Annotated in this window: 100 protein-coding genes and 4 pseudogenes (1 of these 104 cut by a window edge); 51 read left to right on the top strand and 53 right to left on the bottom strand. The window is 64.4% G+C overall.

Features of this window, described 5'->3' with window-relative positions; translation table 11 throughout:
* From HDG37_RS18335 to HDG37_RS18315, 5 genes are all read right to left on the bottom strand, one after another.
* Window positions 1-1,452, bottom strand: partial view of an iron ABC transporter permease gene (locus HDG37_RS18335; protein WP_184050041.1) — the 5' portion only. 153 nt of this gene lie to the left of the window's left edge; only the first 1,452 of its 1,605 coding nucleotides appear in the window; the start codon lies at window positions 1,450-1,452; the stop codon falls past the left edge of the window.
* Entirely contained in the window at window positions 1,453-2,484 is a 1,032-nt protein-coding gene (locus HDG37_RS18330) for an iron ABC transporter substrate-binding protein (RefSeq protein ID WP_184050039.1), read from the bottom strand.
* Window positions 2,485-2,559: 75 nt separating this feature from the next.
* On the bottom strand, window positions 2,560-3,873 hold the full coding sequence (gene efeB / locus HDG37_RS18325) for an iron uptake transporter deferrochelatase/peroxidase subunit (RefSeq protein ID WP_184050037.1): 1,314 nt from the start codon (window positions 3,871-3,873) through the stop codon (window positions 2,560-2,562).
* Window positions 3,874-3,906: 33 nt separating this feature from the next.
* On the bottom strand, window positions 3,907-5,001 hold the full coding sequence (locus HDG37_RS18320) for a hypothetical protein (protein ID WP_184050114.1): 1,095 nt from the start codon (window positions 4,999-5,001) through the stop codon (window positions 3,907-3,909).
* A 181-nt stretch (window positions 5,002-5,182) separates the two neighbouring features.
* Complete coding sequence (locus tag HDG37_RS18315; RefSeq protein ID WP_184050035.1) at window positions 5,183-6,706, bottom strand: carbohydrate porin; 1,524 nt, start codon at window positions 6,704-6,706, stop codon at window positions 5,183-5,185.
* 329 nt (window positions 6,707-7,035) lie between these two features.
* Here HDG37_RS18315 and HDG37_RS18310 point away from each other — a divergent pair, with 329 nt between their 5' ends.
* From HDG37_RS18310 to hutC (HDG37_RS18295), 4 genes are all read left to right on the top strand, one after another.
* Entirely contained in the window at window positions 7,036-7,713 is a 678-nt protein-coding gene (locus HDG37_RS18310; RefSeq protein WP_090806128.1) for a hypothetical protein, read from the top strand.
* Window positions 7,714-7,804: 91 nt separating this feature from the next.
* Complete coding sequence (locus tag HDG37_RS18305; protein ID WP_184050033.1) at window positions 7,805-8,641, top strand: arylamine N-acetyltransferase; 837 nt, start codon at window positions 7,805-7,807, stop codon at window positions 8,639-8,641.
* 23 nt (window positions 8,642-8,664) lie between these two features.
* Entirely contained in the window at window positions 8,665-9,345 is a 681-nt protein-coding gene (locus HDG37_RS18300; RefSeq protein WP_090810077.1) for an isoprenylcysteine carboxylmethyltransferase family protein, read from the top strand.
* Window positions 9,346-9,456: 111 nt separating this feature from the next.
* Window positions 9,457-10,242 carry a histidine utilization repressor gene (gene hutC / locus HDG37_RS18295; RefSeq protein ID WP_090806124.1) on the top strand — a complete coding sequence of 262 codons (786 nt, stop codon included), beginning with the start codon at window positions 9,457-9,459 and terminating at the stop codon, window positions 10,240-10,242.
* Between the two features lie 20 nt (window positions 10,243-10,262).
* Here the strand turns inward: hutC (HDG37_RS18295) and hutC (HDG37_RS18290) are convergent, their stop codons facing one another.
* The 5 genes from hutC (HDG37_RS18290) to HDG37_RS18270 form a co-directional block, all read right to left on the bottom strand.
* Window positions 10,263-11,075 carry a histidine utilization repressor gene (hutC, locus tag HDG37_RS18290; RefSeq protein WP_184050031.1) on the bottom strand — a complete coding sequence of 271 codons (813 nt, stop codon included), beginning with the start codon at window positions 11,073-11,075 and terminating at the stop codon, window positions 10,263-10,265.
* Window positions 11,072-11,959, bottom strand: a complete 888-nt coding sequence (locus tag HDG37_RS18285) for an amino acid ABC transporter ATP-binding protein (RefSeq protein ID WP_311541498.1) — start codon at window positions 11,957-11,959, stop codon at window positions 11,072-11,074. The genes hutC (HDG37_RS18290) and HDG37_RS18285 overlap by 4 nt, the downstream gene beginning before the upstream one ends.
* 13 nt (window positions 11,960-11,972) lie before the next feature.
* Entirely contained in the window at window positions 11,973-12,635 is a 663-nt protein-coding gene (locus HDG37_RS18280; protein WP_184050029.1) for an amino acid ABC transporter permease, read from the bottom strand.
* A gap of 28 nt (window positions 12,636-12,663) precedes the next feature.
* Window positions 12,664-13,314: an amino acid ABC transporter permease gene (locus HDG37_RS18275; RefSeq protein ID WP_176105687.1), complete on the bottom strand. Its 651-nt coding sequence runs from the start codon at window positions 13,312-13,314 to the stop codon at window positions 12,664-12,666.
* A gap of 89 nt (window positions 13,315-13,403) precedes the next feature.
* The gene (locus HDG37_RS18270) at window positions 13,404-14,231 is read right to left on the bottom strand and encodes a transporter substrate-binding domain-containing protein (RefSeq protein ID WP_090806118.1); all 828 of its coding nucleotides are present in this window, start codon (window positions 14,229-14,231) and stop codon (window positions 13,404-13,406) included.
* 238 nt (window positions 14,232-14,469) lie between these two features.
* On the opposite strand from HDG37_RS18270, the gene HDG37_RS18265 reads away from it, so the two are divergent.
* Both HDG37_RS18265 and HDG37_RS18260 read left to right on the top strand, forming a co-directional pair.
* Window positions 14,470-15,444 (top strand): isopenicillin N synthase family oxygenase, encoded by a 975-nt coding sequence (locus HDG37_RS18265; protein ID WP_184050027.1) that lies wholly within the window; start codon window positions 14,470-14,472, stop codon window positions 15,442-15,444.
* A gap of 11 nt (window positions 15,445-15,455) precedes the next feature.
* A complete protein-coding gene (locus HDG37_RS18260; RefSeq protein ID WP_184050025.1) occupies window positions 15,456-16,898 on the top strand; it encodes an FAD-binding oxidoreductase in 1,443 nt (480 codons plus the stop codon).
* Between the two features lie 265 nt (window positions 16,899-17,163).
* On the opposite strand, the gene HDG37_RS18255 is transcribed toward HDG37_RS18260, so the two are convergent.
* The 5 genes and pseudogenes from HDG37_RS18255 to HDG37_RS18240 form a co-directional block, all read right to left on the bottom strand.
* Window positions 17,164-17,682 (bottom strand): DUF2778 domain-containing protein, encoded by a 519-nt coding sequence (locus HDG37_RS18255; protein WP_184050023.1) that lies wholly within the window; start codon window positions 17,680-17,682, stop codon window positions 17,164-17,166.
* A 2-nt stretch (window positions 17,683-17,684) separates the two neighbouring features.
* Window positions 17,685-18,181: pseudogene (locus HDG37_RS40380) on the bottom strand (Hcp family type VI secretion system effector).
* Window positions 18,182-18,356: 175 nt separating this feature from the next.
* A pseudogene (locus HDG37_RS39375) lies at window positions 18,357-18,528 on the bottom strand (ABC transporter substrate-binding protein); the annotation flags it as partial.
* A 92-nt stretch (window positions 18,529-18,620) separates the two neighbouring features.
* Window positions 18,621-22,037, bottom strand: a complete 3,417-nt coding sequence (locus tag HDG37_RS18245; RefSeq protein ID WP_184050021.1) for an alpha/beta fold hydrolase — start codon at window positions 22,035-22,037, stop codon at window positions 18,621-18,623.
* A gap of 252 nt (window positions 22,038-22,289) precedes the next feature.
* Window positions 22,290-23,081, bottom strand: a complete 792-nt coding sequence (locus tag HDG37_RS18240) for a hypothetical protein (protein ID WP_184050019.1) — start codon at window positions 23,079-23,081, stop codon at window positions 22,290-22,292.
* Between the two features lie 403 nt (window positions 23,082-23,484).
* Here HDG37_RS18240 and HDG37_RS18235 point away from each other — a divergent pair, with 403 nt between their 5' ends.
* A complete protein-coding gene (locus tag HDG37_RS18235; protein WP_184050017.1) occupies window positions 23,485-25,377 on the top strand; it encodes a hybrid sensor histidine kinase/response regulator in 1,893 nt (630 codons plus the stop codon).
* Window positions 25,378-25,423: 46 nt separating this feature from the next.
* On the opposite strand, the gene HDG37_RS18230 is transcribed toward HDG37_RS18235, so the two are convergent.
* From HDG37_RS18230 to HDG37_RS18215, 4 genes are all read right to left on the bottom strand, one after another.
* Window positions 25,424-26,191, bottom strand: coding sequence for a response regulator transcription factor (locus HDG37_RS18230; protein WP_184050016.1), 768 nt, complete (start codon window positions 26,189-26,191; stop codon window positions 25,424-25,426).
* A gap of 256 nt (window positions 26,192-26,447) precedes the next feature.
* Window positions 26,448-26,645, bottom strand: a complete 198-nt coding sequence (locus HDG37_RS18225) for a hypothetical protein (protein ID WP_184050120.1) — start codon at window positions 26,643-26,645, stop codon at window positions 26,448-26,450.
* The gene (gene cydB, locus HDG37_RS18220; RefSeq protein ID WP_184038592.1) at window positions 26,620-27,624 is read right to left on the bottom strand and encodes a cytochrome d ubiquinol oxidase subunit II; all 1,005 of its coding nucleotides are present in this window, start codon (window positions 27,622-27,624) and stop codon (window positions 26,620-26,622) included. The genes HDG37_RS18225 and cydB overlap by 26 nt, the downstream gene beginning before the upstream one ends.
* Before the next feature lie 24 nt (window positions 27,625-27,648).
* Complete coding sequence (locus HDG37_RS18215; RefSeq protein WP_184050014.1) at window positions 27,649-29,073, bottom strand: cytochrome ubiquinol oxidase subunit I; 1,425 nt, start codon at window positions 29,071-29,073, stop codon at window positions 27,649-27,651.
* Between the two features lie 623 nt (window positions 29,074-29,696).
* On the opposite strand from HDG37_RS18215, the gene HDG37_RS18210 reads away from it, so the two are divergent.
* From HDG37_RS18210 to HDG37_RS18200, 3 genes are all read left to right on the top strand, one after another.
* Window positions 29,697-30,518 (top strand): alpha/beta fold hydrolase, encoded by an 822-nt coding sequence (locus HDG37_RS18210; protein ID WP_018420811.1) that lies wholly within the window; start codon window positions 29,697-29,699, stop codon window positions 30,516-30,518.
* 359 nt (window positions 30,519-30,877) lie between these two features.
* Window positions 30,878-31,672 carry an NAD(P)-dependent oxidoreductase gene (locus tag HDG37_RS18205; RefSeq protein ID WP_184050012.1) on the top strand — a complete coding sequence of 265 codons (795 nt, stop codon included), beginning with the start codon at window positions 30,878-30,880 and terminating at the stop codon, window positions 31,670-31,672.
* 45 nt (window positions 31,673-31,717) lie between these two features.
* Complete coding sequence (locus HDG37_RS18200) at window positions 31,718-33,016, top strand: MFS transporter (RefSeq protein WP_184050010.1); 1,299 nt, start codon at window positions 31,718-31,720, stop codon at window positions 33,014-33,016.
* 138 nt (window positions 33,017-33,154) lie between these two features.
* Here HDG37_RS18200 and HDG37_RS18195 read toward each other — a convergent pair whose 3' ends face one another.
* Window positions 33,155-33,448 (bottom strand): contact-dependent growth inhibition system immunity protein, encoded by a 294-nt coding sequence (locus HDG37_RS18195; protein ID WP_184050008.1) that lies wholly within the window; start codon window positions 33,446-33,448, stop codon window positions 33,155-33,157.
* Window positions 33,445-34,278, bottom strand: a complete 834-nt coding sequence (locus HDG37_RS18190; protein WP_184050006.1) for an RNase A-like domain-containing protein — start codon at window positions 34,276-34,278, stop codon at window positions 33,445-33,447. The genes HDG37_RS18195 and HDG37_RS18190 overlap by 4 nt, the downstream gene beginning before the upstream one ends.
* A 271-nt stretch (window positions 34,279-34,549) precedes the next feature.
* Here HDG37_RS18190 and HDG37_RS39370 point away from each other — a divergent pair.
* Window positions 34,550-34,719: pseudogene (locus tag HDG37_RS39370) on the top strand (IS5/IS1182 family transposase); the annotation flags it as partial.
* A gap of 28 nt (window positions 34,720-34,747) precedes the next feature.
* Here the strand turns inward: HDG37_RS39370 and HDG37_RS18185 are convergent.
* Together HDG37_RS18185 and garL are read right to left on the bottom strand one after the other, a co-directional pair.
* Window positions 34,748-35,677, bottom strand: coding sequence for a 2-hydroxy-3-oxopropionate reductase (locus HDG37_RS18185; RefSeq protein ID WP_260334913.1), 930 nt, complete (start codon window positions 35,675-35,677; stop codon window positions 34,748-34,750).
* Entirely contained in the window at window positions 35,674-36,474 is an 801-nt protein-coding gene (gene garL / locus HDG37_RS18180; RefSeq protein WP_184050002.1) for a 2-dehydro-3-deoxyglucarate aldolase, read from the bottom strand. The genes HDG37_RS18185 and garL overlap by 4 nt, the downstream gene beginning before the upstream one ends.
* A 231-nt stretch (window positions 36,475-36,705) precedes the next feature.
* Between garL and HDG37_RS18175 the strand changes: the two genes are divergently transcribed.
* Window positions 36,706-38,289, top strand: a complete 1,584-nt coding sequence (locus HDG37_RS18175; RefSeq protein WP_184050000.1) for an aldehyde dehydrogenase (NADP(+)) — start codon at window positions 36,706-36,708, stop codon at window positions 38,287-38,289.
* A gap of 143 nt (window positions 38,290-38,432) precedes the next feature.
* Here the strand turns inward: HDG37_RS18175 and HDG37_RS18170 are convergent, their stop codons facing one another.
* The 3 genes from HDG37_RS18170 to kdgD all read right to left on the bottom strand — a co-directional run bounded on the left by HDG37_RS18170 (window position 38,433) and on the right by kdgD (window position 41,865).
* A complete protein-coding gene (locus tag HDG37_RS18170) occupies window positions 38,433-39,176 on the bottom strand; it encodes a FadR/GntR family transcriptional regulator (RefSeq protein ID WP_184049998.1) in 744 nt (247 codons plus the stop codon).
* A 222-nt stretch (window positions 39,177-39,398) separates the two neighbouring features.
* Window positions 39,399-40,757: an MFS transporter gene (locus HDG37_RS18165; protein WP_184049996.1), complete on the bottom strand. Its 1,359-nt coding sequence runs from the start codon at window positions 40,755-40,757 to the stop codon at window positions 39,399-39,401.
* 190 nt (window positions 40,758-40,947) lie between these two features.
* Complete coding sequence (kdgD, locus tag HDG37_RS18160; protein ID WP_090806087.1) at window positions 40,948-41,865, bottom strand: 5-dehydro-4-deoxyglucarate dehydratase; 918 nt, start codon at window positions 41,863-41,865, stop codon at window positions 40,948-40,950.
* 254 nt (window positions 41,866-42,119) lie between these two features.
* Between kdgD and garD the strand changes: the two genes are divergently transcribed.
* The 8 genes from garD to HDG37_RS18120 all read left to right on the top strand — a co-directional run bounded on the left by garD (window position 42,120) and on the right by HDG37_RS18120 (window position 51,339).
* Entirely contained in the window at window positions 42,120-43,709 is a 1,590-nt protein-coding gene (gene garD / locus HDG37_RS18155; RefSeq protein WP_184049994.1) for a galactarate dehydratase, read from the top strand.
* 100 nt (window positions 43,710-43,809) lie between these two features.
* Window positions 43,810-44,664, top strand: a complete 855-nt coding sequence (locus tag HDG37_RS18150) for an NAD(P)-dependent oxidoreductase (protein ID WP_184049992.1) — start codon at window positions 43,810-43,812, stop codon at window positions 44,662-44,664.
* Entirely contained in the window at window positions 44,661-45,590 is a 930-nt protein-coding gene (locus tag HDG37_RS18145) for an SMP-30/gluconolactonase/LRE family protein (protein ID WP_184049990.1), read from the top strand. The genes HDG37_RS18150 and HDG37_RS18145 overlap by 4 nt, the downstream gene beginning before the upstream one ends.
* A 612-nt stretch (window positions 45,591-46,202) precedes the next feature.
* Window positions 46,203-47,195, top strand: coding sequence for a TRAP transporter substrate-binding protein (locus HDG37_RS18140; protein WP_184049987.1), 993 nt, complete (start codon window positions 46,203-46,205; stop codon window positions 47,193-47,195).
* Window positions 47,196-47,372: 177 nt separating this feature from the next.
* The gene (locus HDG37_RS18135; RefSeq protein WP_184049985.1) at window positions 47,373-47,882 is read left to right on the top strand and encodes a TRAP transporter small permease; all 510 of its coding nucleotides are present in this window, start codon (window positions 47,373-47,375) and stop codon (window positions 47,880-47,882) included.
* Window positions 47,883-47,895: 13 nt separating this feature from the next.
* Window positions 47,896-49,248, top strand: a complete 1,353-nt coding sequence (locus HDG37_RS18130; protein WP_184049983.1) for a TRAP transporter large permease — start codon at window positions 47,896-47,898, stop codon at window positions 49,246-49,248.
* A gap of 77 nt (window positions 49,249-49,325) precedes the next feature.
* The gene (locus HDG37_RS18125; protein ID WP_184049981.1) at window positions 49,326-50,537 is read left to right on the top strand and encodes a porin; all 1,212 of its coding nucleotides are present in this window, start codon (window positions 49,326-49,328) and stop codon (window positions 50,535-50,537) included.
* Between the two features lie 247 nt (window positions 50,538-50,784).
* Complete coding sequence (locus HDG37_RS18120) at window positions 50,785-51,339, top strand: putative glycolipid-binding domain-containing protein (protein WP_184049979.1); 555 nt, start codon at window positions 50,785-50,787, stop codon at window positions 51,337-51,339.
* On the opposite strand, the gene HDG37_RS18115 is transcribed toward HDG37_RS18120, so the two are convergent.
* The 3 genes from HDG37_RS18115 to HDG37_RS18105 form a co-directional block, all read right to left on the bottom strand.
* On the bottom strand, window positions 51,336-51,923 hold the full coding sequence (locus HDG37_RS18115) for a GNAT family N-acetyltransferase (protein ID WP_184049977.1): 588 nt from the start codon (window positions 51,921-51,923) through the stop codon (window positions 51,336-51,338). The genes HDG37_RS18120 and HDG37_RS18115 overlap by 4 nt on opposite strands.
* 76 nt (window positions 51,924-51,999) lie before the next feature.
* Window positions 52,000-52,908, bottom strand: coding sequence for a sap1 transcriptional regulator SapR (sapR, locus tag HDG37_RS18110; RefSeq protein WP_184049975.1), 909 nt, complete (start codon window positions 52,906-52,908; stop codon window positions 52,000-52,002).
* A gap of 118 nt (window positions 52,909-53,026) precedes the next feature.
* Window positions 53,027-53,914, bottom strand: coding sequence for a DMT family transporter (locus HDG37_RS18105; protein WP_184049973.1), 888 nt, complete (start codon window positions 53,912-53,914; stop codon window positions 53,027-53,029).
* Window positions 53,915-54,025: 111 nt separating this feature from the next.
* On the opposite strand from HDG37_RS18105, the gene HDG37_RS18100 reads away from it, so the two are divergent.
* Entirely contained in the window at window positions 54,026-55,465 is a 1,440-nt protein-coding gene (locus HDG37_RS18100; protein WP_184050110.1) for a PLP-dependent aminotransferase family protein, read from the top strand.
* A 45-nt stretch (window positions 55,466-55,510) separates the two neighbouring features.
* Here the strand turns inward: HDG37_RS18100 and HDG37_RS18095 are convergent, their stop codons facing one another.
* The 3 genes from HDG37_RS18095 to HDG37_RS18085 all read right to left on the bottom strand — a co-directional run bounded on the left by HDG37_RS18095 (window position 55,511) and on the right by HDG37_RS18085 (window position 59,956).
* Complete coding sequence (locus HDG37_RS18095) at window positions 55,511-56,584, bottom strand: TAXI family TRAP transporter solute-binding subunit (RefSeq protein ID WP_184049971.1); 1,074 nt, start codon at window positions 56,582-56,584, stop codon at window positions 55,511-55,513.
* A gap of 256 nt (window positions 56,585-56,840) precedes the next feature.
* The gene (locus HDG37_RS18090) at window positions 56,841-58,013 is read right to left on the bottom strand and encodes a hypothetical protein (RefSeq protein ID WP_184049969.1); all 1,173 of its coding nucleotides are present in this window, start codon (window positions 58,011-58,013) and stop codon (window positions 56,841-56,843) included.
* A gap of 431 nt (window positions 58,014-58,444) precedes the next feature.
* Window positions 58,445-59,956, bottom strand: a complete 1,512-nt coding sequence (locus HDG37_RS18085) for an MDR family MFS transporter (RefSeq protein WP_184049967.1) — start codon at window positions 59,954-59,956, stop codon at window positions 58,445-58,447.
* A 75-nt stretch (window positions 59,957-60,031) separates the two neighbouring features.
* Between HDG37_RS18085 and HDG37_RS18080 the strand changes: the two genes are divergently transcribed.
* Complete coding sequence (locus HDG37_RS18080; protein ID WP_184049965.1) at window positions 60,032-60,844, top strand: TetR/AcrR family transcriptional regulator; 813 nt, start codon at window positions 60,032-60,034, stop codon at window positions 60,842-60,844.
* A 48-nt stretch (window positions 60,845-60,892) separates the two neighbouring features.
* Here HDG37_RS18080 and HDG37_RS18075 read toward each other — a convergent pair whose 3' ends face one another.
* Window positions 60,893-61,624 carry a ribonuclease activity regulator RraA gene (locus HDG37_RS18075; protein WP_184049963.1) on the bottom strand — a complete coding sequence of 244 codons (732 nt, stop codon included), beginning with the start codon at window positions 61,622-61,624 and terminating at the stop codon, window positions 60,893-60,895.
* A 515-nt stretch (window positions 61,625-62,139) separates the two neighbouring features.
* Here HDG37_RS18075 and HDG37_RS18070 point away from each other — a divergent pair.
* The gene (locus tag HDG37_RS18070) at window positions 62,140-62,664 is read left to right on the top strand and encodes a response regulator (protein WP_090806057.1); all 525 of its coding nucleotides are present in this window, start codon (window positions 62,140-62,142) and stop codon (window positions 62,662-62,664) included.
* Window positions 62,665-62,812: 148 nt separating this feature from the next.
* Here HDG37_RS18070 and HDG37_RS18065 read toward each other — a convergent pair whose 3' ends face one another.
* Complete coding sequence (locus HDG37_RS18065) at window positions 62,813-63,415, bottom strand: Fur family transcriptional regulator (protein ID WP_184049961.1); 603 nt, start codon at window positions 63,413-63,415, stop codon at window positions 62,813-62,815.
* A gap of 173 nt (window positions 63,416-63,588) precedes the next feature.
* Here HDG37_RS18065 and HDG37_RS18060 point away from each other — a divergent pair, with 173 nt between their 5' ends.
* Together HDG37_RS18060 and HDG37_RS18055 are read left to right on the top strand one after the other, a co-directional pair.
* Window positions 63,589-64,917 carry a TrkH family potassium uptake protein gene (locus HDG37_RS18060; protein ID WP_184049959.1) on the top strand — a complete coding sequence of 443 codons (1,329 nt, stop codon included), beginning with the start codon at window positions 63,589-63,591 and terminating at the stop codon, window positions 64,915-64,917.
* On the top strand, window positions 64,910-65,602 hold the full coding sequence (locus HDG37_RS18055) for a TrkA family potassium uptake protein (protein ID WP_184049958.1): 693 nt from the start codon (window positions 64,910-64,912) through the stop codon (window positions 65,600-65,602). The genes HDG37_RS18060 and HDG37_RS18055 overlap by 8 nt, the downstream gene beginning before the upstream one ends.
* A 26-nt stretch (window positions 65,603-65,628) precedes the next feature.
* On the opposite strand, the gene HDG37_RS18050 is transcribed toward HDG37_RS18055, so the two are convergent.
* Window positions 65,629-66,255 (bottom strand): glutathione S-transferase family protein, encoded by a 627-nt coding sequence (locus HDG37_RS18050; protein ID WP_184049957.1) that lies wholly within the window; start codon window positions 66,253-66,255, stop codon window positions 65,629-65,631.
* A 182-nt stretch (window positions 66,256-66,437) separates the two neighbouring features.
* On the opposite strand from HDG37_RS18050, the gene HDG37_RS18045 reads away from it, so the two are divergent.
* A complete protein-coding gene (locus tag HDG37_RS18045) occupies window positions 66,438-68,105 on the top strand; it encodes an ATP-dependent helicase (protein WP_184049955.1) in 1,668 nt (555 codons plus the stop codon).
* A 40-nt stretch (window positions 68,106-68,145) separates the two neighbouring features.
* Here the strand turns inward: HDG37_RS18045 and HDG37_RS18040 are convergent, their stop codons facing one another.
* Window positions 68,146-69,093, bottom strand: a complete 948-nt coding sequence (locus tag HDG37_RS18040; protein ID WP_184049953.1) for a phosphoribosyltransferase — start codon at window positions 69,091-69,093, stop codon at window positions 68,146-68,148.
* Window positions 69,094-69,363: 270 nt separating this feature from the next.
* Between HDG37_RS18040 and HDG37_RS18035 the strand changes: the two genes are divergently transcribed.
* Window positions 69,364-69,933, top strand: coding sequence for a molybdopterin-dependent oxidoreductase (locus HDG37_RS18035; protein WP_184049951.1), 570 nt, complete (start codon window positions 69,364-69,366; stop codon window positions 69,931-69,933).
* Window positions 69,903-71,750, top strand: coding sequence for a hybrid sensor histidine kinase/response regulator (locus HDG37_RS18030; protein ID WP_184049949.1), 1,848 nt, complete (start codon window positions 69,903-69,905; stop codon window positions 71,748-71,750). The genes HDG37_RS18035 and HDG37_RS18030 overlap by 31 nt, the downstream gene beginning before the upstream one ends.
* A gap of 51 nt (window positions 71,751-71,801) precedes the next feature.
* Here the strand turns inward: HDG37_RS18030 and HDG37_RS18025 are convergent, their stop codons facing one another.
* The 3 genes from HDG37_RS18025 to HDG37_RS18015 form a co-directional block, all read right to left on the bottom strand.
* Window positions 71,802-72,656 carry a helix-turn-helix domain-containing protein gene (locus HDG37_RS18025; RefSeq protein ID WP_090806040.1) on the bottom strand — a complete coding sequence of 285 codons (855 nt, stop codon included), beginning with the start codon at window positions 72,654-72,656 and terminating at the stop codon, window positions 71,802-71,804.
* A gap of 407 nt (window positions 72,657-73,063) precedes the next feature.
* A complete protein-coding gene (locus tag HDG37_RS18020; protein WP_184049947.1) occupies window positions 73,064-74,404 on the bottom strand; it encodes a type II toxin-antitoxin system HipA family toxin in 1,341 nt (446 codons plus the stop codon).
* Window position 74,405: 1 nt separating this feature from the next.
* Window positions 74,406-74,660 carry a helix-turn-helix domain-containing protein gene (locus HDG37_RS18015; RefSeq protein ID WP_090806037.1) on the bottom strand — a complete coding sequence of 85 codons (255 nt, stop codon included), beginning with the start codon at window positions 74,658-74,660 and terminating at the stop codon, window positions 74,406-74,408.
* A 148-nt stretch (window positions 74,661-74,808) separates the two neighbouring features.
* Here HDG37_RS18015 and HDG37_RS18010 point away from each other — a divergent pair.
* From HDG37_RS18010 to zwf, 4 genes and pseudogenes are all read left to right on the top strand, one after another.
* Window positions 74,809-75,183, top strand: a pseudogene (locus tag HDG37_RS18010) (NAD(P)/FAD-dependent oxidoreductase); the annotation flags it as partial.
* Between the two features lie 209 nt (window positions 75,184-75,392).
* A complete protein-coding gene (locus tag HDG37_RS18005; RefSeq protein WP_184049945.1) occupies window positions 75,393-76,025 on the top strand; it encodes a C39 family peptidase in 633 nt (210 codons plus the stop codon).
* A 130-nt stretch (window positions 76,026-76,155) separates the two neighbouring features.
* Window positions 76,156-77,088, top strand: a complete 933-nt coding sequence (gene lhpI, locus HDG37_RS18000) for a bifunctional Delta(1)-pyrroline-2-carboxylate/Delta(1)-piperideine-2-carboxylate reductase (protein WP_184049943.1) — start codon at window positions 76,156-76,158, stop codon at window positions 77,086-77,088.
* A 235-nt stretch (window positions 77,089-77,323) separates the two neighbouring features.
* A complete protein-coding gene (zwf, locus tag HDG37_RS17995; protein WP_090806032.1) occupies window positions 77,324-78,805 on the top strand; it encodes a glucose-6-phosphate dehydrogenase in 1,482 nt (493 codons plus the stop codon).
* Window positions 78,806-78,896: 91 nt separating this feature from the next.
* Here zwf and HDG37_RS39365 read toward each other — a convergent pair whose 3' ends face one another.
* Window positions 78,897-79,025 carry a hypothetical protein gene (locus HDG37_RS39365; RefSeq protein ID WP_260334919.1) on the bottom strand — a complete coding sequence of 43 codons (129 nt, stop codon included), beginning with the start codon at window positions 79,023-79,025 and terminating at the stop codon, window positions 78,897-78,899.
* Here HDG37_RS39365 and HDG37_RS17990 point away from each other — a divergent pair.
* Window positions 78,976-80,121, top strand: coding sequence for a nucleoside hydrolase (locus tag HDG37_RS17990; protein WP_184049941.1), 1,146 nt, complete (start codon window positions 78,976-78,978; stop codon window positions 80,119-80,121). The genes HDG37_RS39365 and HDG37_RS17990 overlap by 50 nt on opposite strands.
* A 39-nt stretch (window positions 80,122-80,160) precedes the next feature.
* Here the strand turns inward: HDG37_RS17990 and HDG37_RS17985 are convergent, their stop codons facing one another.
* A complete protein-coding gene (locus tag HDG37_RS17985) occupies window positions 80,161-81,117 on the bottom strand; it encodes a LysR family transcriptional regulator (RefSeq protein ID WP_184034115.1) in 957 nt (318 codons plus the stop codon).
* A 738-nt stretch (window positions 81,118-81,855) separates the two neighbouring features.
* Window positions 81,856-82,908, bottom strand: coding sequence for an NAD(P)-dependent alcohol dehydrogenase (locus HDG37_RS17980; protein WP_184049939.1), 1,053 nt, complete (start codon window positions 82,906-82,908; stop codon window positions 81,856-81,858).
* 337 nt (window positions 82,909-83,245) lie between these two features.
* Here HDG37_RS17980 and HDG37_RS17975 point away from each other — a divergent pair, with 337 nt between their 5' ends.
* Window positions 83,246-84,214 (top strand): AraC family transcriptional regulator, encoded by a 969-nt coding sequence (locus HDG37_RS17975; protein ID WP_184049937.1) that lies wholly within the window; start codon window positions 83,246-83,248, stop codon window positions 84,212-84,214.
* Here the strand turns inward: HDG37_RS17975 and HDG37_RS17970 are convergent.
* Genes HDG37_RS17970 through HDG37_RS17960 form a run of 3 tightly spaced genes read right to left on the bottom strand, consistent with a single transcriptional unit; the run spans window position 84,211 to window position 86,349 of the window.
* Window positions 84,211-85,017, bottom strand: coding sequence for a molybdopterin-dependent oxidoreductase (locus tag HDG37_RS17970; protein ID WP_184049935.1), 807 nt, complete (start codon window positions 85,015-85,017; stop codon window positions 84,211-84,213). The genes HDG37_RS17975 and HDG37_RS17970 overlap by 4 nt on opposite strands.
* Complete coding sequence (locus HDG37_RS17965) at window positions 85,014-85,664, bottom strand: cytochrome b/b6 domain-containing protein (protein ID WP_184049933.1); 651 nt, start codon at window positions 85,662-85,664, stop codon at window positions 85,014-85,016. The genes HDG37_RS17970 and HDG37_RS17965 overlap by 4 nt, the downstream gene beginning before the upstream one ends.
* Window positions 85,665-85,707: 43 nt before the next feature.
* The gene (locus HDG37_RS17960) at window positions 85,708-86,349 is read right to left on the bottom strand and encodes a DUF5666 domain-containing protein (RefSeq protein ID WP_221312058.1); all 642 of its coding nucleotides are present in this window, start codon (window positions 86,347-86,349) and stop codon (window positions 85,708-85,710) included.
* Between the two features lie 232 nt (window positions 86,350-86,581).
* On the opposite strand from HDG37_RS17960, the gene HDG37_RS17955 reads away from it, so the two are divergent.
* The 3 genes from HDG37_RS17955 (at window position 86,582) to HDG37_RS17945 (ending at window position 89,057) form a co-directional block, all read left to right on the top strand.
* Window positions 86,582-87,253: a heavy metal response regulator transcription factor gene (locus tag HDG37_RS17955; protein ID WP_090806021.1), complete on the top strand. Its 672-nt coding sequence runs from the start codon at window positions 86,582-86,584 to the stop codon at window positions 87,251-87,253.
* The gene (locus HDG37_RS17950) at window positions 87,250-88,650 is read left to right on the top strand and encodes a heavy metal sensor histidine kinase (protein WP_184049931.1); all 1,401 of its coding nucleotides are present in this window, start codon (window positions 87,250-87,252) and stop codon (window positions 88,648-88,650) included. The genes HDG37_RS17955 and HDG37_RS17950 overlap by 4 nt, the downstream gene beginning before the upstream one ends.
* 104 nt (window positions 88,651-88,754) lie before the next feature.
* On the top strand, window positions 88,755-89,057 hold the full coding sequence (locus HDG37_RS17945; protein ID WP_184049929.1) for a putative quinol monooxygenase: 303 nt from the start codon (window positions 88,755-88,757) through the stop codon (window positions 89,055-89,057).
* Between the two features lie 46 nt (window positions 89,058-89,103).
* Here HDG37_RS17945 and HDG37_RS17940 read toward each other — a convergent pair whose 3' ends face one another.
* On the bottom strand, window positions 89,104-90,582 hold the full coding sequence (locus HDG37_RS17940; protein ID WP_184049927.1) for a sensor domain-containing diguanylate cyclase: 1,479 nt from the start codon (window positions 90,580-90,582) through the stop codon (window positions 89,104-89,106).
* 123 nt (window positions 90,583-90,705) lie between these two features.
* Entirely contained in the window at window positions 90,706-91,464 is a 759-nt protein-coding gene (locus HDG37_RS17935; RefSeq protein WP_184049925.1) for a GntR family transcriptional regulator, read from the bottom strand.
* Window positions 91,465-91,733: 269 nt separating this feature from the next.
* Here HDG37_RS17935 and HDG37_RS17930 point away from each other — a divergent pair, with 269 nt between their 5' ends.
* The 5 genes from HDG37_RS17930 (at window position 91,734) to HDG37_RS17910 (ending at window position 97,238) form a co-directional block, all read left to right on the top strand.
* Complete coding sequence (locus HDG37_RS17930; protein ID WP_221312057.1) at window positions 91,734-92,075, top strand: UxaA family hydrolase; 342 nt, start codon at window positions 91,734-91,736, stop codon at window positions 92,073-92,075.
* 34 nt (window positions 92,076-92,109) lie between these two features.
* On the top strand, window positions 92,110-92,370 hold the full coding sequence (locus tag HDG37_RS17925) for an Ldh family oxidoreductase (protein ID WP_409260167.1): 261 nt from the start codon (window positions 92,110-92,112) through the stop codon (window positions 92,368-92,370).
* Between the two features lie 151 nt (window positions 92,371-92,521).
* The gene (locus HDG37_RS17920; protein ID WP_184049922.1) at window positions 92,522-95,473 is read left to right on the top strand and encodes a molybdopterin-dependent oxidoreductase; all 2,952 of its coding nucleotides are present in this window, start codon (window positions 92,522-92,524) and stop codon (window positions 95,471-95,473) included.
* 21 nt (window positions 95,474-95,494) lie between these two features.
* On the top strand, window positions 95,495-96,265 hold the full coding sequence (locus HDG37_RS17915; protein ID WP_184049921.1) for a 4Fe-4S dicluster domain-containing protein: 771 nt from the start codon (window positions 95,495-95,497) through the stop codon (window positions 96,263-96,265).
* A 19-nt stretch (window positions 96,266-96,284) separates the two neighbouring features.
* Window positions 96,285-97,238 (top strand): DmsC/YnfH family molybdoenzyme membrane anchor subunit, encoded by a 954-nt coding sequence (locus tag HDG37_RS17910; RefSeq protein ID WP_184049919.1) that lies wholly within the window; start codon window positions 96,285-96,287, stop codon window positions 97,236-97,238.
* A 57-nt stretch (window positions 97,239-97,295) separates the two neighbouring features.
* On the opposite strand, the gene HDG37_RS17905 is transcribed toward HDG37_RS17910, so the two are convergent.
* Both HDG37_RS17905 and HDG37_RS17900 read right to left on the bottom strand, forming a co-directional pair.
* A complete protein-coding gene (locus HDG37_RS17905) occupies window positions 97,296-99,881 on the bottom strand; it encodes an adenosylcobalamin-dependent ribonucleoside-diphosphate reductase (RefSeq protein ID WP_184049916.1) in 2,586 nt (861 codons plus the stop codon).
* A gap of 283 nt (window positions 99,882-100,164) precedes the next feature.
* Entirely contained in the window at window positions 100,165-100,452 is a 288-nt protein-coding gene (locus tag HDG37_RS17900; RefSeq protein WP_013091570.1) for a DUF3331 domain-containing protein, read from the bottom strand.
* 342 nt (window positions 100,453-100,794) lie between these two features.
* On the opposite strand from HDG37_RS17900, the gene HDG37_RS17895 reads away from it, so the two are divergent.
* On the top strand, window positions 100,795-101,889 hold the full coding sequence (locus HDG37_RS17895) for an AI-2E family transporter (RefSeq protein ID WP_184049914.1): 1,095 nt from the start codon (window positions 100,795-100,797) through the stop codon (window positions 101,887-101,889).
* Between the two features lie 57 nt (window positions 101,890-101,946).
* On the opposite strand, the gene HDG37_RS17890 is transcribed toward HDG37_RS17895, so the two are convergent.
* Entirely contained in the window at window positions 101,947-102,819 is an 873-nt protein-coding gene (locus tag HDG37_RS17890; RefSeq protein ID WP_184049912.1) for an alpha/beta hydrolase family protein, read from the bottom strand.
* 212 nt (window positions 102,820-103,031) lie between these two features.
* Window positions 103,032-104,141, bottom strand: a complete 1,110-nt coding sequence (locus HDG37_RS17885; protein ID WP_184049910.1) for an OpgC domain-containing protein — start codon at window positions 104,139-104,141, stop codon at window positions 103,032-103,034.
* A gap of 211 nt (window positions 104,142-104,352) precedes the next feature.
* Here HDG37_RS17885 and HDG37_RS17880 point away from each other — a divergent pair, with 211 nt between their 5' ends.
* The 3 genes from HDG37_RS17880 (at window position 104,353) to HDG37_RS17870 (ending at window position 107,161) form a co-directional block, all read left to right on the top strand.
* Entirely contained in the window at window positions 104,353-104,595 is a 243-nt protein-coding gene (locus HDG37_RS17880; protein ID WP_184049908.1) for a hypothetical protein, read from the top strand.
* Between the two features lie 73 nt (window positions 104,596-104,668).
* Entirely contained in the window at window positions 104,669-105,847 is a 1,179-nt protein-coding gene (locus HDG37_RS17875; RefSeq protein WP_184049906.1) for a porin, read from the top strand.
* A 366-nt stretch (window positions 105,848-106,213) separates the two neighbouring features.
* Window positions 106,214-107,161: a peptidoglycan DD-metalloendopeptidase family protein gene (locus HDG37_RS17870; RefSeq protein WP_184049904.1), complete on the top strand. Its 948-nt coding sequence runs from the start codon at window positions 106,214-106,216 to the stop codon at window positions 107,159-107,161.
* 250 nt (window positions 107,162-107,411) lie between these two features.
* On the opposite strand, the gene HDG37_RS17865 is transcribed toward HDG37_RS17870, so the two are convergent.
* A complete protein-coding gene (locus HDG37_RS17865) occupies window positions 107,412-107,810 on the bottom strand; it encodes a hypothetical protein (protein WP_184049902.1) in 399 nt (132 codons plus the stop codon).
* Between the two features lie 360 nt (window positions 107,811-108,170).
* Here HDG37_RS17865 and HDG37_RS17860 point away from each other — a divergent pair, with 360 nt between their 5' ends.
* The 4 genes from HDG37_RS17860 to HDG37_RS17845 all read left to right on the top strand — a co-directional run bounded on the left by HDG37_RS17860 (window position 108,171) and on the right by HDG37_RS17845 (window position 113,798).
* A complete protein-coding gene (locus tag HDG37_RS17860; RefSeq protein ID WP_184049900.1) occupies window positions 108,171-108,626 on the top strand; it encodes a (2Fe-2S)-binding protein in 456 nt (151 codons plus the stop codon).
* A gap of 1 nt (window position 108,627) precedes the next feature.
* On the top strand, window positions 108,628-110,880 hold the full coding sequence (locus HDG37_RS17855) for a xanthine dehydrogenase family protein molybdopterin-binding subunit (protein WP_184049898.1): 2,253 nt from the start codon (window positions 108,628-108,630) through the stop codon (window positions 110,878-110,880).
* A 17-nt stretch (window positions 110,881-110,897) separates the two neighbouring features.
* Window positions 110,898-112,202: a cytochrome c gene (locus HDG37_RS17850; RefSeq protein ID WP_184049896.1), complete on the top strand. Its 1,305-nt coding sequence runs from the start codon at window positions 110,898-110,900 to the stop codon at window positions 112,200-112,202.
* A gap of 273 nt (window positions 112,203-112,475) precedes the next feature.
* Window positions 112,476-113,798, top strand: coding sequence for an MFS transporter (locus tag HDG37_RS17845; protein ID WP_184049894.1), 1,323 nt, complete (start codon window positions 112,476-112,478; stop codon window positions 113,796-113,798).
* 25 nt (window positions 113,799-113,823) lie between these two features.
* On the opposite strand, the gene HDG37_RS17840 is transcribed toward HDG37_RS17845, so the two are convergent.
* Window positions 113,824-114,480: an amino acid ABC transporter permease gene (locus tag HDG37_RS17840; protein ID WP_184034006.1), complete on the bottom strand. Its 657-nt coding sequence runs from the start codon at window positions 114,478-114,480 to the stop codon at window positions 113,824-113,826.
* On the opposite strand from HDG37_RS17840, the gene HDG37_RS17835 reads away from it, so the two are divergent.
* A partial coding sequence (locus HDG37_RS17835; protein WP_184049892.1) for a hypothetical protein occupies window positions 114,479-114,659 on the top strand: 181 nt, incomplete at its 3' end. The genes HDG37_RS17840 and HDG37_RS17835 overlap by 2 nt on opposite strands.

Raw genomic sequence — 114,659 nt, 5'->3', positions numbered from 1 at the left:
TTGCGTGTCGAGCGGCGACAGCAGCAGCGTCGCGTTCAGTTCGGTGACGACCGAGATGAACACCATCGCCGCGGCAGCGCCGAGCCCGGGGCCCGCGAGCGGCAGGACGACGCGCACGAGCGTCTGCGTCCAGTCAAGGCCGAGCGCGCGCGCGGTTTCCTCGAGGCGCGGCTGCGCCTGCATGAATGCCGCGCGCACGCTGACGAGTGCGACCGGCATGAACAGGATCGCGTAGGCGACGATCAGCAGCGTCGCGCTTTGATAGAGCGGCTGCAGCGCATGCACGGCGAGCGAGACGATCGCGAGCGCAATCACGAGCCCCGGCACGCCCTGCGCGAGAAACACGGTGCGCTCGAACAGCGTCGCGAAACGCGTCGGATAACGCACCAGCAGAAACGCGAGCGGCACCACGAGCAACGTGGTCAACGCGGCCGCCGCGAGGCCGAAACCCAGCGACGAACACGTCGCGTTCCACAGCAGTTCGGGCGATACGTCGGCGGGCGTCACGGCGGCCGCGCCCGGCTGCGTGAGCCAGAAGCCGATCATGCCGAGCGGTACGCCGAGCGTCGCAAGCGTCAGCAGCGCAAAGCCCGCGACGACCAGCCAGCGCCACCCGCCGAGCTCGTAGCGCAACACCGCGCGGCGCGTGCCGCGATCGACGCGCTCATAGCGCGCTGCACCGCGCACGCGAAACTCGAACGCAAGCACGACGAGGCAGATCACGATCAGCAGACACGCGAGCAGCGATGCACCGCCGCCGTCGAAGCTGGTGCGATATTCCGCGTAGATCTGCGTGGTGAACGTATGAAAGCGCAGCAGCGTGAACGCGCCGAATTCCGATAGCACGCCGAGCGCGACGAGCAGCATGCCGCCGAGCAGCGCCGGCCGCAGTTGCGGCAGCACGACGCGCGCGAAACTCGTCCAGCGGTTGCAGCCGAGCGCGCGCGCACTTTCTTCGAGTGCCGGGTCCATGCCGCGCAGCGCGGCGGCGACCGGCAGATAGACGAGCGGAAAATACGCGCAGGTCAAGACCAGCAACGCGCCGTTGAAGTCCTGCAAGTCCTCGCTCAACGACACCCACGCATAGCTCGAAATGAAGGCCGGCATCGCGAGCGGCGCGGCGCACAGCACGGCCCACGCGCGCCGTCCGGGAAGATGCGTGCGCTCGACGAACCACGCGGCGGCCGTGCCGATCACCGCGCAAACGAGGGTAGTCGTGACGGTGATCAACACCGTATTGACGAGCAGCTCGCCGACGAGGGGCCGCCAAATCAGATCGAGCGCGTCGCCGATGCCGAAGCTCGCCGCGCGCCAGAACGTAAACGCAATCGGCAGCAGCACCAGCAAAGCGCTGAGTGCTGCCGCCGCAAAAAGGCCGCGCGGCGCGCGCGTCCGCCCGCGCGCCGGGCCTGGGGGGACAGCCGGCGGACCGGCTGACAGTGCTTCGCTCATTTACAGCAGGCCTGCCTGACGTAGCAGCTTGCCGGCCTGGCTATCGTCGCCGAGCTGCTGGATCGTCAGCGTGGGCGGAGTCAGTTCGGCAAACGGCTTGAGGATCGGGTCCGGCGCGACACCCGCGTGCAGCGGATATTCGAACATCACGTGGCTGTTGGCCATCAGCTGCTGTGCGCGTTCGCTGACCAGATAGGCGAGAAACTTCTGCGCGCCGTCCGCGTTGTGCGCGGACTTCAGCACGCCCGCGCCCGATACGTTGACGAGCGCGCCTGCGTCGCCGTGGCCGAAGTGATAGATCGCGCTGCGGGTTTTCGCATCGCCGATTTCCGCATGCAGACGCGACCAGTAGTAGTTGTTGATCAGACCGGTCGCGACCCCGCCGCGATTGACCGCGGCGACCACGCCTTCGTCATCGTCGAAGATTTGCGAGTTGGCTTTGAGACCCTTCAGCCACGCGAGCGTCTGCTCTTCACCCTTCAGTGCCAGCACCGCGCTCACGAGTGGCAGGAAGTCGGCGTCGCTCGGCGCGATGCCGACCTTGCCTTTCCATTCAGGCTTCGCGAGGTCGAGCACCGATTGTGGCAGTTGCGACGGCTGCAGCTTCGTCGTGTTGTATGCGAGCACGCTCTCGCGCGCGGTCACGGCGACCCATACACCGCTCGGCGAATTGAAACGTGCCGGCACCGCGCGGAGCGTCGCTTCGTCGACCTTCGCGAGCAGCCCCTTTTCCTCGAGCAGCATCAGCTCCGGCGAGTTCTCCGTGAAGTACACGTCGGCGGGCGACGCCGCGCCTTCCGCGACGATCTGCGCGGCGAGCGCCGGGCCTTCGCCGTTGCGCACTTTCACCGAGATGCCCGACTGCTTTTCGAAGTCCTTTGCGAGCAGATTGACGACCTGCTCGTGCTGCGCGTTGTACAGCGTGATCGACGCCGAGTGAGCCGCCGAGGGCATCGTCGCGAGCGCGGTGAGCGACAGCGCGGCCATGCTGCCGAGCGCGCGCAGACGGGTGGCAAACCAGGAATGAGCCATGTTGCAGAAGTCCGTTTTGTTTGATTGTGTTGAGTGAGCCAGGCGCTGCACGCCCGGCGTGCTTCATTTGCTGCATCACGTCTCGAACAGCCCCGCGCCGACATACGAACCCGGCTTCGCGCCCGGCGGCACGACGAAAATCGCGCTGCCGACGTGGGTCGTGAACTGGTTCATCATGTCGAACTTCGCGAGCCGGTCGTTGATCGGGATGAAGCCGGTGCGCGGGTCGCTCTGGTGCGCGATGAAAATCAGCCCCGCGTCGTACTCGGTTTCCTGGCGCCACGGCGGCCAGCGCTCTATATAGAAGTTCGTGCCTTCGTTGTACGAATACGAGCGGCGCAGAATCTGCGCGCCGTTGTTGCTCGCCGGATTCGACAGACGCACGTGCGAGTTCTCGGGGATCACCGGGTTACCGTCCTTGTCCTCGGCCTTCAGATCCACCGCGTCGAATTCATGCTTGCTGCCGATCGGCGCGCCGCTGTACTTGTGGCGGCCGAACACCTGTTCCTGGAAACCGAGCTCGGTGTTGTCCCAGTGTTCGAGCGTGATGCGGATGCGGCGCACCACCGTGTAGGTGCCGCCTTCCATCCACGGTGCGTCGTCGGTGGCGCGAGCCCACACGAACTGGTTCATCAGCTGAGGCTTCGCGGTCGCCGGATTGTTGGTGCCGTCCTTGAAGCCCATCAGGTTGCGCGGCGTCTGAGCGCGCGGACCGGACAGGAAACCGGCCTGGCCCCAGCGCATCGCCGCGACGCCGTAGGCACGGCGCGTCAGTTGGCGTACCGCGTGAAACGCAACCTGCGCGTCGTTCGCGCACGCCTGGATGAACAGGTCGCCGCCGGTCTTCTCCTTGATCAGCTGATCGCCGTTGAAGCGCGGCAAATCGACGAGCGCGGCGGGGCGGCGCGACGCAAGCCCGTAGCGGTCCTTGCCGTCCTTCGTGAAGAGGCCGGGGCCGAAGCCGAACGTGATCGTCAGACCGTTCGGGCCGAGGCCCAGCACGTCGCCGGAATCGGGGGCGGCCTGGTCGCCGCCGCCGTCGCCGGCGGCCAGCGCGAAGGCCGTGCCGCCTTGCGTCAGGCGCGCGGCTGCTTCGGTCCACGTGCGCAGCAGGGCGATCACTTCGTCGCGCTTGTCGGTGGTCAGATCGAGCGCGGCGACGTAGGTGTGGCTCTGCTGCGGCGTGACGATGCCGCCTTGATGCGGACCGTAGAACGGCTCGGCCGCGAACTGCGGATCGGCGTTCCGGGCGCTATGCGCGGGCGCCTTCGCGAGCGCGGGCGGCGAGGTCGCGAGGCCTGCGCCGAGACTCGCGCCGGCGGCGACCGCCGCGCCCCCCGCCTTCAGGAAGCCGCGTCGTGACGGCCGTGGGGGGTGATCGTTTGTCATGGTCAGTTCACCTTCCTGAAACCTGGGTGCCGCCTACTTCGCGAGCACCAGTGTGTTCACGTCGTCTTCGACGTAGTAGAAGCCGTCGCCTTCCGGCGTCATCGCGATACCGAACAGGTCGCCGTTGCCGGGAGGCGATTGCGCCTTGTCGGTATCGATCCAGCGTGCGTACAGCTGCTTGCCGGTCGCCGGATCGATCTCGACGACCTGGCCGTTCAACGCGTTGGTCACCAGCAGGTGGCCATTGGGCGCGGTGACCATCGCGAGCGGACGATGCAGCAGGCCGTCGGCGGTCAACTGGCGGCCGACACCCGCGCTGCTGTCGCGCGTGAGCGGATCGTCGATCTCGGTGATGCGGTTGCCGATCGCGTCGGACACGTACAGCAGTTTCTGATCGGCCGACAGCGCGAGGCCGGTCGGCCCGACGAGGAACACGCCCTTGTCGGCCTGCGCGCCGAAGCCGCTGCCGATCACGGTTTCCTGCTTCACGACGGGCGGCTTGCCTGCCGGCACGTCGAGGTCGAGGCGCAGCACGGTGGCCTGCTTGAACACGGGCGGATTGCCTTGCGCGCCGCCGACGCCGAAGCCCGCGTTGCTGACGAACAGCGTTGCGCTCGTGCCGTTGTCGACGACCGCCATGTTGCCCCACGGATCGTTGATGTTCGGCGTCGAGATCGTCGACGCGATCTTGCCTTGCGGGTCGATCACGATCAGGCAGCCAGCGCCCTTGGTGCCGGTCGTGCCGTCGTTGCTCGGCGTGCTGCCGACGATCACCCAGCCCGACTTCAGCATCGTCATCGCGGTCGACAGGCCGATGCCGCCCGGGCATTCCTTCAGATCGCGCGGCACGGTCGCGAACACCGTCATCTGTCTGGTGTCCGGGTGATAGTTGATGATCGTGCTGCCGGTGCCCTGCAGGTTCGTCGAGTTGTTGAAGTTGCCGACCAGCACGTCGCCTTTCTTCACGGTGCCCGCGCTGACCGGCGCGACCACGAGCGCGTACGGATTCTGGTCGCCGTTATCCGGCACGGTGTTGATTAGCGTCGTGTGATGCTTGACCGTTTCAAGGAAGCCTTGCGGCTCGGCCTGCGCGCTGGCGGCCGTCGTGAGAGCGGCGGCGCCGGCCATCGCGGCGAGCAGGGCTCGCGCGGCGCGCGCCGCAAGCTTGCGCGTTACTTGATTCACGATTGGGCCTCCGTGCGGGTGCACAAAGCGGGAGTGGCGGCGACGATAGAAAGCATGGGAAGTGCTGGTCCGGTTGCGTGGGGTGGCATGTGCTTGCGAGGATGAAAGCGCGCGGCGGGTGGCGTCAGAAGTTGATATTGGTCCGCATACCGACGACGAAGGTGTTGCGCAGCGGCTGCGTCGGGTCGTTCGGGTTCTGGCCCGCACCGGCGTTGAACGTGTATTGCGCGTCGGCCTGCAACTGCCACCACGGATTGACCTGATATTGGTAGGTCGCCTCTAGCGTGGTTTCGCTGGTGCGCACGCCGTAGGGGCTGCCGTTGAATGCCAGGAAGTCCTTGTCGAGTCCGTTCACGTGACTGCCGACCTTGATGTAGGTCAGCGCGAGACCGGCGCTGTCGTTGTCACGGCCCTTGAACGGCGCCTTCAGCACGACGCCCAGGTTGGCCGCGACTTGCACGAGGTTGCGGTCGCCCGGCGCGCCCATCACGCGCACGAACACGCCGAGACTGCGTGGTTCGTCGGAGTCGGGGCGCCACACCATCTGATCGGCGACCGCATAGAAGCTGTAGTTGCCGCTGTGATTCACCGGAATGCCGGTCGACGCCGGATTCGCGAGCGACAGCCCCATGTTGTCGTAGCGCTGATCGGCGAACTTGTTGGTGTTGTACCAGACGCCGAGCTTGTAGGTGCCCGGCAGACCGCGGCCGCCCGTGCCGACCATTTCGCCTTCGGCCGGCTGGTTGATCGAATACTGCAGCTCGCCGATCCACAACGCGCCGTTATGCAGGTTGAAGTTCGTGCCGCTCATGTTGTCCGGGTCGTTGCCGAGCGGGTCGCCCGAATACACGCCGGCAAGCGCGGTCAACGAAGGGGTGATCTGGCCGCGCACGCGCACGCCGAGACCCGCGAGCGGATAGGCGGGACCGCCCGACGGCATGTCGTACGAGGGCAGCGCGGGCCAGCCGAACATCGTGTTGAGGAACAGGGCTGCATACGTGCTCGTGATGAATTCCTGGTCGAGACTCTGCTGACCGATCTTCACGTCCACGCGTTTGTTCAGGAACGACTGCTGATACCAGAGCTCCCACAGACGCGTCGCGTCGTCGGCCTCGATGCCGCTCGCGGTATTCAACGTGCCGAGCTTGTTCGCGCTCAGGTTCGCGCCGTGAATTTGCAGTGCGCTGACGTTGAAGAGGCCGCCCGGCAGGCCGAACGCCTTTTGCGTATCCATCTGCAAGGTCGCGGTGGTCAGGCCGTCGTAGTCGACGCCGCGCGCGAGACCGCCGCGCAGATTGGCCAGCACTTCGCTGGTTTCGGTCAGCGTGAAGGTCATGCCGTACTTGCCGAGCCACGGACGCAGGCCGCCCATGTCGCCGAGCAATTGCTGGCGGTTCCAGAGGCCCGTCCACTGGTCGGTTTGCGTCGCCCGAATGTTCAGGTCGGCCTCGGGCGCTTCCGGGTTCGCATCGGGATTGGCTTCGGCCAGCGCCGCGTGGCCGGTCAACGAGGCACACGCGAAGGCCGTGCACAGTGCGACGCGCCGCATCGAAGGCAAACGCGTACGATGAGTTGCGCCGGGACCTGCGCAAGCGTCGCAAACCGGACGCGCATTGGCACGCGATCCATTGAGTTGGGCGAACTTCATCGAAATCCTTATGAGTGTTGTTTCGACCGATGTGATCAATCTGCGACTGCCTGGCGCGACATCGCGTGTTGTCCCAGGCTGCCAAAGCGGCTGATGGCGTGATCGTACGCAGGCGTATTGCGGCAGTCAACACAAATGAGAACGATTCGCAACAATATTACTGGCATGTAATTCCCGGATTTACGGACTGCGTCTAAACTTTATGAGGACGTAAACAGATATTCATTGGCGCGTAATGAAAACGTATTGATGTAGTCAGGCCGAACGTGCGAAACGGCGAGGTGTCGAAGCGCACGAGTCACCCCGAAAGTCAAAGTAAGGAGGTAGAGATGGGCAAGCGCATTCTTCTGGTTTCGTTGCTGGTGAGTGGTGGTCTGTTGCTGGGCGGCGCAGCGCACGCGCAGTTGAATCTGAAGCAGTTCGGCATCGGCGGGGGCGGCGATAGCGCGGCGGGTGCCGGGGCGTCGTCGGGCGGCGTGTCGCAGTTGCTGCAGAGTTACGTGGGCGCGAACCAGCAGGTGCTGAGCGGACAGTCGAGCCTTGCGTCGGCGATGGGCATGACGAGTGCCGCCGGCCAGGCGCAGCAGGCGGCGGGGCTGCTCAGCGGCGGCACGCCGTCGGTCAGTCAGTTGACGCAGGTCGGCAGCACCCAGCAGTCGCTGTCGCAGAAGCTGACCGATGCGTTCGCGAATCATGCAAGTGGCGGCGCGTCCGCGACGCCGGTCAACAAGGAAGCGTTCACGCAGGGTCTGTCGTCGCTCGGCAAGGGCGTGAGCCAGTATTCGAGCTTGCAGTCGGGGCTCGGCAGCCTGGGTCAGATGAGTCCGTCGTCGCTGCTGCAATCGGGACTCAATCCGCAGACCGCGCAAAGCGCTTCGTATATCGCGCAATCGGCGCCGGGGCAGTTGCAGTCGCTGATGTCGACGCTGAGCTCGGCCGTGCAGTTCGCATCGAGCCACGGCATCACGGTGCCGTCGATCGCGACCTCGGCGTTGAAGGGGTTGTAGGCGCGTTTTCGCTTCGTCCCGCGCGCGGTCGAGTCAGCGCCGAAAGCCGCTATGATCGCGTCGAACCTGCAATCCAACCGGAATTCCGCCGATGTCCCACACCATCAATCTGGAAAACTACTTCGCCCGGATCGGCTATCAGGGCCCGCGCGCCGCCACGCTCGAGGTGCTGCGGGCGATTCACCGGCTCCATCCCGCCGCGATCCCGTTCGAGAACCTGAACCCGTTGACGCGCCGGCCCGTCAGGCTCGAGCTCGAAGCCGTGGAACGCAAGCTCGTGACCGAAAAGCGCGGTGGCTACTGCTTCGAGCAGAACATTCTGTTCGCGAACGTGCTGATGCAACTCGGCTTCAGGGTCACGCCGATGCTTGCGCGCGTCGTGTGGGGCCGCGAGCCCGGCACGATTGCGCCGCGCACGCATATGGTGCTGCGCGTCGATATCGACGGCGACGCATGGATCGCCGACGTCGGCTTCGGCGCCGTGACGCTGACCGCGCCGCTGCGGCTGACCGCCGGCCTCGCGCAGCCGACTCCGCTCGGCACGTTCCGTCTCGCCGATGCGGGGCGCGACACCGTCTATCTCGAGGTGCTGGCGCCGGACGAGAGCTGGACCCGCGTTTATCACGTCGATCTGCGCGCAGTCGAGTGGATCGACTATGAAACCTCGAACTGGTACACGTCGACGTCACCGGATTCGAAGTTCGTTCATAACCTGCTGGCGTGCCGCGTGTTGCCCGAATTGCGCCTGGCGCTATTCAACGATCAGTTCAACGAGCGCGACGCACGAGGGCAGATCGTCAACGAACGGCGCCTCGCGAGCGCCGCCGAACTCGCCGACTGTCTGCGTGAGCGTTTCGGCTTGAATCTGGAGGACATCGATCTCGCCGACGTGTTCGAGCGCGTGCGCACGCGCGATGAGGCCGCATGAGCCGACCGCTCAAGGGAGCCGCGATGGTCGCACGTCTGATCCTGCAATCGCTGGCGTGGCTGGTTTTCATGGGCGTGCTGCTGTTCGGCGCGGCCGGCACGCTCGCGTGGCCGGCAGCGTGGTGGTATCTGTTCGAGCTGGCGGTATTGAGCCTGTGGCTCGGCTTGTGGCTCGCGCGTCATGATCCCGCGCTGCTCGCGGAGCGGCTCGCGCCGTTCGTGCAGGCGCAGCAGAGCCGCTGGGATCGTGTGTTCATGGCCGCGATCGGGGCCGCGTGGTGCGGCTGGCTGATCCTGATGGGTTTCGACGCGATGCGGTTTCGCTGGTCCGCGCCGCTGCCGTCGTGGCTCATGGGCCTCGGCGCGTTGTGCGTGTTCCTGTGCATCTTCACGTGCCGGTTCGTGTTTCGCGCGAACAGCTATGCCGCACCGGTGGTCAAGATTCAGTCGAGCCGCGGGCACAAGGTCGCCGACACCGGGCCCTATGCGTACGTCCGTCATCCGATGTACGCGGCCGCGCTGGTGTTCTTCGTCGGCACGCCGCTGATGCTCGGCTCGTGGTGGGGGCTCGTGGCGCTGCCCGTGATGGGGTACGGGATGGGCTGGCGCGCGGTGCGCGAGGAGCGGCTGCTCGCCGGGCAGCTCGACGGCTACACCCAATACATGGCTCGTGTGCGTTACCGTTTCGTGCCGTTTATCTGGTAGCGCGTTCCGGCCGTCTTCCAGCGTCGAACCGGGTAAGATTGGGCCCGGCCGTCGGAGAATCGGCCACGGTGTACCTCATGTACCACCGGCGAACCACCGATGAGGTTTGGAGTGAAAACAACGACACAGGCGCGTATAGCGCCCGCCGCACAGGCCGAGCAGAAACAGCATTCCGCCGAACGCGATCGCGATCGCGATACGCCGGTCAAGGCGATGCCTGCCTACGAGCAGATCAAACGCTACGTGCTTCAGCGCATCAGCGAAGGCGCATGGAAGCCGGGCGGGCTGATCCCTTCCGAAACGGAACTGGTCAAGGAGTTCGGCGTCGCGCGCATGACGGTGTCGCGCGCGCTGCGCGAACTGACCGCCGAGCGCGTGCTCACGCGCGTGCAAGGCTCGGGCACCTTCGTCGCGCCGCAGCGGTATGAATCGACGGTGCTGGAGATCCGCAATATCGCCGATGAAATCGCCGCGCGCGGTCATCGTCATTCGGCGCGCGTGCTGACGCTCGAACCGAGCGACGACGCCGACGCGCTCGAAGCGCTCGGTCTCGCGAACGGTCCCGCGTTTCATTCGTGCATCGTGCACAGCGAGGAGGGCGAGCCGATCCAGTACGAGGACCGCTTCGTCAATCCGAAGGTGTTCCCTGAATATCTGCAGCAGGACTTCTCGGTCGAAACGCCGAATCACTACATGGTGCGGCTCGCGCCCGTGCAGCGCGCCGAGTTTCGCATCTACGCGCAAAAGCCCGACGCCCATGTGCGGCGTCATCTGATGATGGATATCGGCGAGCCGTGTCTGCTGCTGTGGCGGCGCACGTGGGTCGGCGAGAACGTCGCGACGTCGGTGCGGCTATGGCATCCGGCGTCGCGTTTTCATCTGGCGGGGACCGTGTAGTACGGTTGCCGAAGCGCGCTTTATCCCTGGCGCTGCGAGGTATTCGGCGAAAAACGGCAGCCGAGCCGGTAGCGCGAACCCGGATGCACGAAACGCGCGAACGTCACGGCGAGGCCGCCCGTCCATGTGCGGCGCGTCAGCGTCAGGCACGGTTCGTCGGCGTGAATTTCGAGCAGCCCTGCTTCGGCAGGCGTCGGCAGCGCCGCGTCGACCACGTGTTCGAGATCGTGCATCGGCACGACCGTCAGCAGATACTCGGACGGCTTCAGCGCCGAGAAATCGTGCTGCAGAAAATCCGGCGCGACGGCCGGATTCACATAGCGATCTTCGAGCTGCACCGGCAGACCGTTCTCGCGATGCACGCAGATCACATGAAACACCGAAGCGCCGGGCGCCAGCCCCAAGGCGTTCGACACCGTGACCGACGCGGTCTCGCGCTGCAACAGCACCATATCGCAGCGATAAGCGTGGCCGCGCGAGCGGATCTCGTCGCCGATATGGGCGATCATCAATAGCGTGGACTGCGGCTTGTTCGGCGCGACGAAAGTACCGACGCCCGATAGGCGCGTGACGAGCCCCGCGTCGGCGAGTTCGCGCAGCGCGCGGTTGACCGTCATCCGCGATACGCCGAGCGTTGCGACGAGGTCGAGCTCCGAAGGCAGACGGTCGCCCGCCTGGCGTTCGCCCGAGCCGATGATCTGGCGAATGTGCTGTTTGACCTGCTCGTAGCGCGCGGCCGGCGCTTCGTCGCTGCCGCGCGCGATTTTGGCCGCGGCGCTGGCCGCGCTGGCGGACGATTTGCCATGAGGCTTGTTGCGAACGGTGGCGCTCATAGGGGCGGGGTGTCGTCGGGGCCGCGCGTCCAGAACGCATTGCGGTCGAAGTAGTTTTGCAGAAACTGCCGCAGACGCGGCTGCGCGGCATCGTGAAACACGTCGCGCGGTTTGCCCTGCACGGCGATGCGGCCTTGATCGATGAATACGACCTTGTCGGCGACCTGCGCGGCAAAACCCATTTCGTGCGTGACCACGGCCATCGTCATGCCGTCGCGCGCGAGCTGCTTCATCACCTGCAGCACCTCGCCGACCAGCTCCGGATCGAGCGCCGAGGTTGGTTCGTCGAACAGCATGATGTGCGGCTCCATCGCGAGTGCGCGCGCAATCGCGACGCGTTGCTGTTGACCGCCCGACAGTTTCGCCGGATACGCGTCGCCCTTGTGCGAGAGGCCGACCGTCTCCAGCATCGCGCTCGCGCGGCGGCGCGCTTCGTCGTGCGACAGGCGCCGCACGCGCAGCAGCGCCTCCATCACGTTGCCGAGCGCGGTCATGTGCGGCCACAGGTTGAACTGCTGGAACACCATGCCGACGTTGCGGCGCACGCGGTTGATCTCGCCCTGCGAGGCGCGCACGCGTTTGCCGTTGCGCTCGGCATAGCCGAGCAGCTCGCCTTCGATGCGCACGTCGCCGTGATCGTAGGTTTCGAGCGCGGCGAGGCAGCGCAGCAGCGTGCTCTTGCCCGAGCCCGACGGCCCGATGATGCAGACCACTTCCGAGCGCGCGATCTCGAGATCGACGCCGCGCAGCACCTCGAGATCGCCGAAGCGTTTGCGCAGATCGCGCACCTCGATCAGCGGCGCGGCATTCGATGCGTTCGCCGCTGCGCTGGCGGACGGCGCGGAAGATTGCGCGGTGGAGGACATGTCGGCGATGGCGTTCATAGGTGTTCCGGAATCATGCCATGAAGCGTGCGAGGCGGGCTTCGGCCCACATGCCCGCGCGCGAGGTCAGCTCGACTAGCGCGAGATAGCACACGCACAGCACCAGCAGGGTTTCGACGAAAGCGAAGGTGGCCGAGCCGATGCCGGTCAGCACGAACGTCAGTTCGGGCACCGTGACGATCGACAGCACGGCCGTTTCCTTGCTCAACACGATGATCAGATTGGTCAGCGCGGGCACGATCAGCACCAGCATCTGCGGCGCCTGGATGCGCAGGATCGCCTGCCAGCGCGTGAGTCCGAGACACGCCGCCGCTTCGAGATGGCCTTTGGGCACCGACTGGAAGCCGGAGCGGAACGCCTCGGCGAAATACGCGCTGCCGTAGAGACCGAGGCCGACGATGCCGGCCGTCATCGGTTCGAGCGTGAGGCCGATGGACGGGCCAGCGTAGTACAGCAGAAAAAGCTGCACGAGAAACGGCGTGCCGCGCAGCAACTCGATGTAGACACGCAGCACGGCGCGCAGCCAGCGTCCGCAGAACAGTTGCAGCACCGCGATCAGGAAGCCGATCGCGAGACCGATCGCGACGCCCGCGGCCCAGCTGGCGACCGTCGTCGCGAGGCCGGCGGCGATCGGCTGCAGGTTGTGCGTGATGACGGTCGGGTCGAACGTTTGCATGGCGAGGTTCGCTTAAACGTGAGTCGATTCAGGCGTGCTGCAAACGGTGTTCGGCCGCATGCGCGACCAGCGCGAGCGAACCGCAGATCACGAAGTAGATGAGCCCGGCCGCGACATACGCTTCGAGCGGCCGGTAAGTGCTCGCGGCGATGTTCTGCGCGGTGCGCGTCAACTCGGCGACGCCGACCACCGAGATCAGCGAAGAAGCCTTGATCAGCAGCACCATTTCGTTGACGAGCGACGGCAGCGTCAAACGGAATGCTTGCGGCACCAGAATGCGCCGCAGCGTATCGAGCGGGGAAAGCCCGAGCATGCGCGCGGCTTCGAGATGTCCGGGCGGAATGCTCAGAAAACCGCCGCGCAGAATCTCGGCGATGTACGAGGCCGAGCACAACGACACCGCGCTGATCGCGGCGACGATCGGCGACACGTTGATGCCGGCGAACGGCAGCAGGTAGTACACGAGCAGCAACTGCACGAGCATCGGCACGCCGCGAAAGAAGAACACGTAGGCGCCGCCCGCGAGGCGCGCGGCGCGATGCTGCGACAGCCGCGCGGTGCACACGCCGATGCCGACGAAGAATCCGATCACGAGCCCCGTCAGCGAAATGCCGACGGTGGCGAGCGCCGCATGCAGCAGCAGCGGCAGGCCCTGAACGAAGACGGTCGTGTTGAACATGGGTCGCGGCCGGTGGAAACGGGAAGGGCGACGCGCGCCGCGCTACGGCGAAACTATCGCACGACGCGGGACGCCCACGTTGAAGACGCTCAGTAGTTCGGCGTGGGCATCGTGGACGGCATCTCCATCGCGACACCGAACCACTTTTTCTGCAACGCGGCGAGGCGGCCATCCTTCTGCATCTTCACGAGCGCTGCGTTGAACGCGTCGGCGAGCGGTTTGCTGTCGGCGTCCTTACGCAATGCATACGCGAAGTACACCTTCGCGCCGAACGGCGGCTGCACGACCGCGAACATCTCGGGGCGCTGCTTCGCGACATACGCGATGTTGGTCATCGAGTTCGCTGCCGCGGCGATGCGGCCCGCCGCGAGGTCCGCGTAAGCCTGATTGTTGTCGACGTACTCGCGGATTTCAGGCTGCTTCGGCAGCGTGGCCGCGTAGCTCTTCAACTGGTCCAACTGCGCGGTGCCTTTGCCCGCGCCGACCGTCTTGCCCGCGATATCCGACGATTGCTTGATCGACGCATCGTTCGCGCGCTTGAGCAGCGCGTCGGTCGCATCGGCGACGGGCAGCGTGTACGTGTAGCGTTCCATGCGCGCCTTCGTGACCGTCAGCGGGCCACCGACCATATCGAACTTGCCCGCTTCGAGACCGGGCAGCACACTCGGCCACGGCAGATCGATGAAGCGCACCTTGACGCCGATTTCCTTGCCGATCTGCGCGAACAGCTCCTTGTTGAAGCCGGCTTGCTGACCGTTCTCGAGAAAGTCGAATGGCGCGAACTGCATTTCGGTGCCGACCACCAGTTCGCCGGCTTTCTTCACTTTGGCGAGCTGGTCTTCGGCGTGCGCGGCGACGCTTGCCGCGCACAGCGCCAGCATGACCAGACGACATTTCCAGCCTGCAAGGATACGCATGGGGTTCTCCGGGGGCGAATTGGTGTTGGGTTGCCGGCGTGTCGAAGTCTTCGTTAGGACCCGCCGCGCCGGCGGCGCGCTGCGGGCCTCGCTGGGCAGTATATACCGCGTTTCCGGCGAAAAATAAATGCTCGCGTGAGTAGAGAAAAGCCCTGATATCGAGGCGTGCGAAGCAACTTGCGGCGCTGCTTTTGGCGGTATATACCACTGCAATACCGATCCTCGAAGGAGCCGCGCGATGGCCGTGACCCGCATTCCGATCATCGATGTCGCCGGCGTGCGCGCGGGCGATCAGCAGGCGCTCCGACGCGTCGCGAAGGAAATTCATGAAGCCTGTACGACGATCGGTTTTTTCTACATCGTCAATCACGGCGTGCCGCAAGCGAAGATCGATGCCGCCGCGCAGGCCGCGCGCACTTTCTTCGCGTTTCCGGTCGACACGAAACGACGCGCGGCGGTCAATCATCGGCATCGCGGCTTCAATGCGCTTGGCGACGCGACGATGTATCAGGCGAAGCGGCCCGATTACAAGGAGTTCTTCAGCATCGGCCTCGAACTGCCGGAAGACGATCCCGACGTGCTGGCGGGCCAGGCACTACGCGGGCCGAACAATTGGCCGGACTTCATGCCCGGGTTGCGGCCGGTGCTGTATGACTATTACGAGGCGGTCGGCGCGTGCGGGGCCGATCTGCTGCGCGCGGTCGCGGTGAGTCTCGGCATCGAAGAAAATTTCTTCGCGCCGCGCTACACGAAGCGCATGCAGCGCACGCAAATGGTCTACTACCCGCCGCAGCCGCCGCAGCCGGACGAAGATCAGTTCGGCGTCGCGCCGCACACCGACTACGGCTGCATCACATTGCTGTGGCAGGATCAGGTCGGCGGCCTGCAGGTGCGCGAAATCGCCAACGATACGTGGGTCGAGGCGCCGCCCGTCGAAGGCAGCTTCGTCGTGAACGTCGGCGATCTGCTCGCGCGCTGGACCAACGACCGCTTCCGCTCGACGCTGCATCGCGTGATCAATGCATCGGGGCGCGAGCGCTATTCGATCGCGACGTTCTACGATCCGACCTACGGCGCGCTCGTCGATCCGCGTGAGCTCGGCGCGAGCGACGCGCAAAGCAAATATCAGCCGGTCGCCGCGGGCGACTATATCCTCGGCCGCATCAACGATTCGATGGGCTACCGCAAGAAACTCGCCGCTACCGCACAGTAAGGACCTCCTGCATGACAGAACCGAGCATCACCGGCGACCAGACGACCCGGCCCGCAACCCCGACCGCAACCGCACCGCTCGCGACGACACTCGAGGCCTTGCGCGCCGCGCTTGGCGTCGACGCGGTGCGCGTCGGCGAGCAGATCGGCGAACGCGCGCTGACCGACTGGACGCGCCACGAGCCGACGCGTCCGGCGGCGCTGCTGATGCCGCGCACGACCGACGAAGTATCGCGTGCGCTCGCGATCTGCCACGCCGCGCATCAGCCGGTGGTACCGCAAGGCGGTATGACCGGACTCGCGGGCGGCGCGATCGCGCGCGCCGACGATATCGCGTTGTCGCTCGAACGTCTGGCCGGCGTCGAAGAACTCGACACCGCGTCGGCCACGCTGACCGTACGTGCCGGCACCACGTTACAGGCCGCGCAGGAAGCCGCCGAAGCAGCGGGCTTCGAACTCGCGCTCGACCTCGGCGCGCGCGGCTCGTGCCAGATCGGCGGCAATCTCGCGACCAACGCGGGCGGCAATCGGGTGATCCAGTCCGGCACCGCGCGCGACCAGGTGCTCGGGCTCGAAGTGGTGCTCGCCAATGGCGACGTGCTCAGTTCGCTCGGCAAGATGGTCAAGAACAACACCGGCTATGACCTGAAGCACTGGTTCATCGGTTCGGAGGGCACGCTCGGCGTGATCACGCGCGCGGTGCTGCGGCTGCATCCGCGACGTGCGGCGCGCCATACGGCGCTCGTCGCGCTCGACGATTACGATGCCGCGGTGAGCCTGTTGCGCCGTCTCGCGACGCGCTTCGGCAACGACATCGGCGCGTTCGAGATCATGTGGCCGGACTTCTACGATTTCGGCGTGAAGCTGACCGGCGCGCGCTCGCCGTTCGACGCCGCGCATCCGCTCTATGCGCTGATCGAGCACGCGGGCTTCGATGCCGACGACGCTGGGGAACGTTTCGCCCAGGCGCTGACCGATGCGCTGCAAGCGGGCGCGCTGCGCGACGCGGTGATCGCGCAATCGGTCGCCGATGCGCGCGCGCTATGGGCGATCCGCGAGTGCACCGCGGAGTTTCCGATCAAGCTCGATCCGATCAACTTCGACGTGAGTCTGCCGATCGGCGAGATCGGCACGTTCGTCGACCGTTGCCGCGCGGCGCTCGATCAGCGCTGGCCCGGCAACGAAGCGTATTTCTTCGGGCATATCGGCGATTCGAATCTGCATTTGACTGTCGATGGTCATTCGATTCCGGGCGTCGAACATCACGCGGTCTATGCGTTCGTCTATGAGATGCTCGGACCGTTGCGCGGGTCGGTGTCGGCGGAACATGGCATCGGTTCGCTGAAGCGCGAGTTCCTGCCGATTTCGCGCTCACCGGCCGAGCTTGCCGCGATGGTCGCGATCAAGCGTGCGCTCGATCCGAACGGCATTTTGAATCCGGGCAAGCTGTTCTGAGTTTCGATGAGAAGCAAATCAACGACTTCTCCCTCGCGTGCAAGTCCGCCATATTTTCACGATCAGCACATAAAGAACGATCGCCACAATCAGATCTATAGTCGTCATTGCGGCGATGTAAAGCAGTTCATAATCGGCCACTCCGAGCTTGTCGGAGATTTTGATCAATATATGCTGCTGCTCAAATGTCATAGGCAATGGATAAGTGTGAACATACCGCACCGACAACAGAAATAAAATAAGAAAAAGAAATAGCCTGCAAAGTCTACGGGCAAATATCGCCAATTGTCGTTACCTCGATCCATCCGTAAGCGCGCATCCCTGAATTACCGGCTGGAATAGTCGGTGTATGAAGAAGCACTTGTCGAAGTTTGTTAAAATCCGCGCCATTTTTCAGCGTGATACATCCGAATGAAACGCCTGACCCGTCAACAGGATGCAATCGGAAGTTACCACGCTTGACGCCGCTTACCCAGGTCCAATCATCAATCAGCCCGTCGTCCCGATACAGAGCGAACCATTCATCATGATGAGATGGGTTTCCGCTGGCAGTATTCCATGTATCCCTGATCATTGCTTCCAATCGAGAGCGTATTCCGCCACTTGGCCGCGCAACTATCCAATACTTTCCCGCAGGTAATGGTCCTTTTCCCACGATAGCCGTACAGCCGCCCCGATTGCGATAAATATCATCCCCCGAGAAAGCCGGGAATGTCCCTACGCCAAACATTACTAGCAGCAGGGTCGGAGCGTTATCGACTACGAATTTCCCTTGTAGCGCCATGATTAAGATCGTTCACTCCAACTGTCAGTGAACTTGATGTTGCCGTCGATATAGTGCCAAGTGATGCGTTCATACAATAACCCGACCGATTCGACATGGTTAAGCTGAGACATTGCAGAGATTTTGGCGTTCGCCATTCCAGGGTTGACGCCGACTACCCTCACACCCTCCTGCAACATGACCAAATAGACTTCCTCTTGCCCGGCATCATTAATTCGATACCACTTCAGCTCTGCGGATTGCAATGATTGCCCCGTGGCAACGGCTTTGTACAGATAAGGGCTGGAGGCGTCAAACTCTTTTTCAAGATTCATAGGGGAGTGGTTGCGCGGTCCGGTAATATCGCCTCTCTTGTTCCTCTCTTGTTATCGGCCGGAAGATTCACGCCGTGACTGAATCCGATTATCTCGATACTTCCTTCACGTCCTTGCACCGTAGCAGAGCCTTTGATATCAGCCCCGCCGTCATCTTTAAGCCACATGTATGCTGGAATTGGCACTTGCCGTTCCTTTCGTTGAATTGCGGTCCAGAGACTCTTTGCGCCTCGCCTTTACGACAGGGTCGATACTAACGTATTAACCATGCCTCGTGATTTTGAGATAATGGTCGAACAGAACCACCCAATATTGCGACACGCAAGTTTGTATCAAAATCTATTGTTTATGCTTGGCTTGATTGTCCGAATAGGCGATCGACTGCGCATGCAACAGCACGTCCTTCAGGCCTTCGACGATACTGATATCAGCCTTCGGCGCACCGTCGCGCACGACCACGCCGGTGCGCGAATCCGCGAGCTCCCGCGCGAACCCGGAATGGCCTGCCCCGCTCGATCAGATCGTCTAGCGCATTAATGCGCGAGCGCAGCCATACCGGAACGACCGCGCGACGAGACCCCAACACGCGCAGATGACGCGTGGCGCATCGGCCATGCTCCGCCGTCAATGCGCATTTAGATAGCCGACGATCAACGGATAAACATCGACCGCCGCGTTCTTGCCGAAGATGCAGTCGATATGCCCATACCCCGGAATCAGATGCCGCTCGTACGGCTGCTCGGGGAAGCGCTCGCGCAGCAGGTCGTAAGTGCGCGCGGTGCTGACCGGCAGATAGGTTTCGTTCTTCTCGCCGTGAATGAAGCTGATCGGCAAACGCATGCCCTCGAGTCCTTTCATGCCGTCCGCGCCGGTCAGATACACGTCGTCGCCGCGCGCATCGACGACCTGGCCCGCGCGCACCATCGTGGCCAGATGCTGGAACACGGCCATGTCGTGAATGCCGAACAGTTCCTGCAGGTTCGCATGCAGCGCCTCGTTCAGCTTGTCGTGCTCGTAGAGCAGGCCATACAGGAACGTCGCGCGATGACAGATCGGATTGCCGCAGCCCTCGCCGTGATCGAGCGGATAGAGACGCAGCGCTTCGTCGAACAGGTTCGCGGGCCACGAATCTTCCTGCGTATAGGCGGTGAGGTCGCGTATGCGCAGATGCTGCATCAGGTCGGGAATATGCAAGCCGGCCTTGATCCGTTGCAACGTGCCCGGCACCGGATGCGCGGACACCTGCGAAATCACCGCCGAGCGCACGCCGTCGAGTCCATGGAGAAGCGACATGCTGAGCGCGAGGCCGCCCAGGCAGTGGCCGAGTACCTGAATGTTCGGCGCGCCGGTCACTTCGCGAATCTTCGCGACGGCGGCGGGAATGTCCTCGCGCGCGACTTTGTCGACGTTGGTCGGCACGAGCACGCTCGGCAGTTCGATGCTGACGCGCAGATCGACGAGCCACACGTCGTAGCCCGACGCGTACAGATATTCGACGAGGTTGGTCGGTATCAGATCGGTCGAGAAGATGCGGCTCGATACGCCCGAGCCGTGGATCAGCAGGATCGGCTTCGCGGCTTTGCCCGCGGCCGGATCGCAGTAGCGCGTGAGCTTGAGCCGCGTGCGGTCGGGTGTGTCGAAGTACGTGACCTGCGGCGCCGGCGCGCGCAGCGTGCGTTTCGCGCGCGGCGGTATGTATGGATCGTAGAACTGCAGCGGCGCGGCCACGCCGCCGTATTCGGTGAACAGCACGCCCGCGAAGAACTTGCCGAATTTCAGCGTCCATTCGAGGCGCGTCTTCAGGTCGGGCGCGTGTGTGACTTCGAGCGTGCGCTGCTGCTTCAGGAAGTTTTCGGGCGTGATGATCAGCGTCGCGGTGCCGACGACGGGCGCATCGTCCTGCGCCGCGGCGCGAATCTCCGCATACAGCGTGTTGGTCTGCTCCCACAGGTTGATCGGCGACGTGCGCGTGATGATCTTCTTGCCGGTCAGATACCAGGTGTTGCCTTCGACCGCGTCGAGCGTCATCCGGTAGTTCATGTTGCGTTCGTCGACCTCGGATTCGTCGACGACGAACAGGTTGAAGGTGCCGTCGCTGATCGTCAGCGGTTGGGCGGACAGGGCGGGGCAGGTCAGTGTGCCGGCGGTGCGCGCGAGGTGATTCGGGTTGCTCAGCATGTCGGCGAGATCGTCGGACTCGACCGTCAGCGTGAATTCGATCGGGCTCTTCGCGGCTTCGCCCGCCACGCTGGGCGTGTAGGTGCCGACCATCGTCTCGGTGAAGCGCAGGCCGATCTTCTGTGCGGGCGGCGCGGCGGCGCTGCCCTTCGACATGTAGTCGATCGACCAGTCGCGCGCTTTGGCCAGCCGCGCGCAATTGCGCTCTGCGAGCGCGGAGATGGTGAGGAGCGGATTGACGCCGAGCGACATCGGCATCACCGCGCCGTCCATCACGTAGAGGCCGTCGTGCACCGCGACGCCGGCCGTGCCGCTGAACACGTGGCCCAGATGATCGACCACGCCATGCGCGGCGTCCTCGCCCATGCCGCAGCCGCCGAGCGGATGCACGGTGACGGTGCGCCGGCCGGCGATCTTCGTCGAAATCGGGTTGCGCAGATATTTGCCGCCGAGCGGTTTGGTCGCCTCGATCAGCACGTTCTCGATGCGCTGGAAGATCGGCTGGCGTCCCGCGTTTTTCCATTCGATGCGCGCACGGCCTTTGTCGCCGACCGTGATGCGGCCGCTTTCGTCGTCGTGCGCCATCACGAGGTAGCTTTGCGTGTGATTCAGCGCACCGTGGTACGGGCCGCGGATCAGGCTTTCGAGCGCACGCGCGTCATAACTCATACGCTCGAGCAGCGACGGGGCCCCAGCCGCATCCACGCCTTCGAGCGGCGCGAGCGCGCCGAGCATGCCGACGAGCGCCTCGCCGACCGCACCGGCCAGCGAGCCTTCCTCGATCACATAGCCATCCTTGACGTTTTTCTCGTCGGCGCGATTGTCGATCAGGCCGGTGATGGTCGGCCCGACCGGCGGAATCTGCCCCGGCTTGTGCTCGCCCCAGCCGACGCCGTTGATCGTGTCCCTGGTGTTGTACGCGAAGGCGAGCACGTCGCCGTTGCCGGTGAAATGCTGGCCGAGCATCTCCGACATGCTCAAGCCCGCGTCGCGCGAGCGCAGCAGCAGCGCGGTCGAGCCGATCGTGCCCGCCGCGACGATGACGATGTCGGCCAGCACGAACAGATCGGGCGCGTCGTAGCTTTCGCGGCCGAGCTTCACGAGCTGGAAGTTGACCTTCCATTGCTGCGTGTCGGGATCGCGTAGCACCGAATGCACGGCCGTGCCGGTGAAAATCTGCGCGCCGTGGGCGACCGCGTCGGGCAGATAGTTCATGTGGGTCGAATTCTTCGCGTCGTAGTTGCAACCGGAGTTGCAATCGCCGCAACCGACGCAGCGCTGCTGCTCGACGCCCGCCGCGTTCGGGCCGTCCTTGAACGTGACCGTGATCGGCGGACGGCTGAAGCGGTCGGCCATGCCGAGCGCCTGCGCCGATTTTTCGAGCGCTTGCAGCTTCGGCAGCGGCGGGAAATCGTCGGGCACCGGCGACGGTGACAGCATTTTCCGGGCGAGCGCATAGCCGTCGTCGCGTCCGGCTTGGTCGGCGCGCAGCGCGGCCGGCCAGCGCGGGTCGTCCCACAGGCGGGGATCGGCCTCGAGCGCGACGTTCGCATTGATCAGCGACGTCCCGCCGAGCCCACAGCCCACCACCGCGTTGACGTCTTCGTTCACGTGCACTTCGATCAGCGCGAGCGGCGAACCGATCTGCGCCTCGGCCGTGTTGTACTGGATCTGCTCGACGCCCTGCACGGGCGTGCGCGGATACTCGCCGGCCATGAATTCGCGGCCGCGCTCGAGCACGCACACGCGACGGCCCGCGCGCGCCATGCGGCTCGCGGCAATCGCGCCGCCGTAGCCCGAGCCGATCACGACCACCTCGTAATGCCGTTGCAGCGCCATCGGCGCGCTCGATAAGCGGTTCATCAGGACCACCTCGTCTGGAATCGGATGCGGGGAACGGAAGCTCGGCTTCGGAACAAAGACGGCGTGCTGCGGGAGCTTTTTTATCGTAGGCGGAATATCGGCGCAAAAAAAGCGCGCCGTGGAGGGCGCGCCGAAGTCGTAGCGTGCGACGTTCAGGGCGGCACGCCCGGCCGGCCGTTGCCGGGTGTACCCGGCCGTACGGGCATGCGCACTCATCGCGCTTCTTATGTGGCCTGTTGGTTATCCGAACTATTACGCGGCCACTTCATAGAATTCGCTATCGCTCGATTCCGCCGCGAGCAGATTCAGCGCAACCAGAATCGCCGCGCGATTGTCGACGTCGATCTCGATGCCGAGCGCGTCGGTGAGCCAGCGGCCGAGCTTGGTGTTGGAAAATTCCTCGGCGCCGGCCGTCTTTTTCATGGTGACGCCGAGTTTGACGGCGCGATAGTGATAAGAGGGCACCCGATGCCGAGCCGCGACCGCCGAAAGCCCGCCTTTGCCTTCCGAGCACCAGCCGAGGCTGCCGGCCAGCACGATCCGCTCGGGTTCGTCGAGCCCTTCGATGAACTCGCGCGCCGCGCGCCGCACGCGCTGTTCGTCGAGGCCGTATTGCAGCAGCACGCTTTCCACCGGGTCTTCGAGCGCGTGCGCGTGCAGATCGATTTCCTGCGCGACGCCCTCGGTCTCCATCGACACATTGCGCTGATGGCACGCGCTGCGCAGGCAGTCGATCAGATAGCGGCGGAAATACGCGCATACCGCGTAGCTGTTGGACGGTGCGCTGTCGGCGCGCGCGTTCGTTTCGGTGTGGCCGGGCGCGAGGCGCAACACCTTCGCGTAGATGAACTGAGCGACCAGTTCTTCCTTGTCCTCGGCGAGCGCCTGCAATTCGAGCGGGTGGTAGGTCCGCAACGCGCGCTTGACCAGTTCGACCATCGACACCATTTCGTCCGCTGAGAGCCGGGTGCGTCTGCGCCACAGATCGGGGAGGATCGCGTCGTCGAGTTGGCGGGCGAACTCGTAGCTCGGGACTGCGCCCATGGAAAACCTCCGTCGGTTGGCAGGGAGCGCGGCGAGCCGCGGCGCGTGGGCCGCGAGTCGAGGGAAGGTGGCTGAAATGCCGCGCTGAAACGTGAATGCAGTATGGTTCGCGGCAAGGCCGTCGCCTATATGGATTAAGTGTTAGCCGATGGGTAAACTGCCGGGTAAACCTTCTGATGGATTGCTGACGATTCGTCTGAAGAGCGGGCATTCGCCGTAGAATAGACCGCGCGGGCGGCGCGTTCGGTCGCCCGATTCGACCCGCGGTTGCCACGAAGTGCCGGAGCGCCGCCGCTTCGTCAGTGTTTCGTCTCAACGAAGTTGCCATGCCCGCGCGATAAAGCTGCGTGGGATCGGCGTAAGCGCTAAAGCGCTCACGCCGATCGACAGAGGAGACCGCCCCATGCGGGCCGACCCGATCCAGCGTGCCATCGACGAAGACCTCGTGCGCGTGCTCTACGCGCAGGATCCGATCGCGTTCTTTTCGCACTGGTTTTCGATCGCGGTACTGGTGGCGATCTACTGGCCGCATGTGCCGGCCCCGCCGCTGTTTATCGCGTGCTTCGTTTTTTATGCGCTCGCCAATTGCGCGGGCCTGGCGCTGTGGATTTGCAATCGCCGTTATCCGCAGCTCGTCTCGCCGCGCGACTGGATCTATCTGCACGCGCTGCGCGGTGTGCTCCTCTATAGCGGGCCGGGCTTCGCGGTGTGGTTCGCGTTCCAGAGTCCGCAAACCGATCTGCCGTTATTGCATACCGTACTGCTGGTGACGCTCGCGGCCGGCGTGTTCATGTCGAATGGATTCGATCTCCTCAATTTTTCGACCTCGATTCCGTTTCTGCTGCTGCCGTCGATCGTGCTGCATTTCGGCTCGCATACGTTCGATCGCACGATTCTCGCGATCGTGCTCGCGTTCTTCTTCTGCGCGATCAACGTCTACGCGATGAGCTATCGCAAGCTGTTTCGCCAGGTCGTGCAGGCGCGTGTCGATCAGCAATACCTCGCGGAATCGCTGGCCGCGCAAAAGCGCGTCGCCGAAGAAGCGAGTCTCGCGAAGACGCGCTTTTTCGCGGCGGCAAGCCACGATCTGCGTCAGCCGCTGCATGCGATCGGCCTGCTTGCGGCATCTCTGAACGATCCGGCGGCGACACCCGCGCAACACGCGAAGACGGCCGGGCACATCGTCTATAACGTCGAGGCGCTCAATCAGCTGTTCAACCAGGTGCTCGATCTGGCCCGGCTCGAAAGCGGCGTGACCCAGGTGATCCGGTTGCACTTCCGGCTCTCCGAGCTGTTCGAACGGGTCGGTAGCCAGTATCGTCCGCAGGCCGCGGCGAAGGGGCTCGCGCTGCGCATCGCGCCTACGACGATGGTCGTCTACGACGATCCGGTGCTGCTCGAACGCGTGTTGAGCAATCTGCTGTCGAACGCGGTGCGTTATACGGAGCAAGGCGCGATCTGGCTCGGCTTCCGGCGCGCGGGGCGACAGAAGGGCGGCTATATAGAGGTGCGCGATTCGGGCGTCGGCGTGGCGCCGCAAGAGCACGAGCGCATCTTCGAGGAGTTTTACCAGGTCGAGAATCCGCAGCGCGACGCGCGTCAGGGGCATGGGCTCGGGCTGCCGACCGTCAGGCGGCTCGTCGGCCTGCTCGGCGGCGAGTTGCAGCTGCGCTCGGCGCCGGGGCGCGGCTCGGTGTTCCGCTTTGCGGTGCAGGCGGGTGACGCGAGCGGCATCGTCGCGAGTCTGAACGATTCGGTCGCGGGCGGCCCGGCCGCGCAGGGGCGGCGCGTGCTGTGCATCGACGACGAGCCGTCGATACTCGAAGGCCTCGCGAGTCTGCTCGAGCGCTGGGGCTGCGACGTGCGCGGCGCGCGCGACGAAGCCGGCGCGCTCGCCGCGCTCGCGGACGGCTTCGTGCCCGACGCGGTGCTGTGCGACTACCAGCTCGCCCATCACCGCACCGGCGCGCAGGCGCTGAGCGCGATACGGGGCGTGCTTGCGCGGGAGGGGCACGGCAATGCGGTGACGCTGCTGATCACCGGCGATATGGCGTCGGCGGAGCTGACGGCGCTCGCGTTGCAGGGGATTCCGGTGCTGCACAAGCCGGTGACGCCGGCGCGGTTGCGGCGCACGCTGGAAATGCTGTGGCAGCAGGCGGAGCTCGATCAGGGGCGGCCGGCGGGTGCAGTGGTGTTGGGGGGCGCAGCGGCGGACGACCCAGCGCCGTCGTCCGCCGCGGCCGGCTCGCCGCAAGCCGAAGCGGGCTCAGGCGCGCAAAGCGAAACGCAGCCTTAGAGGCGGGAAACCAAGACGGGTTGGGCTTGCGGCGCAGCACAAAGCGCTACAACGTCTTCCCGGCCTCCAGCCATCCATTGATTACGGCGATCGCCGTCGACCGGTTATGCACACCAAGCGCCCGAAAGATCACCGACAGATGCACCTTCACCGTGCCTTCGGCGACGCCGAGATCGCGCGCGATCATCTTGTTGGTCCAGCCGCGATGCACGAGCCGCATGATGTCCTGCTGACGTGGTGACAGGTTCTCCAGCAGATGCAGCTGATGCGGCTGCAGCGACGGTACCTGCGTGACCGGTTCGAGCTGCGGGACGGTGCCGGGGCCCGGCCCGCGGACGGCTTGCGCGGCGGCGCCCGGGGCCGGCACACGTGCCGATCCATCCGCATCGGTGCCCGCCCGCGTCTCGCGCGAGCCGAGCAGACTCAGCGCCTCCATCGGCACATAGGCACCGCCGGACAGCACCAGCTCGATCGCCTTCAGCATCACGCTGGCGGGCTGGCGCTTGGGGACGAAGCCGAGCGCGCCGGCCGCGAGCACCGCGCGCATCTCGTCGGGCGATTCCTCGGCGGACAGCACCACGACCGGCAGCGCCGGATTCGCCTTCAGCAGCGTTTCGAGCGACGTCGCGCCGCTCATGCCCGGCATATGCAGATCGACGATCGCCAGATCGTGATTCGCGTCGGGGCGCGCGGCGCTCGCAAGGGTTTCCCAGCTGTCGGCTTCGTCGAACTGGGCGTCGGGATCGAAGCCGCGCAGCATGCCTTTGACGCCTTGCCGGATCAGTTCATGGTCGTCGGCTACAAGAAACTTCATGATGTCTCCGCGAGTCGAGCCTGTCCGTTGAGGGCTGCCGCCGTTGCACATGCCGCAGTTGCAGGCTGCGCAGTTGCGCTGCGACGCGCGTGGCCGGCTGCCGGAATCGTTCGATGCGCTTCGTGATGTTAAGGCAGGTCTCCCGCGCATAGGTTCCGGCTTGCTACGTAGACGAGCCGCGCGCCCCGTTTTTGAAGCGCTGACGCGCACGATCCGGAAGGTTATGCCCGCCGGATCGACACGGGCTCGCGCGCCGCTATCTGACCGCGAACAGCGTCGCATTCATCAGAAGCCTGAAGGCGAAGCCGAGCGACATCGCCGCGGTCACGCCGAAGCACCATAGCACGATGAACCAGAGCCAGCCCGGCAGTTTGCGGCTGGGCGTTGCGGCAGTGGCGGTGGGAGCCGACGCACTGGCACCTCGCGTTTCAGTGATAGTGATGTTGGTCGCCATGACGCACCTTGCCTCGAAAGACCCAGTAACCCATCGTCGTATAGGCGACGATGATCGGCAGGATCACCGCCGCGCCGGCCAACGTGAACGTCTGGCTCGAGCGTGGCGCGGCGGCTTCCCATAGCGTGATGCTCGACGGAATCGCATACGGCCACAGACTCACGAGCAGCCCGAGATAGCCGAGCAGCACGAGCGCCAGCGCGAGCACGAACGGCGTGTTGTGATGGCGCGCGCGCACCGCGCGATGCATGAAGAACGCGCAGATCGCGACGAGGAACGGCACCGGCAGCAGACGGTAGAAGATCCCGTCACGGAACCAGCGTTGCGCGATGCCCGCATCCATCAGCGGCGTCCACAGGCTCACGAGCGCGATGAAGCCGAGCAGCACCAGCGTCAGCGGCCAGACCACGCGATGCAGCCTTCGCTGCAGATCGCCCTCGGTCTTCGCGACGAGCCAGCAGCAGCCGAGCAGCGCGTAGGTCGCGACGAGTCCGAGGCCCGTCAACAGGCTGAACGGCGTGAGCCAGCCGAACGCGTCGCCGGCATAGGCGCCATGGGCGACCGGAATGCCTTGCAGGAACGCGCCGAGCACGATGCCCTGGAAGAACGCCGCGCCCGCCGAGCCGCCGATGAACGCGAGATCCCACAGATGCCTCGTGCGACGCGACTTCGCGCGGATCTCGAACGACACGCCGCGAAAGATCAGGCACACGAGCATGAACACCAGAGGCAGATAGAGCGCCGACAGCACGGTCGAGTAGACGACCGGAAACACCGCGAACAGCGCGGCGCCGCCGAGCACGAGCCAGGTTTCGTTGCCGTCCCACACTGGCGCGACCGTGTTCATCATCAGGTCGCGTTCCTTTTCGTCGGGGAAGAACGGAAAGACGATGCCGATGCCGAGGTCGAAGCCGTCCAGCACCACGTACATGAAAAGGCCCAGAGCGATGATCGCGGCCCATACGACGGTTACGTCCATTTTTTCTTTCTCTCGAAGCGTAGGTTAGACGGCGTCGATCATCTGATCGGCGGCGGACAGCGGGCGGCGCGCGGTCTGCGCGGGCGTCGGCTGCGGCAGGCCGTGGGACATGTCGTTCGCCTTGCCGCCAGGCAGCGCGGGACCGGAGCGCATCAGCTTCAGCATGTAGTAGATGCCGGTGCCGAACACGAGGAAGTAGACGGCCACGAACGTCATCAACGACAGACCGACCTGCTGCGTGGTCAGCGGCGACACCGCCTGCGACGTGCGCATCACGCCGTACACGACCCACGGTTGACGGCCCGCTTCGGTGGTGACCCAACCGGCCAGCAGCGTGATGAAGCCGCTCGGCCCCATCGCGACGCACAGCCGCTGGAACCACTTCGCTTCGAACAGGCGCCCGCGCCGGCGCAGCACCCAGGCCGCGATCGACATCGCGATCATCAGCACGCCGAGGCCGGCCATGATGCGGAAGCTCCAGAACACGACGGTCGAATCCGGCCGGTCCTGAGGCGGAAATTCCTTCAGACCGCGGATTTCGCCGTCCCAGCTATGCGTGAGGATCAGGCTGCCGAGGTGCGGCACCGACACCGCGTAGCGCGTGGTTTCGGCCTTCATGTCGGGGATGCCGAACAGGTTCAGCGCGGTACCGCCTTTTTCGGTGTCCCACAAGCCTTCGATTGCCGCGATCTTCGCCGGCTGATACTTGCGCGTATTGAGGCCGTGCTGATCGCCGACGAATGCCTGGATCGGCGTGAGGATCAACAGCAGCCACAGCGCCATCGAGAACATCTTCTTGACGGCGGGATCGCGCCGGCCGCGCAGCAGATGCCACGCGCCGACCGCCGCGACCACCAGCCCCGCGACGATGAACGCCGCGAGCGCCATATGCGCGAGCCGGTAGGGGAACGACGGATTGAAGATGATCTTGAACCAGTCGAGCGGCACGACATGACCGTCGACGACCTCGAAGCCCTGCGGGGTCTGCATCCAGCTATTGGACGCGAGAATCCAGAAGGTCGAGATCAGCGTGCCGATCGCGACCATCAGCGTTGCGCCGAAGTGCGCCCGCGGACTCACGCGCTGCCAGCCGAACAGCATGATGCCGAGGAAGCCCGCTTCGAGAAAGAATGCGGTCATCACCTCGTACATCAGCAGCGGACCGGTGATCGGCCCGGCGAAACTCGAGAAGCCCGACCAGTTGGTGCCGAACTGATAGCTCATCACGACGCCGGAGACGACGCCCATGCCGAAGGCCACCGCGAAGATCTTCGACCAGAACAGACAAAGATCTTTGTAGTAGGCCTTGCCGGTTTTCAGCCAACGCCATTCGAGAACGGCGATGAAACTGGCGAGACCGATGCTGAGCGCGGGGAAAACGATGTGAAAAGAAACGGTGAACGCGAATTGAATGCGCGCGAGATCGAATGCCGATAGTGCGGAGTTCATGATCCTGTTGTGCGTGATGGCCGCGTGAGCGGACTTACGCGCGTCGACCGATGTCGGTGCGCACTGCGCTGGGCAGATGGCGCAAGAGTAGGGGATCGAAACAAAAAGTGCTGCGATGCGATGTGCGTCAAAAAACCGCCTTGTTTTATGCGAAATACGCTTATCGATGAGGCAAACCATTGTTGAGTATCAAGTTTCTTTTGGCGGCCGATACGTGGCCGTGTGTGCCTCGTCGCGTGAGCTGCGTCAATCGACCGCGCTGCAGCAATGCGTTTCGCGCAGCCTTGCGCGGCAAGGTCGCGGGCGGTGTCTGTCGCCAGCCGACAATCGATCCATTCAAAGCGACTTCGTCGGTGGGCGTGCTGGTCAGGCGATTTTTTTACTTCTACGATGCACGCTGCCGCGTGGCTGTTTCAGCTTTTTCTCTTCAGTATTCGTTGCGCGTTATTCGTTCGCCATTCGTTTGTTGTTGATGTTATTTCGCGGTGGAATTTCTCAATAGGTCATTACACGTTGCCGCATTCGCACGGCGTTCTGTCATGCGTCGCGCGCATGCTTCGTGAGCAGCTTGCGTTTCATCCACCTGCCGGCGACGGCAGACTTCATCGACAAGGAGTCAGCAGATGAGCACGATCAGGACGAAAGACGGTACCTCGATTTTCTACAAGGACTGGGGCCATGGCCGCCCGGTCGTGTTTTCGCACGGCTGGCCGCTGACCGCCGATGCGTGGGATGCGCAGATGCTGTTTCTCGGCAGCAAGGGCTTTCGCGTGATCGCGCACGACCGGCGCGGTCACGGCCGCTCGGAGCAGCCGTGGGACGGCAACGAGATGGACACCTACGCCGACGATCTCGCCGCGCTGATCGAACATCTCGATCTGCAGGACGCGACGCTGGTCGGCCATTCGACAGGCGGCGGCGAAGTTGCGCATTACATCGGCCGGCATGGCACGGGGCGCGTCGCGAAGGCTGTGCTGATCGGCGCGGTGCCGCCGCTGATGCTGAAGACCGCCGATAATCCGCTCGGCCTGCCGATCGACGTGTTCGACGGCATCCGCAAGGGCGTCGCGGACGATCGCTCGCAGTTCTTCAAGGATCTGGCCGTGCCGTTCTACGGCTACAACCGGGAGGGCGCGAAGGTGTCGCAGGGCGTGATCGATTCATTCTGGCGCCAGGGCATGGCCGGTTCGATCAAGGGGCTATATGACTGCATCGAGCAGTTCTCCGAAGTCGACTACACCGAAGATCTGAAGAAGATCGACGTGCCGACCCTGGTGCTGCACGGCGACGACGACCAGATCGTGCCGATCGACGCAGCCGGCCGACGCACCGCGGAGATCGTCAAGAATGCAACGCTGAAGGTTTATCCGGGCGGCCAGCACGGCATGTGCACGGTGGAGGCCGACAAGGTCAATGCCGATCTGCTCGAATTCATCGGCGCCTGAGCGAACGTAACGATGTGATCTGTTGAGGGCGCGGGCGGCATACGGACGCCGCTCGCGTCGGACGCCACGCGCCCGCTGGCGTCGGGTAAATCCACTTCTGGAACAAAAATACACTTCTAGTTATACGATGTCGCACGAACGCGACGTTCCTATGCCTTTGTTTTTTAAAGAGGTACGAAACTGCCGCGCAGTAATTTAAGGGTAAATGCGGAGTTGAAATCCGCTTGTCCATCGTCGATAGTACGTTATCGTACAACTTGAGTGTGTTATGCGACGCGCGCAGCGCGATTTCGCCGGCCGCTCAGATCCTCTGTCTGTTCTCTGAAGACCTCGCGCGCGGCGCAGTAAAAGGAACCCCTATGAAGAAGATTGCCCTGAGTGGCGCCGGCGGCCAGCTCGGCTCCGTGGTACGTGCTGAATTCGTCGCGCGCGGCGTGCCGCTGCGCTCGGCCGCGGGCTCCAAAGTACTGACGCCGCTCGTCGACGGCGAAGACGTGATGAACGGCGACCTGCGCGATCCGGCGGTGGTCGACCGTCTGCTGAACGGCGTGGACGTGCTGATCCATTTCGCCGGCACGAGCGTCGAGCGTCCGCTGCCCGAGATCATCGAGAACAACCTGCGCGGCCTCGTCGAAGTCTACGAAGGCGCGCGCCGCAACGGCGTGAAGCGCATCGTGTTCGCGAGCTCGAACCACGCGATCGGCATGTATCCGGTCACCGAGCATCTGAGCCTCGACTGCGAACTGCGCCCGGACGGCTTCTACGGCCTGTCGAAGGTGTGGGGCGAAGCGCTCGCGCGCATGTACTGGGACAAGCACGGCATCGAAAGCGTGTGCGTGCGGATCGGCAGCTGCCTCGAGCGTCCGACCGAGCAGCGCCATCTGAGCACCTGGTTCGGCCACAAGGACCTGATGCATTTCCTCGAGCGCTGCATCGAAGCGGAAGACGTCGGCTTCCTGACCATCTGGGGCGTGTCGGCCAATACGCGTAGCTGGTGGGACAACAGCGGCGCCGCGCGCCTTCGCTACGAGCCGAAGCAGAACGCCGAGGACTACGCGCAAGACATCCTGTCGCGCCCGAATCCGCTCGATGAGCTGTGCCAGCGCTACCAGGGCGGTAGCTTCGTCGGCATCGACTATTCGCGCAAGGCTTAAGTCCCGTTCGGTTTGACGGGCATTGCATCACGAGGAGTAGCAGCAATGAAGATCAAGGGTATTCGCTGGTGGATGGTCGCGCTGGTCGCGGCCGGCCTGATCATCAATTACCTGGCGCGTAACACGTTGTCGGTTGCGGCTCCGACGATGATGAAGGAGCTGAACATCACGACCGAGCAGTATTCGCACGTGGTCGTGGCGTGGCAGCTCTGCTATGCGTTCATGCAGCCGGTCGCCGGTTTCGTGCTCGACACGATCGGCACCAAGGTCGGCTTCGCGGTGTTCGCGCTGGCGTGGTCGGTGGCTTGCGCGGCGGCCGCATGGGCGACGGGCTGGCGTAGCCTCGCAGTGTTCCGCGGTATCCTGGGTCTCGCCGAATCGGCCGGGATTCCGGCTGGCGTGAAGGCGACCAGCGAGTGGTTCCCGGCGAAAGAGAGGTCGGTTGCGATCGGCTGGTTCAACATTGGCTCGTCGATTGGCGCGCTGCTTGCGCCGCCGCTCGTCGTGTGGGCACTGTTTCACGGCCGCTGGCAACTCGCGTTCGTGATCGTCGGCGCGGCGGGTATCGTATGGAGCGTGCTGTGGATGATCATCTACAAGCATCCGCGCAACCAGAAGCTGCTGGGCAACGCGGAGCGCGACTACATTCTGAGCGGCCAGGAAGCGAAGCATCACGATGACATCAACACGCCGAAGCGCAACTGGCGCGCGATGCTGGGGAGCCGCGATTTCTGGGCGATCGGTATTCCGCGAATTCTGTCCGAGCCGGCCTGGCAAACGTTCAACGCGTGGATTCCGTTGTACATGATGACCGAGCGTCACATGAACCTGAAGGAAGTCGCGATGTTCGCGTGGATGCCGTTCCTCGCCGCCGACATCGGCTGCGTGCTCGGCGGTTATCTGAGCCCGCTGTTCCACAAGTACGCGAAGGTGTCGCTGTTCACGTCGCGCAAGATGGTGTTCGTGGTCGGTGCGCTGTTCATGATCGGGCCGGCGTGCATCGGTCTCGTCGAGAGTCCGTACATGGCGGTGGCGCTGCTGTGCGTCGGCGGCTTCGCGCACCAGACGTTGTCGGGCGCACTGTACGCGATCACGTCGGACATGTTCGGCAAGCACGAGGTCGCGACAGCGACGGGCATGGGCGGCATGGCTGGATATCTGGGCGCCGCGGCGTTCACCGCGCTGTTCGGTGTGCTCGTCACGCAGATCGGCTATAGCCCGCTGTTCGTCGTGCTGGCGGTGTTCGATCTGATTGCCGCGGTCGTGGTCTGCCTGATGGCCAGGAGTTCGGAAAAGATGCCGGAGCCGAAGTGGACGTCGGCCGGTGCGGTGACGGCGAAGTAATGCGATCTACGGTCGGCTCTCGTAGGCCGATCCGGTGAATGAAGCGGCGCCCGTGAGTGGGCGCCGTTTTTTTGTCGGTTTTGCGGCCGTTTGCAGGATGGCGCTGTTGCGCCGTGAGCGTTGCAGCCGGCAAGCAGATTAGTCGCCCAGCAGACGTTTTAATTCGTCAAAGAAGGATGCGGTAGTGTATCCCCACAATTTCGGATGGAAATTAAATCCATAATCTTCGTAAAACTTTTGGTCAAGATTTTCGCCTGCTTCTCTTTTATATTTATCTATTTCGCGCAGCGTCTCTGCAATTTCTTCTGTAGAGCTGTCTCCCTTGAAGCACGATACAACCTGCTCCAGAGTGTCACCCCAGAGATCGCTATCTTGGTTGAGATATCCCCCGAACAGGACATAGAACTGGGGATATGATTCTTCGTTCATCATTTCAGTAGATAAGACGTCAAAATGTAATATGGCATTCCATTGTATTTCTCATATTTCAAGACAACCTGAACCATACTCATACCCTTTACTTGCCCGGTTTCTCGGTTAATTCCATAACCTACAGTTTTTCCAGCATTATGGAATAGAGTTAAAACATGTCTCGGATTTGATTGAGCCCAATTCCTGATTTTCAGTGTGTTGGATTCCATAACATTGGAGATCGCCCATTCCGCCGTCGGTAAATCCCGAAACGACGATACCACGTCTCTTTTTGGTTCCAGGCGTAGCCGCTCGCGCAATTGCGCCTCAGTCCGCCCGACATGCTTTTCGATTGTATGCCCGCCGATCCGGCTACCGTCCTTTGCTTCGTGCTCCATCAGTCTGATCCGGCCCATCACGATCTGCGAAGTCCGTACAGCGTTGATCGAACCAGCAAAGCCAAACGGCACGACCATATCGAGCCACAGACCGATATTGTTCGCCATATCGGGACTGGCATTCATCGCTTCGGCGAGTTTCGTCGTGCCCTGCTGGGTTAGCGTCGCCGTATCTCGCGCCGTCCAGATCTGACGCAAGCCAGCGGCTGCTGTGTCCGAGCCGTGTACGCCGAATACAACGCATCCGGCCTTGCTTGCCATGGTCGGCTCCGGCATCACACACAGCGCGCCGGCCCCGACCATTTCCAGCAGACCGCCGACAAGTTGGAATCCGCCCCATAGCCGGTTGGAAAGCATTTCGCTGTGGCTGATCGATTGGCGCGTTAGCACCGCCGCCAGTTGTGGCGCACTGAGTACGACGCGCACGCCATCCGAATCCTGGTTATATGACACTCCGGACTCCTCTGTCGTTGTTGGGGCTATCAAGCTAACAGCCGGGTACAGAGCGAGGGAATGGGTGAAGGATGATTCTTGTGCCAGCCCGTGCGTCCCGATGGTTCGCTCGATCGGACGTTAGTTGGACTGGATGGCGCAAGGGCATGGGCCGAATGTCATCGCAGCCCAGCCACGACAGCCGCAAGAGGGGCGCGTAGCTCGCAATAAAATTGCGAAAGCATCGGCCGTTAATGAGGAGACGAAAGGTCGCGAGCTATGCTCACGCGTTGATGGTCACACGCTGGTTAGAAGCGCTGGATCAGGCGGCAATTCAGAGCGATGCCGCGGCGGAAGCCCTCATGGTCGACCGAGCGAAGAGCATCGCTCCCGATCAGACGACGAATTGCGATCGAGCCGGCCATCGGTCACATGCGGACAGACGGAAAACCCGATCGCAACTGTGAAGTGGCGCCGTGCGACAGCGCGCTTACGCGCTCTTCTGACCGATCTCGTGATTCGCGAGCACTTCGAGCGCGCGCACCATCGCCGAGTGGTCCCACGCCTTGCCGCCGTGCGCGACGCACGCGTTGAACAGCGCCTGGCAGGTGGCGGTGTTCGGCAGCGACACGCCGAGCGCCTGCGCGGTCGACAGCGCGAGGTTCAGGTCCTTCTGGTGCAGTTCGATGCGGAAGCCCGGATCGAACGTGCGGCTGGTCATGCGCTCGCCGTGCACTTCGAGAATGCGCGACGATGCGAAGCCGCCCATCAGCGCCTCACGCACGCGCGCCGCATCGACACCCGCCTTCGACGCGAGCAGCAGCGCTTCGCCGACCGCCTCGATGGTCGCCGCGACGATCACCTGGTTGGCGACCTTGCACACCTGGCCCGCGCCGACCGCGCCGATCAGCGTGACGTTCTTGCCCATCATGTCGAACAGGGGCTTCACGCTGTCGAACGTGGCCTGTTCGCCCCCGACCATGATGGTCAGCGAGCCGGCCTTCGCGCCGACTTCGCCGCCGGACACCGGCGCGTCGAGATAATCGGCACCGGTTGCGCCCACGCGCGCCGCGAAATCGCGGGTCGCCATCGGCGAGATCGAGCTCATGTCGACGACCGTCTGGCCGGCGCGCAGCGCGCTCGCGAGGCCGTTCTCGCCGAACAGCACGCGTTCGACGTCCGGCGTGTCAGGCACCATGATGAAGATTACGTCCGCGTTGGCGGCGACCGCGGCGGGGTTGTCGCATGCGAGGGCGCCGGCCTGCGTGAGCTCGGCGGGCACGCCGCTACGCGTAAAGGCGGCGAGCGACACGCCGTTTTTCAGAAGATTGGCGGCCATGGGCTTGCCCATGATGCCGAGTCCGATAAAGCCTGCTGTTTGCATGGAATGCTCCGAAGATGTCGTGGCGGCCGCGTTCAAGCCTCGCCCGCCGGTTTCTGCATGAAGTGTTTCTGTGCCGCCTGCGCGGCGCCCTTGAGCAACCCGAGATCCGCGCAGACCGCGACGACGCGCGCGCCCATCGACAGATATCGTTCCGCGTCGGCCTGCACCGGCGCGAGAATGCCGCTCGACTTGCCGGCCGCCTGCGCGCGCGCGAACACATGCGCGATCGCCTGCTGCACGTCCGGATGGCTCGCATTGCCGAGGTGGCCATACGACGCCGCGAGGTCGGACGGACCGATGAAGACCGCGTCGATGCCGTCCACCGCGAGGATGCTGTCGATATTCTCGACCGCCTTGCGGCTTTCGATCTGCGGGATCACGCAGACGTTGTCGTTGGCGATCGCGAAGTAGTCGGACACGGTGCCGTAGCGATTGCCGCGATGGCCGACCGATACGCCGCGAATGCCCTGCGGCGGATAGCGTGTCGACGCGACCGCGCGGGCGGCGTCGTCGGCGCTGTCGACGAACGGCACGAGGAAGTTCGAGAAGCCGCTGTCGAGAAAACGTTTGATCACGACGCTGTCGTTGGCCGGTGGTCGGACGACCGGTGCGCTGCCGCTGTCCTTGAGCGCCATCAACTGCGGGATCAGCGTGAGCACGTCGTTGGGCGCGTGTTCGGCGTCCAGCAGCATCCAGTCGAAGCCGACCGTGCCCAGCAGTTCAGTGGCGATCGGGCTGGCGAGCGACGCCCAGCAGCCGATCTGGGTTTTTCCCTCGCGCACCGCGCGCCGGAAGCGGTTGGGCAAGGATTCGTAAGGCGTGACGGCGGGCATGCGGTGTCTCCTCGAACTGCGATGGATCGGGAAAAGCTGCGACAATGCTAAACCGCGAAATGCGAGTTATAAGTCGTCGTATGACCGGCTGTAGATTAGCACCGCATGGCCCGGTTGTAATGGGCGAGTATACCCGTATGCGCCTGTCGGACAAGCGTTTCGGGTTGCATAGGCCCCCGCGATGTTGTAGGATGACCTATATCTTTCGCCTTCATTAAAGGAAAGTCAAAAATGCCTATTACCGGCGAAATGCTGATCGGTCGCAAAGCCGTGCGCGGCGAAGAAAAACCGCTGCGCGCGTTCAATCCTGCCACGGGTTCCGAGATTGCCGAGCCGGTGTTCGGCAGCGGCACCGTCGAGAACGTCGAGCAGGCCTGCGCGCTCGCGCAACAGGCGTTCGACGCCTACCGTCAACTGCCGCTCGCAGTGCGCGCCGAGTTCCTGGACCGTATCGCCGACGGCATCACCGCGCTCGGCGACGAGCTGATCGAGCGCGCGCAGGCTGAATCGGGCCTGCCGAAGGCGCGTCTGGAAGGCGAGCGCGGCCGCACCACCGGCCAGTTGAAGCTGTTCGCGCAGACCGTGCGCGCGGGCCAGTGGCTCAACGCTACGCTCGATTCGCCGCTGCCGGAGCGCAAGCCGCTGCCGCGCTCGGATCTGCGCATGCAGAAGATCGCGCTCGGTCCGGTCGCGGTGTTCGGCGCGAGCAACTTCCCGCTCGCGTTCTCGGTAGCGGGTGGCGACACCGCCGCGGCGCTGGCTGCTGGCTGCCCGGTCGTCGTGAAGGCGCATCGCGCTCACCTCGGCACGTCGGAGCTGGTCGGTCGCGTGATCCAGCGCGTCGCGCAGGAAATGGATCTGCCCGAAGGCGTGTTCTCGATGATCGTCGGCGCGGGTAACTCGGTCGGCGAGGCACTGGTTGCGCACCCGGCCATCAAGGCGGTCGGCTTCACCGGTTCGCGCGCGGGCGGCACTTCGCTGATGCGCGTCGCGGCGGCGCGTCCGGAGCCGATCCCGGTGTACGCGGAAATGAGCAGCATCAACCCGGTGTTCCTGCTGCCCAACGCTCTTGCGGCACGCGGCGACAGCATCGCGCGCGGTTTCGTCGACTCGCTCGTGCTCGGCGCGGGCCAGTTCTGCACCAACCCGGGCCTCGCCATCGCGATCGACAGCGACGCGCTGAAGGGCTTCGTCGCGACGGCATCGGAAGCGCTCGCGGCGAAGCCGGCGCAGACCATGCTGACCTCGGGCATTCACGCCGCGTATGAAGACGGCGAAGGCAAGCTGGCCGCGACGAAGGGCGTTGAAGTCGTGGCACGCGGCGTCGCCGCGACCGGCCCGACCCAGGCTTGCGCGGCGCTGTTCGTGACCGACGCGCAGACGTTCCTCGCGAACCCGGCGCTCGAAGACGAAGTCTTCGGCCCGGTGTCGACGATCATCCGCTGCAAGGACGAGCAGGAAATGCTGAAGGTCGCCGAACACTTCGCCGGCCAGCTGACCGCGACGCTGCAGATGGACAGCGCCGACGTGGCGGCTGCGAAGAAGCTGGTGCCGATTCTCGAGCGCAAGGCCGGCCGGATTCTGGTCAACGGCTTCCCGACCGGCGTCGAAGTGTGCCACGCGATGGTCCACGGCGGCCCGTTCCCGGCAACGTCGGATAGCCGAGCGACCTCGGTCGGCACCACGTCGATCGACCGCTTCCTGCGCCCGGTCTGCTACCAGGACTTCCCGACCGAGCTGCTGCCGGAAACGCTGGCTGACGGCAATCCGCTGGAACTGTGGCGTCGTCGCGATGGCGAACTCACGCGCGGTTAATCGCGTGACGCCGTCCTGAACGGATGCGTGCCTGGGCCGGTCGGCGCGGGCGCGGATCGAAGGGAGGGGCGGACGCAATCGCAAGATAAAAAAATGGCCGGGAGATTCCCGGCCATTTTTTTCGCCCGCGAGCTTGGTGAGAATCAGCTGTTCGCTTCGCTCGCTTCATTCGCGCGACGCAGCCGCTCGCGGCTATTCGACAGATGCATGCGCATCGCCGCGCGTGCGCCTTCGGCGTCGTGCCGGCTGATCGCCTCGAGGATGCTTTCATGCTCGAGGTTCACGAGCGACAGATACGCGTCAGGATCGGCGCGCGCGATGCCGGCCGAGTCGAGCCGGTTGCGCGGAATCAGCGCGCTGCCCATTTGCGACAGGATGTCGACGAAATAGCGGTTGCCGGTTGCGCGTGCGACCGAGATGTGGAACTGCAGGTCGGCCTGCACGCTGTCGAGCCCGTTGTGGCGCGTGGCCTCGATCGCGTCGAGCGCGGTGCGCATGCGCGCGAGGTCGTCCGGTTTCGCGCGTTGCGCGGCGAGACCGGCGCATTCGGTTTCGAGACTGATGCGCAACTCCAGAATGCACAGCACGTCGCGCAGCGTGGTGGCGGGCACCATGTCGATGCCGAGCTTTTCGCGTTGCGGCTCGAGCACGAAGCTGCCGATGCCGTGCCGCGTCTCGATGACCTTGCCTGCCTGCAGGCGCGAGATCGCCTCGCGAATCACCGTGCGGCTCACGCTGAGTGTGCTCATCAACTGCGATTCGGTGGGGAGTTTGTCGCCCGGCTTCAGCAGGTTGGCAGCGATCTGCTCGGTGACGTAGTTGACGACGAACTCGGCAAGATTGCGAGCGCGTCGTGGCGGTGCCGCGGATGCTAGTGGTGTAGCCATCGAAAACGCTCCTTGTTTGAAAGATCGCTGGGAATCGTGCATTTTTATTATATCGTCGTCTGACGACTGATTATATAAGCGCCGGATCGTTTCCGGCGCAAATGTCACGTATATCGGCGCAGGCCCGAAGTTTGGCGCCTCGGCGCGGATAGATCGCGCGAGGCGCCGGGTCGGTCGGCCGGAAGTACGATAACCGCGACGATAACCAAGCCTATAACGGGCTCACGCCGGGCGCAACTCGACCCGCCGGATGTCCTTGACGATCACCAGATAGCTGATCACGGTCAGCAGCGCGTTCGCGCCGACGAACACCAGCGCGCCATTGAACGAGCCCGTGCGCGCGACGAGATAGCCGATCACGATCGGCGTCACGATGCCGGCGATGTTGCCGAACATGTTGAAGATCCCGCCGGACAAGCCGAGCGCTTCCTTCGGCGACGTATCGGCGACCACCGCCCAGCCGAGCGCGCCGATGCCCTTGCCGAAGAACGCGAGCGACATCAGCGCGACGACGACCCAGTCGGTCGACACGTAGTTGCAGCCGATGATGCAGGTCGACAGCAGCATGCCGCCGACGATCGGCACCTTGCGCGCGACGGTCAGCGAACAGCCGCGGCGGATCATTCCGTCCGACAGCACGCCGCCGAGCACCCCGCCGAGAAAGCCGCAGATCGCCGGCAGCGAGGCCACGAGGCCCGCGTGCAGAATCGTCATGCCGCGCGCCTGCACGAGGTAGATCGGAAACCACGTCAGGAAGAAGTAGGTCAGCACGTTGATGCAGTACTGCGCGAGATAGATGCCGAGCAGCATGCGGTTGCTGAGCAACTGACGCACGAGCGTCCAGCCGCCGGCCTTCGAAATATCGTCCGGGCGCGTCTTGCGCGCACCGCTGACGAGGCCGCCACCTTGCTCGATGTACTCGAGCTCGGCGCGCGACACGCGCGGATGGTCGGCGGGATTCTTCATGACCTTCAGCCACGTCAGCGCGAGCAGCAGCCCGGCCACGCCCAGTACGACGTAGACCATTTCCCACCCGAACGCGTGCGTGAGCCACGCCATCAGCGGCGTGAACACGACCGCGGCGAAGTATTGCGCGGCGTTGAAGATCGCCGACGCGGTGCCGCGCTCGTTGGTCGGGAACCAGCTCGCGACGACCTTTGCGTTCGCCGGGAACGCCGGCGACTCGGCCGCGCCCATCACGAAGCGCAACGCGAACAGGCCGGTAATCGCCGCACCGGCGCTGCCGAGCAGGCCGACCGAGCTCTGCAGCAGCGTGAATAGCGACCACGAGAAGATGCTCGCCGCGTACACGCGGCGCGCGCCGAAACGGTCGAGCAGCCAGCCGGCCGGCAGTTGCGACAGCACGTAAGCCCAGCTGAATGCGGAAAAGATATAGCCCATGCGGATCGCGTCGAGGCTGAACGCGGTGCGCATTGCGGAACCGGTGACGGACAGCGTCGCGCGGTCGGCGTAGTTGAGGGTGGTGATCACAAAGATCAGCAGCAGGATCCCGTAGCGGACCTTGGTGCGTGCCGCGCTAGAAGCGGCGTCGGTGGAACTGGCCGAGCGGCTCAAGTCCATGGGTCATCTCCTGTATTGTCTGGCGAGGTGTAGTCTGCACACCGGGTGGCCCGCAGACCACCTGCCTGTCGGGCAAACACACGAACGCCCGGCGACGTTGCTGTGCCGGGCGTTCGCCACGCGGCCGTCTAGGCGGCCCTCATCGATGAGGCTCCCGAGCTACTTCGCTCGAAGCCCTGACGCCGGTTCCTTACTGCGGTCCGAGCTTCTTGATCAGCGCGTCGAGCTGCTCCATTTCTTCCGGAGTCAGGTCGGTCAGCGGTGCGCGCACCGGACCTGCGTCGTGGCCGACCAGCTTCGCTCCAGCCTTGACGATGCTGACCGCGTAGCCGGCACGGCGGTTGCGGATCTTCAGGTACGGCAGGAAGAATTCGTCGATCAGCTTGCCGACCGTCGCGTGGTCGTCAGCGGCGATCGCGCGGTAGAAGTCCATCGCGGTCTTCGGGATGAAGTTGAACACCGCCGACGAGTACACCGGCACGCCCAGCGCCTTGTAGGCGGCAGCGTAGACTTCCGCGGTCGGCAGGCCGCCGAGGTACGAGAAGCGCTCGCCGAGGCGGCGGCGGATCGTCACCATGTTTTCGATCTCGCCCACGCCGTCCTTGAAGCCGATCAGGTTCGGGCAACGGTCTGCCAGACGCTCGAGCATGTCGGCGTTGAGCTTCGAGTTCGCGCGGTTGTAGATGATCATGCCCATGCCCGGAACAGCCTTGCAGACCTCTTCGGCGTGCTCGGCGATACCGTCCTGGCTTGCTTCGGTCAGGTAGTGCGGCATCAGCAGGATGCCGTGCGCGCCGAGGCGCTGCGCTTCCTTCGCGTAGGCGATCGCCACGCGGGTCGGGCCGCCGGCGCCGGCGAGGATCGGTACCTTGCCCTTGCAGACCTCGACCGCGGTCTTGACTACTTGCGTGTAGTCGTCTTGCGTCAGCGAGAAGAATTCGCCCGTGCCGCCGGCGACGAACAGCGCCGAAGCGCCGTACGGAGCGAGCCATTCGAGACGCTCTGCGTAGGTGTCGGCGCGGAAGTCGCCTTTAGCGTCGAAGTCGGTGACGGGGAAGGACAGGAGGCCTTCCGAAACGATCTGCTTGAGTTCCTGCGGTGTCGTCATGATCAAAGTATCCAGGCGTCGGATTGGGTCGTTGTTGGTTCCAACCAGTACAACGGACGTCGTACTAGCAGAAAATCTTTGGAATCAGATTTCTTATACGTCATCGTACAACAACAAATCCGGTAACTCAACGGGGTTTTCACGGCATAATTCACGCTATAGGGTAAATACGGAACATCCGGGCGAAACTTCATGTTGTAGGATGACGTATGATTTCTGGCGAAGCAGGTCTATCACGCCTCAAGGATCGATCAATGGAACAAACTCCGCTCTACATCCGCGTTCATCCCAATGACAATGTCGCGATCGTCGTCAACGACGGCGGTCTGGGCGAGGGCGCGGTATTTGCCGATGGCCTCAGGCTGCGCGAGCGTGTGCCGCAGGGCCACAAGGTCGCGCTGGCCGATCTCGCCGAGGGCGACGAGGTCATCCGCTATAACGTCGTGATCGGTTATGCGCTGAAGCCGCTGCCGAAGGGCAGCTGGATCAACGAGCACGTGATCCGCATGCCGAGCCCGCCGGGACTCGAAGACCTGCCGATCGCCACCACCAAAGCGCCGGACATGCCGCCGCTCGAAGGCTATACGTTCGAGGGCTACCGCAACTCGGACGGCTCGGTGGGCACGCGCAACATCCTCGCGATCACGACCACCGTGCAGTGCGTCGCCGACGTCGTGCAACACGCGGTCACGCGCATCAAGGCCGAGCTGCTGCCGAAATATCCGAATGTCGACGATGTCGTCAGCCTCGGTCACACCTACGGCTGCGGCGTCGCGATCGACGCGCCCGACGCGATGGTGCCGATCCGCACCGTGCGCAACATCGCGCTGAACCCGAACTTCGGCGGCGAAGTGATGATGGTGAGCCTCGGCTGCGAGAAGCTGCAGCCCGAGCGTCTGATGCCGCCGGGAACGATTCCGATCGCGGCGGCAGCGGTCGTCGACGACGTCGCGGACATCGGTGATGTCGCGCTAGACCAGAACGGCGACGTCGTGGTGCTGCAGGACGAATCGCACGTCGGCTTCCAGTCGATGATCACGTCGATCATGAGGATGGCCGAAGGGCATCTGAAGCGCCTGAACAACCGCCGTCGCGAAACCTGTCCGGCGTCGGATCTGGTGATCGGCGTGCAGTGCGGCGGTAGCGACGCGTTCTCGGGCCTGACCGCGAACCCGGCCGTCGGATTCGCAACGGACCTGCTGGTGCGCGCCGGCGCGACCGTGATGTTCTCCGAAGTCACCGAAGTGCGCGACGGCGTCGATCAGCTGACCGCGCGCGCGGCCAATGCGGACGTCGCACAGGCGATCATCCGCGAGATGCAGTGGTACGACGATTACCTGAAGCGCGGCGGCGCGGACCGCAGCGCGAACACGACGCCCGGCAACAAAAAGGGCGGCCTGTCGAACATCGTCGAAAAGGCGATGGGTTCGATCATCAAGTCGGGCAACTCGGCGATCTCCGGCGTGCTGTCGCCGGGTGAGAAGGTCAATCAGAAGGGCCTGATCTACGCGGCGACGCCGGCCAGCGACTTCATCTGCGGCACGCTGCAGGTCGCCTCGGGCATCACGCTGCACGTGTTCACGACCGGCCGCGGCACGCCGTACAGCCTCGCCGAAGTACCGGTCATCAAGGTCGCGACGCGTTCGGACCTCGCGCGTCGCTGGCACGATCTGATGGACATCAACGCCGGCACGATCGCGACTGGCCAGTCCAGCATCGAGGAGGTGGGCTGGGAACTGTTCCGCCTGATGCTCGAAGTCGCGAGCGGCCGCAAGGAAACCTGCGCGGAGAAGCTCGGACTGCACAATGCGTTGACGTTGTTCAATCCGGCGCCGGTGACCTGAACAGGCACCTTGCCCCGTCAATACTCAGGCGAGCGCCGGTCCAGCCGGCGCTCGCTTTTCCGTTCAGAAGACCCGATCGCAATCACAACATCCAAGAGACATGACCGATTTGAACGTTGACCGCTCCGCGGCAAAGAAACCCTTCCGCCGTTTGCTGCTCACCGGCGCCGCGGGCAACCTCGGCAAGCAACTGCGTCCCGCGCTCGCGCAATGGGCCGACATCGTGCGCGTGTCCGATATCGCTGCGCTCGGCGAAGTCGCCGCGCACGAGGAAGCGGCCGTCGTCAATCTCGCCGATGAAGCAGCCGTGCACGCGCTGCTCGAAGGCGTGGACGCGGTGGTGCATCTCGGCGGCATCTCCGTCGAAGCGCCGTTCGAGGACCTGCTCGAAGCGAACATCCGCGGCCTCTACAACGTGTACTCGTCGGCGCAAAAGCATGGCGTGAAGCGCGTCATCTACGCGAGCTCGAATCACGCGGTGGGTTTCCATCCGGTCACGTCGGTTCTCGATACCGAAGTGCCGCTGCGTCCGGACGGCATGTACGGCGTGACGAAGTGTTTCGGCGAATCGCTGTCGCGCTACTACTTCGACCGCTTCGGTCTCGAGACCGTGTGTTTGCGGATCGGCTCGTCGTTCGAGCAGCCGAAGACCGCACGCATGCTCGTCACGTATCTGAGCTACCGCGATTTCATCGAGCTCGTGCGCTGCTCGCTGTTCACGAACCGCGTCGGTCACGCGATCGTCTACGGCGTGTCGAATAATCGCATCTCGTGGGTCGACAACACGAACGCCGCGTTTCTCGGCTACCGTCCGCAAGACAGCTCGACGCAGTTCGAACACCTGTTCCCACCGAGCGCCCCGGACACGCGCTTCGACGACCCGACCCAGCTGTACCAGGGCGGCCCGTTCGTGCTAGCCGGTCCGATGGAGCCGAAGCGGGAGCCTGAACAATGAGCGCGAATCCGCAAGTGGAGCGCTTCGAAGCGGCCGGTCCGTTGCCCGCGGCCACTGGTGAAAGCCCGGTCTGGCGCGCGGCCGAGCAGGCGCTGTACTGGGTCGACATTCCGGCGAAAAAGATCGTGCGCGGCTCGCTCGCGACAGGCAAGCGCACCGAATGGCTGCTGCCGGAGCAGGTTGCCTGCATCGCGTTCGATCACGCCGGCACCGTGCTCGCCGGCTGCGAGACCGGGTTGTTCGCGCTCACGCTCGCGGACGCGTCGAAGGCGGCGAGCGGCGAGCCGCTGACAGCGTCGCTGCGCAAGCTCGCGGCGCCTGAATTCCCGCACGGCGGAATGCGTTTCAACGACGGCCGCTGCGACCGGCAAGGGCGTTTCTGGGCCGGCACGATGGTGATGGAGATGGCCGCGGCGATCCCAGGCGGCGCGCTGTACCGCTTCGACGAGAAGGGCGTGCTGTCCGCGCCGGTCGTCGATTCGCTGATCACGCAGAACGGCCTGGGCTGGTCGCCGGACGGCACGACGATGTATCTGTCCGACTCGCATCCGCTGCGCCGGCTGATCTGGGCGTTCGACTACGACGTCGACAGCGGTGAGCCGCGCAACCGCCGCGTGTTCGCCGACCTACATCACTATTCGGGCCGTCCGGACGGCGCGGCGGTCGATGCCGACGGCTGCTACTGGATCTGCGCGAACGACGCCGGTCTGCTGCTGCGTTTTACGCCGCAGGGCAAGCTTGACCGGCAGGTTCCGGTGCCGGCCATCAAGCCTGCCATGTGCGCGTTCGGCGGCCGCGATCTCGATACGCTGTTCGTCACCTCGATTCGTCCCGCCAACGGCGCGAGCGAGCACGACGGCCACGTGTTCGCCCTGCGGCCCGGCGTGAGCGGGCTGCCTGAGCCCGAATTCGCAGGGCAACTGTAACGTTGCTTGCATGAAGCATGCGCCGGGACGAAGTTTTTCTCCCGGCGTTTTCATTTTTCAGGACCATTCGTGTGGCCCTTTATTTGTCACTCGTCGTACAACGTGTTGTGTGAAGACCACGCAGCCACGTATTTCTTCAGCAAAAATGCCACAGCTCCCCAGACTGTACCGATTCCGTCCCCATCCAATGCCAGACGGCGCGGGACCTTGTGGCATGCCACGCCGGTCATCCGTACTGGCGCTTTTCCTGATGCGGGTAAATACCGTCTGTACAAGATAAAACCCCTTTTATAGACTTCGTATGTTGTCGTACAACATATAAGTCCAAACAAATGGCTTTCTGTGTTGGTGTGACAGTGCAATTCGGTGGGTTTTCAAGGCATTCGTGCCGCTGCGGTCGATGCGGCATGCATGTCCGAAGCCGGCCGGCGTGATTGAAGTAAGTAGTCGAGTTGTCGACTGGAGTGCTGGGTCAACTGTGCCGGGGAAGTCGCGCAGCCAGTACGGCCAACGCCCGCACCTGCGAAGGCAGTGAGCGTGAAGCCGGAGACGCGTCAAAACCATGTCACATCCGCTGTTGCTGGGATGGTCTATTTTTCAAGGAATGTCACGATGAACAAGAAGTTTGCCTCTTCCCATGTTTCGATGATCGTCGCGGCCGCGGCGTTGGCGTTCAGCACGATGTCGGCTGAAGCGCGCGTGTTCCGCGTTGCCGATGTGCACGGCGACACCTTCCCGACCAACATGGCCGTGAAGTACATGGGCGAGGAGATCAGCAAGGCGACCGGCGGCAAGGACTCCGTGAAGGTGTTCGGCAACAGCGCGCTCGGTTCGGAAAACGACACGATCGACCAGGTTCGTATCGGCGCGCTCGACATGGCGCGTGCCAACGGCGCTGCGTTCAACGAGATCGTGCCGGAATCGATGATCCCGTCGCTGCCGTTCCTGTTCCGCGACGTCGACCATTTCCGCAAGGTCATGTACGGTCCGGAAGGCCAGAAGATCCTCGACGCCTTCACCGCGAAGGGCATGATCGCACTGACGTTCTACGAGAGCGGCGCACGCTCGATGTACGCGAAGAAGGCGATCAAGTCGCCGGCTGACATGAAGGGGCTGAAGGTCCGCGTGCAGCCGTCCGACCTGATGGTCGACGAAATCAAGGCAATGGGCGGCACGCCGACCCCGATGCCGTTCTCGGAAGTCTATACGGGCCTGAAGACCGGCCTCGTCGACGGCGCCGAAAACAACCTGCCGTCGTACGAAGAAACCAAGCACTTCGAAGTCGCTCAGGTCTACTCGGAGACCCAGCATTCGATGACGCCGGAAGTGCTGGTGTTCTCGAAGAAGGTGTGGGACACGCTGTCGCCGCAAGAGCAGCAGATCATCAAGAAGGCCGCGGCCGACTCGGTGCCTTACTACGAGAAGCTGTGGACCGCGCGCGAAGCCGACGCACAGAAGGCCGTCACGAAGGGTGGCGCAACGGTCATCGCGGCTTCGCAGATCGACCGCGCGGCTTTCGTGAAGGTGATGCAGCCTGTGTGGGCGAAGTACGAAAAGACCCCGCAGATGAAGCAGATCGTCGACGAGATCGAAGCAATCAAGTAAGTCACGCGTCCCGGACGCAATCAGCAATAGCAACGCTTGTCGCAACAGCGGCGTGAATGGTCCCGCGAGGAAACTCGCGAGACCTTCCGCCGCGCGATTTCGCGCGCGCGTGCGGATCATGTCGCATCGGGACGGCTGAATCTCAAGCACAGGTCGGTCGTAAGCAAGGACAGGGTCATGAGTTTCCTGAAACGCCCCAATGATTTTCTTTTTCGCGTGCTGCTGGTCGTGGCGTCGCTTAGCCTCGCCGTGCTTTGCCTGCTCGTGATTTATAGCGTGGTGATGCGCTACGTGTTTAGCGACGCGCCCGATTTCGTTGAGCCCATCGCATTGCTGCTGGTGATCCTGATCGCGATGTTCGGCGCCGCGCTGAAGGTTCGCGAGGGCGGTCACATCGGACTCGACTCGCTCGTCAGGAAATTGCCCGAGAAAGGCCAGGTGATCGCGAAAGGGATTCAGCACCTGTGTCTGGTCGCTTTCGCGGTGGCGGTCTTCGTCGGTTGCCTCGAGATGGCGCAAACCACGATGGGCGACCGCATTCCGATCATCGGCGTGCCGGAAGGCGTGCGCTACTGCATCCCGATCTTCGCGAGTGTGTGCATCGCGTTGTTCTCGATCGAGCATCTGCTCGAGCTCTTCGCGGGGAAACGGGAAGAGCCGGCGCTCGAACTCTCCGCCACGGAATAAAAGTAGAACCATCATGGAACTTGCCCTTCTTGCCGCCAGTTTTCTAATCTTCCTCTTCCTCGGGGTTCCGGTTTCATTCGCGTTGGGCCTGTCCTGCGTTCTGACGTACCTGTTCGAAGGCTTGCCGACCGCGACCGCGATGCAGTCGATGATCTCGGGCATGAACGGTTTCTCGTTCCTCGCGGTCCCGTTCTTCATCTTCTCCGGCGAGCTGATGCTCCACGGCGGCATCGCTGACCGCATCCTGCGTTTCGCGCAGGCCACGGTCGGCCATTTCCGCGGTGGCCTCGGCATGGCCAACGTGGTCGCCTGTACGCTGTTCGGCGGCGTGTCGGGTTCGCCGACCGCGGATACGTCGGCCATGGGCGGCGTCGTGATCCCGCTGATGAAGCGCGAAGGTTATAGCGCCGCATACGCGGTCAACGTGACCACGCACTCGTCGCTCGCCGGCGCGCTGATGCCGACGTCGACCAACATGATCATCTACGCGTTCGCCGCGCAAGGCGTGAGCGGCGTGCTGAACGGCAAGCAGATGAGCGGCGTGTCGATTGGCGATCTGCTGTTCTCGGGTCTGTTGCCGGTGCTGTGGGTGATGGGCCTCGTGCTGATCGCCGCTTACTGGCAGGCCGTCAAGTTCGGCTATCCGCGCCGTCCCGACGGTTCGACCGAACTGCAGCGTTTCCCGGGCTGGATGGCGGTGCTGCGCACGTTCGTCGGCGCGGTGCCGGGTCTGATGGTCATCGCGATCATTCTGTTCTGCGTGGCACGCGGTATCGCCACCGCGACGGAGGCGGCCGCGATCGCCGTGGGTTATTCGCTGATATTGACCATCGTCGTGTATCGCTCGCTGTCGATGAAAAAGCTCGGCCATGCGCTCGGCAAGGCCGCGAAAACGACCGGCGTGGTGCTGCTGCTGATCGGTGTGTCGAACATGCTGCGCTACCAGATGGCCTATCTGGAGATCCCGGAGGCGATCGAGCGCATGCTCGACGGCGCGACCTCGCTGCCGTGGCTGATGTTGTTGTACATCAACGTGATTCAGGTGTTCCTCGGTACGTTCGTCGACATGGCGGCGCACATCCTGATCACAACCCCGCTGTTCCTGCCGATGGCCATGCACAACGGGGTGGGCCCGGTTCAGTTCGGCATCATGATTCTGCTGAACTGCGCATTGGGTCTCGTGCATCCGCCGATTGGCTCGGTGCAATTCATTGGATGCGCAATTGGCAATGTGTCGATAGGGGAAACTACTAAGGTGGCGTGGCCGTATTACCTCGCTATCTTCTCGGCCATCAATATCGTCACCTATGTCCCGTGGTTCTCGACCTGGTTGCCGAGCATCATCAATGGTCACCCGGTGTTCTGATCCAAATAAAACGTATTTCCCACACTCAGCGGCGCTCGCATAGGCCGCATTAGAAAGTTTTTAACAGAGGAGTAAAAATGAAAAAGACTCTCTTAGCTTCGGCCTTGGGGTTGGTCGCCCTGGGCGCACATGCGCAAAGCAGCGTGACGCTTTACGGTATCGTCGATACGGGCCTGGGTTGGCAGAACAGCTCGGCGTCGCTGACCACGGCGGCGAAACCGCAGACCGTCCCTGGCAGTTCGCAGGTCAAGATGATCAACGGCATCTGGGCAGGCAGCCGTTTCGGTTTGAAGGGCTCGGAAGATCTGGGTGGCGGCACTAAGACGATTTTCCAGTTGGAAGAAGGCTTTAACAGCGCAACTGGCGCGCAAAGTGTGTCGGGTCTGGCATTCAACCGCCAGGCATGGGTCGGTCTGACGAACGCTCAGTTCGGTACGGTGACGGCAGGCCGCGGGTACACCTCGTACTACACGATGCTCTCGCCGTATAGCCCGACCACGTGGCTGACCGGTGCATACGGTGCGCATGCGGGTGATATCGACTCGCTGGATACGACGTTCCGCGTGAACAACCAACTGGTTTATACGTCGCCGAGCTTTGCCGGTCTGACGGTTAGCGGTTCGTACGCACTGGGCGGCAACGCGGGCAGCTTCGCAGCCGGCCAAACCTGGAGCGTTGCGGCACAGTACCTGAACGGCCCGATCGGTCTCGCGGCAGGTATCCAGCGCATTGACAACGCGGCGACCGTTGGCACCCCCGCGTGGAATTCCACGGCGTCGAACAACGGCTCGCAGCCGTCCGTCTCGGCAATCAACAACGGCTTCCAGACCGCAGCGAAGCAGCAGCGCATTGCGGTGACGGGTGGTTACGCGTTCAACTCGCAGTGGGACGTTTCGTTCGCATACTCGAACGTTCAATACACTGCGGGCCAGGCTTCGCTGTTCCACGACACGCAGATCTGGAATACCGGTGGCGCAGTGCTGCACTGGAAGCCGATCTCGGTGCTGGACTTGGCCGCTGGCTATAGCTACACCCGTGCAACGTCGTCGAACGGCATTCAGAGCACGGCTAGCTACAGCCAGTTCAACCTGTCGCAGTACTACTCGCTGTCCAAGCGCACCGGCCTGTACGCACTCGAAGCGTATCAGCGCGCTAGCGGCCAGACGCTGTCGGGCAACGGCAAGTCCATCATCAACGCAGTGGCAAGCATCGGCGACGGCCAGAACGGTTCGCCGTCCTCGTCGCGCAGCCAGACCGCGGTTGGCGTTGGTATCATCCATAAGTTCTAAACAGTTACTGAATACGTGGCGGCGCGTTGTTTTGCCGCCACATCGACGCGTTTTTTTCGCGTCGTCAGTCTCGCAAAGCTGCGCACATTACGTGCGCAGCTTTTTTTTGATGCTTCATTTTGATGCATCGCAGGCGCTGGTCTCGCCAGCGGTGCCAGATCTGGGTTGGGAGTGCCTCGCGCGCGGGCTTTCGCGTTACGATGAGAGCCCGGCGCGCTTTCCTGCGCCGTTTCGCGAGGAGACGCCGATGCGTGCATTACGATGGGCTTCGGAAGAGGGCGACGGCATCGAACATCTGGTATTCGATACGCGCGACGATGGCTTCGCCGTTGAAAGCGTGGTGGTCGGGCAGCGCTACGGCAAGGCGTACGGGCTGCATTACGCGGTGCGCTGCGACGCGCGCTGGCGCACGCGCTACGCGCGGCTGAAGATCGTCGGCGGTGGCGAGCTGGAGCTGCATGGCGATGGCGACGGCCACTGGCACGACGGGCACGGCCTCGCGCTCAGCGCGATCGAAGGCTGTATCGACATCGATATCGCGGCGACGCCGTACACCAATACGTTGCCGATCCGTCGGCTGCAACTGGCGCAAGGCGAACGTCAGCCGATCGAAGTCGCGTATATCTCGACGCCGGACTTGCAGGTCACGCGCGCCGAGCAGGCCTACACGTGCATCGAGTTGAATGGCGAGTACCGCTACGAAGGCATTTTTCGCGAGTTCACCGCCAATTTGCGCGTGGATAGCGATGGTCTCGTGATCGACTATCCGACCTTGTTCACGCGTTTGCCGCGCGCGCGTTAGGTTTTGCGTTCGGCGTCGCCCGCTGAGTTTGAGTCGTCGTCGGGCCCAGTCGATGCGCCGCGGCCGAGCGGGCGTTGCATCAGCGTCGTGTCGAGCCAGCGGCCGTGCTTGTAGCCGACAGCCTTCAACGTGCCGGTCAGCTCGAAGCCGAGTTGCGCGTGCAACGACAGTGAGCCGCCGCTGCCGCCATCGGCGATCACCGCGATCATCTGACGCCACGGTCCGGTCTCGCAACGTTCGATCAGCGCCTGCAGCAGCACGCGTCCGATGCCGCGTCCGCGATACGCGTCGTTGACGTAGATCGAGTCTTCGATCGTGTTGCGATAGGCGGCGCGCGGGCGATACGGCGTCGCATAGCAATAGCCGGCCACGTCGCCGTCGATCTCCGCGACCATATATGGCAGTCCGTGGCTGCGCACGCTTGCGAGCCGCGCGCGCAGATCGTCGACGGACGGCGGGGTTTCTTCGAACGACGCGACGCCGGTCAGCACGTGATGCGCGTAGATCGCCTGGATCGCGGGGAGGTCGGCTTCGCTGGCGTCGCGGATTCGCGGGGCGTCGAGCGGAGGGCGGGGTGAACTCATGCGGGGTCCTGTCGTGGCGGGGGCAGTTTGGCGGAAGTCTTCACTATGCCTGTCGCCGGGGCGGATTTGAAGCGGGTCAAGGATCGAATTGATCGAACTCGCTCTGCAGCTCGCGATTACGCGCCACGCGTTCGTCGATAGCCGGTCCACGCCGTTCGACGACCGCCGAGATCAGCAGATTGAACAGGCACGTCAGCGGCGCGAGCGAATCCCAGAACTGACCGACGTCGGTCGTCACCTGCAGCAGATCGCCGTCGAAATCGCGCGCCCACGGACAGTAGATATCGGTGACGAGCGCGAACGGCAGGCCGCGGCGCGAGGCCGCCTGGCAATAGCGTCGCGCGATCGTCGAATAGGCGCGCGTGTCGGTGACGATCAGATAGGGCGTGCTGAATTCCGAGTTCAGCGAATCGACGTAGGAACCCGACATGCCGTCCGAATAGAACACGCGCGGGCGGATGTATTCGAGATAGCTGTAGAACGCGTTGCTGATGCCGCGCGTCGATTGGATGCCGAGGATGTAGACCGCATCGGCGTTCGCAATGCGCTCGGCGACGCGCGCGAAGGCCGGCGAGCGCGCGAGTTCATACACGTGCCGGATCGCGCCGATCTCGAGTTCGAGCGATTGGGCGAGCGCGGCGTCGCGCGGCGAGGAGCCGTCAGCGACGCTCGATTCATGAAGCTCACGGGTTTGCGCGCAGTCGCTCGGGCCACGGCGGAACGCGTCGAGCCGGTCCGTGATCAGCCAGGGCCGCTGCTGCGTGCCGCGCAGCTCGCGCTTCAGATCGTCGAGATTGCGATAGCCGACGCTACGCAGAAAGCGGCCGACCGAAATACCGCTGGTGCCGGCTCGCTGCGCGATCTGATCGGCGGTCTCGAGGCCGAGCCGGTCGAGATTCGCGAGCATGTAGCTGGCGACGCGTTTCGACGTCGGCGTGAGTTCGGCAAAACGGGCTTCGACGGTTTGGGCAAAAGCGGTCGTCATCGTCAGTTGCGGCGCGGGGCGCTGGTTGTGCCAACCTGCGAAATGATGACATATCGATCCACGGCTCGCGCAATTCGATCCTGAAAAAGTCTGTTCGCCGTGCGACGGTCTAGCCGCGTCAGACCGGCCGCCGCACCGGCGCAGCGCGCGAAAAATGCCGTGCGCCAGCCACGCAGGCGACCACGATCACGGTGACGATGATCATCGATGGCGGTACCTGCTCGTGCAGCAGCACGCCGGCGAGCAGCAGCCCGAAAAACGGCTGCAGCAGCTGCAGTTGGCCGACCGCCGCGATGCCGCCGAGCGCGAGCCCGCGATACCAGAACACGAAGCCGATCAGCATGCTGAACAGCGACACGTACGCGAGTCCCCACAGCGCGGCGGCGCCGACACCGTCGAACGACACGGGCCGCGTCCACCATGCGAGCGGCAGCATCAACGGCAGCGACAGCACGAGCGCCCACGAAATCACCTGCCAGCCGCCGAGATGACGCGACAACCGCGCGCCTTCCGCGTAGCCCAGCCCGCACACGACGATCGCCGCGAGCATCAGCGCGTCGCCGAGCGGCGAGGCGTCGATGCCGTGACGCAGCGCGAACGCGGCCACCGCCGCGCTGCCGAGCGCCGAGAACAGCCAGAACGCCGGCTGCGGCCGCTCGCCGCCGCGCAACACGGCGAAGATCGCGGTGGCGAGCGGCAGCAGGCCGATGAACACGACCGCATGCGCGGCGCTCACATGACGCAGCGCGAGCGCGGTCAGCAAAGGAAAGCCGACCACGACGCCGAGCGCGACCACGACGAGCGGCAGCAGATCGCGCCGCTCCGGGCGCGTCTCGCGGAACACCAGCAACAGCAGCAGACCAAGGATGCCCGCGATCGTCGCGCGCGCCACGGTCAGAAACACCGGATCGAGGCCCTGCACGGCAAGCCGCGTGGCCGGCAGCGAGCCGCTGAAAATCAGCACGCCCGCGAAACCGCTGAGCCAGCCGTTGGTGGTTTTGTCCATGGCAAACGTCCCTGCGCTGAAAGAGTCTCATGATGCGCGCCGCGGCCGTAAACGTTAAGCTACAGATCAGTACAGTTCGTACAAACTGTACCGAACATGGGAGTAGTACAGATGGCGGAAAGCGAGAACAGCGAGACGGTGCCGGGCACGCGTGTCGGCCTCGTGATGAACAATCTGCGGGAGCGTATCGCGAGCCGCTCGCTGATGCCGGGCGCCCGCGTGCCGTCGATCCGCGCGATGACCGACAAGCTCGGCGTGTCCAAGTCGACCGTGGTGGAAGGCTACGACCGTCTGGTTGCGGAAGGGGTGATCATTGCGCGGCGCGGCTCGGGCTTCTTCGTGTCGGGCCATGCGCCGCCGCTCGCGCTCGCCGATCTCGGGCCGCGGCTCGATCGCGAGGTCGACCCGCTGTGGCTCACGCGGCAGTCGCTGGAGACCGGCTCGAAAGCGCCGAAGCCCGGCTGCGGCTGGATGCCGGCTTCGTGGTTGCCGGAAGATGGTGTGCGGCGCGCGCTGCGCGCGGTTGCCCGTGATCCGCAATCGCTGCTCGCGGATTACGCGAGTCCGGCGGGCTTGCCCGCGCTGCGTCAGCAGCTTGCGTGGCGGCTTTCCGCGCACGGGGTCGATGCGCCGCCCGAGCAGATCCTGCTGACCGACGGCGGCACCCATGCGCTCGATCTCGTGTGCCGCTTCCTGCTCGAACCCGGCGACACGGTGCTGATCGACGATCCCTGCTACTTCAATTTTCAGGCGTTGTTGCGCGCGCATCGCGTGCGGATCGCGAGCGTGCCGTACACGCCGCAGGGACCGGATCTCGCGGCGTTCGAGCGCGTTCTGGTCGAGCAGCGTCCGCGGCTCTACGTGACGAACTCGGCGATCCACAATCCGACCGGCGCGACGCTCGCGCCGGCCGTCGCGCACCGGCTGCTGAAGCTCGCCGGCGAGCACGATCTGCTGATCGTCGAGGACGACATCTTCGCGGACTTCGAAGACGAAGCCGCGCCGCGCCTTGCCGCATTCGACGGCCTCGCGCGCGTCGTGTCGATCGGCAGCTTTTCGAAGACGCTGTCGGCGGCGGTGCGCTGCGGCTATATTGCGGCACGCGCCGAATGGGTCGAGCCGTTGATCGATCTGAAGCTCGCGACATCGTTCGGCAATGGTCAGCTCGCGGCGAGCGTCGTGCATCGGATGCTCGTCGACGGTACCTATCGGCGTCATCTCGAGGCGATGCGCGCGAAGCTGGCCGATGCGATGGGAGAGACCATCAGGCGTCTCGGCTATGCGGGCCTCGATATCTGGACACGGCCGCGCGCGGGCCTGTTCGTGTGGGCGCGCTTGCCCGGGGCGCTCGATGCCGCCGACATCGCCCGTCATGCGCTGACGGCGGGCGTCGTGTTCGCGCCGGGCAACGTGTTCAGCGCGTCGCAAGCGGCGGCGGGCTTTCTGCGTTTCAACGTGTCGCAATGCAATCGCCCGAAGGTGTACGAGGCATTGCAACGGGCGATGCAAGCGTGCACGGTGTCGGCCGGCGCGGGGCGCGAGCGGGTCTGAGACGAACTCAGGCGAAGCAGGCGTTCGCAGTCCCCCGCTACAGCGTTATTTGCACAGCAGAAGCATCCGTTCTTCTTCCGAGCAAGGCGTGTGCGGTTTCGGCGCGGGTTGCGCGGTCGCCGCGCTCATCGCCGCGCTGCGGTTCGCGAGACACGCGCGCAGATGCTTCTCGACCGGACCGTAGTACTTCCACCCACGAACGAGCGTCGGCAATTCTAGCTTCACCTGTTTCCATTTCGGATGGCCATGCTCCTGCAGATTGTCGAAGTTCGCGCACAACGAGTCGGCGAAATGATTCAGATTGCTGACTGTGTCGCGCAAGCCGTAATCGTAGGTGACCAGAAACGCTTTGACGGTCAGACCCGGCACGTCTTCCTTCAACCAGCCTGGGTAGCTGCTTTGGTGGATCGTAGTCGGAAAGTAGGTCTGCTTCGCGCGGTTCGTCTCCGGCGCGTTGGGATCGACGGGCAACAGACGCAACTGTGACAGCAGGTCGGGTTTCATGTCGTTGAACAGCTTTGCCGGCTGCCCGACCACGATGATCGCGACGTCGATCTTCTTCACGATCAGCGCGGCGAGCGCGTCCTCGTTGCTCAGATGCACGACGTTCTGCTCCGGAATCGGCTGGCCGAACATCAGGCGGTAGAGCGTCGTCGCCGACTGCGCGGTGCCGCTGCCTAGCAGGCCGACGCTGATGGTCTTGTCCTTGATGTCGGCGAGCGTTTTCAGCGGCGAATCCGCCCGTACGACGACGTTAATTTCCTCGTCGTAGAGCGGCATGATCAGTCGCAGCGGCCGGATCGTCGTGCCCGCATCGGGGTTGCCCGAGTTGGCCATGTCGATGAACGCCTGGTACACGTCGGACTGCACGAGTGCGAGCTTCACGCCGGGCTCGAAACGCATGCGCTGCACGTTTTCCGCCGAGCCTTTCGACGCCACCACTTCGAGGTCGATGCCAGCCGGCTGGGCCACCCATTTCGACAGGTCATTGCCAATCTGGATATACGTGCCGCGCTCCGGCCCGGTGACGATCTTGTAGTGCGCCGGTTCCGCGCCGGCCAGCGAACATACGACCAGTGCCACCAGGCCCAGCCAGCCCGCGAGAAGTCTCTTCAGCATGATCTTTCTACCTATCGGTCAGGTTGATCCCGCTTCACGCGTGGCGCGTGGAAGCACCAGTGATCCGGTTGCCCTGTCATGTTCAAACTGCTGCCAGGGTCGCTCCGTCTGTTTCCGCTCAGAGGACGCACGATAACGTGCGAATCGGCACAGACGGCGGCCATTTGATCTGGTATGCAAAGCAATGTTTTTGCGCGACGGCGCAGCAGTTTGCGTCTCCGGGACCCGGTTCGGACCGTCGCGTCGCGCGTGAGCGCTAGTTGCTCCGCGGCGTCGCGGTTCTCACGACGCCGACGTTCGTTGCAGTCACGACCAGTTCGCCGTGCGCTCGCATGCCGCCGGGCAGCGGTGCCTGCGCTTGCGCGAGCGGCGCGCCCGGCGCGGCGTCCGTCGTCGCCGCATGCGGCGGAGTCAGCGGCGCCCAGCCGGTCTCGCGAATGACGCGCTCGAGGATCACTTTCGCCGCGTCGTTGCCGCTGTCGATCGCGAGCGCCTCGTTCGCGTGCTGGCGCGCGCACGGCCACGACTGCTGCGCGACGCAGGCCTGCGCGGCCTGTAGCGCAGTATCGCGACGCTGGACGAGCGGCCGCATCTGATCGGCCAGACCCTGCGCGTCGCTGTTTCCGGGTTGTAACGTTTGCGCGGCGGCGAGAGCGGCTTGGGCGGCGGACAGATCGTTCGCGCGGAACGCTGTCCTCGCGACCTGCAATGCTTGTCCGGCGTCGTGGAAATGCGGCGCGGGCCGCATGGGCGTCGCGGCCATCGGCGGCGCGGCTGGTGTCGCTGGAATGACGGGAGCCGCGGGCACGACGGGCGCGGGCTTCGCCGCCAGTGCGGTCACGGGCGGTGGCGCAGGCTTGGCCGCGGCCGGCGCGTGCATGGTCTGCGCTTGAGCGATCACCGGGGCGGACACAAGCGGCGCGATCATGCCGGTCGTTGTTCTGGTATCCGTCGTAATCTGCTCCACGCCTTTATCTTCCGATTCGCCGCCGTCACTGAATAGCGTATAAGCGACATACGCCAGGCCGATTGCGATAACCGCGCCGATCACGTACAGCACGCGCCAGATTGTCTGCGCAGTGTTGGGCGGCGCATACATCGGATCTTCGTAAGGTGGGATAGTGGTGTCGGTCGACACGAGCGCCGTGTGCATGACCGGCTCGGTCTGCAACAGGGGTTCGGACGCCATCGCGGCAGCGGCGATGGCGGGCTCGTCCCGTGTGCCGAGCTCGTCGTCGAAACGGGGCAGGGGCTTGTGCGTGGCGCTCGCACGGCTGCCTGGAATGCCGGTGCGAATGTGCGGATCGTCCTGGTCGAACGGATGCGCAGCGCCACAGTAGGGGCAGGCGTCGACTTGTCGGTACAGTGCGCCACCGCAGCGTTTGCAGGGCGTGGGGAAACTTTGGCCGGTTGCTGTCTGGGTGGACATGCCGTGGACCCACCTTTGGAAAACGATGCCGTAAAGGCATGCTTCGGATCGTGTTGAGGCAGGAGCCTTGTCCGCGGAATCACGATCCACATGCGCCGGAAGTCGTGGAGACGTAGGCAGCGGCTGCGTTTCCACGGGTTCCAATATGTGGCGTTTCACGGGGGACGTCAACGCGGTTGGCCCCTGGATTGTGTGCGCTACCGCTCATTTGGAGGTATGAAGAAATCCTGGCCCTACATTCGAAACGAGTGTATGTGTCTGTTGTTTCACGACAAATGGAAGGTAACCGGAAGCATCGCGCTGCATGAAGCGAGCGCGACAAAAAAACAACGAGGCCGACGCGTCGTGCGTGCGGCCTCGTGATCGACCTGCTATCTGGCGCTTGCCGGTACGCGTTTGCATCAGCTTCCCGATCAGGCGTCGAAGTACGCTCAGTGCTTGCGCAACGGATGATCCTTCAGCAGCCATGCGAGCACGAAGGCGAGCACCACGACGCATGCGGCCGACAGATACACGGTGTGCAACGCACCCGCGAACGCATGCAGATAGTCGTTGCGCAATGCTTCGGGTAGCTGATGAATCGCTGCGGGACCCAATGCCTGCGGAAGTTCGGTGTCGGGCGGGATCAGCTTTTCGAGGCGTCCGGCGAGGCCGTTCGAGAACACCGCGCCGAAGCCGGCCACGCCGATCGAGCCGCCGATCGAGCGAAACAGCGTGACGCCCGACGTCGCCACACCCATATGCTTGAACTCCACGGTGTTCTGGACCGCGAGGACGAGCACCTGCATCACCATGCCGAGGCCGCAGCCGAGCAGACCCATGTACAGATACATCACATGAATCGGCGTATCGATCTGCAGGCGCGCGAGCAGCAGCATCGCCACGGAGACGAGGAACGTGCCCATGATCGGGAACAGCCGGTACTTGCCGATCTTGCTGATCACGCGGCCCGTCACCATCGACAGGATGAACAGGCCGCCCATCATCGGCAGCATCTGCATGCCGGCTTGCGTCGGCGTGGAGCCCTTCACGACCTGCAGATAGAGCGGAATGAACGTCACGGAGCCGAACAGCGATACGCCGATGATGAAGCTCACGAGGCTGCTGATCAGAAACGTGCGCTGTTTGAACAGTCCGAGCGGCATGATCGGTTCGACCGCGCTGCGTTCTTCGTGAATGAATCCCCAGATCGCTGCGAGGCCCATGCCGAGCGTGAACCACAGTTGCGGCGACGACCACGGCAGGATCGTGCCGCCCTGACTCGTGAACAGGATGATGCAGGTCAGCGCGCCGGCGAGAAACGCGGCGCCCATGTAATCGATCGTGTGCTTCACGTGGCGCACGTGCGGCTTGAACACCGCGCCGATCACGATGAGCGACACGATGCCGAGCGGCAGGTTGATGTAGAAGATCCAGCGCCACGTCAGATGCTCGACCAGAAAGCCGCCGAGCAGCGGACCGATGACGGTGGCAAGACCGAAAATGCCGCCGAACACGCCCTGGTAGCGGCCACGCTCAGCGGGCGGAATCACGTCCGCGATCGCCGCCATCGTCACGACGAGCAGGCCGCCGCCGCCGAGCCCTTGCAGCGCGCGCAGCACGATCAGCTGACTCATGTTCTGCGCGATGCCACACAGCGCCGAGCCGACGAGAAAGATGACGATCGCGGTCTGCAGCACGATCTTGCGGCCGAACAGGTCGCCGAACTTGCCGTACAGCGGCACGACGATCGTCGAACTGAGCAGGTAGGCGGTCACGACCCACGACAGGTTATTGAGCCCGCCCAGTTCGCCGACGATGGTCGGCAGCGCGGTCGAGACAATCGTCTGGTCCAGGGCGGCGAGCAGCATGACCAGCAGCAGCGCCGGAAACAGCAGCCGGATCGGCGGATGGTCGGCCGCGGGCGCGGAGTCGACTGACAGGGTCGTAGCGGGTTGTTCCATGGCGGCAACGCGTTGAAATTAATTAACTGAGAGATTAATATATGTGACATCGCCTCTCACGTCAAATTCAATGCAATGACAAGGATCTCGCCTGACGACGCCGCGGCGCACAATGCCGTGGCAGATACGGGGCCGCCCGCGCGAATGGCCGCGAAAGAGCGCGACGCGTCGAAGCCCAAACTCACGGCAGCGCCAACGGATATTCATGCCGCGAATATCGGCAGCAGCGCACCGGCTGGATCGGCCGGCCGCCGCCCCGGCCGGCCGTCGGGCGCCGCGCGCGGTCCCGCGCAGCGTGCGCGCTTGCTCGACGCCGCGCTGACGCTGTTCGCGAGACAGGGCATCGTCGAGACATCGCTGGGTGAGATCGCCCGCGAGGCCGGCGTCACGCCCGCGATGGTGCACTACTACTTCAAGACGCGCGATCAACTGCTCGACGTGCTGATCGACGAGTGTTTCGTACCGTTGCGCGCGACCCTCGGGCTGCCGTTTCAGGAGAATCCCGACGATCCGGTCGCGGCAATCACGCAACTCACGGAGCGGCTCGTGCAGATCGCGAGCGACAACCCGTGGTTCGCGTCGCTGTGGGTGCGCGAAGTGATCAGCGACGGCGGGCTGCTGCGCCAGCGCATGCATGAGCGCTTTGGTTTCGCGCATCAGAAGGCGTCGCTGCTGGCGATTGCGCGCTGGCAGAAGGAGGGGCGCCTGAATGCATCGCTCGAACCCGCGCTCGTGTTCGTCACGCTGCTCGGCATGACGATTCTGCCGCTTGCCACCTCGAAGCTGTGGCGCAACGATCCGTTGCGCCGCAGTATCGGCGGCGCGGAGATTGCGCGGCACGCGGTGGCGTTGCTGTTGCAGGGCATCGGGCCCGGCAAGGGCGATTGACCTGGCGCCCGGTATGGCGCACCGGGCGCCGCGTCGTTTGAAAGGGCCCTAGATTTTGCGATTTTTCTTCCACTCGTCGAACGCCGCCTTCGTCTCGTCGTTCGGCGGATAGGTGCCGGGCAGCGCGGCGCCGGCACGAATCCTTTCGGTGAGAAACGCCTCGAGCTGTTCCTGTCCGGCGGCGGCTTGCGCGACGTCGTCGGCCATCTTCAGCGGAATTACCACAACTCCATCCACATCGCCGACGATCACGTCGCCCGGAAACACCGCGACTCCACCACAGCCGATCGGCACGTTGATATCGACCGCATGATGGCGGATCAGATTTGGCGGCGCGCTCGCGCCGGCGCAAAACACCGGCATGTCGAGCGCGGCGATCGTCGCGCTGTCGCGCACCGGGCCGTCGGACACCATGCCGGCAACACCGCGCACCTGCAAACGAAGCGACAGAATCGAACCGAACGACGCGCTGCCGCGCTCGCCGCGGCAATCCTGCACGAGCACGTGGCCCGGCGCAATGGTCTCGACGCATTTGCGTTGCGCGTACTCAGGGTCCGCGAATAGCTCCAGTACGTCGATGTCTTCGCGCGAGGGGATGTTGCGCAGCGTGAACGCCGGCCCGACCAGATTCGCGCCGCGCCGCGGACCGAGCGGCGCGACGCCCTGCATGAAGGTGTTGCGCAGACCGCGCTTGAATAGCTGCGTGGTCAGCGTGGCGGTGCTGACGTGACGAAGGATGTCGAGCGTCGCGGCGGAAAGCGCGGGCGATGTGGCGGACATGGTGTCGGTTGACCTCGGGTTGAGATGAGGGGGCATCGGTAGGCGCGCGTGCGCGCCCACGATGATAGCGCCGCGACACCACCGGTTAGCAGACCAGCGCCGTTCATCGCGCGACATCGGCAACCGCGACCGAGCCCTTCTTTACGTGACGCGAACCGCTGCAACGAGGCACGCGACGTGCTTGCAGTGTCGTCGGATGCGAGCGACGCAAAACGAACGGCAGCGCCGCGTTGTGCAAACAATACGAAGGGCAGAATCGATACCGGGCGGAGAAGGCCGTACGAACGGGGTTCGTACGAACCGCGCCGGAACATCGGGTGCCGGCGATCGGCGTGCCGCGGAAAAACTGCGGACACTGAGCAGTTTTTCCGCGGTGTGCGTCGAGCGCCGTTTTTTCATCGACGTGCAATTTTGGCGCGTTACCGTGCGCAAGCGTTGTACTCGGGAAGATGTTGCGCAATGTTTTACAAGCGCGGACCTGTGTGCAACTCGGCGTGCGAAATCGAGTCGGAATCATGGACAGCAACACCGTGGCCGCGCGAATCGGCGGCAATCAGCAAAGTGAAATACAAAGTGAAACCTCCGCCCCCTCGGACGGCCTAACCGGTTTTTCAGAGCAACAACATACGATGAACGCAGCAATGAGGCTCGATCAGGCCACGATCGTGCTGGTGGAGGACGACCCGGACAGCCGGGAATCGTTGACCTTGTTACTCGAGGCGGAAGGCGCGAAGGTTTGCGCGGTCGCCGATGCGGAAGAGGGCGTCGTCGCGGCGATGCGGTTGCTTCCCGACGCGGTCGTCTGCGACCTCGACTTGCCGGCCATGGATGGCTTCTATCTGATCCAGCGGCTGCGCGACCACGAGATTTGCGGCGGTCATTCCCCCTCGGTGGCGGTGGCCCTCACCGGCCATACCGACGACGCATACCGCCTGCGCAGCATCGGCGAAGGCTTCCAGCATTTCATGACCAAACCCGCGTTACCCGAAGCGCTCGTGACGCTGCTGCACGACGCGATCGACGCCCGCGCGGCGGGTTGATCGACGCTTCGCAGCGGCTCTCGTGGGAGCGGGTTTCAGACAGAGCAGGCCGGCGCGCGGCGGGGAGATGTCGTTTCTCGAAGCAGCGCACGGCCATTGACGCTTTGCAGCGCGTCACACAGCGTTGCGCACCCAATGTGGCGCGCCGCTATTTCGCCGCGGCCACCGGCGCGGCGGCCGCGCTGGCCGCTTTGGCCGCCTGACAGGCGGCACACAATCCCTTCAATTCGATTTCGTCGCTCGCGAGCCGATAGCCCGCGTCCTCGATCTGCGCGACGAGGGCCTGACGCAGCTTCGGTTGATGCAATTCGGTGACGCTGCCACATTGCTGGCATACGACGAGAATGCCGTGCTGGCATTGCGTCAGATCATGGCAGACAGTGAACGCATTGATCGATTCGATCCGATGCACGAGCCCCGCCGACAGTAAAAAATCCAACGCGCGATAGACGGTCGGCGGCGCCGAGCCGGCGTGGATCTGGCGCATTTCGTCGAGCAGCGAATAGGCCTTGGTCGCGCGTCCCGAGTTCAGCAGCAGTTCGAGCACCTTGCGCCGGATCGGCGTGAGTTTTTCGCCGCGTTCGCGGCAATATTCCTCGGCGAGTGCGAGAGCCGCTTCCTGCGACGGGCCATGTGCGTGCGACGGCTCGTGCACGTCGTGATGCGCTCGATGATCGTGTGCATCGGCGGCGGGGGCGGCAGGTGTGGGAGCGACCGGACGGCCGGTCGCGGCGGGCTTGGCGGTTTTCATGCGTCGATTATAGAGGCAGGGGGATGCAAGTGCCGCGCCGGTCGAAGCGTCGAGAGAATCGGGATTGCCCGGATTTGGCTTACAACTGACAACAGACGAAAAATAGGGTCTTTACTGGCAAAAAATGCCTATTCTTTGTCAGTCAGTCGCTGAATGTGTTTGACGGGATCTCGATGAGACAACTGCTTCACCCATCGCGGGCAGTAGCCTTAGCCTTTCTCTTTGCGATTGCCGCAGGGACGCTCCTTTTAAGGTTGCCCTTGTCGCAGGCCAAAGGTGAGGCAGCGCCGTGGCTGAGCGCTTTTTTTACCGCTACCTCCGCGGTCTGCGTGACTGGACTCGTCGTTGTCGATACGGGCACCTACTGGTCAAGCTTTGGACAGTGGGTCATCCTCGGCCTGTTTCAGATTGGCGGTTTCGGCATGATGACCGCAGCCACCTTGCTGGGACTCATGGTCAACCGGTCCTTGCCGCTGCGAGCGAAGCTGATCACCCAGGCCGAGACGCACACGCTCCGTCTCGGGGACATCGGCAGCGTGGCGCGCCTGGTGCTCGTCGTGACGCTCGTCACCGAACTGACCACGGCACTCTGGCTGACGGTCAGGCTTCATCTCGGGTACCACTTCCAATGGGGCGAGGCCGCATGGAGTGGATGGTTCCATGCGGTCTCCGCGTTCAACAACGCGGGCTTTTCAATTCACCCGGGCAGTCTGATGCGCTATGCCGCCGACGCGTCGATGCTGGTACCGGTGATGGTCGCGATTGTCGTCGGCGGAATCGGGTTTCCGGTTCTGTACGATCTGCGGGAAAAACTTTGGGGTGTCCGTCGGCTTTCATTGCACACCAGGCTCACTTTAGTGGTCACGGGGGTGCTGCTGCTCGGCGGATTTCTTGCGTTGCTGCTGTTCGAATGGAGCAATCCGAAAACCCTGGGTCCGATGCCGTTCGGAGAGAAGCTCCTTTCGGCAGCGTTCGCCTCGGTATCCGCGCGCACGGCGGGTTTCAACTCGCTCGACATCGGCGCAATGCGTCATGACAGCTGGGCCCTGCATTTCTTCCTGATGTTCGTTGGCGGGGGCAGCGCGGGGACGGCAGGGGGTGTCAAGATCGGCACCATCGCCATTCTGGCCTTGCTGGTGATCGCAGAGATCCGTGGGCGTGGCGATATCGAAGCGTTTGGGCGCCGTGTCAGCGTGTCGGCGCAGCGGCAAGCGATTACCGTGGTGGCGCTGGGTGCCGTGATGATCACGCTCGGCACACTGATCATTTTGCACATCACCGATTTTCCTACCGATCAGGTCATCTTCGAAGTTGTTTCGGCGTTCAGTACGGTCGGTCTGTCAACGGGTATCACGGGTGATTTGCCTGCGCCGGCACAGTTCGTGATCATCGCGCTGATGTACGTCGGCCGGGTTGGAACCATTACCTTTGCGACGTCGTTAATGCTGGTTGAGCGGCGTGCGCAATATAGCTACCCCGAGGAGCATCCGATTGTTGGCTGACCTGTTCAAGATTTCGCTCTCTTTTTCGAAAGGCGACAGTGTGGTCGTCATCGGTTTGGGGCGGTTCGGCTGTGCCGTGGCCCAGTCGCTGCTTCGGCTGGGCCATGACGTGATGGGAATCGACCGGGACGAGCAGCAGGTGCAGTTATGGGCGGACCGGTTGACGCATGCCGTCCAGGCCGATTCGACCAACGTGAATACCCTGCGCCAATTGGGCGTTGCCGACTTCCCTCATGCGATCGTGGGCATTGGAAGCGACCTTTCGGCGAGCCTGATGACCTTGATGGCCCTAACGGAACTTCAGATCAAGGACATCTGGCTGAAGGCGGTGACCGCGGAACACGGCCAGATTGCCGAGCGCATCGGCGCGCATCACGTGGTTTATCCGGAAGCGGAAATGGGTGAACGGATCGCTCACCTGATCGCAGGCCGAATCGTGGACTACATTGAATTCGGCGAAGGATTTGCCGTCGCCACGATTCATGCCCCGGCGCCGACACACAACCGTCCGCTCGCAGATTGCGGCGTTCTGGAGGCGTTCGGTGTCATGGTCATGGCCGTCAGGCGCGCTGGCGAAGAGTTCCAGCACGCGGGGCCTGACACGGTTGTTGTGCCGGGGGATCTGCTGATCGTGTCGGGCCCCGCGAGCAAGGTTGAAGAGTTTGCGGGTCGCGCGCATACCTGAACTGTTTCAGCCGACCCGCGCCATGCTCAGGTCAACGGGAAATCCACATACTTCTTGAACCCGGAACGCGTCGTGAGACGCGAATACCAGCGCTCCAGATTCGGCAGCGACGGCCGCTGCAAACGGTCGAGGCCGAACCAGCGCTTCGCGTACGCGCCGATCACGATATCGGCGAGCGTGAACTTGTCGCCTTCGAGAAAGAAGCGGCCCTGCAGATGCGTGTCGAGCAGGCGCCACAGGACGGTGACCGCCTCCACGTCGGCGGCGAGTTTGGCGGCGTCGCGCTCGGCCTCGGGCGTGCGCACGAGGGTCCAGAACACGGGACGTTCCACTGGCTGCAGCGTCGACAGCGACCAGTCCAGCCAGCGGTCGATGCTCGCGCGCAGTTTCGGGTCGGCCGGATACAGCAGGCTCGATTCGCCGTATTGCATCGCCAGATAGCGCAGGATCGAGTTGGATTCCCACAGCACGAAGTCGTCGTCGACCAGCGTCGGGATCTTGCCGGTCGGGTTCATCGCGAGATAGGCGGGTTCGTTGTTGCGGCCGAATTGCAGGCCCGCGTCGATGCGGTCGAACGGCAGCACGAGTTCGTCGCAGCACCACAAAACTTTCTGGACGTTGACCGAATTGGCGCGTCCCCAGATCGTAATCATCCGGTAATTCCTTTTCTCTTACGGTTGGCAAGCCGCGCGGCGTGCGCGGCGTTCAGGCGGTAACGATACACGATGCGCGCGCCTTTGCGCGACGGGCCGCCCGGCCGACATTGCGTTGCGTACAATGACCGCACTCCGGATTGCCCGCTGAAAACGCGCATCCCAACTCATTGAGGCACCGCATGGCCCGCATTGTTCCCGACGACTGGAAGAGCCTCGAAGCGACCGGCGCGGCGGCGCGCGAACGTGAAACGCTCGCGCTGCTCGAGAAGGCACTGCCCGCCGACTACACCGTCTACCACGGCGTGCATTGGACGCGCCTGAACCAGAACTTCTCCGTGTTCGGCGAGGCCGATTTCGTGATCGTGAGTCCCGCCGGGCGCCTGCTGATCATCGAGCAGAAGACCGGCTTTCTGCGCGAAACGCCGAAGGGGCTCGTCAAGGTGTATCTGCAGACCGAGCGAAACGTCGCGATCGCGCTCGCGCATACGATCGAGAGTCTGCACCGGCGTTTTACCGCGGCGTTCGGCGCGGGCGCCTATTTCATCGAGGAACTGCTGTACTGTCCCGATCACATCGTCAAGGATGCGGCGATCGCCGGCGTGAATCCCGCGCGCATCGTCGACGCCACGCGGCGCGAGCGTCTCGCGGCGATCGTCCGCGAAGCGCTGCCGGCCGATGAACCGCGGCTTTCCTGCGCGGCGAAAATCCACCACTTTCTCGCCGACGAACTCGCGTTGACGCCCGACACGAGCGCGCTCGTCGGGCAGGCGGGCACGCTCGTCACGCGCCTTTCGGGCGGACTTGCGACATGGGCCCGGCGGCTCGAATTCGCGCCGTTCCGTTTGCGCGTGATTGGCACGGCGGGCTCCGGCAAGACGCAACTCGCGGTGCAGGTGATGAAGGACGCGGTCGCGCGCGGCGAGCGGCCGTTGTACGTGTGCTTCAACCGGCCGCTCGCCGATCACATCGCGCGGGTCGCGCCGCCGGAGGCGAAAGTCGCGAACTATCACCAGCTTTGCGACTGGATCGCGCGCGACGCGGGCCGCGCGCCCGATTTCCGGTCGGCGCAGGTGTTCGATCAACTGGAGGCCGTATTCGCCGACACGCCGATCGAACCGCGCTGGCAATTCGACGTACTGATCGTCGACGAAGGGCAGGATTTCCAGCATCCATGGGTTGCCGCGCTCGAGCGGCTGCTGCGGCCGGGCGCCGCGTGGTGGTGGCTCGAAGACCCACTGCAGAATCTGTACATGCGTGAGCCGGTCTCGTTGCCCGGCTGGACCACGCTGAAAGAAACCACCAATTACCGCAGTCCTCGCGACATCCTCGATTATCTGCGCGACGTGCTGGGCGGGTCGGTGCCGCTGGCCGCGGCACTTACGTCGGGCAGTCCGTTCGACGGCTCCGAGGTTTCGGTGTCGGTCTACGACGAAGCGCAGGGCGCCGAAAGCAGTATCGACGCAACCAAGCGCGCCATCACGCAGGCGCTATCGCTCGGTTTTCGCAAGCAGGACATCGCGGTGCTGTCGTTCCGCGGCCGCGAGGGCTCGGCGATGAGCGCGCTCGATCATCTCGGACCGCATCGGCTGCGCAGTTTCACCGGCAAATACGATCTGTTCGGCAACCCGGAGTATCGTGAAGGCGACGTGCTGTTCGAGTCGATCTACCGCTTCAAGGGGCAGGCGGCGCCGTGCGTGATCTTCACCGAGATCGACTTCGACGCGTTCGACGAACGCAGCGCGCGCAAGCTGTTCGTCGGCGCGACGCGCGCGACGATGAAGCTGATCGTCGTCGCGTCGCAGCGGGCCGCGCGGCATTTGCAGTTGCGCGAGCCGAAGGACAGGTAGGGGCGGCGTTCGGGCGCTGCGCCCACAAGGAACGTTGCGCTCAACTCCACGCCCTTGCGCTCACCAAAATCCCCGTGCGCGTCAGCGCATCCCACCAGATCACGCGCAGCAGCGGCGCTTGCTGCGCGATCAGCAGCGCCTGCACCGGATCGCTTTCGACGAAGTGCGTGACACCCGCGCGCAGCGCCGCGCTCGCCTTGTGCGCGGCCGCGCCGGCGGGGCTGTCGTCGTGCACGCCGGGCGTGCGCATCGCCAACTGCATGTGAGCGAAGCCGTGTCGCGCGAGCCACGCTTCGGTGCGCGCGCGATCCATCTCCGGGCGGCCCGTGATGATCGTGCGCACCTGCTGCAGGTCGATGCCGGGCAGCACCTCGAACGGCAGCAGCGCGTCGCGCTCGGCGAGCGCGGCGGCGAGGTCCTCGTCGTAGCGCGCGAGCGGTACGTCGGGCAGCAGGATGCCGTCGAGGTCGATCGCGTAGGCCGCGTACTCGTGGTCGTTGGCCATCGCGGGCGCGGCGCCGGCTTCGACGCGCGCCCAGTCGTCGCGGTAGCGCTCGGTGTACGCCTGGCGCTCCCATGGAAAGAGGGCGAAGTAGCCGCGCGCATCGATCGCGTAGTCGGGCTGTGCGCGGCTCAGATCATCGACCGCGGCGGTCAGGGTTTTGACTTCGAGCCCGTGCGCCTGCAGAAACGCGATGCAATCGACGAGCGTAAAACCGCGTCCCGCGATGTCCTCGCACAACAGCACTTTCGATCCGGCGGGCGGGATCGGCAGCGTCGAATCCCATGCGACCGCGCGCGTCTGGCGGTCGTAGCGCAGGAACGCGACCGGCGCGCCGACCGCGTGCGACACCATCAGCGCGAGCGGCGCGCCGCCGCGCAGAATCCCGAGCGCCATCGAGAAACGCTCGGCGAGCAACGCGGGTTGCAGCGATTCGATCCAGTGATCGAGCTGTTCGTACGTCAGAGGCAGGACCGGCTTGTTCATGACTATCGAGGCGCCGCGTGGCGCGATGGAAGGCAATGGTCCGCGGGGATGCGCGCGCGGCGCGCGCTGACGCACTGGCGCGACATCGCGGGTCCCCGTTTTTGAGTCAGCGCATTTTGGCGATATTATGCATGCGGGTCAAAGGTCGCGTGTCGGGGTGGCACGCGTTTGACGGCACGGCACGGCGCAACACTTCGCGTGGCATGAGATCGGCTGACCGTGGCGCCGCCCGCGGTCCGGCGAATCAACGAAATCGGATAAAAAAAGCAAATGGCCAATCTGATTGCAACGCTGTGCAACGCAGCCAGCGGAACCGGTGTGCCCTGGCGGATGCGCTGGCTGACGGGGCTGGCGGGACTGATCGTCGGGCTTTCCGTCTGTTGCGCGCATGCGCAGCCGGGCGCGCGGCAGTCGCCGGCGCTGGCGCTCGACGTGCAGGGCAAGATCGCCAATACCAACGACGCCGCGCATCGCACCTATCACTTCAACGAGGCTCAACTGCTCGCGCTGCCCGTGCATACGATCACGACCTCGACCACCTGGACGCCGCGCTCGACGTTCACCGGGCCCAGGCTCGCCGACATCCTGAAGGCCGTCGGCGCGTACGGCACCCAGATCGAACTCCACACGTTCGACGACTACACCTACACCGTGCCGGTGTCGGACTGCGAACGCTACGGCGTGATCGTCGCGTACAGCATGAACGGCCAGCGCCTGAAACTCAGCGACTTCGGGCCGCTGTTTCTGATCTATCCGCGCGACGCTTTTCCAGATGAACTGACTGGCGCGGTCGGCGACTCGAAATTCGTATGGCAGATCAAGGCCCTCATCGTCAAATAGCGCGCCGTCCGTGGCGGCGCGTGTTGTACGTGCTGATCTGGCTGATGGCGCTCGCGGCGCCCGCCGGCGCGATCGGCTATCTGCTCTATGCGAACCTGTTGAACCCGCGCGCGACCGAGCAGCTGACCGGTACCTACGACGGTTTCTACTGGGACGCCGCGCAACTGCAGATCGCGTACGCGCGCTTCGAGAACCAGCTGCTGCTGTATCAGTCCGGTGCCGACGACGATTATCAGCAGTTGCAGCTGCGCTTCCAGCTGCTGCAATCGAAGCTGCGCGTAATGGCCGGCTCGACGCAGCGGCTCTCCGCGCAGCTCGCTCTGTTGCAACGGCAGCTCGACGAAATCAAGACGCTCGAGACTGTGCTCGACGACATCCAGCCCGAGATCGACGTACTGCAGCGCGACCGTGCGCATGCCGCGCGGATCGACGCGCAGCTGCGCCAGCACTGGAGCGAGGTCAACGATCTCGCGCTGTCGCGCCGTTTCGCGGACGTCGCCGACCGCGAGGCGATGAACCGCGATTTCATCGACAAGCGCCGCTTTCTGTTCGCGGGCGGTCTGGTGCTGCTATTGCTGTCGGCGGCGGCGACGCTGCTGCTCGTGCTCAACGGCCGGCGCCGCACGCGGCTCATGCGCCAGCAGCGCGCGGCGCTGGAAGCCGAGCATCAGGCGAGCCGCGCGGCGCGCGAGGCGAGCCTCGCGAAGGATGCGTTTCTCGGCATGATCGGCCATGAACTGCGCACGCCGCTGCATGCGATCGTCTCGTCGGTGGAACTGCTCGGCTTCACCTATCACTCGGAGGCCGACCGCAAGGTGATCCAGCGGCTCGAAACAGCGGCGCGCCATCTCGAGGCGCAGATGAAGGACCTGACCGACTACGCGCGCCTTGGCGCCGGCAAGCTCGAACTGCGGCACCAGCATTTCGAGCCGCGCGAGCTGCTGGCGTCGATCGTCGATGAACACACGATGTCCGCCAGGACGCGCGGGCTCGAGCTCGAAAGCGAGGCGAGCGGCGCGAGCGGGCTCGTCGAGTCGGACCCGCACCGCATCCGGCAGATCGTCAACAACCTCGTCACCAACGCGATCCGCTACACCGAGACCGGCACGGTGCGCGTCGAACTGCGGCAAGAGCCGGCGCTGCTGGTTTTCGTCGTCAGCGATACGGGGCCGGGCGTGCCGTCCGAACAGATCCCGCTGATCTTCGAGGAGTTCACGCAGCTCGACGCGTCGCGCACGCGCCGCTTCGAAGGCGCGGGGATGGGGCTCACGATCGTGCAAGGGCTCGTGAAGCTGTTCGGCGGCACGGTGGATGTCGCGAGCACGGTCGGCGAGGGCACCAGCTTCACGGTGACGATTCCGGTCGTGCCGGTCGCAACCGTCGAGCCGGCCGAGGTCGCGGAGCAAGCCGAGCCGGACGGCGCGCAGCCGTGCGTGCTGATCATCGACGATAACCGGCTGATCCGCGAGTCGCTCAGCGAAATGGTCGCGCACATGGGCTACGACTCGCTCGCATTCGGCAATGCCAACGACGCGCTCGCGTGGCTCGACACCCACCGCTGCGAAGTGGTGCTGCTCGATCTGCACATGCCGGAGCGCGATGGCTACACGTTTCTCGAAGACTTCGCGACGCGCGACGGACCGTCGGCGGGCGTGCCGGTGATCGTGGTCAGCGCGTACGCGCCGGAGGTCGTGCGGAATGGCGAAAGTGGCGCGACTGGCGTGCCGCCGGTGTTCGAGGCGCTGTTAAAGCCAGTCCATTACGAGGATCTGAAGCACGCCCTGCTGCGGGCGCTGGCGGCGCGGCATCAGGCGTGAGCGCGTGAAGGCGGCGCTGCCGCGAACGGGGCGCGCATCGGCGCCCGCGCTTCAGGGGCGGTTCAGCCGCTTCGACAGATCGGCGACGAGGATCGCCATGCGCGCGGGCTTCTCGTAGCACGCGACGTCGTAATCGCGGATCACCTCGCTGATCTCCGATTCGCTGGCCTTGCCGGTCAGCAGTTCGCCGGTGAGCACGAAGATCGGCGCGTCCGGGTTCTCCGACGCGCGCACCGCGCGAATCGCGGCCGCCGAGGTCTGCGAGCCGAACAGCCAGTCGATGATCACGCCGTCGAACACCTGCGTCTGCAACTGCTCGCTGAAGGCCGCGAGCCCATAGATCGCGACCGCCGTGAAGCCGCTGCGCTCCAGGTAATCGCGCAGGTTATCGGCGCTTGCACGATCGTCGTCGACCACCGCGATGGCCGGCTTGTCGGTCTCGGCGCGGCGCGGATAAATCTCGATCTTGTGAACTTCGTACGCGCTCTGATACAGCGCGCCATCATGACGCGAGACGCGCCATTGACCGAGCCGCGAATAGGCGACGAATTCCGGGCGGCTACCCGGTTCGAGCGCCGCGCCGACCCACGCGGTGCAGGCGATTTCGGTCGCGCCGATGCAGAACACCGCCTCCTGGGCGATCGCGCCGACGACGCCCGGATCGAGCGACTGCGCGCCGAACAGCTGCGCCGCGGGTTCGTCGAATACCTCGGCGACTTTCTTGATCTGCGACAGCGTCCACGGACTATTGCCGCGCAGTTTGCGGTGCCCCTGAGAAAAACTCAGATCGAGGATGCGGCATAGCTCCGTGGTTTGCTGTCGCTTGCCGATTCCATGCCTGCTCATCAACTCGCGCACGCGCTCGGCAACCGCGATGGAGTCGGGTGAGTGTGTTTCGTTGGCCATGCTGGGTGAAAATCCGCCGGGTTAAAAGGTACATCTGGAGCGCGGTCGGCAGGCGCAAGCCGACCCTGCGCATGCTATGCGCATGAATCGGTCACGCGGGGACAGCAAATGTACCGTAAAAAAAATCACCATTTATGATTTTGTCAGACCGGCCGCCGAGTCCGCTGATGCAAGCGACGCCATGGCCGTACCGGTGACCTTTGATGCATTGAGCATCACAAGGCATTCTACCGGTGAAACGATGACGAAACCGTAGGGAATCCACGAATGAGTAGTGCGCAAGGCGACGGATCCGGCCGCTTGCCGCAAAGCCCGGCAGGTCCGCCCTTGCGGAAAAGCCAGGCGAGAGGCGCGATGAAAAGTGTGTCCGGAGGGATCGGGTTTGCGCCGGCACGCGCGGTCCGCGTTCAGCTTGCCGGCATCGTGTCGAGCCGGGCCGCCGAATTTTGAAGTCCTTTGAAAATCCGCTCGGCGACCTTGCCCGGAAAGCGCTCGGGCAACTCCGCCGAGACCCGCTCGATCACGCCAGGTGTCTGCTCGATCAGACGCTGGAGCAGCGGCTCGGCGTCGGCGCCGTACGAGCATTTCAACGCCATCGCGTTGAAGTGTCGCCGCTGCACGTCGCGAAACGCATCGTGCTTGCTGCGCGACCATAGACCCATCGCAAGCCGCGCCTTGTACCACGACCACTGGTTCGGGCCGTTGCCCTCGACCGGCCAGATCGACATCACGTCGTAAAGCGGCGTCAGACGGTACTGGCCACCGGCGAGCAGGCGGATGCTGAAGTTCTTCGCGTGGCCGTCCGGCGCGGCCAGCATCCAGAACAGGATCTGGCTCGCGAGCAGGGTCTCGATGTCCTGCCGCGCCTCGACCGATTGCTGCAGAATCCGCGCGAGGTCGAGCACGCCGGGGCCGCCCTCGTTTTCGTACTTGCGATGCGACGGCACGCCGTACACCTGGCAGAAATCTTCCTGCGGCAGACGCAGCAGCCAGCGGCCGCTCGAATGCATCTGCCGGTCGAAGCGTTCGACGGCGAGCACGCGCTGCTTGCCGAACCTGAGCACCTCGGTGTTCGCGACCGGCAGGCCGAACGCGCGCAGAATCCGCAGACACAGCCACTCGTTTTCGACCGACGTGCTGAGATCGGCGAGCCGGTTGCCGACCAGCCCGAGCGGCAGCTTGAAGATATGCGTGGTCGGCGTCGCGCCGTGCGGCCGTTGCCATTGGCCGTCGTGCCACAGCAGCGCGGTTTTCTCCTGCGCGCCGGCGAGCGAGATGCGGAAGTCGTCAAATTCGTCGGGCGCGCCGAGCGTCGGTTTGCCGACCGTCTGCGCGAGCAGCGCCTCGATGTCGTCGTCGGAAAGCGGCGTGCCTTCGATGCGCTGGACCCCGGCCGGCGCGTCGTCTTCGGCGAGCAACTGGACCGCGCCGACGCAGTCGCGGCCGATGGCCTGCAACAGGTCGAACGCGTCGAGCGTTTCGGTCCGGTAGCGCTGCGCGATGCGTTTGCGGATCACGTCGCTGTCGGGCAGCAGGTTGTCGAAGTAGTTGAGCACCCGCGGCCCTTTGTGCGTCATGTTGCCGGGCGTGAACGGCAGCGACAGCGACAGCGGACGACCCGCGGGCGACGCGATCCAGGCGGCGTCGTAGGCGAACTCCATCGGGCCGCGCGCGGGCAGCCGCCAGAGCCCGACGCGCTCGCCGTTGGCCCACACCGACAACGCCTTCGAAGCGGTTTGCCGGGCCATCTCACCACTCGACGTTCGGTGCCGGCTCGGAGCTCGGCTGATTTTTGTCGCGCAACTGCAGTTGCAGGCCGTAGGCGCCGCACAGCGCGAGCAGCTGGGTGAGCGTGAGCCCGCTCGCATCGGTTTCGAGCGCGGAAATGCGGCTTTGGCTCACGCCGACGCGCGCGGCGGCCTCGGTCTGCGTGAGGCCGGCCTGGCGGCGGCTGGCCGCTAGCAACTGCGCGAGCTGGTCCGACGTGGCGATCAGGTGGAGCATGGCGGATTATCTGCGAGACGAATAAACGCAATTTATGCGTGAGACGAATATTTGTCAAATATTTGCGTGACGCATAATCGACGAATATTCGTGTGACGGATAATCGGGCATTCCGGCAGGCGCCGGCCGCGCCGTCCCGGCTGCGACCAGCCAGGGTCGCGAAGCCGCGGAGGTGCCGCTGATGATGGCCAGCATTCCATTGTGGAAAGAACTCGAACGTGAGCTGAATTTCGATCTCGAATGGCGCCAGGGCGGTTGCCTGTATGTCGCCACCCATGACGAAGACTGGACATCGTTTCAGCAATGGACCGAGGTCGCGCGTCAGTATGGCCTCGACACCCGCACGCTCGAGCGCAGGCAGATGGACGCCGTGGTGACCGGCCTGCAGGGCCCCGCGCTCGGCGGCCTGTACACGCCAAGCGACGGTCAGGCCGAACCGCGCCGCGTCGCCGCGGCCTTCGCGGCACGGGCAGCCGAAGCCGGCGCGCTGTTTTTCGAGGGCTGCGGCGTGGTTGGCGTCGAACGCGTGCTCTATCCGCGCGACCCGCATCCGCAGCCGAACGCGAGCCACGCGCCGCGCGCGCTGAAAAAGCTGCGCGCACTGTTTCCGGCGTTGCGCGACGCCCAGGTTCGTTTGCAGCGTTTCTTCGACGGCACGATGAAGCGGCCGCGCAGCATGCTGTAACTCCGCGCAACCCAGCCCGATACAACCCAACCCGACCGATACCACCGATGACCGAACCCGTTCTCCGCCACGCCGACGTCCCGTACTACACGCAATGGGGCAGCCCCGAGTGGGTGCGCGCCATCGTCGAACAGCAGCGCGACCCGTGCGACGATCCGCACTGGCAGCGCAGCGGTTTCGCCGACCCCGAGCGCTATCGCTTCTGGGCGCAACGCCTGTGCGGGCTGACGTGCCTCGAGTCGGCTCTCGACTACTGGAGCATCGATCACGCGCCGCGCGCCGCACTGCTCGACGACGCGCTGCGGCACGGCGTATACCGGTTGCGCGACGATGGTGGCGTCGACGGTCTGATCTACCGGCCGTTCGCCGACTGGGCGGGCCCGGCGTTCGGCCTCGATATCGACGTGCTGCCGCAGGCGTCGCTCGAGGAGATCGCGGCGCGGCTCGACGACGATACGCTCGCGATCGTGTCGGTGAGTCCCGAGATCCGCTATCCGGAGCGGACGAACCAGCGGCGGGGCGGTCATCTGATCCTGCTGCACGGGCGGGATCGCGATGGCGTGTGGTTTCACAACCCGTCGGGCGTCGCGCCGCATCAGTCCGACGTGTACCTGCCGTTCGCGACGATGTCGCGTTTCTATGCACGGCGGGGGATGACGCTCAGCCGCGGCACGAGCTAGCCGGCGCGCTGGGCATGAAGCGGAGTTCGCGATTCGGCGGGCAGTAGACGTCCACACGACTGGTCAATTTTTTCGCGCTCGGTTACGGTGACGTCATGCCCACTCCATCCCCCATTGGATCGTTCCGCCCATGACCCGCCCGACCACGCAGATCTTCTATGCCGCCGCCACCGCGCGGCTGATGCCTTACGCAGCGCTTGTCGACGCGTTGAGGCGCGCTAGCATCGACTACGCGCAACGACGCATCGTGAGCCCCGAGCGGCTCGTCGTGCCGCTGAACGCCGGCGGCGTCATGCTGTCGATGCCCGCCACCGCGCCCGATCTCGCGATCCACAAGCTCGTCAATGTGTGCGCGAGCAACGGCGCGCGCCATCTGCCGACGATCCACGGTCAGGTCATGGCCTTCGATGCCAATACCGGCGAGACGCTGTTCATCCTCGATGGTCCGACAGTGACGGGGCGCCGGACCGCGGCGATGTCGATGCTCGGCGTCGCGACGTTCGCCGCGCGCGCGCCGCGTGAATTCCTGCTGATCGGCACCGGCACGCAGGCGCTCAATCATCTGGAGGCGATCGGCGAACTGTTTGCCGACGCGCGCGTGTGGGTCAAGGGCAGCGCGCCCGAGCGCGCCGAAGCGTTCTGCGCGGCGCAGCGCGGCAAGGTGCGTGAGCTGCGGCCGCTCGCGGATGCGGGCGCGACGATTCCCGCTTCGGTCGACGTCGTGATCGCGTTGACCACGAGCAAACAGCCGGTCTACGACGAGACGGCACGCGCCGAGCGGCTCGTGATCGGCGTCGGCGCTTTCACGCCGCAGATGGTCGAGATCGGCGCGACTACGATCGCGGGCAGCGCGCTGTTCGTCGACGATCAGGCTGGCGCAATGCACGAGGCCGGCGATTTCATCCAGGCCGGTGTCGATTGGGCGCGGGTGGGCGGGATCGCCGCGGTGCTCGAGCAGACGCAGCCCTTGCCGGCGGGGCCGGTGGTGTTCAAGAGCGTAGGCTGCGCGGCGTGGGATCTGGCCGCGTGCCGGGTCGCGCGTGACGCGCTGGCGCGCGGCTGACCGTCAGCGGCCCAATGGCAAATAATCGCGCAAAATATCCCGAAAAAACGACTGTCTGGCGCGCAAGCTTGGCAACTTGCGCTAACCTGCGGCAGATGCTGCCGTGCAAACTATCTCAAAACGTTGCACCATAGATGTTTGCCGGAAAAAGCGCCATAGCGGACGTGAGCCGTAGCCCGTCCGCCCGCCGCCGATTCCTGATCGACGCCTTCCCCCTAGACGCTGCGACCGTGCCATGACGACCCAACAAGCTCCTGCCACACCTGACCTGCCGCTCGACATGATCATCTTCGGCGGCACCGGCGACCTGTCGTTCCGCAAGCTGCTGCCCGCGCTGTACATGGCGCATCTGCACTGCAACCTGCCGCCCGATACCCGCATTCTGACGATCGGGCGCAAGCCCTGGTCGCGCGAGGAATACATCAGCGAATTCATGGAGCAGAAGGCGAAGCCCTTCATCGACGAAAAAGCGTTCGACGCGTCGGCGTGGGACAAATTCCTCGCGATTTTCGAATACGTGCGGATGGACGTCGATGCGGCCGAGGACTACCTGCGCCTGAAGGAAGCGTCGCGCGACGGCGTGAACCGCGTGTTCTATCTGGCGACGTCGCCGGATCTGTTCACCCATATCTGCGACAACCTGTCGTCGGCCGGGCTCGTCGACGGCAATTCGCGGGTGGTGCTCGAAAAGCCGCTCGGCCACGATCTCGCGTCCGCTCAGGAGATCAACAACGCGGTCGGCAAGCATTTCGAAGAAGCGCAGATCTACCGGATCGACCACTACCTGGGCAAGGAAACCGTGCAGAACCTGATGGTGCTGCGCTTCGGCAATCCGATTTTCGGGCCGCTGTGGCAGGCGCCGTACATCAAGAGCGTGCAGATCACAGTGGCCGAAACGGTCGGCGTGGGCAGCCGCGCGGGGTTCTACGACAAGACCGGCGCGCTGCGCGACATGGTGCAGAACCACCTGCTGCAACTGCTGTGCATCGTCGCGATGGAGCCGCCAGTGTCGCTCGATCCCGACGCGGTGCGCGACGAAAAGCTGAAGGTGCTGCGCTCGCTGCGGCCGATGACGCCCGAGGACATCGCGCGCGACACGGTGCGCGGCCAGTACACGGCGGGCGCGGTGGATGGCGAGGCGGTCAAGGGCTACCTCGAGGAAGACAACGTGCCGGCGGGCAGCCGCGCCGAAACCTTTGTCGCGTTGCGCGCGCGGATCAACAACTGGCGCTGGGCCAACGTGCCGTTCTTCCTGCGCACCGGCAAGCGGATGCAGAAGAAGCTGTCGGAGATCGTCATCGAATTCTCCGATCTGCCGTTCTCGATCATCCCGAGCGGTGGACGAACCTACGGCAATCGTCTGGTGATCCAGTTGCAACCCGAAGAGTCGATCCAGTTGCAGGTGCTCGCGAAAGAGCCGGGCAGCGGCATGCACATGCTGCCGGTGAGCCTGAACCTCGACCTGCAGCAGGCGTTCACCGAGCGTCGCGCGGAAGCCTATGAGCGGCTTCTGATCGACGTGATCCGCGGACGTCTGACGCACTTCATGCGCCGCGACGAGCTCGAAGCGGCATGGGCGTGGGCCGAGCCGATTCTCGAAGGCTGGGCGAAGTCGGGCGAGCGGCCGCGCTCATATTCGGCGGGCACGTTCGGACCGGCGGCATCGACCGCGTTGATGACGCGGGAGAACGCCGTGTGGGCGGAGGAATCGCAGTAACGGGCTTTTGACAGCGCGCTATTCGAAGCGGCTCGCGACGTTGCAGTGGCGTCGCGAGCCGCTTTTGCGTGTGCTGTCGTTGCCGCGCTGATCATTCGTCATTCATACGGCTTGCGCCTATGATGGTTTCCTTGTCGGCGTCACGCAGCGGCATTCCAGACGGGGCATCGATGGGGCGAATTTTCGTGGCATTGATCTTGGCGGCAAGCGTGGCAATCACACTCGATCTCACGGCTTGCGCCAGCAGCAGTCTCGACGCCCGGAGCGATCCGCCGAAGGTGATCATCGACAGCGACTACAACACGCTCGGCGACGACGGCCAGCTCGGGGTGATGGCCGCGCAATTGCAGGCGCAGGGCTCGCTGCAAGTGCTCGGCATTACCGTGGTGTCGGGCAATCAGTGGCTGAAGCAAGGTGTTGCCGATGCGCTGAAATCGGTCGAACGACTCGGCGTCGAACAACAGATCGGCGTCTATGCGGGCGCCAACTACGCACCGACGCACGATTTCAAAACGATCCAGCGGGAAATGAAGGAATTCCCCGGCGGCGATGGCTATGTTGGCGCATGGAGCAAGCCCGAGCCGAAATCCGCTAGCGACCTCGTCGCGCCGCCGGACGGCTTCGCGACGCACACGAAGGTGCAGAGTCAGAGCGCGATCGACTTCATCGTCGAATCGGTCAAGCGGTACCCGGGCGAGGTGACGATCCTCGCGATCGGCCCGCTGACCAACATCGCGTTGGCCACGCGCGAGCATCCCGAGATCGTGCCGCTGATCAAGCAGATCATTTACATGGGCGGCGCGATCGACGTGCGGGGCAATACCACACCCGCCGCCGAATTCAACTGGTGGTTCGATCCCGCAGCGGCGAAAGCGGTGCTGCGTCTGCCGATCAAACAGACGGTGATTCCGCTCGACGTGACGGATACCGTGAAAATGGACAAGGCACTGTACGATCGCGTCGCGCACGATCCGGCGAAGCAGACCATCATCACGCAACTGTTCAGGACGCTGAACGGCTACGGATACGACGGCAAGAACGGCTTCGAGACCAATCCGAACTACACGACGAACATCTGGGACACGCTGACGCTCGCCTATCTGATGCATCCGTCGTTCGCGACGCAGACCGTCGAGGAGTGGGTGGATGTGGATACGGGCTTCGGCGCCAACGATGGCAAGGCCACGGGCTACACGAGTTCGCCGCCGCCGGGTTTGCAGAAGATGACGGTCGTCAAACGATTTGATAATCCGGCGTTTTTTAATTTCTACGTCGATCTGTTGACGCGGCCGGTGCCGGTGCGGCCGTTGGACTAGCCAACGCGCGAGCGCCGCGCGCTCGGACCCGCACCCGCTTCACGCGGGATGCAGGCCGCGCAGCAACTGACGCACGCGCGACAGATCCTGCTCGACGTGGCCGGCTTTCTCGAACAGCTCCGCGAGCCAATCGACGAACGCGCGCACGCGCGGCGACACGCGGCGGTTCTTCACATACGCGACCGAGACCGGCATCGGCACGGGTTTCCATTGCGGCAGCACTTCATGCAGCAAGCCCGAATCGAGGTAAGGCTGCGCGGCGATGCGCGCGGGCTGGATCATGCCGAGGCCTTGCAGTCCGCAGGTCAGGTACGCCTGTTCGTCGCTGACTTGTACGAAGCCGTTGAGCTTGACCTTGCGCGCTTCGCCGCCCACTTCGAAATCGAAGTCGCATTCGCGGCCGCTATGCGGCGACACGCAGTTGACCGCGACGTGCGCGCGCAGATCATCGAGATCGGCGGGCGTGCCGTGGCGGGCCAGGTAGGCCGGACTCGCGCAGGTGACCTGATCGAGCGTGCCGAGTTGCCGCGCGACGAGATTGGAATCGGGCAATTCACCGAGCTGGATGCTGCAGTCGATTGCTTCGGAGACCAGATCGACGGTGCGGTTGCTGACGCCGATCGCGAGGTCGAGGTTCGGGTAACGGGTGTGGAAGTCGTCTAGCGATGGGAGCACGATTGCGCTCGCTACCGCGCTGGGCATTTCGATGCGGAGGCGGCCGGTGAGGTTGTCGGTCGAATTGCGGAGGCTGGCTTCCATTTCGTCGATGTCGGCCAGGATTTGCGCGCAGCGTTCGTAATAGGCTGCGCCCTCCGGTGTGATGCTCAGGCGGCGCGTCGTGCGGACTAACAGCGCTGTGCCCAGCAGGGCTTCCAGGTTCTGGACGATCGTCGTCGCCGTTGCACGCGGAATGTTTAATGACTCCGCTGCGCGGGTGAAGCTGTTGGTGTCCACAATTCGGATGAATGTGCGCATTGCAGTTATTCTGTCGATCACTGGGATGCTCCAAATGGTTTTTGTCTTTTTTGCCTGCGGCGGATTTGTCTTTGTTCTTGTGGTGTTGGCCTTTCCTTGATTTCTTATCGGTCTATTAGCGTTGCCCCTGTGCGGGGCGGCACCTACTTTCTTTGCTGCTGCAAAGAAAGTAGGCAAAGAAGACAGCTCAAACCGCTAATTCTTAAGCGGGCACCGTGCTCCACGAATGGCAGTGGTGCATCTGGAATCCGTGCCCCCGCACATTCCACGGCAGTGACAAAGCCATCATCCATCCCACTCCGCACTATGTGCGTCGCGGACGGGTATGCAAGGGAAACCAGAGTGTTTTTTAGGTTAGTGGGGCCATCGGCTGCGCCTCGGCGACGCGCCGAAACGACCAATGGTTTGAGACCAGCGCTTCGGCGCGCGCGGCGCCGCCGGAAGAATGACGGCCTTGTCACTAACGCGGAGTGTGCGGGAACACAGATTCCAGATGCACCACTGCCCGCGGAATACAGAGGGACCCGCTTAAGAGTTAGCGGTTTGAGCTGTCTTCTTTGCCTACTTTCTTTGCAGCAGCAAAGAAAGTAGGTGCCGCCCCGCACAGGGGCAACGCCAATAGACCGACAAGAAATCAAGGAAAGGCCAACGCCCTAAGAACACAGAAAAAAGTGCGAAGGCAAAAAACACAACAACAAAACAGAACCCCGCGCCGCAGGCGCAAAAAAAACCACCCGCTGCGCGGCCAAAAAGTTGCTATTACTTCCGCATCGAATCCATATCAACCACAAACCGATACTTCACATCGCTCTTGAGCATGCGCTCGTACGCTTCATTGATCTTCTGCATCGGAATCATTTCAATATCAGAGGTAATGCCATGCTCGCCACAGAAATCGAGCATCTCCTGCGTCTCGGCAATACCGCCAATCAGCGAACCAGCAAGGCGCCGCCGCTTGAAGATCAGATTGAACACCTGCGGCGACGGATGATCGTGCTCCGGAGCACCCACCAACGTCATCGTCGCGTCACGCTTGAGCAGATTCAAAAACGGATTCAGATCATGCTGCGCAGCCACCGTATTGAGAATGAAATCGAAGCTATTCACATGCGCTTCCATCTCCTGCGGATTCTTCGAAACCACGACTTCATGCGCGCCAAGCCGCTTCGCATCCTCGATCTTCGACGGCGAAGTCGTAAACAGCACGACCTGCGCGCCCATCGCCCGAGCCAGCTTCACACCCATATGGCCGAGTCCACCGAGGCCGACAATCCCGACCTTCTTGCCCGGGCCCACACCCCACGTGCGTAGCGGCGAATACGTGGTGATGCCCGCGCACAGCAGCGGCGCGACACCCGCGGCGTCGAGATTCCGCGGCACGCGCAGCGTGAAAGCCTCATCGACGACCAGTTGCGTCGAATAGCCACCGTAAGTGACCTGTCCGTCGACGCGATCGATACCGTTATACGTGCCCACCCAACCGTTCTCGCAATACTGCTCGAGACCTTCCGCGCAGCTCGAACAGGTGCGGCACGAATCGACCAGACAGCCGACCGCGACCAGTTCACCGACCTTGTACTTCGTCACGTTCGGACCAACCGCGGTCACACGGCCTACGATCTCGTGGCCCGGCACGACCGGGTAGATCGTGTTCTTCCATTCGTTGCGCGCCTGATGCAGGTCGGAATGGCACACGCCGCAGTACAGCACTTCCATCTGTACGTCATGGGCGCGGGGTGCGCGGCGCTGGATTTCAAATGGGGCGAGCGGCGCGGTGGCGTCGGTCGCTGCATAGGCATACGTCGTGCTCATGGATGGCTCCAGCAAAGAGGGTGATGGCGTAACATGCGACGCGCCGACGATGCGCAACACTGGGTTGCGGATGCGGCGGGCCGCAGCATGAACCGGGATCGGGGCGCGAGCGTCGGGGGCCGCCGTTGGCAAGCTGTCGGCGCATGGCGGTCGATGACCGCGCACGCTGCGCGCGTCGAAAAAGGCGATCCGGCAGGGTTCCCATCTTAGGGACCCGGCGCTGCCCGGGGAATACCTGATCGTCTTGAAGGTTTGCCTAAAACTCTGGAGGGGCAGCGCGACAGGCTGTTTGATGCTAGATTTCAAGCATTATTCTCTTGGCCGTCACCATATCGTCATGTCCACTCAAGCTGTCGGTTCCATTCCGGAAGACCCCGCGCAACGCCGCTTGCTCGAACTGTTCAACCTGCTCGCGCCGAATGCCGGCATGACGCGCTCGAGCCTCGAAGGCGTCAGCCTGCTGCGCGCGAATCGTCCGATGCCGCGCATGCCGGTCATGTACGAGCCGAGCATCGTGATCGTCTGTCAGGGGCGCAAGCGCGGTTATCTCGGCGGTCAGGTATTCCAGTACGACGCGCAGCAGTACCTGGTGCTGTCGGTGCCGTTGCCGTTCGAATGCGAGACCGAGGCAAGCGAACAGGAGCCGTTTCTCGGCATGTCGGTGCGCGTCGATCTGACGATGGTCGCCGAACTGCTGATGGCGCTCAACGAAACCCAGGGCCTCGCGCAATACGAGCCGGCCGGCATGTATTCGACGCCGCTCGATGCCGCACTGAGCAGCGCGGTGCAGCGTCTGCTGGAGGCGCTCGCGTCGCCGCTCGACGCGCAAATCCTGGCGCCTGGCATCGTCCGGGAAATCTGTTATCGCGTGTTGACCGGCGAGCAGGGCGGCGCGATTCGCGCGGCGCTCACGCATCAGAATCACTTTGGCCGCATCGCGAAGGCGCTGCGGCGCATTCATGCGGACTATCACGCGTCGCTCGACGTCGATACGCTCGCGGCGGAGGCCGGCATGAGCCTCGCGGTGTTTCATGCGCAATTCAAGGCGGTCACCGCGACCTCGCCGATGCAGTACGTGAAGACCACGCGTCTGCATCACGCGCGTCTGTTGATGGTGCAGGACGGCTTGAATGCGGGCGCGGCCGCCGTGCGGGTCGGTTACGAAAGCGCGTCGCAGTTCAGCCGCGAGTTCAAGCGGCTGTTCGGCCTGAGTCCCGTCGACGAGGTCAAGCGCATGCGCGTCGCTCACGATGCGCCGCCGCCGCGCGCGCAAAAGCCGGTCCCGCGTTATGTGACCGCGGTCTAAAGCCCGCTGAACCAGTTGTAGCCCTGATCTTCCCAGTAGCCGCCCGGGTTCGTGTTGGTCACGAAGATCGCGGCGATGTGCTTCGGGTTCTTGAAGCCGAGCTTGGTCGGCACGCGCAGCTTCAGCGGATAGCCGTATCTGGCCGGCAGCGGCGCGTTGCGGAAATCGAGCGTCAATTGCGTTTGCGGATGCAGCGCGGTCGCCATGTCGAGGCTCGAGTAATAGCGGTCCGCGCATTTGAAACCGACGTAGCGCGCGCTCAGATCGGCACCGATCAGTTCGAGAAACGTGCGAAACGGCACGCCGCTCCATTGTCCGATCGCGCTCCATCCTTCGATGCACACGTGACGCGTGATCTGCGAGACCTGCGGCAACCTGCGCAGCTGCTCGAGACTCCAGCCGCGTTTATCCGCGACGAGCCCCGATACTTCGAGCCGATAGGTCGAGCCGTCGATATCGGGCGCGTCGAACTCGGGATAGAACGCGTTGAACGGAAACGGATCGGTGATATCGCGCGCCGAATAGGTCGGCGCGAGTTTGTTGCGATTGAACAGCCACGCCTGCACGCGGTCGTTCCAGCGCGACATCGCCCATAGCACCTTGTCGACGGAATCGTTGTCCTGCAGGTTGCAGCCGGACAGCATCGCAAGCGCGCCGATCGATAGCGAGGAGCGCAGAAACAAGCGGCGTTGCAACTGCTCGATCCGCGGCCGGTGCTCGGCAAGCACGATGCGTGAGCGGCGCGCGTCTTCTGTATTGGCGTGCGTATCGTTCGCCGTGTCGGTTCGTTGCGGGGCGCTCATGCGCGAGTCCTCTGGGAGGCTTGATCGATGCGCTGTGCGTTGCGCCGGGCGCGTCCGGTGACCATCGGCGGCAACGTGCGCGGCACCAGCAGCACCAGCAGCAGATGCACGACGACAAAGCCGACCACGCCGGCCATCGCGACGAAATGCACGCGGCGCGCAAAATCGAAGCCGCCGAACAGCGCGGTTAGCCACGACAATTGCACCGGCTTCCAGATCGATAGTCCCGATGCGACCAGCAGCACGCCGAGCAGCAGTACCAGCAGATACAACGCGCGCTGCACGGCGTTGTATCTACCGGTTTCGTGCGGCAGTCTGAGGCGCAACGCCAGCGCCGCATCGCGCGCCAGCTCGCGGGCACGCAGCGGCAGCAGCTTGCGACGCAAATGGCCGCTCGCGACGCCATGCGCGAGATACAGCAGGCCGTTCGCGCACAGCAGCCACATCGCCGCGAAGTGCCATGCGATCGAGCCGCCGAGCCATCCGCCGAGCGTCGCCCACACGGGGAACCGGAACGCAAAGATCGGCGACGCGTTATAAATCGCCCAGCCGCTCATCACCATGCAGACCATCGCGAACGCATTGATCCAGTGCGTCACGCGAACGACGAGGGGATGAACGACCAGAAATGCTTGCGAGTCGGGCATTGGCTTCAAAGACGAGAGGGATGAAGACGAACGACGTGCGGCTTTACATCGGCGGCGTCACGCCATGCTCGCCGGCCGAAATGAAATTCGCCGCCATCGCGCCGTCCGCTTCCTTGTGCGCGAACAGCACGACCTTCGTGCCGGGCGTGAGCAACGCGCGGCTGCCCGGCTCCAGACTGACGATGGGCACGTCCTGCGGAATCACGATCTTCTTCTCGCCATCCTTGTACTTGATGGTAATCGTGCGGCCGTTGCTGACCACGAGCGAGCCGACCGTGCCGTTCGTCATCGTGCTGTTCGCGCCGAGATCCCACGGCCGATGACCTTCGCCCGAACCGCGCATGCTCGGCGGGAATACATGCACTTCGAGCGCCTTCAACGTGCCGTCGGGCTGCGGAATCGCGGCGGTGCCGACGTAGCTGTCCGGCTTGATGTCGCTGACGTTGGCGAGCGTGACGCCGCGAATCGGCGTGTCGGCGGCGAGCTTCACGTCGACGTCCTGACCGTCGCGCGTGTGGACTTTGAGCAGATCGCCCGACAGCGACGTCACCGTGCCGCGCACGCCGGTCGGCGCGGCGGTCTGGGCCGAAGCCGCGAACGTCGTCGCGAGCAGCGCGGCGGCGAGTGCGGGGACGGCGAGGGCGCGCAGCGTTCGTGCGCGGGCGATCTTCATGCGGGTCTTCATGAGGCAACTCCAGGAAGGGATGCAGCGTGATGGACGGTGCGTTCAGACTAGCCGTCGCATCGGCTCGTCAGAGTGACGGGAGGATGACAAAAACGTCATCAAGGGTCGATGGCGGCCACGTAGAATGGCCGCCGGGAGCGCTGCGGTTGTTCTCGAGCGCTGTCATCAGGCTTTTTTGCGCGTGCGAGCGCGGCCTTTCCGGTCGCATCGCGCGAGAGGAGCAGCGAGCATCATGAGCATTCTGGTCATCGAAGACGATCCGAAAACCGGCGACTATCTGAAGAAGGGCCTGCGCGAGCATGGCTACGCGGTCGACCTCGCGCGCACCGGCACGGACGGCCTGCATCTGGCGCTCGAGCATGAATACGAACTGGTCGTTCTCGACGTGATGCTGCCCGGCATCGACGGTTGGGAAATCATGCGGGCGTTGCGTGCGCGGCGCGATCTGCGGGTGATTTTCCTGACCGCGCGCGATCAGGTCAGCGACCGCATTCGCGGTCTCGAACTCGGCGCCGACGACTATCTGGTCAAACCGTTTTCGTTTACCGAGCTGGTGCTGCGCGTTCGCACGCTGTTGCGCCGTGGCGTGATCCGCGAGAGCGACGTGTTCGAAGTCGCCGACCTCAAGCTCGACGTATTGCGCCGCCGGGTCACGCGCGAGGGCGTCGACATTGCGCTGACCAACAAGGAGTTCATGCTGCTGCATCTGCTGGTGCGCCGCGAGGGCGAAGCGCTGTCACGCTCGCAGATCGCGTCGGAAGTGTGGGACATGAACTTCGATAGCGACACCAACGTGGTCGACGTGGCGATCAAGCGCTTGCGCGCGAAGGTCGATCACCCGTTCGGGAAGAAGCTGATTCACACGGTGCGCAGCATCGGCTACACGTTCGGCGACGGCGCATGAAACTCTGGAGCGAACGCTCGCTGATCGCGCGCACCACGTTGCTGTTCGCGCTGATCGCCTGCGCGGTGATCGGCTCGCTCGGCGCGTATTTTTATCATTCCGCCGAAGTCTCGCTGCAACGCCGCGCCGACGTCGTGCTGAGCGGCCGTGTCGAGCATTTCAGCCGCATCGTGCACGACCTTTATTCGGTCAGCGAATTAAAAAAGCGCCCGCTGCTGTTCGAGACGATGCTCGGCGCGGAAGAGGACGTGCTGATCTTCCGGCGGCCGGGCGAAGCGCCGTTCGTCGACGTGAATCCGGGCAGGCTCGCGGTGCCTGATCTACCGGTCGGCCCGGCGGGCAATCCGCCGCGTGCCGCCGACATGCGTCAGACGCGCCTGCCCGACGGCGTGCCGGTGCATTGGGCGATTGCGACCGCGACAGCGCGCGAGGATGGCGCCGAAGTCGAGGTGATCGCAGGCCATCCGATGACGCACGAAATGCGCATGCTGGCCGAATACCGCAACCGCATCGTGCTGGCGACGCTGAGCGGCATGCTGGCCGCGACGCTGCTCGCTTACGGCGTGCTGCGCCGCGCGCTGCGACCGATTCGCGAGATCGCCACGCGGGCCGCGCAAATCAGTCCGACGAACCTGGCGGTCCGGCTCGACGACGAAGCGGCGCCGGTGGAACTGCGTCAACTCACACACGCGTTCAACGCGATGCTCGATCGTCTCGCCGACGGCTATCAACGCCTGCAGCAGTTTTCCGCCGATCTCGCGCACGAGATTCGCACGCCGGTCGGCGCGCTGGTCGGCCAAACCCAGGTGGCGCTCGCCCAGCCGCGCGAAGCCGACGAATATCAGCAACTGCTCGAATCGAATCTCGAGGAGTTGAATCGCCTGAGCCATATCGCGGAGAACATCCTGTTTCTCGCGCATGCGGATCATGCGGCGTTGTCGATCGAGCGGCAGCCGGTCGATCTGCATGGCGAGCTCATCAGGATCGCCGACTATTTCGAAGGCCTGGCCGACGAACGCGGGATGCGTTTCGAAGTCGACGCGGCGGGCGTCGCGTCTGCCAATCCGATGCTGTGCCGCCGCGCCATCAACAATCTGGTCGTCAACGCGGTGCGTTACGGCGCGGGCGACACGATCGTGCGCCTGCGCGGCGCGCAGGACGAAGCAGGCGCGCTGGTGACGGTCGAAAACGAGGGTGAGCCGATTCCCGCCGTGCAACTCGACCGGCTGTTCGACCGCTTCTATCGCGGCGACGCGGCGCGCAGCGCGTTCACCGAATCGAACGGACTCGGGCTCGCGATCGTGAAGGCGATCATGCATCTGCATGGCGGCGGCGCGCGCGTGGTGTGTCCGCGACCGGGCGTCGTGCGTTTCGAGCTGCGCTTTCCGGGTGCGTGACTTGCTGGCGGGGTAGGTCCGGCGCAGCCTCAACCGACGCCGCCTATACTTTTCAAAGCGCTTTGAAAGGACCGTTCGCTGCCGAACTCACCAGGAGTCGCATCATGGTCAAGCTCGCTTTGTATGTCCGTCTGGAAGCCAAGCCCGGTAAGGAAAAGGAAGTCGAGGCGTTTCTGCTCGGCGGCCTGCCGCTTGTCGAGCAGGAACCGGCCACCGCTGCGTGGTTCGGTCTGAAGCTCGGTCCGTCGACGTACGCCATTTTCGACGCGTTCGAAGACGAAGCCGGCCGCGACGCGCATCTGAACGGCAAGGTCGCGGCCGCGTTGATGGAGAAGGCGGGCGAGCTGTTCGCGTCGCCGCCGGGCATCGTCAAGGTGGATGTGCTCGCGGCCAAACTGCCGGGCTGAGGTTGAGCGTTGCGTTGGCGTGGTGAACGCCTGACGCCGGCGAGCGTTACTTCGCCGCCGCGTCCGCCCCCGGCTGCGCCTCGTAGTGCGCGCGCTTTTCCTGGTACATCAGCAGGTCGGCGTGCTGCACGCCCGCTTCCAGCCGATCGCCGCGCTGGCAGGTTGCCGCGCCCATCGAGAAGCTCAGCGGCGAGCCCGGATAGAACTGGTTGTTCATCTCGACGAGCTGGCGGATCGCGTCGATCATCGCCGCGCCGCCGCGCTCGTCGGTATCGGGCATCAGGATCGCGAACTCGTCGCCGCCGATGCGGGCCGCGTGGAACGGCGATTCCATCGCCTTCGCGAGCACTTCGCCGGCACGCCGCAGCAGCGCGTCGCCGGCCGCGTGACCGAGCTGATCGTTCACGCGCTTCAGGCCGTTCAGGTCGGCCATGATGATCGTCACGGGCCACGGTCCCTTGCGTTCGAGCCGGTTCAGCTCGTCGACGTAGAACGAGCGGTTGCGCAGCTTGGTCAGCACGTCGTGCTTGCCGAGGAATTCGAGGTAGGCCTCGGCCTTCTTGCGCGCGGTGATGTCGGTCAGCGCGACGAGTACGAGGTCCCAGTCCTGCTCGTGGCCTGGCAGCACCGAGAATTGCAGGTGCACGTGCACCTCGTTGCCGTCGAGTGAATAGTTGAGCACCTCGCGCTGCTGGAACAGCTTGTTGTCCCACAGTTCGATCAACTGCTCGCGGAAATGCGGACGCATGTCGTCGCGGAACACGTCGGCGAGGCGCGCGAGCAGCGTTTTCTTGTCCTTCGCGCCGAACATCCCGAGCGTGTGATGGTTGACGTCGAGTACATGGATTTCAGTCATGCAGCGTTCGACGAACTCGGGATGGACGTCGGTAAACACGCGGAAATCGTTGATGCCGGCCGCGCGCGCGCCGTCGAGCAGGCGTTTGACGGCGCTGAAATCCTCGACCCACAGCGATACCGGCGAATGCTCGAAGAGCCCGCGCGCGTATTCCTCCGCTTGCGCGACGCGGCGCCGCGCGCCTTCGAGCTCGGTGATGTCTTCGGTCGACACCAGCACGCGGTCCCAGCGTTCCTCGTGACCGGGCAGCACCGCGCCTTTCAGCAGTACGTCGAGGCGCCGTCCACCGAGCGTGTAGTTGACCGTGTGGCTCGTGAAGTTCGACTGTCCGGCCCATAGCTGGCACAGCTCTTCGAGGTGCGTTTTCAGCATATCGTCGCGCAACACCGAGGCGAGATTGCTCGTCAGCGTGTCGAAATCGGCGGCCTCGAATTGCGTGAGCGTCTGGCGATTGACCTTGATCACGCGGATGCGATGAGCGCATTCGGCGACGCGGCGCGGGTCTTCGGCGAAATGGGCGCGCAGATCGGTCACGCCGGCGGCTCGCCAGGCGTCGAACAATGCGCGCACGCCGCTGAAATCTTCGAGCCACAGCGACACGGGCGCGAGGTCGAACATCCCGGAGTCGTCGTTGATGGGCGCGGAGCCGCTCGTGAGGGTATCCAGCATGAGGTTCTCGGGGGCGGAAGTGCGGCTATTTTAGACAGGTTGGCGCCGGCCGAAAATGAAAGACGATTGGCCTGTCGTTTTTGCGCAGATGTGATATGAGGCGCAGGCGGCGACCGAGGTCCGCTATTTCTGATCGTCGCGCGCCGCGCGCGTGCCGATGTACTCGTACTCCTCGGTATTGAGCCGCGAAATGCGCAGTTCGACCGCGCTGCGGCGATACGAGTATGCGATGCGCCGGATCTCGAGCAGCGGCGCGCCGACTTCGACGCCTAGTTGTGTGCTTTCGAGCTCATTGGCGAGCGCAACGCTCACATGCTCATCGGTCTCGACCACGTTGATGCCGAAACCGTCCTGATAGAAGTTGTACAGCGTGTTCGGCCGGTTGCGCAGCTTGCTTTCCGTCAAGCCGGGAAACAGCGCTTCGGGCACGGTGATATGTTCGATCAGCACGGTCTTGCCGTGCAGCGCGAGCCCGTTGACGAACTGAAGAACGCGCGCGCCGGTGTCGACGCCGAGCGCGGCGGCCGCCTCGCGCGAGGCACGCGCCTTCCTGAACCCGATCAGCGTGACGACCGGGTAGGCCTTGTCGCCGTCGCGCCGCACGATGCGAAAGAAGCGGAAGAAGTGCCGATCGCGCTGATGCATCGCCACGAACGTGCCGAGCCCCTGATGACGGATCAGAATGTTCTCGGCGCACAGTTCGTCGATGGCTTTGCGCAGCGTGCCGATCGACACGCCGAAGCGTTCGGCGAGGCGCTTTTCCGAAGGAATGCATTCGCCGCCTTTCCATTCGCCGGCCGCGAGCGCCGCGAGAATCGCGCTCTTGACCTCCTTGTACCGTGTGCCTCCCACTGCGGGCGCATTGATCGCGAGCGTGCTCATGAAAACCTCTGGGATACGCGAGTCGTGCCGCTCGCCGGGGTTGAACCTGCCCTGATTCTAAACGACCAGGTCATCTAATCCATCTGGATGAATCGTATGTTGTCGGTGAATCGCGACAACGGCCCGGTTCTCGCTCAGTCGTCTAACACATATATATGACCTGGTTGACATTGGGTAAGCCGCCGCCTAACATCGATTCACCGCGGCGCACCTGGCTGCGCTGCCCCGGCGGCACCCTCACCGCATTCAAACTACGAATGGAGACGCTCATGAGCAATCCCACGGCAGACATCAACGACGCCGCAGCGGGCGCGTCGGCGCCGCGCAGAACGATCCACATCGTGCTGCACGAGGCGAAAGACACGGTCGGCGTGGCGGTGGTCGAGGGCATCAAGGCGGGCACGCTGCTCAACGCATGGATCATGGACGACGACGAAATCGTCACCGTGCCGGCGAAGCAGGACATTCCGATCGGTCACAAGATCGCGCTGAAGGACATGGCCGTTGGCGACACGGTGTTCAAGTACGGCGTCGACATCGGCAAGGTGGTCGCGCCGATCAAGGCCGGCGAGCACGCCCACGTGCACAACATCAAGACGAAGCGCTGGTAGGCAGAGCAGCGCCGCGCGCGCCGCGCTCGACGGCATGATGCTGCCGTTCGGCGGCGCCAAAGGCGCGATGCTGGCGCTCGTGGTCGAGCTGCTGGCCGCCGCGCTGAGCGGCGCGAACTTCGGCTGCGAAGCGGGCTCGTTTCTGACCGAGGAGGGCGAGCGCTCGCGCATCGGCCACCCGTTCTGGGTGATCGACCCGGGCGCGCTGGCCGGCGACGACGCGTATCTGTCGCGTGTCGAGGCGCTGATCGAGATCACCCGACTGGACACGCCGTCGAAAAAAGCGCATAGGTGAAAGCGAAACCGAAACTATCGGTGCGCCGGATAGTTTTGCTCGCAAATCGCGATTTCCCTTGTGAGGCAGGTGCGAATACGATGGTCGGTATCGTATGAGCAGCGCGTATGACGCGCGCTTCGGCCCACCAGAAGCAACGACGGAGATGGCCATGGAGCACCACGCCCGCACGCAGAACGAACGGCTTGATGTCAAGACCACCACCTGCTACATGTGCGCGTGCCGCTGCGGCATCCGGGTGCATCTGCGCGACGGCGAGGTGCGCTATATCGACGGCAATCCGGAGCATCCGCTCAATCAGGGCGTCATCTGCGCGAAGGGTGCCTCCGGCATCATGAAGCAGTACTCGCCCGCGCGCCTTACGCAGCCTTTGATGCGCAAGGCCGGCGCGCAGCGCGGCAGCGCGCAGTTCGAGCCGGTCTCGTGGGACACCGCGTTCGACGTGCTCGAAAAGCGTCTCGCCGCGATTCGCTCGAGCGATCCGAAGAAGTTCGCATTGTTCACGGGCCGCGATCAGATGCAGGCGCTGACCGGCCTGTTCGCCAAACAGTTCGGTACGCCGAACTATGCGGCGCACGGCGGCTTTTGCTCGTCGAACATGGCGGCCGGCATGATCTATACGATCGGCGGTTCGTTCTGGGAATTCGGCGGACCGGATCTCGACAGCGCGAAGCTGTTCTTCATGATCGGCACCGCGGAAGATCATCATTCGAATCCGCTGAAGATCGCGATTGCGAAGTTCAAGCGCGCGGGTGGCCGCTTCATCGCGATCAATCCGATCCGCACCGGCTATGCGGCGATCGCGGACGAATGGGTGCCGATCAAGCCCGGCACCGACGGCGCGCTGTTCATGGCGTTCCTGCACGAACTGATCGCCGCCGACGCGTGGGATCACGAGTTCGTGCAGCGCTACACGAACGCGGCGGAGCTGATCGATCTCGACGAAGCGAGCGAAAACTTCGGTTTGTTCGTGCGCGATCCCGAACGGGCCGAAGGCAATCCGCTGTTTCCGCAGAATCATCTGTGGTGGGACCCGGCCACCCAGCGCGCGGTACCCCATCATGCGAGCGGCGTGAGGCCCGCGCTCGACGGCCGTTACACGCTCGACAACGGCAAGCCGGTAACGCCGTCGTTTGCATTGCTGCGCGAGCGCGTCGCCGAGTGCACGCCCGAATGGGCGGCGGCGATCACCGGCATCGCGGCCGAGACGATCCGGCGGCTCGCCGGCGAGATGATCGAGACGGGCCGCCGGCACCGCATCACGCTGCCGATCCGCTGGACCGACGCGTGGGGCGAAACGCACGAGACGGTCACGGGCAACCCGGTCGCTTTTCATGCGATGCGCGGGCTCGCCGCGCATTCGAACGGCTTTCAGTCGATCCGCGCGCTCGCCGTGCTGATGTCGCTCCTGGGCACGATCGACCGGCCCGGCGGCTTTCGTCACAAGTCGCCGTTTCCGCGCGCGGTGCCGCCATCGGCGAAACCACCGAACGACCCCGCCGCGGTGAAGCCCGATACACCGCTTGCGACGGGCCCGCTAGGCTGGCCCGCCGCGCCCGAGGATCTGTTCATCGACGAACACGGCGCTCCGGTGCGCATCGACCGGGCGTTCTCGTGGGAATATCCGCTCGCGGTGCACGGCGTCATGCACAGCGTGATCACCAACGCGTGGCGCGGCGATCCGTATCCCATCGACACGCTGATGATTTTCATGGCCAACATGGCGTGGAATTCGTCCATGAACACGATGAAGGTGCGCGAGATGCTCGCCGACAAACACGCCAACGGCGACTACAAGATTCCGTTTCTCGTCGTGTGCGACGCGTTCCAGTCGGAGATGACCGCATTCGCCGATCTGATCCTGCCGGACACGACTTACCTCGAACGTTACGACGCGATGTCGATGCTCGACCGGCCGATCTCCGAGTTCGACGGCCCCGTCGATTCGGTGCGTGTACCGGTCGTGCCGCCGACCGGCGAATGCAAGCCGTTCCAGGAAGTGCTGATCGAACTGGCGTCGCGCCTGAGGTTTCCGGCGTTCACCAATGCGGATGGCGGCCGGCGCTTTCGCGACTATCCGGACTTCATCGTCAATCACACGACCTCGCCCGGTTCCGGCGTCGGCTTTCTGATCGGCTGGCGCGGCAAGGATGGCGACAAGGCGCTCGTCGGCGAGCCGAATCCGAATCAATGGGAGCAGTACGCGAAGAACAACTGCGTATTCCATTACCGCTTGCCCGAGACCTTGCAGTACATGCGCAACTGCAACGGACCGTATCTCGACTGGGCGGTCAAACACGGTTTCCGCAAATTCAGCGAACCGATTCTGATCCAGCTTTACTCGGACGTGATGCAGAAGTTCAGGCTCGCCGCGCAAGGACGCACGAGCGGCCGGCAGCCGCCCGACCATCTGCGCGCGCGCGTCGACAGGTACTTCGATCCGCTGCCGTTCTGGTACGCGCCGCTCGAAAGCGCGGCGACGGATCTCGCGCGATTCCCGCTCGCCGCGGTCACCCAGCGGCCGATGGCGATGTATCACTCGTGGGACTCGCAGAACGCGTGGCTGCGGCAGATTCATGGGGAGAATTACCTTTATGTGAATCCGAAAACGGCGAGCGCGAACGGCATCGCCGACGGCAGCTGGATCTACGTCGAATCGCAATGGGGCCGCGTGCGCTGTATGGCGCGCTACAGCGAGACCGTCGAACCGGGCACCGTATGGACGTGGAACGCGATCGGCAAAGCGGCGGGCGCATGGAATCTCGGTCCCGACGCGAACGAATCGCAGCGCGGCTTCCTGCTCAATCACCTGATCACCGACGAGCTGCCGGGCTGCGACGAGGCACCCGCGCGCATGTCGAACTCCGATCCGGTGACGGGCCAGGCCGCCTGGTACGACGTGCGCGTGCGCATCTATCCGGCCGAAGCCGACGCGCGGCACACGCTGCCGCAGTTCGAGGCGATGCCCGAATTGCCCGGCGCGGTTGCACGGAAGAGTGTGGTGTCGCGCATCGTCCAGACCTATTTCGCGGGACGCGGAGAATTCGCGGCTCGCCTGCGCGGGACGTTGCGCCGCGCCGAAACTAACGGCGACGACCGCTAAAGCCACGGCAAGGAGCTTGCAATGACCCAGATGGCGCTGGTGATCGATCTGAACGTATGCGTGGGATGCCAGGCGTGCGTGACGAGCTGCAAGGAATGGAACACGTCAGGCGAATCGGGCAGCCTCGCCGATTTCAATCCTTACGACGCGGACCCGTCCGGCACGTTCTTCAACCGCGTGCAGAGCTTCGAAGCGGGCAGCTTCCCCGACACGGAGATGATCCATTTCCCGAAGTCGTGCCTGCATTGCGAGGACCCGCCGTGCGTGCCGGTGTGTCCCACGGGCGCGAGCTACAAGCGCAAGGAAGACGGTCTCGTGCTGGTCGATTTCGATCGCTGCATCGGCTGCAAGTATTGCGCCTGGGCATGCCCGTACGGCGCGCGCGAACTCGACGAAGCGCGCAAGGAAATGACCAAGTGCACGCTGTGCGTCGATCGCATTCATGACGAGCATCTGTCCGAGCGCGATCGCAAGCCGGCCTGCGTGCTCGCATGTCCGACATCCGCGCGGCTGTTCGGCGATATCCACGATCCGGAGTCGGTGGTGTCGCAAGCGATCCGCGAGCGCGGCGGCTATCAGTTGATGCCGGAGTGGGGCACGCGCCCCGCGAATCACTATTTGCCGCGCGTGCCGATCGCGTCCGCGAGTTGCGGCGGCGACGGGTGCTCGTGCAAATCGTCAGGAACGACCACCGGCGATGCCACGCACACGTCGGGCTCGCCCGACTCGCAGCTCGAGGGGCAGCTCGCGCATGGCGAAGTGCATCTCGCGTCGATCGCGAAGCGCATTTGAACGACAACGAGGCCACACGATGAATCCGGCTTTTTCCGTAGTCTTCCTGACCACGCTGAGCGGCGCGGCGCAGGGGCTGTTGATCGCGCTCGTCGGCGTCGAGAGTGCGGCGTGCCTGGGTGTCGTTGCGCAACCCGCCGCCACCGCGTTCTACGTGAGCGGCGCGGCGCTCGCGGTGCTGCTGGGCGGTCTTGGTCTGATCGCGTCGTTCTTCCATCTGGGCCATCCGGAACGCGCGTGGCGCGCGATCGCGATGTGGCGCACCTCGTGGCTGTCGCGCGAATGCCTGTGCCTGCCGGCGTTTCTGGCGTGCGCGTTCCTGTACGGCGTCGCGCACTGGTTGGGCTCGCCGTGGTCGCTCGCGCTCGGCTGGCTCGGTGTGCTCGCGAGCGCCGCGCTGTTCGTCTGCACCGCGATGATCTATGCATGCCTGCGCTTTCTGCAGGAGTGGGCGACGCCGCTGACGCTGGTGAACTTCGTGCTGCTCGGCTGCGCATCGGGCTTGACGCTCGCGACCGCACTGAGCGCATGGTTCGCGCCCGCGCTGACGGCGGGACTGGCGATCTGCGCGTGCCTGCTGACGCTCGCCGGTTGCGCGAGCCGCTACGCGTCGCTCATGCGCAATGCGCGCTTGCGGCCGAAATCGACGGTGCAGAGCGCGACGGGCATCCGCAATCCGAAGCTCGTGCAGGTGTCACGAGGCTTCACCGCCGGTGCGTTCAATTTGCGCGAGTTTTTTCACGGCAAATCGGCGCGGACGTTGCGTGGCGTCAAATGGGGCTTTCTCGTGGGTGCGTTCGTCGTGCCGGTCGTGTTGATCGTGCTGGGCGCGGGGCTGCGTTCGCCTGGCGGGTCGTTCGGCTTGCTGGCCGCGGCTTGTCTCGTGCAGTATGCGGGGCTCGTGGCGGAGCGCTGGTTTTTCTTCGCGGAGGCGAAGCATCCGCAGAATCTTTACTACGCGAAGGTGGGGTGAGGCATCGCCTTCAATAAGCGCGTTCGGCCTGGGTGCCAGCGCGCTCCTCGCCTCGCACTACCCGCACGCCCCCACCTCCCCACACGCGGTACAAAAATCGCAGCCGTCCTTGCGAATCACCGCATTCGCGCCGCACGAAGCGCATTTGCGTCCGAGCATCGTGTGCAGTCCTTGCGTGCCGTTCGGCTGCAGCAAGGTGTCGGCGCTATCCGCTGGATTCGGACGGATGCCGAAATCGGCGGACAGCGCCATGTCGGGTTTCATGTGCCCGCGCGGCAAACGCGCGAGCATCCGCGACGCGACTTGATTGCCCTCGGCGTCTAGAAAGCCGCGTCGATACAGGATTTGCTGGATCGCGAACGCGAGCGCCGCCACTTCGGAATCGTGCCAGCGCGGCGCGCGATGACCGTCGAGACGCTGCACGTCGCCAAGCCGCACCTGTCCGCGATCCCATGACACCTTGCGCATATCCTGCAGATTGCGCGCAACGAAGCCGCCGCGCGCGGCCAGCGACAGCGAACGCATCGTCGCGGTGATCCACTGCTGCGACTCGTCGCGCTGACCGGTCGGAATGAAGAACTCGATCGGCCGCTCGATCGTCACGTCCTCGCCGCCGAGCCGCCCCGTCACCTCGATGAAGGACGCCGCGACATATAGCGACTTCTTGCCCGCCTGGGTCAGATACTCGACCTTCTCGATGATCGCCGGCAACTCGCCTCTGGGCCGATGATCGATCGCGATACGCAGCGGGTCCTGGTCCATCTCGGCGAGCGTGTCGTCGGCCTGCGCGGGCGTCACGCTCAGCACCGCGCCGAGCGTGTCGTTGGGGCGATAGGTGGCTAGGCCCTTCAGCCCGCTTTTCCATGCATCGAAGTAGAGGCTTTCGAACGCGTCGAACGGATAGTCGGCTGGCACGTTGACGGTCTTCGAGATCGACGTGTCGACGTACGGCTGGACGGCCGCCATCATGTCGAGATGGTCGCGCGCCGACATCTGCAGCGCGCTGACGAAATAGTCGGGTAGCCGGCTCACGTCGCCGCCGAGCTCGCGATAGAGCCGGTACGCGTAGTCCTCGACGTCGAACGACTCGCGGCCGCCGTCGGCCATCACTTTCACGCGCGTATAAGTCCACGAGAACGCCGGCTCGATGCCGTTCGACGCGTTGTCGGCGAACGCGAGGCTCACGGTGCCGGTCGGCGCGATCGACAGCAGGTGGCTGTTGCGAATGCCGTCGCGGCGGATCGCCTGCTGAATGTCGTCGGGCAGGCGCGACGCGAACGTGCCGGCTTCCAGATAGCGCGCGGCGTCGAACAGCTCGAACGCGCCGCGCTCCTTCGCGAGTTCGACCGATGCGCGATACGCCTCGTCACGCATCAGCCGCGCGATGCGCACCGCGAAATCGCGGCCTTCCTGCGAGTCGTAGCGCAGGCCCATCATCACGAGCGTATCGCCGAGGCCGGTGAAGCCGACGCCGATGCGCCGCTTCGCGCGCGATTCGTCGTATTGCTGCGGCAGCGGCCACAGCGTGACGTCGAGCACGTCGTCGAGAAAACGCACCTGCGTGCGGGTGCGCCGCGCGAGGCCGTCCCAGTCGAACGACGGCTGGCGGCCCTGCAACTGCGCAAACGGATCGACGACGAAGCGCGTCAGATTGAGCGGCCCCAGATTGCAGCAGCCGTAGGCGGGCAGCGGCTGCTCGCCGCACGGATTGGTGGCGCGGATCGTTTCGACGGCGCGCAGATTGTTGTCCTCGTTCATCCGCGAGATGAACACGATGCCGGGCTCGGCGACGTCGTACGTCGAGCGCATGATGCGGTCCCAGATCGCGCGCGCCGGGTGCTCGCTGTAGACCCACAGGCCGTCCTCGCGCTGCCGCACGTCGCCGGCCGCGCGCAGCGCAGGCGACGGCTCGGCGCGATGGACCAGTTGCCACGCCTCGTCGTTTTCGACCGCGCGCATGAACTCGTCGGTGACGCCGACCGACACGTTGAAGTTGTTCCAGCGTCCCTTCGAATGCTTGGCCTCGATGAATTCGAGCAGGTCGGGGTGGTTGCAGTCGAGCACCGCCATCTGCGCGCCGCGCCGCGAGCCCGCGCTTTCGACGGTACGGCACGACGCGTCGAACACGTCCATGTAGCTGCACGGACCCGAGGCGGCCGAACTCGTGGTGTGAACGCGCGCGCCCTTCGGCCGGATCGCGGAGAAGTTGTAGCCGACGCCGCCGCCGCGCCGCATCGTTTCGGCCGCCTGCAGCAGCGCCACGTAGATGCCGGGCAAGCCCTGTTCATCGACGCCCTGGATCGAATCGCCAACCGGCTGCACGAAGCAATTGATCAGCGTCGCGGCGATGCCGCTGCCCGCCGCGCTCATGATGCGGCCCGCGCCGAGCGCGCCGTGGCGCATGTTGTCGACGAACTGTTCCTCGACCGACGCGCGCAACTCGGGCGGCTCGGCCTCGGCGGCGCCGCGCGCGACGCGGCGATATACATCGTCGGCCGATTGCTCGTCGCCTTTCGCATACTTTTCGAGCAGCACGTCGAGAGAGAACTGCTGCGGCGGGATTAGCAAAGCGGAAGGAGCGGAGGAGGCGGGAGGCGTGGAAGCGGCGTTGGCCGCGCGGGTTTGCGGCGTGTCTTCTGCCATGATCGGCCCTCAAACGGCGTCGCGGCGGGCGCGGCGCGGTGGTGGAAGGCGCGCGGCCGGCACCGGATAGCGAGCCGGCGCTCGGGCGGGCGCAACGAGTCCACCTTAACGCACGAGGCGCGGGGCGGCAACCGGCAGCGGGGCCGGCGCGGCGCCGCATCGTGCGATGCCGCGGCCGCCGGGCACGCGCTCGCTAAGGGCACGTGGGCAGTAGGGAGATCGCCCCTGGAACAACGGGTTGAAACCCGCGCTTAGTGCGCGGGACTCGGGAACGTTCCGTGCGTCAGGCCGCTTCAAGCAGCGGTTCGAGGATTTCCGCGCAGATCATGGCGGACGCATTCGACGGCGCCGGGCGCTCGGCCGGCTTGAACACCGGGTCACCGCGACGGATCTTGCGGCGCGACACCGCGCAGGTGCCGGAAGAATGCGCCGAGCGACGGCGCCAGCGCTGCTCACCGTAGTGGCAGCGGCCCGGCTCGACCCAGCGGATCACCAGCGTCGTGTCGGAGCTCTCGAGAATTTCGATGCGTACGCCATTGCTACCGTCGAGGGGGATGGACTCCAGGGTCATCATCGGCTCCGTGTTGTGGAGTGCCGAATTTAGTCCCACGCGCGCCGGATAGCCATTGTGTCATCGTTGAAACACCGTTCCGGAATTAGCAATAATCAGACTTGACATTAGCGATTCGCCGAAATGACAGGCGTTGCAGGCATTTTTATGTGATTTTTTAATAATGCACATCTTTGCAACGCTGTGTTGCTTGTGGCGCGACGAGGAGGGCGGCCGGGAAAGAGGCGGCAACGCTTCCTTTAAGATGTCGAATGTCGGGCGGCGAACTGAGCCGTCAGTGTAGCGGGTTTGAATTTTTCAGGTCGGCTCGCGCGCGCGCCGTTCAAAAACACAAGAGTTCACATGATTCCACGCTCTCCCGCCGTCCCTCCCAACTCTCCCGAAGCGTCGTCCGTCGCCGCCGAGCGCCTGAAAAAGCAGAAGGCCGCATCGGTCGTGCTCTATATCGGTCTCGCGCTGCTCGCATTGTGGGTGGTGCGCGATTTCATCGTGGTGGTGGCGTGGGCCGGGGTCGTCGCGATCGCGCTGTGGCCGCTGCTGCACAAGGTGGCGGGCAGCCACTGGTTCAAGGGGCGCGCGACCTTGCTCGCGACGGTCTTCACGCTGGTGATCGCCGTGCTCGTGCTGCTGCCGGTCGGGCTCGGCATCGCCCAGGCGCTGCGCGAGGCGCACGAGCTGAACGACTGGTTCCGCAGCGTGCAGGAGAACGGCATCGCGCTGCCGGACTTCATCAACCGTCTGCCGTTCGGCGTGCAGCAGATCACTTCCTGGTGGCAGGCCAATCTTGCTCAGCCGCTGCGCGACTCGGCCGCGATGAAAGGCTTGCACAGCAATACGGTGATGACGCTCGGCCGGCTTTTCGGCGCGCGCGCCGCGCATGCGGCAATGGTGTTCGCGTTCATGCTGGTGACGCTGTTCGTGATTTTTCAGGCGGGGCCGCGGTTGTCCGGCTCGCTGCTGAAGGCCGCGCGACGCGGTTTCGGCGATAGCGGCGCGGACCTCGTCGCGCATATGGGTATCGCGGTGCGCGGCACCGTGTCGGGGTTGATCGTGGTCGGCGTCGGCGAAGGCCTGCTGCTTGGCGTCGCCTACTTCGTGACCGGGCTGCCGCATGCGGCGCTGCTCGGCTCCGTCACGGCGATCGCCGCGATGCTGCCGTTCTGCGCGCCGATCGTGTTCGGTCTCGCGGCGCTGTGGCTGCTCGTGCAGGGCTCGATGGTCGCGGCGGCCGGGCTGCTGGTGTTCGGCGCGGTCGTCGTGTTCGTCGCCGAGCACTTCGTGCGGCCGGTGCTGATCGGCAACTCGACGCGCCTGCCGTTTCTGCTCGTGCTGTTCGGCATTCTCGGCGGCGCGGAGACGTTCGGGCTGCTGGGGATTTTCATCGGCCCCGCGTTGATGACGGTGCTGATGGTGCTGTGGACCGATCTCGTGGAGTAGCGCGGGCGTCGAGGGACGCGGGGCTGGGCGGCCGTGCGCCTCGCGTGCCGCGCCGGCTCAAGGGCGCTGATTCGACGGATGCTCCTGCGCCGGCGGCTTCACGCAGCCGAGCGTGTATTTGAGCGCGGCGGGCAACAGCGCGCTCCACACGTCCCACGTATGGCCGCCGTCGATGATGCGCAGCGCCGCCGGATTGCCCGCGAGCCGCAGATGCGTGTACAGCAGCGACGCGTCGGCCTGGATTTCGAGGTCGTCGTCGCCGGATGCGATGAACATCGGCAGGCGATATGCCTGGCTCATGTAGCGGTCCCACTGCGCCGGATAGTTGAGCTCGTGCCACACGCGCGGATCGAACTGGCGCTCGCCGAATACGCCGACCCGCCGTGCCGCCGACGCGCGCGGCGGCTCGTTCGCGTAGATCGCCGGACTGAGCAGCAGCGCGCCGCAAAACATCTCGGGCTGCGTCAGCGCGTAGCGCAGCGCGCCGAAGCCGCCCATCGACACGCCGCCGATCATCCGGCCTCCGCGCTGCGTCGCGACCGCGTAGTGCGTTTCGATCTCGGGCAGCAGATCGTCGAAGAACGCGCTCTCCATCTTTTCCTTGCGGTCGACGTACCAGTCCGTGCCGCCTTGCGGCATCACGATGACGACCGGGGCAATCTCCTTGCGCTCGATCAGCGTGTCCGCGGCGTTCTGCAAATGACCTTGCGTGAGCCAGTCGTTGGCGTCGCCGTTATTGCCGTGCAGCAGGTAGAGCACCGGCAGGCGCGGACCGTCCGCGCGATAGCCGCCCGGCAGGTAGATCGTGTAGTTCCAGTCGCGGCCGAGCGCATCGGAATGGAAGCTGCGGCTCGCGACCGTGCTCGCGAACGCGGGCGCGCCGACGGCGAAGGCAAGCAGTGCGAGGGCGAAACCGAAGACTCGACGCATGTCAGTAGGGAAGGACGGCGGGCGCGGGACTCGCGCGCGGCCGTCATGCTATCAGCATTGACGCCAGATTTGAGATGGAAAGTGGCGCAGAGAAGGACGGCGCTTTATGCGCGCAAAGTTCTTCGGGCGCCAAGGGGACGTCAAGTGCCCCGAGAATCGCGACGCGTCAGGGACGCGCTCGAAGGGCGCTCGAAACGTTGCCGAAAAGTTCTTCAGCCCGACGTCCGCAGCCGCCCGTCCACGAGCCGCCCGACGACCCGCTTCAGCGGTTCCACGGCCAACGCGACGGCAAACAGCGCGCCGACCGCGGCCGCATCGGCGAGCAGTCCGAGCGGATAGTTCAGGTAGCCATCGGTCGCCGCGTAGAGCACCGAGTCGATCACCAGCGAAATCACCGCGCCGGCAATGAAGCACAGCAAACCCTGACGCCCGATCACGCCGACCCACGGCAGCCGCCGCGCGACCTTCTTCGCCCAGCCGAGCTCGACCAGATTGGCGACGAGCCACGCGATCGCGAGGAAGTTCCCCGCGCGCAGGTAGGACAGGTCCTGCTTGAGGCTCGCGGCAGGTGGCGCATGCAGCAGAACGAGTTTGTAGTACGCGGCGCCCACGACCACCGCGAACGCCAGCACGCTGACGAGCCACCCGGATCGATGCGCGCAGGTGCGCTGATACACCGGCTGGCAGCGCGCGAGCACGCCGAGCACGAACATCAGTTGCCACGCGAACGGGTTGAAGTCCCAGTGCATGTCGGGCGCGGCGGGAAGGTACTGGCTGACCGCCGGTGCGCCGGCCCACAGCGCGACGCTGCCGGCGACCAGCAGCCAAGGCTTGCTGCGCGCGAGCGGCAGGATCGCGGGCACCAGCAGCGCGAACAACGCGTACATCGGCAGCACGGACGCGAGGTACGGCTGGCGGCGTAGCAGCACGATGTCGCGCAGCGCGGCAAGCGGCGTGTCGATCAGGTCGTCGAGATCGGTCGTGGCGAGATTCGGCCCGTCGATGCTGAATGCGGTTAGCACCGCGCTGACCAGCAGCATCAGCCCGGCGGTGACGAGAAACGCGCGATAGATCTCGAACGAGCGGCGCAGGAAGCGGCCGCGCGCGATCGTCTCATTGCGCCGCTCGGCGAGCGTCGCATAGGCGGTGGCGGTCGCGAAGCCGCCGAGGAACACGAATACTTCGGCGGCATCGCACAGCGCGTACGCGTGCAGCGTCACGCGCGACAGAATGCTGCCGCCGATGTGATCGACGACGATGATCAGCAGAACCAGTCCGCGGAAAAAGTCGAGCTCGATCAGGCGGGAAGATGACTTGGCCATTGTTTGCGTCAAAGGCAGCCTCGTGCGACGGCGCGCTGATCCAGCGCGGCGGGCGTCTCACAAGGCTTTTTAATATGGGATTGGGTGCTGCGGCGGTGAGGTGATCCGTGCTGGCGTCGCCTGTGGCCCATCTTGCCACGCTCGACCGGTATCGCAAGGCGGCCGTGTCAGCGGGCTGTGAAGATGACCTTCGCGGTGACGCCGAGTTCCGTTGCATCGCAGCAAGGCGCAGGATTATATTTCTTTTCATGACAATGACGCAGCGAGACGGGCGGCAGCGGCTGCTGTTTACCTGAAGCGACGTTACGAAAAAAGAGGCAGCAACGCGCAGTGGAGAATTAGCAACATTCTCGATGCTTGGCGCATCCACTCATGGACGGCCAGCCGATGTCGTGTGAGGATTTCCGGAAAAGCGCAGCTATTGGAGCAGTCTTCAGAACTGCTGGAAAAGTGACGAGAATAAAGAGCAAAGAGAACAAAGCGGCCGGATCGAGTTGTCCTATCACTCGAGGTGCAGGGAGATCATCATGAACAAGCAAGTGTTCGCGCTGGCTGTCTCCATTGCTGCGTCTGCCGTTCTTGCCGCGCCTGCCGCCGCGCAGACTAGCGTCACGCTGTACGGCGTGATCGACGAAGGCATCAACTACACGAACAATGTCGGCCACGGCCATGTTTATGAACTCGCCAGCGGTCTTGCGCAGGGAAGCCGCTGGGGCCTGAAGGGTTCCGAAGATCTCGGCGGCGGCCTGAAGGCGATCTTCCAGCTCGAGAATGGTTTCGATCTGAATTCCGGGCGGCTCGGGCAAGGCGGCCGCCTGTTCGGCCGGCAGGCTTTCGTCGGACTCAGTTCACAGGCGTACGGCACGCTGACGTTCGGCCGGCAATACGACTCGGTCGTCGATTATCTCGCGCAGACGACGGCCAACGGCAATTGGGGCGGCGAGTTGTTCTCGCATCCGTACGACAACGACAACACCGACAACACGTTCCGCCTCGACAATACCGTCAAGTACACGACCCCGTCGATCTCGGGCTTCCAGTTCGGCGGCACCTACAGCTTCAGCAACGACACGAACTTCGCCAACAATCGCGCCTACAGCTTCGGCGGCCAGTACACGTACGGCGGGCTGCTGGTCGCGGCCGCCTATCTGCAGGCCGACAATCCGGGCAACGGCTCGAACGGGGCGATCACCGCGAACGACGCCGGCTTCGTCGCGACGCGCCTGCGCGTGTTCGGCGGCGGCATCACCTATACGTTCGGACCGGCGACGGCGGGCTTCGTCTATAGCAATTCGAACTACCTGGAGCCGACCGCAAACGGCTATCTCGGCATCGAGCCGCTGGTGCCGCTCGTGCCCGTCACACCGCCGGGCGTGCTGCTGAATTCGCTCAAGTATCAGAACTTCGAGATCAACGGCAAATATCAGATTTCGCCGGTGCTGTTCGTCGGCGCGCAGTACGTGTACACGATGGAAACCTACGACGCATCGAACGGCGGCGTGAAGCCGCGCATCCATACGTTCGGCCTGATGGCCGACTACAACCTGTCCAAGCGCACCGACCTCTATCTGCAGGGCGCCTATCAACAGGTCACCGGCGATTCCACGCTATCGATCCTCGATTTCGCATTCATCCCCGGCACGCAGTCGCCGTCGTCGACGTCGAAGCAGGTCGTCGTACGCGCGGCGATCCGGCATAAGTTCTAGTTCGCTGCCCGTCAAACGCAAAAAGGCCAGCCTTCGGATTTCGAAGGCTGGCCTTTTTTGCGCCCTCCGACGCGACGCATGGCTATTCAAGTTCCCCTCCCGCCTGCCGATAAGTCGAATGTCAACAAGTCTGAACGCGCCGCGGCGAAGCGGTGATGTGTGCGTCGTTGGCGTCCCGATACACGTGCGGGTCGTAACGCGGAAATACGGCTCGTAACGTCTGTATCAGAGTGTGTGGGGCAGCGCGTTTTTATTAAACGACGCTTTAGAATTCCGCGAGAAATTTGATCGGCAAGCAGGCAGGAAATGAGCGCCGCGGCATCGGGCTATCCGGCTTGCGCATTCATAGAGCAGGAGTCGAACAGGATGAGAAAGCGTTTCGACAGAACGTTATTGGCCAGTCTCGCTGGCGCGTGGGTCGCGCTGGCCGTCAGCGGTTGTGCGAACGTCGGGCAGCCCAATGCGCAGAACGGTGCGGCAACCAGCGCCAACGCGGCGTCCGGCGTGCCGGCGGCGAATGCGACGGGAGCGGCGTCCGGCGACCCGGCGGCAGCCGCGCCGCTGTCGATCGACGCCAGCGATAACGCGCCGCTGAAAAAGTCGCCGCCGCTCGTGTATCGGGTCAGGCGCGGCGACACGCTCGCGCGGGTTGCGCAGCATCATCACATCAGCGTCAAGCAGTTGCAGGCATGGAACGGGTTGAAGGCGTCGGCGCGGCTGAAGCCGGGGCAGGTGCTGCAAGTTGCGTCGCCGGAAACGGTGCGCGCGGTGAAGGCGGCCAATGCGGCGGCCGCCGCAAAGGCGGCGGCGCAATCCGCGGCGCGGCGTGCGTCACAAGCGACAGCGCAAACGTCGGCGCAAGCTTCGACACAGTCCGCCGCGCCGGCGCCGGATGCCACCGCAGTGCGCGAAGTCACGCAGGAAACCCGCCGGCACGCGAGCAGCGTAACGCTCGCGTGGCCTGCCGCGGGCAGCGTCGTCGAAGCGTTCCAGCCCGGCGAAACACGCGGCATCGAAATCGGCGGCAACGCGGGCGATCCGGTGCGAGCCGCCGCCGACGGCAAGGTGATGTACGCGGGCACCGGACTGAACGGCTACGGCAGTCTGATCATCGTCCAGCACAACAAGGATTTTCTGACCGCGTATTCGCACAACCGCAAGCTGATGGTCAAGATGGGCGACATCGTCCGCAAGGGACAGCAGATCGCGGAGATGGGCGACGAGAACAACTCGCGTGTGTCGGTGGGGTTCGAAGTGCGGCGCGACGGCAAGCCGGTCGATCCGCTGCCTTATCTGCCGCAGGGGCGCGGCTGAGCTTCCACGTTCCCGCAAAAGCTCACCTTGGATTTATTCAGCTAAACCAGGTAATTTGATCGACCGCGCATTCCGGCGGTCGACGAATCGTTGCAAAAGTACCTTTAAGTAAGAGCATTCCGCTCGATCTGCGCAAGAATACCGACGATCAACCATGCGGCCTCGACCCGCAGCCGTTTATGAACGGTGAGGCAATGCAGGAGCCGGCAGGCAGCGCACGCGCCGCCGCCGTGCCTGGCGCGGATCGCCGTTACGTCGTTTGCCCTCCGCGCAGCAGCCGCGCTACCTCGCCGTGGTAATGCAGGATCGCGGGATCGGCCTGCAAGAGCGGCAGATAACGCGGCAGGAAGTGATTGTGCGGTTGATCGGGCGAGAACAGGCCGACCACGGCCTCGGCGGTCGCGAGACGGTCGCCGGCCTCGGCTTCCGCGTCGTCGAGAACTTCGTCGACGCTCGCGATCACCGTCGACAGCGGCGTCAGCCAACGAAACCCCGAGCCGTTGATCAGCACCTGCAGGAATGCCGCCGGCGTTACCGGGCCGAACTCCTTTTCGTACGCGGCGCGTTCGTGATCGAGAATCGCCTTGTGCAGCGCAAGCAATGGTCGGCGAATCTCCGTGAGGAATTGAGTGCATTGCGGGTCGTTCATCGGCGGCTCCAGCGGCTGAGGTGATTCGACGGAATCGTGCGTCGCAACACCACGCAGTGCGATGCAGCGGGTCGCGCGATCACGCTAACGGATCGATCCGTCGATGGTAACGCATCGCTCCAGCCCACACATGCGATCCACCGCGCACAGCATGCGATGTGCCGCCTGACACCGCCAAAGCGAACTTCTTTCGACACGACTACAATCGGCCGGTTTTCTTGCGACACCCGCTCGCTCACAGGCCGCATTTCATGGCTTATTAGCGTGACACGCCGAACAAAACCGGTGCATGTCGGCGGTCTGGTGCGGTGTCGCGATCTAAACCGCGTGACCACAACAACATCCCACCCGGAGCCGCTCATGACAACGCTCAATATCAACGGCGAAACCCATACCGTCGATGCCCCGCCCGACATGCCCCTGCTGTGGGTGCTGCGTGATCTCGTCGGGCTGACCGGCACCAAGTTCGGCTGCGGCATCGCGCAATGCGGCGCATGCACCGTGCATCTCGACGGCGTCGCGGTGCGCTCGTGCGTGTTCCCGGCGGCGGCGGTCGGCGAGCGCAAGATCGTCACGATCGAAGCGCTCGGCGCCACGCCCACGGGCCAGAAAGTGCAGCAGGCCTGGCGTGAGCTCGACGTCGTGCAATGCGGCTACTGTCAGTCGGGGCAGGTGATGTCGGCGGCGTCGCTGCTCGCGCGCAATCCCAATCCGAGCGACGCCGACATCGACGCCGCGATGGCGGGCAACATCTGCCGCTGCGGAACCTATCACCGCGTGCGCGCGGCGATCAAGCACGCCGCGAAGGGGGCCTGACATGTCCCAGGGATTGCTCGATGCACAGAACGGCGCGCAACCGGCTGACACCGACGCGCGGCATGCGCGCGGCATCTCGCGGCGCGGCTTCCTCAAATTCGGCGTGACGGTCGGCGCCGCGGCCGGCGGCGGTCTGCTGCTCGGCTTCAGCATGCCGGCCGCGAGCCAGGATCAGAAGGCGGGCAAGAGCGTGATCGGCGGCGACGCGAACGAAGCGCCGCAAAGCGGCGTGTTCGCGCCGAACGCGTTCATCCAGATCGACAACGCCGGCAAGGTCACGCTCGTGATGCCGAAGGTCGAGATGGGTCAGGGCGTCTATACGTCGATTCCGATGCTGATCGCCGAGGAACTCGAAGTGCCGCTCGGCACGGTCACGCTCGATCACGCGCCGCCCAACGAAAAGCTCTTCATGGACCCGCTGCTCGGCGGCCAGTTGACCGGCGGCTCGACGTCGATCCGCTTCGCGTGGGAGCCGATGCGCCGCGCGGGCGCGACTGCGCGCGTGATGCTGATCAACGCGGCCGCGCAGCAGTGGCAGGTCGATCCGGCGAGTTGTCATGCGCAGGCCGGTCAGGTGATCCACCCGGCCAGTAATCGCAGCGCGAGCTATGGTCAGCTCGCGCAGGCCGCCTCCGCGCTGCCCGCGCCGCAGAACGTGCCGTTGAAAGACCCGAAGGACTTCAAGCTGATCGGCACGCCGGCGAAGCGTCTCGATTCGCCGGAGAAAGTCGACGGTACCGCGCAGTTCGGCCTCGACGTGCGCTTGCCTGACATGGTTTACGCGGCGATCGCGAACTGTCCGGTGTTCGGCGGCACGCTCGCGAGCGTCGACGATACGCATGCGAAGACGATCCCCGGCGTGCGCGAGGTCATCAAGCTCGACAACGCGGTCGCGGTGATCGGCGCTCACACGTGGGCCGCGAAGCGCGGCCTGCAGGCGCTCGACATCAAGTGGAACGAAGGCGCGGGCGCACAGGTATCGATGAAGCGCATCGTCGACGATCTCGCGGCGGCCTCGCAACATGGCGGCGCAGTGGCGCGCAAGGACGGCGACGTCGGCCGCGCGTTCGGCGAAGCGAAGTCGCGCGTCGACGCGGTCTACCAGCAGCCGTTCCTCGCGCACGCGACGATGGAGCCGGTCAACGCCACGGTCCACGTGCGCGGCGACGCCTGCGAAATCTGGCTCGGCTCGCAGGTGCCGACGCGTGTCGTCGATGCGGCGGTCGCGGTCACGGGCTTGCCCGCCGACAAGATCATCGTGCACAACCATCTGATCGGCGGCGGCTTCGGACGGCGGCTCGAAACCGACATGGTCACGCAGGCCGTGAAGGTCGGCAAACAGGTGTCGACGCCGGTCAAGGTGCTGTGGACGCGCGAGGAGGACATCCAGCACGACATGTACCGGCCGTACTACTACGACACGATCTCGGCCGGGCTCGACGCGAACGGCAAACCGATCGCGTGGCAGCATCGCATCGCCGGGTCGTCGATCATGGCGCGCTTCGCGCCGCCCGCGTTCAGGAACGGGCTCGACCCCGACGCGGTGGAGGTCGCCGCCGATCTCCCGTACGACCTGCCGAACCAGCTGGTCGACTACGTGCGCGTGGAACCGCACGCGGTGCCCACCGCGTTCTGGCGCGGCGTCGGGCCGACGCGCGGCACGTTCGTCGTCGAGAGTTTCATCGACGAACTCGCCGCGCACGCGAAGATCGATCCGGTGCAGTACCGGCGCGATCTGCTCGGCAAATCGCCGCGCGCGTTGAACGTACTCAACCTGGCCGCGCAAGCGGGCAACTGGGGCAGCGCGCTGCCCAAGGGGCAAGGGCGCGGCATCTCGGTGATGCACGCGTTCGGCAGCTTCTTCGCGATCGTCGTCGAGGTCGCGCTCGAGCAGGGCGAAGTGACGGTCAAGCGCGTCAACTGCGCGGTCGATTGCGGGATGTTCGTCAACCCGAACACGATCGAAGCGCAGGTGCAGGGCGGCATCATCTTCGGCATCACGGCGGCGCTTTATAGCGAGATCACGATCAAGGACGGTCGCGTCGAGCAGAACAACTTCACCGACTACCGGATGCTGCGCATCAACCAGACGCCGCCGATCGACGTGCATATCGTGAAGAGCGGCGAGGCGCCCGGCGGCATCGGCGAACCCGGCACCGCGGCGCTCGCGCCCGCGCTGACCAACGCGATCTATGCGGCCACCGGCACGCGGCTGCGGCAATTGCCGGTTGGCCGCCAACTGCACAGCGCCTGACGCGAAAGGAGCCCGACATGAAAAAAATGTGGAAGGGTCTTGGCGCGGCGCTATGCGTCGCATTGCCGTTTATCGCCCAGGCGCCTGCTGATGCCGCAACTCCGGCAGCCACCGGCGCAGCCGATCAAACGCTCGTGCAACGCGGCGCTTACCTCGCTCAACTCGGCGATTGCGCCGCCTGCCACACCGCGCCGAAAGGCAAGCCGTTCGCCGGCGGCCTGCCGATGAACACGCCGATGGGCCGCATCTACGTGACCAATATCACGCCCGACGCACGGACCGGCATCGGCGGCTACACGGAAGCCGACTTCGCGCGGGCGCTGCGTGAGGGCGTCGCGAAAGACGGCCACAACCTGTATCCGGCGATGCCGTATCCGTCCTACGCGAAGGTCGACGACGACGACGTGAAGGCGCTGTACGCGTTCTTCATGCACGGCGTCGCGCCAGTGCAGCAGGCGAATCGCGAGTCCGACATCAAGTGGCCGTTGAACATGCGCTGGCCGCTGATGTTCTGGAACATGGCGTTTCTCGAGAAGGGTGCGTATCGCGACAAGCCGGGCAAGGACGTCGCGTGGAATCGCGGCGCGTATCTGGTGCAAGGGCTCGGACATTGCGGGTCGTGTCACACGCCGCGCGGTGTTGCGTTCCAGGAAAGTGCGCTCGACGAAAGCGGCAGCGCATTCCTGAGCGGCGCGCTGCTCGACGGCTGGTTCGCGTCGAACCTGACGGGCGAGCACAACACCGGGCTCGGCCGCTGGAGCGACGAGGATCTGCGCACGTTCCTGAAGACCGGCGCGAATCGCCATGCATCGGCGTTCGGCGCGATGACGAGCGTGATCAACAACAGCACGCAAGCGATGAGCGATCAGGACGTCGCGGCAGTCTCGACGTATCTGAAGTCGCTGTCGCCGGTCGGCGGCACCGGCGCGGCGGCCTATACGTACGATCCGCAGGCGACGAAGGTGTCGCTCGATCGCCCCGCGAACGATGCCGGCGCACGCGTCTATACGGCGTATTGCATGCATTGCCACGGCGTCGACGGGCACGGCTTCGCGCCGATGCTCGCGCCGCTCGCCGGCAATCCGAACGTGCTCGCGAAGGACGCGTCGTCGCTGATCAACGTGACGCTGAACGGCACCGGCGATCTCGTGATCGACGGCGTGCCGTCGCCGTTTCCGATGCCCGGCTTCGCCGCGGTGCTCGACGATCAGCAGATCGCCAATGTGCTGAGCTTCGTGCGGGCTGGCTGGAACAACGGCGCGCCGGCGGTCGGTGCGGCAGAGGTGGCGAAGTTGCGGCAGTCGACGCAGGCGGGGCGTTGATCGCCGGCTAAGTGCGGCGCAGAAGCGCGCTTGCCGACCTCGCGCCGTTTCAGGTTGTGGGCCAACCGACGGCAGCTATCATAGTGGGACGGCACACCGCGCCTTCGTCGATGGACTCGCCGTCGGCCAATGCCGACATTAGCATCACGACCGATACGGGCGCATTGGTCCTATGGGAGTCCCCGTCGGGTTCGAACGGCTCTCAGAATTGGCCACGACCTTCGTCCGCCGTGCGGCGTCGAAGTCTCTGCGCGAAGCTCATGGACTTCCGACATGACCCTACCCAGTCAAGCCCGAAACGTGTCGGTCACACCGTCGGCTTCTCGCCTGTCGACGCTCAGTCACATACAGATCGCGTCGCTGTGGTTTGCGCTCTTTACCCAATGGATGACGGTCGTTCCGGTGCTCGTGCCGGCACAGGTCGCCGCTATGCTCGGACGCGATGCCGCGTTGAAGGAAGGCGTGGCCGGCTCCGTCATTGCGTCCGGCGCATTCATTGCGATGATCGTGGCGCCATTGGCCGGCGCGCTTTCGGATCGCTGCTCTGCAAAACATGGACGCCGGCGACCGTTTCTCGTCACCGGCGTGTTCGGCATTGCGGTTGCACTGGTATGGCTTGGTTCATTCAACGGCGGGGGGAGCGTAGGGATGTATACACTCGCGTTCCTGCATCTCCAGTTCTGGTGGAACTGGGCGGCGGGGCCGTACGCCGGGCTGGTGCCCGATGTCGTGCCAAAACAGGAAACCAACCGCGCGAGCGCGTGGCTCAACGTGATGACCGTGCTCGGCACGATCACTGGCAACGTGGTGCTCGTTGTCCTCTATTCGCCGGGCCACCTGTATCCTACGGTTGCCGCGTTCATTGCGATCATGTTGCTCTGCCTTTGGCTGACGATTCGCGGCTCGCGCGAGCCGATACCTGTCAGATCCCGACAACGGTTCGAGCTCGTCACGTTCATGCGCTCGTTCTATCTCGATCCACGCCTGCACCGAAACTTTTACTGGGTGCTGGTAACCCGTCTGTTCGGCAACATGGGAATCTGGTCGATCTTCGCCTTCATGTTGTACTACCTGCAGGACGTGATCGGCATTCGTCATCCGACCAGTCTCCTGAATGGGCTGCTTGGCGTCGGCGTGGTGCTAGCGATCCCGGCCAGCCTGCTGGGCGCACGGCTCGCCGACCGGCACGGCGTCGTTCCCGTCGTCCGCCTGACCAGCTGGATCATGGCCGGAGCTGCGATCGGCTTTGTCCTGCTGGCGTTGCATCCAAACCTGTTGCTGGTGATCACCGTCGGGCTGGTTTTCTGCGCCGCTTACGGAACCTATCAAGCCGTCGACTGGGCACTCGCGCTGCAAGTGTTGCCGGACGATGCGTCCAGCGGCAAGGACATGGGCATCTGGCAAGTGTCGATGGTGCTACCGCAGATCCTCGGCCCTGCCGCGACCGGCTGGATGCTGTCATGGGTCAAGGCGTTTGCCGGTGCCGGACCCGCCTATGTCGTCGCGTTCGTCGTCGCAGCGGGGTGGTTCGTGCTCGCGGCGTGGTTCGTCTCGCGCATCAAGATTGCTTCCCGGCAGCACGTATCCGTGACTTGAACTACAGACCGCGAATCACCTCACCTCACCGATGCTGTCCCACCTTCTGCCGCTTTTCGAGCACGCGAGCATACCAGGTCAGCGGAAAACACATCGCGAAGTAGATCATCGCGACCATGCCATAGATCGGAAACGGCCGGAACGCGGCATTCGTGATCATCGTGCCGGTCTTCGTCAGTTCGGCGAAGCCGATGATCGACGCGAGCGCGGTGCTCTTGACCACCTGCACGAGAAAACCGACGCTCGGCGCGACCGCGATCTTCAGCGCCTGCGGCCACACGATGTAGCGCAACTGCTGGCCGAACGTCATGCCGAGGCTCGCACCCGCGGCCCACTGACCGCGCGGCACCGCTTCGACGCAGCCGCGCCAGATGTCGACCAGATACGCGCTCGTATAGAGCGTCAGCGTGACGGTCGCCGCGGCCCACGGCGACACGTCGATGCCGATCAGCGGCAAGCCGAAGAAGGCGAGAAAAAGCTGCATCAAGAGCGGCGTGCCCTGAAACACCTCGACGTACAGCACGACGATGCGGCGCAGCCACGCGATCGGCGACACGCGCATCGCGAGCAGCACGAGCCCGACGATCCCGCCGCCGACGAACGCGATCAGCGACAGCAGCACGGTCCAGCGCGCGGCGAGCAGCAGGTTGCGGGCGATGTCCCACAGCGTGAATTCGACCATGATCAGCGCTCCGTCGGCAGGGTGCGCGCGCCGCGCCACATCAGGCGGCTGCGCCAGTTGCGCGGCAAGCCGTCGTTGCCGCTACTACTACTACTACTACTACTACTACTACTACTACTACTACTACTACTACTACTACTACTACTACTACTACTACTACTACTACTACTACTACTACT

Source organism: Paraburkholderia sp. MM5384-R2 (assembly GCF_014201025.1).
In the GTDB taxonomy this organism is placed as follows: domain Bacteria; phylum Pseudomonadota; class Gammaproteobacteria; order Burkholderiales; family Burkholderiaceae; genus Paraburkholderia; species Paraburkholderia tuberum.
Note: the sequence above shows the minus strand (reverse complement) of the source record. Positions and strands in the feature narration are given on the sequence as shown.

Coding starts and splice junctions, on each gene's coding strand:
- HDG37_RS17890 (WP_184049912.1), bottom strand. CDS start 102,819: ATGCGTCGAGTCTTCGGTTTCGCCCTCGCACTGCTTGCCTTCGCCGTC.
- HDG37_RS17980 (WP_184049939.1), bottom strand. CDS start 82,908: ATGAGCACGACGTATGCCTATGCAGCGACCGACGCCACCGCGCCGCTC.
- HDG37_RS17950 (WP_184049931.1), top strand. CDS start 87,250: ATGAAACTCTGGAGCGAACGCTCGCTGATCGCGCGCACCACGTTGCTG.
- HDG37_RS17935 (WP_184049925.1), bottom strand. CDS start 91,464: ATGAGCACGCTCGCGATCAATGCGCCCGCAGTGGGAGGCACACGGTAC.
- HDG37_RS18310 (WP_090806128.1), top strand. CDS start 7,036: ATGGGCAAGCGCATTCTTCTGGTTTCGTTGCTGGTGAGTGGTGGTCTG.
- HDG37_RS18265 (WP_184050027.1), top strand. CDS start 14,470: ATGGCCGTGACCCGCATTCCGATCATCGATGTCGCCGGCGTGCGCGCG.
- HDG37_RS17885 (WP_184049910.1), bottom strand. CDS start 104,141: ATGGCCAAGTCATCTTCCCGCCTGATCGAGCTCGACTTTTTCCGCGGA.
- HDG37_RS18115 (WP_184049977.1), bottom strand. CDS start 51,923: ATGAGTTCACCCCGCCCTCCGCTCGACGCCCCGCGAATCCGCGACGCC.
- HDG37_RS18025 (WP_090806040.1), bottom strand. CDS start 72,656: ATGGCCAACGAAACACACTCACCCGACTCCATCGCGGTTGCCGAGCGC.
- HDG37_RS18330 (WP_184050039.1), bottom strand. CDS start 2,484: ATGGCTCATTCCTGGTTTGCCACCCGTCTGCGCGCGCTCGGCAGCATG.
- HDG37_RS17915 (WP_184049921.1), top strand. CDS start 95,495: ATGACCCAGATGGCGCTGGTGATCGATCTGAACGTATGCGTGGGATGC.
- HDG37_RS18170 (WP_184049998.1), bottom strand. CDS start 39,176: ATGGCTACACCACTAGCATCCGCGGCACCGCCACGACGCGCTCGCAAT.
- HDG37_RS18085 (WP_184049967.1), bottom strand. CDS start 59,956: ATGGAACAACCCGCTACGACCCTGTCAGTCGACTCCGCGCCCGCGGCC.
- HDG37_RS18090 (WP_184049969.1), bottom strand. CDS start 58,013: ATGTCCACCCAGACAGCAACCGGCCAAAGTTTCCCCACGCCCTGCAAA.
- HDG37_RS18120 (WP_184049979.1), top strand. CDS start 50,785: ATGCGTGCATTACGATGGGCTTCGGAAGAGGGCGACGGCATCGAACAT.
- HDG37_RS18125 (WP_184049981.1), top strand. CDS start 49,326: ATGAAAAAGACTCTCTTAGCTTCGGCCTTGGGGTTGGTCGCCCTGGGC.
- HDG37_RS18105 (WP_184049973.1), bottom strand. CDS start 53,914: ATGGACAAAACCACCAACGGCTGGCTCAGCGGTTTCGCGGGCGTGCTG.
- kdgD (WP_090806087.1), bottom strand. CDS start 41,865: ATGACGACACCGCAGGAACTCAAGCAGATCGTTTCGGAAGGCCTCCTG.
- HDG37_RS17945 (WP_184049929.1), top strand. CDS start 88,755: ATGGTCAAGCTCGCTTTGTATGTCCGTCTGGAAGCCAAGCCCGGTAAG.
- HDG37_RS17955 (WP_090806021.1), top strand. CDS start 86,582: ATGAGCATTCTGGTCATCGAAGACGATCCGAAAACCGGCGACTATCTG.
- HDG37_RS17840 (WP_184034006.1), bottom strand. CDS start 114,480: ATGGTCGAATTCACGCTGTGGGACATCGCCCGCAACCTGCTGCTCGCC.
- HDG37_RS18040 (WP_184049953.1), bottom strand. CDS start 69,093: ATGAACAAGCCGGTCCTGCCTCTGACGTACGAACAGCTCGATCACTGG.
- HDG37_RS18095 (WP_184049971.1), bottom strand. CDS start 56,584: ATGCTGAAGAGACTTCTCGCGGGCTGGCTGGGCCTGGTGGCACTGGTC.
- HDG37_RS17850 (WP_184049896.1), top strand. CDS start 110,898: ATGAAAAAAATGTGGAAGGGTCTTGGCGCGGCGCTATGCGTCGCATTG.
- hutC (WP_184050031.1), bottom strand. CDS start 11,075: ATGAGCGCCACCGTTCGCAACAAGCCTCATGGCAAATCGTCCGCCAGC.
- HDG37_RS18060 (WP_184049959.1), top strand. CDS start 63,589: ATGAGACAACTGCTTCACCCATCGCGGGCAGTAGCCTTAGCCTTTCTC.
- HDG37_RS18305 (WP_184050033.1), top strand. CDS start 7,805: ATGTCCCACACCATCAATCTGGAAAACTACTTCGCCCGGATCGGCTAT.
- HDG37_RS17960 (WP_221312058.1), bottom strand. CDS start 86,349: ATGAAGACCCGCATGAAGATCGCCCGCGCACGAACGCTGCGCGCCCTC.
- HDG37_RS18005 (WP_184049945.1), top strand. CDS start 75,393: ATGACCGAACCCGTTCTCCGCCACGCCGACGTCCCGTACTACACGCAA.
- HDG37_RS17900 (WP_013091570.1), bottom strand. CDS start 100,452: ATGACCCTGGAGTCCATCCCCCTCGACGGTAGCAATGGCGTACGCATC.
- HDG37_RS17895 (WP_184049914.1), top strand. CDS start 100,795: ATGATTCCACGCTCTCCCGCCGTCCCTCCCAACTCTCCCGAAGCGTCG.
- HDG37_RS18070 (WP_090806057.1), top strand. CDS start 62,140: ATGGACAGCAACACCGTGGCCGCGCGAATCGGCGGCAATCAGCAAAGT.
- efeB (WP_184050037.1), bottom strand. CDS start 3,873: ATGACAAACGATCACCCCCCACGGCCGTCACGACGCGGCTTCCTGAAG.
- HDG37_RS18280 (WP_184050029.1), bottom strand. CDS start 12,635: ATGCAAACGTTCGACCCGACCGTCATCACGCACAACCTGCAGCCGATC.
- HDG37_RS18075 (WP_184049963.1), bottom strand. CDS start 61,624: ATGTCCGCCACATCGCCCGCGCTTTCCGCCGCGACGCTCGACATCCTT.
- HDG37_RS17845 (WP_184049894.1), top strand. CDS start 112,476: ATGACCCTACCCAGTCAAGCCCGAAACGTGTCGGTCACACCGTCGGCT.
- HDG37_RS18030 (WP_184049949.1), top strand. CDS start 69,903: ATGGCAGATCAAGGCCCTCATCGTCAAATAGCGCGCCGTCCGTGGCGG.
- HDG37_RS18205 (WP_184050012.1), top strand. CDS start 30,878: ATGAAGAAGATTGCCCTGAGTGGCGCCGGCGGCCAGCTCGGCTCCGTG.
- HDG37_RS18240 (WP_184050019.1), bottom strand. CDS start 23,081: ATGGGCGCAGTCCCGAGCTACGAGTTCGCCCGCCAACTCGACGACGCG.
- HDG37_RS18140 (WP_184049987.1), top strand. CDS start 46,203: ATGAACAAGAAGTTTGCCTCTTCCCATGTTTCGATGATCGTCGCGGCC.
- HDG37_RS17925 (WP_409260167.1), top strand. CDS start 92,110: ATGATGCTGCCGTTCGGCGGCGCCAAAGGCGCGATGCTGGCGCTCGTG.
- HDG37_RS18300 (WP_090810077.1), top strand. CDS start 8,665: ATGGTCGCACGTCTGATCCTGCAATCGCTGGCGTGGCTGGTTTTCATG.
- HDG37_RS18020 (WP_184049947.1), bottom strand. CDS start 74,404: ATGGCCCGGCAAACCGCTTCGAAGGCGTTGTCGGTGTGGGCCAACGGC.
- HDG37_RS18215 (WP_184050014.1), bottom strand. CDS start 29,073: ATGAACTCCGCACTATCGGCATTCGATCTCGCGCGCATTCAATTCGCG.
- HDG37_RS18145 (WP_184049990.1), top strand. CDS start 44,661: ATGAGCGCGAATCCGCAAGTGGAGCGCTTCGAAGCGGCCGGTCCGTTG.
- HDG37_RS18235 (WP_184050017.1), top strand. CDS start 23,485: ATGCGGGCCGACCCGATCCAGCGTGCCATCGACGAAGACCTCGTGCGC.
- HDG37_RS18065 (WP_184049961.1), bottom strand. CDS start 63,415: ATGAAAACCGCCAAGCCCGCCGCGACCGGCCGTCCGGTCGCTCCCACA.
- HDG37_RS18230 (WP_184050016.1), bottom strand. CDS start 26,191: ATGAAGTTTCTTGTAGCCGACGACCATGAACTGATCCGGCAAGGCGTC.
- HDG37_RS18150 (WP_184049992.1), top strand. CDS start 43,810: ATGACCGATTTGAACGTTGACCGCTCCGCGGCAAAGAAACCCTTCCGC.
- HDG37_RS17865 (WP_184049902.1), bottom strand. CDS start 107,810: ATGAACGACCCGCAATGCACTCAATTCCTCACGGAGATTCGCCGACCA.
- garL (WP_184050002.1), bottom strand. CDS start 36,474: ATGCCCGCCGTCACGCCTTACGAATCCTTGCCCAACCGCTTCCGGCGC.
- HDG37_RS17905 (WP_184049916.1), bottom strand. CDS start 99,881: ATGGCAGAAGACACGCCGCAAACCCGCGCGGCCAACGCCGCTTCCACG.
- zwf (WP_090806032.1), top strand. CDS start 77,324: ATGACGACCCAACAAGCTCCTGCCACACCTGACCTGCCGCTCGACATG.
- HDG37_RS18130 (WP_184049983.1), top strand. CDS start 47,896: ATGGAACTTGCCCTTCTTGCCGCCAGTTTTCTAATCTTCCTCTTCCTC.
- HDG37_RS18210 (WP_018420811.1), top strand. CDS start 29,697: ATGAGCACGATCAGGACGAAAGACGGTACCTCGATTTTCTACAAGGAC.
- HDG37_RS18175 (WP_184050000.1), top strand. CDS start 36,706: ATGCCTATTACCGGCGAAATGCTGATCGGTCGCAAAGCCGTGCGCGGC.
- HDG37_RS17920 (WP_184049922.1), top strand. CDS start 92,522: ATGGAGCACCACGCCCGCACGCAGAACGAACGGCTTGATGTCAAGACC.
- cydB (WP_184038592.1), bottom strand. CDS start 27,624: ATGGACGTAACCGTCGTATGGGCCGCGATCATCGCTCTGGGCCTTTTC.
- HDG37_RS18045 (WP_184049955.1), top strand. CDS start 66,438: ATGGCCCGCATTGTTCCCGACGACTGGAAGAGCCTCGAAGCGACCGGC.
- HDG37_RS17855 (WP_184049898.1), top strand. CDS start 108,628: ATGTCCCAGGGATTGCTCGATGCACAGAACGGCGCGCAACCGGCTGAC.
- HDG37_RS18015 (WP_090806037.1), bottom strand. CDS start 74,660: ATGCTCCACCTGATCGCCACGTCGGACCAGCTCGCGCAGTTGCTAGCG.
- HDG37_RS18275 (WP_176105687.1), bottom strand. CDS start 13,314: ATGTTCAACACGACCGTCTTCGTTCAGGGCCTGCCGCTGCTGCTGCAT.
- HDG37_RS17970 (WP_184049935.1), bottom strand. CDS start 85,017: ATGAGCGCCCCGCAACGAACCGACACGGCGAACGATACGCACGCCAAT.
- HDG37_RS17940 (WP_184049927.1), bottom strand. CDS start 90,582: ATGCTGGATACCCTCACGAGCGGCTCCGCGCCCATCAACGACGACTCC.
- HDG37_RS17930 (WP_221312057.1), top strand. CDS start 91,734: ATGAGCAATCCCACGGCAGACATCAACGACGCCGCAGCGGGCGCGTCG.
- HDG37_RS18285 (WP_311541498.1), bottom strand. CDS start 11,959: ATGAACGCCATCGCCGACATGTCCTCCACCGCGCAATCTTCCGCGCCG.
- HDG37_RS18165 (WP_184049996.1), bottom strand. CDS start 40,757: ATGGACTTGAGCCGCTCGGCCAGTTCCACCGACGCCGCTTCTAGCGCG.
- HDG37_RS17875 (WP_184049906.1), top strand. CDS start 104,669: ATGAACAAGCAAGTGTTCGCGCTGGCTGTCTCCATTGCTGCGTCTGCC.
- HDG37_RS17965 (WP_184049933.1), bottom strand. CDS start 85,664: ATGCCCGACTCGCAAGCATTTCTGGTCGTTCATCCCCTCGTCGTTCGC.
- HDG37_RS18315 (WP_184050035.1), bottom strand. CDS start 6,706: ATGAAGTTCGCCCAACTCAATGGATCGCGTGCCAATGCGCGTCCGGTT.
- garD (WP_184049994.1), top strand. CDS start 42,120: ATGGAACAAACTCCGCTCTACATCCGCGTTCATCCCAATGACAATGTC.
- HDG37_RS18260 (WP_184050025.1), top strand. CDS start 15,456: ATGACAGAACCGAGCATCACCGGCGACCAGACGACCCGGCCCGCAACC.
- HDG37_RS18245 (WP_184050021.1), bottom strand. CDS start 22,037: ATGAACCGCTTATCGAGCGCGCCGATGGCGCTGCAACGGCATTACGAG.
- HDG37_RS18035 (WP_184049951.1), top strand. CDS start 69,364: ATGGCCAATCTGATTGCAACGCTGTGCAACGCAGCCAGCGGAACCGGT.
- HDG37_RS18050 (WP_184049957.1), bottom strand. CDS start 66,255: ATGATTACGATCTGGGGACGCGCCAATTCGGTCAACGTCCAGAAAGTT.
- HDG37_RS18225 (WP_184050120.1), bottom strand. CDS start 26,645: ATGGCGACCAACATCACTATCACTGAAACGCGAGGTGCCAGTGCGTCG.
- lhpI (WP_184049943.1), top strand. CDS start 76,156: ATGACCCGCCCGACCACGCAGATCTTCTATGCCGCCGCCACCGCGCGG.
- sapR (WP_184049975.1), bottom strand. CDS start 52,908: ATGACGACCGCTTTTGCCCAAACCGTCGAAGCCCGTTTTGCCGAACTC.
- HDG37_RS18255 (WP_184050023.1), bottom strand. CDS start 17,682: ATGGCGCTACAAGGGAAATTCGTAGTCGATAACGCTCCGACCCTGCTG.
- HDG37_RS17910 (WP_184049919.1), top strand. CDS start 96,285: ATGAATCCGGCTTTTTCCGTAGTCTTCCTGACCACGCTGAGCGGCGCG.
- HDG37_RS17860 (WP_184049900.1), top strand. CDS start 108,171: ATGACAACGCTCAATATCAACGGCGAAACCCATACCGTCGATGCCCCG.
- HDG37_RS17990 (WP_184049941.1), top strand. CDS start 78,976: ATGGGGCGAATTTTCGTGGCATTGATCTTGGCGGCAAGCGTGGCAATC.
- HDG37_RS18080 (WP_184049965.1), top strand. CDS start 60,032: ATGACAAGGATCTCGCCTGACGACGCCGCGGCGCACAATGCCGTGGCA.
- HDG37_RS17870 (WP_184049904.1), top strand. CDS start 106,214: ATGAGAAAGCGTTTCGACAGAACGTTATTGGCCAGTCTCGCTGGCGCG.
- HDG37_RS18270 (WP_090806118.1), bottom strand. CDS start 14,231: ATGCGTATCCTTGCAGGCTGGAAATGTCGTCTGGTCATGCTGGCGCTG.
- HDG37_RS17975 (WP_184049937.1), top strand. CDS start 83,246: ATGTCCACTCAAGCTGTCGGTTCCATTCCGGAAGACCCCGCGCAACGC.
- HDG37_RS18195 (WP_184050008.1), bottom strand. CDS start 33,448: ATGATGAACGAAGAATCATATCCCCAGTTCTATGTCCTGTTCGGGGGA.
- HDG37_RS18100 (WP_184050110.1), top strand. CDS start 54,026: ATGGCGGAAAGCGAGAACAGCGAGACGGTGCCGGGCACGCGTGTCGGC.
- HDG37_RS18320 (WP_184050114.1), bottom strand. CDS start 5,001: ATGGCCGGCGCCGCCGCTCTCACGACGGCCGCCAGCGCGCAGGCCGAG.
- HDG37_RS18200 (WP_184050010.1), top strand. CDS start 31,718: ATGAAGATCAAGGGTATTCGCTGGTGGATGGTCGCGCTGGTCGCGGCC.
- HDG37_RS18135 (WP_184049985.1), top strand. CDS start 47,373: ATGAGTTTCCTGAAACGCCCCAATGATTTTCTTTTTCGCGTGCTGCTG.